Raw genomic sequence first — 113,919 nt, 5'->3', positions numbered from 1 at the left:
GGCGCACCGGTCACCGCAGCTGTCGTCGCCGCCAGGCACTGCGCCGACACCTGTCCGTGCAGGGCGGCGGACAGGCGGCGGCGTACCGTCGCGGCGTCGTCGGTGTCGCGGACCCCGGCAAGCCCGCGCAGCAGGTCCACCAGCGGAGTCAGCGGACCGTCCGGGTACGGCGGGCAGGCCGTCACGCACCAGCGCACCGCGGCACCCTTCACTGTGGAAGTGCTGCGGATCAGTTCGCGGAGCAACCGGCTGCGGCCCGCCCCGCGCGGCCCGGTCAGCAGTAGCCGCCGTGGACCGGTTCCGCGTACCGCCTCGGTCAGGCGTTCGCGGGCGACGGCCAGCTCGCGACGTCGACCGAGCAGCGGGCTGTCGGCCGGGGGCAGTTCCGGACGCAGCGTGCCGGTGGCCAGCCAGATGTCGATCGGCACGTCCTTGCCGGCCACCGTCACCGCCGGCATCGGCTGCTGGGCGATCAGGCCGGCGACGGCGCGGTGCGTGACCGCGCAGAGCGCCACCCCGCCGTGCGGCGCGTACCCCTGCAACCGGGCGGCCAGCGTGATGACCGCGCCGCTGGCCACGCCGTGCCCGCCGTCGTGCCCCATCCCGAGGTCCACCACCGCCTCGCCGGTGGCGACCCCGACCCGCACCCGCAGCCCGGGGGCCAGGGTGGGGGTACGGCGGTCGAGCGCCCGCTGGATCTCCAGGCCGGCCCGCACCGCCCGGTACGCCTGCCACCCGTCACCGGTGCGCGCGCCGAACAGAGCCATCACGGCGTCGCCGACGTACTTCTCCACCGCCCCGTCCCAGCGGCGCAGTACCCGGGCGACGGTGCCGAAGTAGACACGTTGCAGGGCCCGGACATCCTCCGGGTCGAGTCGGTCGACCAGCCGGGTCGACCCGACGATGTCGACGAAGAGCACGGTGACGGTCCGCCGCTGTTCGGTCACCGACCAGCGCAATCGGCTGGTCGGTCCGTAAGCACGGACGATGGTGGACATTGGCATCGGACGCACCCGCCTCTCCCCGCGTGGGTCGACGTTGCGGGGAGACTGTCACCGCAGGTCTGACCGGCGGATCGGCAGAACGACGTATGTCGGCCGGGCGCAACCGGTTGGTCGCAATGTCGACGCGAGGTGGGGGACAGGGGTGCGGCGGCGGTAGAACGGGAAGGGCGGCTGTGACTAGGCTGCGAGCCATGGCCAGCGACGTGGACAGCACACCGCTCGTCGGTCGGGCCGACCTGGTGGCGACGGCGCGCGCCGCGCTGCTCGACGATGTGGCGCCGGGAAGCACGGCTGCCGTCTTCCTCACCGGTGAGAGCGGGGTGGGCAAGACCCGACTGCTCCGCGAGCTCGGCCAACGGCTGGGCGACGCGGGTGCGCTGGTGCTCACCGGCTCCTGTCTGGACATCGGCGACGCCTCACCCCTGCATCCGCTGCGGCAGGCGTTGCGTCGTCTCGACGTCGACCTGCCTCCGGCCGCCGCCGCCTCGGTCCGCGCGCTGCTGGCGATGTTCGCCGAGGACGCGGCGAGCCCGGACGGCGCGGGCGCGCTGTTGGAGCGCGTCGCCCGGGGGTTGAGCGTGATCGCCGGCGGCCGGCCCGTGGTGCTGGTCCTCGACGACCTGCAATGGGTCGACCGGACGACCCGGCAGCTACTGCTGTATCTGCTGGCCGGCCTCGGCGACCTTCAGTTGTCGGTGCTCGCGGCGGTGCGTTCGGAGTCTCTGCAGGGGGCGCATCCGCTGCGCCGGGTGCTCACCGAGCTGCGTCGACTGCGCTCGGTGCAGGTGCTCGACCTCGCCCCGCTGGACCGGGCCGCCGCCGAGCAGCTCGCCGCCGCGGTGGTGGGCCGGCCGCTGCCTCCCGAGGCGGTCGAGCGGTTGTGTCAGCGCAGCGGCGGCAACCCGTTCGTCGTCGAGGAGCTCGCCCGGGATCTGCGGGACGGCCGTGACGGGCTCTCCGACACCCTGCGCGAGGTCTTCCTGGCCCGGGTGGACGCGTTGCCGCAGCCGGCGCACCGGGTCGTGCACGCGGTGGCCGCCGGGGTGGAGCCGGTCGACCACTGGCTGCTCGCCCAGGTGGTCGGACTACCCGAACAGGACCTGCTGGACGCGATCCGGGCGACCGTGGCCCACCGGCTGGTGGTCAGCTCCCACGACGGATACCGGCTGCGGCACCGACTCGTCGCCGAGGTGCTGGAGGACGAGCTGCTGCCCGCCGAGCGGGCTCTGCTGCACCGCCGTTACGCCGAGGCGTTGACCGCCGCGCCGGGGGAGTTGCACCAGGCCCGGCTGGCCCACCACTGGCGGCTGGCTGGCGAACCGCAGCGGGCGCTGCCGGCGGCGGTGGCCGCCGCGCAGGAGGCGGAGCGGCTGTACGGCTACGCGGAGGCGCACCGGCACTGGTCGGTCGCGGTGGAGCTGGCCGAAGGGCTGCCCGACGCGGAACGGGCGACGCTGCTCAGGCATGCGGCCGAGGCCGCCCACCACTGCGGCGAGTACGCCCGTGCGCTGGCCCTGCTGGAGAAGCTGGCCGCCATCGACGCCGATCAGACGGCCTGTGAGCTGCACATCCGCCGGGCCCGCTACCTGGCGGCGGCCGGCCGCTCGGCGTTGGCCGAGGCGGAGTACCAACGCGCCCTCGACGCCGCGGACTGCAGCCCTCGGCAGCGGGCCACAGCCGCCGCGCACCTGGCCGAGCTGCTGCTGCAACTGGGCCGGTACGCCGACGCCGGCCAGTGGGCCAAGGAGGCGTTGAGCCTGGCCGAACAGGCCGAGGACGCCACCACGGAGGTGGTGCTGGCCAGCATGGCATTGGGCTTCTCCGAGGCGTACCGCCAGGATCCGGACGCCGGGCTGGCCGTGCTGCGTCGCGCGCTGGCGACTGCCGAACGCGCCGGCCGGCCCGAAGACGTCGCGCTGGCCTATCTGCACCTGGCCGAGCTGCTCACCGGGCCGCTGAACCGCATGGAGGAGGGGGTGGTGGTGGCCCGCCGGGGCGCCGAGCGGGTGGCCGAGCTGGGGCTCGGTCGCAGCTACGAGACCCGGTTGCTGGCGATCGCCACGAACGGTCTGTTCCGGGTCGGGCAGTGGGCCGAGGCGGAGAAGGTGGTGGCGGCGGCGCTGCGACATCGCCCCTCCGGCACCGACGCGGTCGAGCTGCTGCTGGCCCGGTGCCGCCTCTCGGTGGGCTACGGCGACATCGAGGCGGCCGACCGGGACCTCGACGCGGTGGCCACCATGCTGGCCGGTGGTGGTGCCCGGCACGTGATTCCGCTGCTCACCCTGCGGGCCGGGCTGGCCATGTGGCAGGGCCGCCACGACGTGGCCCGGCACGCGGTGCAGCGGGGGTTGACCGAGACCCGCTCCGACGACCTGGTCATCGTCGCGGTGCTGGTCTGGCACGGTCTGCGTGCCGAGGCGGAGGCGAAGGCCAGTCGCACTCCCGTCGACGACAACGCGGTGCGCCGGTTGCGGCAGATCGTCGACCGGGTGGCCGAGAAGAGTGTGCGCGCGGCCCAGCCGGTGCGCGACGTGGTCGACGGCTATCTGGCGCTCTGCGCCGCCGAGGTGAGCCGGCTCGACGTGACCGATCCGGACCTGTGGGCGCGGGCCGCCGCGGAGTGGGACCACCGCAACCATCCGTATCCGGCGGCGTACTCGCGGCTGCGTCAGGCGGAGGCGTTGCTGGCGCGTCGGCGGCGTACCGCCACGGCGGGCAAGCTGCTGCGGCAGGCGTACCAGACGACCCAGGGGCTCGGCGCGGTGCCGTTGACCGAGGAGATCCGTACCCTCGCCGGTCGTGCCCGGGTGACGCTGGAGGACGCCGGCCCGCTGGGGGCACGCGAGCCGGACGGTGACGGTGGCGCGGAACTCGCCGCGCTGACCGCCCGCGAGCGTGAGGTCCTGGCCGCGGTGGCCGAGGGGTTGACCAACCGGGAGATCGGCCAGCGGTTGTACATCAGCGAACGGACCATCGGCGTCCACGTGTCGCACATCTTCGACAAGCTTCAGGTACGTACCCGGGTCCAGGCCAGTGCCATCTTCCTACGTAGTCAGGCGTAGGTGTCGGATAGGTAGTTCTACTGATGTCGTGCGGGGGCCCTCCTGAAAGGCTGAGCCCGGCGCCGCAAGGGCACGGCGGCGGCGACGATCAGCGTGGAGGACGACATGAGCGAGCGGGTCTGGGGGCCGATACACGGGGACATCGTCGACCTGCTCGCCGACCACCCGACGGACGTGCCGGCGGTGGTCGACCACCTGACCAAGCTGCAGGACATGCTGGTCCGGCTGCCTCCGCTGCTGGAGAGTTGCCCGCTGGCCGACTTCAACAAGCTGTACCTGACCATCACCACGAGCGTGCTGGACGGCCTGTACGCCGACCGGTTCGTCGACCCGGCCTTCCTGTCCCGACTGGATGTGGAGTTCGCCGCCCGCTACTTCGACGCGCTGCGGCTGTGGACCGACTCCAGCCCGGGCACGCCCAAGGCCTGGTCCTGTCTGTTCGAGCGGATGCGCGGCCCGGACGCCCGGCCGCTGCCCTCGGCGGCGGCCGGAGTCAACGCGCACATCAACTTCGACCTGCCGTTCGCGCTGGTCACCACCTTCGCCCACCTGGAGTCCGAGCCGGTCGACGGAAGTGACCAGCACCGCGACTACCTGGAGATCAACAAGATCTTCGCGGACAAGATCCCCGGTCTGCGCCGGGGCTACCTGGAGCGGTGGCAGCTGCTCATCGACATGCTCAACGGGGAGATCGACGACTGGTACCAGGGCGAACTGATCGGATACACGCGCGACGTCGCCTGGCGCAACGCACAGCGGGTCTGGCGGTGCCGGCACGACCCGCACCTACACGAACGCGAGCGTAAGCGGCTCGACGAAACGGCCGCGGCGCTCGGTCGGTTGCTGCTCTCGCCCCTGGGGGCGTTTCTGCAGTAGCCGGGGACGGGGGGTCCCCGCGCCCGGCCCGTGGGCGGGGCGCGGGGGCGGTCCGGCAGCCGGGGGGCATCGCCAGGATCGGACCAGGGGGGAGCAGGGGGTCGGCCGGCCCGGGGGGTGTCGGCCGGCCTCCTGCGGGTACGCCGCACCCATGACCGCTGTGTCCCGGCGCCGTCCCGCAGCACGGCCCCGACCTCGCCCCTCCGCCCCGGCACGTCCCGCCCGACCGGGAGACCGTGCCGGCCGGGGAGCCCGCGGATGAGCCGGCGACGCTTCGAGTTCCGCTTCGATCCACCGTGGCGACCCGTGCTGGCCCTGCTCGGTGTCCGGCCGTCGACGGCCTGGGTCGACGTCGACGCCGACGAGGTCACGGTGCGCTTCGGGCCCTGGCGGCTGCGGACCACCCGGGACAACGTCACCGGGGTCCAGGAGAGCGGCCCGTACCGCTGGTGGCGGGCGATCGGCCCGCACCTGTCGGCCGCCGACGTCGGTGTCACCTTCGGCAGCAGCACCGCGCGGGGACTCTGTATCCGTTTCGGGCGACCGGTGCCGGCCCTGCTGCCCGGCCGATGGCTGCGCCACCCTGCGATGACGGTGACCGTCGCTGATCCGGACGCCCTGGCCCACGCCCTCGCGGCGGCACCCGACGGCGGTGTCGGCCGGCTTTGACCGTTTCGTCGAGGTGGTGTTCGGCGACCGCCTACGGTCGGGGCAGTGAGTGGGGGGAGGGCGGGCCAGAACATGGGGGACGGGACCAGAGCGCGACGTGGCCGGGGCCGCCGGGGGAAGCTGTCCGGCACACCCGAGCCCGCGCTGCGTGCCGCCCGCGACCCGACCCGGCCGGGCGAGCGGGCCGGTCGACGGGTCGCCGTGCCCGAGCACGTGGCGGTGCGTCCGCCCGGTCCGGCGATGCCGCCGAGCCGGCTGCGTCGGTGGCTGCTCATGCACCAGGTGCAGCCGGTCGGTCCGGAGACCGCCGAGGGGCATTCCCGGTCGCATGCCTGGTGGCGGGTGATGTGTCTGACCGGCGTCGACTACTTCTCCACCCTGTCGTACCTGCCGGGCATCGCGGTGCTGGCCGCCGGGGCGCTCTCCCCGCTGGCGACCCTGCTGATCGTGGTGCTGACCCTGTTCGGCATGCTGCCGATGTACCGCCGGGTGGCCCGGGACAGCCCGCACGGCCAGGGCTCGGTGGCCATGCTGGAACGGCTGCTGCCGTTCTGGCGGGGCAAGATCTTCGTGCTGATCCTGCTCGGCTTCGTGGCCACCTCGTGGATCATCACGATCACCCTCTCCTCGGCCGACGCCACCGTGCACATGTTGCAGAACCCGTACCTGCCGGCGGCGTTCGGCGGGACCACCGTCGCGGTCGTGGTGACCGTGGTGCTGCTGCTGATCCTGGGCGGGGTGTTCCTGCTCGGGTTCCGGGAGGCGGTGGCGGTGGCCGTACCCCTGGTCGCCGTCTTCCTCGCCCTGAACGCGGTGATCGTGGTGGTCTCCCTGGTCGAGATCGCCGGTGACCCCCGGGTGCTTACCGACTGGACCACGGCGTTGACCGCCGGCGGCGGACCGGGGCAGTTGGCGTTGACCGCGGCGCTGGCGTTCCCGCTGCTGGTGCTGGGACTCTCCGGCTTCGAGACCGGGGTGAGCATGATGCCGCTGGTCGCGGGGGAGGGGCCGGACGCGCAGACCCGGTTGGCCGCCCGGATCCGCAACACCCGGCGGCTGCTCACCGCCGCCGCGTTGATCATGTCGGTGTACCTGCTGTCGACCACCTTCGTCACCACGCTGCTCATCCCGCCCGAGGCGTTCGCCCCGGGCGGGGCGGCCAACGGGCGGGCGTTGGCCTACCTCGCCCACGAGCACGTCGGTGAGGCGTTCGGCACGGTCTACGACCTCAGCAGCGTGCTGATCCTGTGGTTCGCCGGCGCCTCGGCGATGGCCGGTCTGATCAACATCGTGCCGCGCTACCTGCCGTCGTACGGCATGGCGCCGGATTGGGCGCGGGCGATCCGGCCGGTGGTCATCGTCTACACGGTGATCTGCATCGGCCTGACCGTCCTCTTCCGCGCCGACGTCGACGCGCAGGCCGGGGCGTACGCCACCGGGATCCTGGCGATGATGGTCTCCGCCGCGGTCGCGGTGGCGATCGCCGCGCTCGGCCGTCGCCAGCGCGCGACCGCCGCCGGCTTCACGGTGCTCACCCTGGTCCTGCTGTACGCGTTGGCCGAGAACGTGCTGACCAAGCCGGACGGCATCGCCATCTCGGGCCTGTTCATCCTCGGCATCATCGCCGTCTCCCTGGTGTCGCGGGTCAGCCGGACCACGGAGCTGCGGGCGGAACGGGTGGAGTTCGACGAGGCGGCGCGGCGGTTCATCGCCGACTCGGTGGCCCACGACGGTCGGCTGCACGTGATCGCGCACAAGCGGCGCAGCGGCGCGGTCAAGGAGTACACCATCAAGGAACGGGCGCAGCGGGGGCAGAACCCGGTGCCGGGCGCGACCGACGTGCTGTTCCTGGAGATCGACGTGGTCGACCCGTCCGGGTTCCGGCACGTGCTGCGGGTCCGTGGGGTCGAGGTGGGCGGCTACCGGGTGCTACGGGCCAGCAGCCCGGCCGCGCCCAACGCCATCGCCGCGGTCCTGCTGGCGCTGCGCGACGCCACCGGCGTACGTCCGCACGCGCACTTCGAGTGGTCCGAGGGCAATCCGATCGCGCATCTGCTGCGGTACCTGATCCTGGGCCGGGGTGACACGCCGCCGGTGGTCCGGGAGATCCTGCGCAAGTCCGAGCCCGATCCCTCCCGCCGTCCCGGTATCCACGTCGGCGGTTGAGCCCTGCGGTCCGGTTCGCGACCAGGACAGCAACATGAAGACGAAGGGCGTACTTATTCACTTATGCCGGATTTCGGCCCTTGTTGGTCGTACGTTGCCTCTGGTGGCTACCGCGAGGTCAGCCGCTCCGCGCCCGATTCGGCGCGGCGTCTGTTTCGCACACACGAGAGGCAGGAACCCTCATGTCCACGTACCTCGGGGGCCGACAACCGGCCCGACGCGGGCGCCGATCGCCCTGGTATCTGGCCGGCGGGCTGGCGGCCGGCAGCCTGGTGGCCGCGGTGGCGGGTCTCGGCGGCGCTGCCGCGTCGGCCATCGACCGGGACACGCCCGCGCCGGCCCAGGGCCGGCCCGCCGCGCTCTCCGCCGACAACGGACCCTGGGACGCCGAATCGGCGGACCGGGACGAGCAGGACCGGGACAAGAAGTGGCAGCGTCCCGACGACGCGCAGCGCGGCGGGCCCGGAAACGGTCGGCCCGACGAACCCGAGGGCCCGCGTAGCGGGGGCAACGGGCGTGCGCCCCAGCACAAGGCCGTACAGGTGCCCTGTGACTCCACACGGCTGATCGCCGCGCTGGTCCGGGTCAACGCCGAGGGCGGCGGCCTGCTGCGGTTGGCGGACAAGTGCACGTACACCCTGACCCACGCCTTCCAGCAGGCCGACGAGTACGACGGTGGGATCCGCGACGCCCGGGAGGCCGCCGACGCCGCCGAGAACCCGGGCGACGCCGAGGCGCCGCCGCGCAACCCGGCGCACGACACCGCCGGCCTGCCGGTGATCTACCACGCGATCACCATCGAGGGCTCCGGCGCGACCATCTCCCGTGGCGTGCACGCGCCGGACTTTCGCTTCTTCACCGTCCGCGACGGCGGCGAACTCACCCTGCGCGACGTGACCCTGCTCAACGGCCGGTCGAAGGCCGAGGGTGGCAGCATCCACATCGTGCACGGCGCGACCGCAGTGGTCGAACGGGTCACCGTCGCCAACAGCACGTCGCTGTCCGCCGACGGTGGCGGTGGCGGCATCTTCAACGACGGCAACCTGCGCATCAGCGACAGCACGCTGGTCGGCAACCGGGCCGCCGGCACCGAGGGCAAGGGCGGGGGCCTGCTCAACGGTGGTGTCATGACCATGTACCGCACCGAGTTCCGGCACAACAGCGCCGTCAGCTACGGCGGCGGGCTGGCCAACTTCCGCGCCGCCGGGGACGTCTACTCGTCCACGTTCGTCCGCAACAACGCCGCGCAGGGTGGCGGCCTGGCCAGCTTCTCGGCCCGTACCAAGGTCTTCGACAGCCTGGTCGCCGGCAACAGCGCCCAGACCGGCGGTGGCCTGGCCAACTCCGACGCGGTGCTGGTGCTCGGTCAGCTGACCGTCCGGGACAACCTCGCCACCGTCGCCGGTGGCGGCATCTCCACCGTGCAGGGCCTGCTACCGATCGACGACAGCGTGATCAGTGGCAACACCACGCGCGGCAACGGCGGTGGCGTCTACGCCGCGAAGTCCAACCTGCTCGTGCGCGGCACCGACGTGAAGGGCAACGAGGCGGTCGGCAAGAAGTCGCAGGGCGCCGGGCTCTTCGTCACCGCCGGCACCAGTTCGGTGTACCGCAGCCTGATCGTCGGCAACCGGTCCACAGTCAAGGCCGGCGGCATCCAGGCCGAGCGGGCCCAGGTCAAGATCGACGACGACAGCATCGTCGTCGACAACAGCCCTACCAACTGCCTGGGCAGCAAGGTTCCCGTCGCGCACTGCTTCCGCTGAGCGAGGAGCCACCCGACGACGCTGCGTCCGGCCTCCGGCCGCCTGGTCTCGACGACCGGGCCGTACGAGAGGCTGGACGCAGCGTCGTCGTACCGGGTCACTGCGAGGGCTCGGGCAGTTCGCAGTCGACCTTCGGGTTGGCGCCGACGTAGTTGAGCGGACCGGCGGCGATGGTCACCAGGATCGTGCCGACCTCGGCGCAGTTGGCTTCCTCGTCGCTGTAGTAACCGCGCTGACCCGCGGCGATCGCGCCGATGACGAGCCAGATCACCACGAGGACTCCGAATATCGACGTGCCACGCATGGCTTCCTCCACGGTCGGGGGTGCTAGCAGGGTGTCCCGGCCATGTACCCCGCCGCGCTCTCCGCCTAACGACACCCCCGACTTCACCGGACACCGGCGTTGCCGCCCCGCAGAGCGAGGCACCCCGATCACCCGCCGCCCGTGCAACTTCGGGGAAGGTGCTGCCATTGCCCGCACCGAGGCGACATCTTCCCCGAAGTTGCACCCACTCAGGCGGTGTCGCCGGGCTGGCGGGAAAGGATCTTTGCCTGCTGTGGCCAGGTCACCAGGCTCGCGGTGGCCCGCAGCCCGGCACCCCGGATGGTGTCCCGCAGGGTGGCCTCGTCCAACTCCGCCAGCTGTTGGTAGGTGCGGATGCCCGCGCCGTGCAGGGCGGCGGCCATCTTCGGCCCGACGCCCTGAATCCGCCGGAAGTCGTCGACGGCGTCGCTGGCGTCGAGGGCCGGGGCGTGGGCGGCCGGGGCATCGTCGGTGGTGGCCGCCGGGGTGGCCCGGGTGCGCGGGCGGGGCGTGGTCGCCTTGCGCCGCACCGGCGGGGTGGCCACGGCGGGACGAGCCGACGCGGTCTCCTCGACCGTCTGCTCCGCCGGACCGTCCGGAACGGACACCGCCGGTGCCGACTCGGGCTCGGCCGTCGTGCCGGCGGCCACCGCGGTGTCCGCTGTGGTGGCCGGCTCGGAGGCGTCAGTCGTGGTGGCCGGCTCGGGGATCTCCGTCGCGCTGTCGGGCTCCGCGACGCTCGTCGTGGCGACCGGCTCGGCAGTATCCGTCGTGGCGACGGGCTCGGGGGTGTCCGTGGTCGCCACCGACTCGGGCGTGTCCGTCGTGGCGACGGGTGCCGTCGTATCGATCGTGGCGACGGGGGTGGGCGCGTCGGTCGTGGCGACCGGCTCGGCGGACACGCTGGGTGTCGGCTCCGACGACGCGGGCTGGCCGCCCGGGCTCGACTGCTCGGTGTCGGCGGGCTGGCGGGACGCCGGCACCGGCGCCTGGCTGGTGGTGGGGTGCGTCGACGCGGGCGGTTCGCCACGGCGGCTGCGCAGCAGCACCCAGCCCCCGGCCAGGCCCACCAACAGCACGACGAGCAGTATCAGCCAATTGCCGACGGAGTCGATCACGGCAAACCTCCCTGAAGTTCATGTCCGGATCGTGGCGAGAAAAACTCGCCGAAGCTTCGCATACCAGCGACGTGGGCAACAGGCAGGTCAGGTAACAGTCCGTGTCGTCACGACGGGGGCTACCAGCGGTGCCCACGGCGGAACGGAGGGTGCCCACCCGGCGACGCCGACGATCCCGGCGCCGTCGCGGGCGCCGGGATCGTCGGTACGGGTGGAGGTCGTCTGCCGGCTCAGTCCTCCTCGCCGCGATAGGTGTAGAAATCATCGACGAACTTGCGCCGCAGTCGGGGCACCCGGCTGGTGACCCGGAAGTAGCCCCGCGCGCCGAGCAGGGCCAGCCGCCCGAACACCGGCTTGTACATCCGGTCGTCGCCGCTGGTGCCGCTGCGCGCCAACGAGTCGGCCACCCGGGCGAAGCCGTACGGCACCATCACCGCCTCGTAGTCGGCCACCGCCTGCACCAGCGACTTCTCACCGGCGGCGGCGAGGATCAGTTGACGGCGCAGCAGGTTCGCGTCCCGCAGCGCGGTGTTGGCGCCCACGCCCCGGCCCGGTGTCATGGTGTGGATCGCATCGCCGAGCAGGGTCACCGTACTGCTGTGCCAGGGCGGCACGGGCTCCGATGTGGACACCCGGATCGGCAGCGCGCTGTCCGGGTCGGCCTGCCGGAGCAGTTGGCGCAGCCGCGGGTGCCAGTTCGCGGTCAGGTCCAGCGCCACCTGGATCAACTCCGACCCCCGGCGACGCATCACGTCCTCGGGGAAACGTCGGGCGGTGCTCCAGACCACCAGGTTGATGTTGTCGCGGGTGCTGTCGTGCCGCAGCCCCGGCCAGTCCGCGAGCAGCGCCGCATCGGCGGGGTCGACGTCCGGCTTGAGTCGACCGTCGGCGTCCCACTTGAACTCCATCACGTGCAGCACGCCCATCATCCCGCCGGTCCCGAAGATCAGCGAGATGCCCCGCTGCACCGCCGGTGGCAGCAGGGCCCGGGTGTCGTCGGTCAGCGGGATCCGGGTGGCGATGTTGATGGTGCCGGCGTCCCGGATCACCGCGTGCGGCAGGTACTGCCGGCGTACCGCGGACTGCGTGCCGTCCGCCGCCACCAGCAGGTCACCGGTGGCGGTGCTGCCGTCGGCGAAGTGGGCGGTGACGGTGCCGTCGTGGTGCTGCTCGTACCGGGTGAAGGTGCGGTCGAAGTGCACCACGTCCTCCAGGCCGGTCAGCAGCACCTGGCGCAGCGTCATCCGCGCCACCGACCGCTCGGTGTCGACCGGATGGGTGTCCGGGCGCAGCGGGAACGATGCCGTGGGCCGCAGCTTCTGGTCCAGCACGTTGAAGTAGCGCGGCGATCGGGCGCAGGTGGCCAGGTAGATGTCGAACAGTTCGGGCGGCAGGCAGTCGCGCAGGGCTCGGCTGCCGGTCGGGCCGATCCCCACGCGGTAGCCGAGGAGCCCGTCCGCCCGGGTGCGATGGCGCTCGTACACCTCGACGCCGATGCCGGCTCGACGAAGCCCGTGCGCCAGGCAGAGTCCGCCCGTGCCGGCGCCGATGATCAGGACGTGCGGTGTCCGGGTGACCACTGTGCCGTCCGGTCAGCTGGCCGCACGCGGTGCCGGAACGTCCGCGCCGTCCCAGCGGTAGAAGCAGTTGGCGATGGCGTCGCGGGGCGAGCGCCAGGTCGGCAGGTAGGGCGAGGTGTGCGCGGAGAGCCGCTCGTTGACCTGGCGGTAGAGCGGGTGGTTGCGGGCCGTCGCCAAAGCGTCGGCACCGACGTCCTCGGTCTCCATCAGGTGTACGCACAGATCGTGCAGGCAGTACAGGGAGCGGTGGCGTACCCCGGTCAGGCCGGGCAGTTCGGTCGCGTCGGACTCGGCGAAGATCTGCGCCACCCGACCCTCCGCGCCCGGGATGATCCTGCTGACGATAACGAGACGGCTGCTCATCGGTCCCCTCTCACCGGTGGTCGCGCCGGCTGCCTCGCCGGACGCACCTGTCACCCTGCCTGCGGACCTGTCACCTGACCGTCAACGTCGACCGTCGATCCGGTGACGTTGTCAGCGTGCTCAACCGCCCTGCTGGGTCGACCGCAGCGCCGGGTACCGACGTGACGTCGAGGCCGCCTGGCTGGCGCGGCGGATCGGTTCCAGGGTGTCGTCGAGCAGCGCGCTCATCGCGGGGGAGGGCTCCAGTCGCAGTTCGCGCAGCAAAAGGTCGCGGTAGACGTAGAAGGCGTGCACCGCCTCGAAGGCGTTGCCCTCGGCGAGGTGGATCCGCACCACGAGCCGGTGCGGCGTCTCACGCAGTGGCTCCGCGGCCATCGCCTCCAGCGCCGCGTCGAGCGCCTCACCGTGCCGCCCGGCGACCAGGTGGTGACCGGCCACCTGTTCCAGCATGTGCAGTCTGAGTTGGCGCAACCGTTCCCGCTCGGTCAGCACCCACTCGTCGTACCAGCCGGGCAGCAGGTCGTGTCGCCCCGCGGCGAGGGCCTGCGCGGCGTCGGCCGGGGTCTGACCGTCGCGGACCCGGCCGGCGGTGTCGACCAGCTTGTCGACGTCGACCTGCACCGCCGGGTCGAGGCGGACCGTGTCGGCGTTGGTCGCCAACGGGCAGTACGGGTCCTGCCGTAGCCGCCACAGCGCGGTCCGCAACGACGACAGGGCCCGCTCCTCGGTGGTCTCCGGCCACAACAGGCCGGCCAGATGGGTGCGGGTCGTCGCGGGCCGCAGCCCGATCAGCGCGATGACTCGTTGCAGGCCACGCGGCACCACCACCGGGGTGTCGTCGTGGGTCAGCCGGAAACCGCCGAGCAGATGAAGTCGGACCTCGGCGTCCCGGAGCTTCCCGGTGGTCGGCGTGGGCGAATCGGCCACGGGCACCCCCTGCGCAAGGCGTTGTCTGCGGGCATGGCCGGGCCCCGGCGTGGCCGCCGTGACGCCACTGTCGACTGCGAACGTCGCGCAACCGTGCGCGAAGCCGGGTCGGACCGTCGTGAAGGTTATCAATCGCAGTTACTCTGGGTCAATGTGCGTGTCGGCTACGTAACTCGTACGTCATCTTTGAAAGCGCCTCTGAACTGGCCAATCGTAGTGATGTTCAGGTTCGGGGTCGTACAGCTGAGCCACAGCTTGCGTCAACGCAGCGTCACCGACACCGGTGTCGGTGGGGGGTGTTCGTGACGCTCGGGTGACGGCCCGGTCCCCATCGTGTCGAGAGTCGACCCGGACACCGGGTGGGGTCGGCAACGGCCCGTGGAGAGGAACCAACATGGACCGAACGCTGATCGTGGCGAAGGTGGTCCCGACCGCCGAGAACGCGGTCGCCGAGATCTTCGCCGAGTCCGACACGACCGAACTGCCACACCTCGTCGGCGTCGCGCACCGGTCGCTGTACCGGCTGCACGACCTGTACGTACACCTGCTGGAGACCGACACGCCCGGCGACGGCGCGGTCGAGGCGGCGCGCGACCATCCGGAGTTCCGGCGGATCAGCGCCCGGCTGCGTCCGTACATCACGCCGTACCTGCCTGACTGGCGCTCGCCTCGGGACGCGATGGCCCGCTGCTTCTACCGCTTCGACGCCGAACCGAGGAGGGAACTATGACCGTCACCGACGGCCGCTCGCTGACCGACGAGATCACCGCCATCCTGGTGACCAACTGCGGGCTCGATCCGGATGCCGCCGCCCGCGAACCGGCCGCCTCCCTGGAGGAACTGGGGATGGACTCCCTCGCGCTGCTCGAACTGACGGCCGTCGTCGCCGACCGGTGGCGGGTACGCATCCCCGAGCAGGCCGCCCGACTGAGCATCCCCGCCGTGGCCGACCTGATCTCCCGCCGCGCCGACCCACCCGGCCACACCGAGAACAGCATCGTCATCGCCGCGCCGCTGGACCTGGTCTGGTCCGTCACCAACGACGTGGCCGGCTGGCCCGACCTGTTCACCGAGTACGCTCGGGCCGAGATCCTCGACACCGACGGCGACACCGTGCGGTTCCGGCTCACCATGCATCCCGACGAGAACGGGGTGGCCTGGAGCTGGGTCAGCGAACGCACCCCCGACCGGGCCACCCGGCAGGTACGGGCCCGCCGGGTCGAGACCGGCCCGTTCGAGTACATGCGGATCCACTGGACCTACACCGAGGAACCGGACGGGGTCCGGATGACCTGGGTGCAGGACTTCGCGATGAAACCGACCGCGCCGGTGGACAACGCCGGGATGACCGAGCGGATCAACACCAACAGCCAGGTGCAGCTCGCCGTCATCAAGGAACGGATCGAACGGCTGGCCGGCGTCCAGCCCGCCGCCGTGGCCACCGGAGGCGACGATGCGTGACCTGGCCCTGGTGGCCGCGCGGGACGTGCCCGCCGACCGCCGTCGCGGTGGCGAACTGCGGGTCCTGCTCGGCCCGCGCACCGTCGGCAGCACCTCCGGATTCATGGGCGTGGCGACCATGGCGCCGGGGGAGCGGATCGCGGAGCACTACCACCCGTACAGCGAGGAGTTCCTCTACGTCGCCCGGGGTGCGATCACCGTCGACCTCGACGACGAGCCGGTCGGGTTGACCGCCGGTGAGGCGTTGTTCGTGGCCCGCAACGTCCGCCACCGGCTGCGCAACACCGGTGACGTACCCGCCGAGGTGGTCTTCCACCTCGGTCCCCTGGCCCCCCGCCCGGAACTCGGCCACGTCGACACCGAGCTGGTCGAACAGCGGGACGGGTCGTGACCGGCCGACGGACCGTGGTGACCGGCATCGGGGTGGTCGCCCCCGGTGGCGTGACCCGGGACCGGTTCTGGAAGACCATCACCGAGGGGCGCACCGCCACCCGCCGGATCAGCTTCTTCGACCCGACGCCGTTCCGCTCGCAGACCGCCGCCGAGTGCGACTTCGACCCCGACGCCGCCGGCATCCCGCTGGAGCGGCGGCGGCGCGCCGACCGGTACGTGCAGTTCGCGCTCGCCTGCGCCGCCGAGGCGATCGCCGACAGCGGCCTGGACCTGACCGACGCCGAGCGCGACGGCGCCGGCGTGGTGCTCGGCACCGCCGTCGGCGGCACCATGGCCCTGGAGCAGGAGTACGTCACGGTCAGCGACAGCGGTCGGCGTTGGCTTGTCGACGCCGGGCTCGGCGGCCCGTACCTCTACCAGGCGCTGGTGCCGAGCAGCCTGGCCGCCGACGTGGCCTGCGCACACGGCCTGCACGGCCCGGCGCAGGTGATCTCCACCGGCTGCACCTCCGGCATCGACGCGATCGGCTACGCCCACCAGCTCATCGCCGACGGCGAGGCGGACATCGTGCTCGCCGGCGCCGCCGACTCACCCATCTCCCCGGTCACCGTCGCCTCCTTCGACGCCATCGGGGCAACCAGCCCGGACAACGACGACCCGGCGCACGCGTCGCGCCCGTTCGACGCCGACCGGCACGGTTTCGTGCTGGCCGAGGGGGCGGCGGTGCTGGTGCTGGAGGAGGCCGGGCACGCCCGCCGCCGCGGCGCGCACATCTACTGCGAGGTCGCCGGCTACGCCAGCCGCAGCAACGGCTACCACATGACCGGCCTGCGCCCCGACGGCGTGGAGATGGGACTGGCCATCACCGACGCGCTGCGCCAGGCCAGACTGGCACCCCAGGACATCTCCTACATCAGCGCGCACGGCTCCGGCACCCGGCAGAACGACAGGCACGAGACCGCCGCGTTCAAACGGGCGCTCGGACCGGCCGCGTACCGGGTGCCGATCAGCTCCATCAAGTCGATGGTCGGGCACTCGCTGGGCGCCATCGGTTCCATCGAGATGGCCGCCTGCGCGCTGGCCATCGAGTACGGGGTGGTGCCGCCCACCGCCAACTGGACGACCCGGGATCCGGAGTGCGACCTGGACTACGTGCCCAACGAGGCACGCGAGGTGCCGGTGGACGTGGCCCTGTCGGTCGGCAGCGGCTTCGGCGGTTTCCAGTCGGCGATGCTGTTCCGTCGCCTGGCCCGGGAGGTGCCGGCATGAACGAGCATCGTCGGGCGGTGGTGACCGGGATCGGCGTGGTCGCGCCCAGCGGCGTCGGCGCCGAGGCGCACTGGCGTACGGTGCTCGCCGGTCAGCGGCGTACCGGCCCGATCACCCTGTTCGACGCCGCCGACTACCCGACCCGACTCGGTGGCGAGGTGCCCGACTTCGACCCGGCCCGGTACACCGACAACCGGGTCCTGGTGCAGACCGACCGCTGGACCCATCTCGGGTTCGCGGCCACCCGACTGGCCCTGCGGGACGCCGGCCTGCCCGAGCGCCCCGCCGACCCGTACGGCTGGGCGGTCACCCTGGCCAGTTCGTCCGGCGGGAACCTGTTCGGTCAGCGGGAGCTGCAGCGGCTCTGGTCGTCGCCGAGCCGCACCGTCGGGGCGTACCAGTCGATCGCCTGGTTCTACGCGGCGAGTGTCGGGCAACTGTCCATCGCGCACCAGGCGAAGGGGCCGTGCGGGGTGCTGGTGGCCGAGTCGGCCGGTGGGCTGGACAGCCTGGCCCACGCCGTACGCACCATCCGGCGGGGCGCCTCCGTGGTGCTGGCCGGGGCCACCGAATGCCCGCTGAGCCCGTACGCGCTGGCCTGCCAGCTGCGCTCCGGCCTGCTCAGCGCGGTGGACGATCCGCAGCGGGCGTACCAGCCGTTCGACGTCTCCGCCAGCGGCTATCTGCCCGCTGAGGGCGGTGCCGTCTTCGTCGTCGAGGAGTACGAGCACGCGCGGGCCAGGGGAGTGCGCGGCTACGGCGAGGTGACCGGCTGGGGTGCCACCCACGACGCGGCGCACACCACCGCCGAGAGCGCCGGTGACCCGCACCAGTACGCCCGGGCGATGCGGCTGGCCCTGGGCCGGGCCGGCGTCGAGCCGCACGAGGTGGATCTGGTGGTGCCCGACGCGCTCGGGGTGGCCCGCTACGACCGGGCCGAGGCCACTGCGCTGCGGGCGGTCTTCGCCGGTACGGCGCCGGCGGTCAGCACCCACAAGGCGCTCACCGGGCGGGCGCACCAGGGCGGTTCGGCGCTGGACGTGGCGACCCTGCTGCTCGCCTTCGCGCACGACACGCTGCCCCCCTCGGCTGGCCCGGAGCAGGTCGCCGAGGGATGCGAACTGGACTTCCTGCGTGAGCGCCGCCGCCCGCGTACCCGGGTGGGTCTGGTCTGCGCGCGCGGCTTCGACGGTTTCAACAGTGCGCTGGTGCTGCGGGGGACGGCACCGGCCGGAAAGGACAAACCATGACGCGAGGACGGGTCGTCTTCCTCGTCCGGGTGCCCACCGAACGCACCGACGACTTCCTGCGGGCGTATGAGGCCGTGCGGCACCTGGTCGCCGACGGGGTGCCGGGACACCTGGTCGACCAGGTGTGCCGCTCGGCCACCGACCCGGAGCAGTGGCTGATCACCAGCGAGTGGGCCAGCCTGGCCGACTTCGAGGCGTGGGAACGCAGCCCGGAACATCGGGATCTGGTCCGGCCGATGCGGGAGTGTTTCACCGACGCCCGGTCGCTGCGCTTCCACGTCCACGCACAGACCCCGGTCCCGGTCTGAGCAGACAAGCACGAGGCGGCCAGGAAGTGGCTGCTTGTCTGTGCCATCTTCAGTGTACGGCTCGCCATGCCCCTTCAGATCGTCCGGATTGATGATTTTTGTCCCCAGGTCGGCTCATAGGCTCACCCGGTGATCATCGTGCGGTGCGGGGGCGAGCATGGCTGACGTCAGGGGACAGGAGATCGCTGCCGAACAGGTGGTGGTGGACCGGGTCTACGAGCTGCTGGAGGGCGCGCGAGAACGGGCCGACGAACTCGCCGGCGAGGGGCATCGGCGGGCGGCCGGCGGCCCGGCCACCGGGCTGGTGGAGCGGGACGCGATGGTGCACCGGGCGGCCGTACGGCTACGGTCGCTCGACGCCGAGGCGGAGGGCATCGTCTTCGGCCGGCTCGACTTCGACGACGGCGAGACCTTCCACATCGGCCGCCTCGGCGTACGCGACGGCCACGAACCCCTGCTTGTCGACTGGCGGGCTCCGGCCGCCGCAGCGTTCTACCGGGCGACGCCGGGCGACCCGCTCGGGGTGATCCGCCGCCGGGTCATCCTCTGCCAGGGTCCGAAGGTGATCGACCTCGACGACGACGTGCTCACCCCCGAGAAGGCCGGTGAGCTGCGGGTGCTCGGCGAAGGAGCGCTGCTGGCCGCGCTGCGACGCTCGCGTGGAGCGCACATGCGCGACATCGTCAGCACCATCCAACGGGAGCAGGACGAGGCGATCCGGGCCCCGGCCCGGGGCGTCACCCTGATCACCGGCGGGCCCGGGACCGGCAAGACGCAGGTCGCGCTGCACCGGGCGGCGTACCTGCTCTACACCAACCGGGGCCGGCTCACCGACGGCCGCATCCTGGTGGTCGGCCCGTCGACCGTCTTCACCCGCTACATCAGCCGGGTCCTGCCCTCCCTCGGCGAGGAGAGCGTGCACCTGCGGGCCCTCGGCGAGCTGGTCGAGGGGGTGACCGCCACCCGCCGCGACCGCGCCGCCGTCGCCCGGATCAAGGGCGACGACCGGATGCGCGACGTGCTGGCCGAGCTGATCTGGCAGCCACCACCGACCGCGCCGCAACGGCTACGACTGGTGTACGCGGGCCAGCCGCTGACGCTCGACGCGCGGCACCTGGCGGCGGCCCGCCGTCGCATCCGCGCCCGCTGCGCGACGGACGGCACCACACCCAACGCCGCCGCACCGACCGTCACCGCCGTCCTGCTGGAGACCCTGTGGCAGGAGGTCGACGGCAAGCACCTGGACCGGGAGCTCTTCGCCGAGGAGATCCGCGACCGTGACGAGTTCCGCCGGTTCCGTCGCGCCTGGTGGCCGCCGCTGACCCCGACCGAGGTGTTGCGTTGGCTCGCCGACCCCGCCCGGGTGGTCGGTCTGGACCCCGAGGAGGCCGAGACACTGGCCGCGACGTACCGGAACCGGCCCGACTGGTCCGTCGACGACGTGCCGCTTCTGGACGAACTGGCCGAGTTGCTGGGCCGTCCGCCCGCCGCACCGCAGGCGCCCGAGCCCGAGTGGCGGCTGCGGGAGCTGACCACCGGCACCCGGACCGTGGCGACCTTCGTGCTCAGCTGCGGCCTGCGCAACGGCTGGGAGCTGTACGCCCCCCACCTGTCGACCCCCTTCGCGCTCGCCGGACCGGGCATCGACAACGACGCGATCGTCGCCGCGCAGCGCTGGGCGGAGGCGGTCATCCTGCGGGAGGGGCACCAGGTCGTCGGCTGGGCCGACGGCTTCGACCCGCACGGCGAGGAGGGTTACGTGCCGGTGCTGGCCGAACCGCTGCCGGTCGAGGAGGTCGAGGAGGACTCGGCCGACGACGAGCCGTACCTGCACGTCATCCTCGACGAGGCGCAGGACCTCTCCCCGATGGAGTGCCGCATGATCGCCCGTCGGGTCGAGTACGCCTCGATGACCGTGGTCGGCGACCTCGGGCAGGCGACCCATCCGCTGGCGGCGCAGTCGTGGCCGCAGTTGCTGGCCCGGATCGGCAAGCGGGAGGTCCGCACCCTGGAACTGCACACCGGCTACCGGGTGCCGGCGCTGATCGCGGAGTACGCGGCCCGCGCCCTCACCCCCGGGATCGCGCCGACCCGGTCGTACCGGCCCGGCGGCACCCTCGCCGTACGCCGGGTCGACGACCTGCACGCCGCGCTGCGCAGCGAACTCCAGCAGGCACCGCCCGACGCGACCGTCGCCGTCATCGCCGCCGACGACCGGACCGAGACGATCACCCCGCTCATCGACGCCCCCGGCGTCGCGGTGGTCCCGGCCAGCCTGGTCAAGGGCCTGGAGTACGACCACGTCATCGTCGTGGAGCCGGCCGAGATCGTGGCCGCCGAACCGCGCGGCATGAACCGGCTCTACGTCGTACTGACCCGAGCCGTCGCGACCCTGGTCGTCCTGCACCACGACACACTGCCTGTTGCCCTGCGCGACGATGACCCCGTTGAGCTGACGTAGCGCGTTCACCCGTTCGCAACCTGTGACGGCCCCCGTGGTCCGGTCCTGGGTGGACAGTCATAATGGATCGCATGGTTGCCTGGGAGTACGCCTTGTTGGTCCGCCGCTACCAGGGGCAGGGCCGGAACTTTCACGTCACGTTCGTCTGGTACGGCCCCGACGGGTCACGCAAGGACGTCACCGCCTACGGTGACACCGCCGTCGCGCATCTCAACCGTGTCGGCCGAGAGGGTTGGGAACTCGTCACCGCCGCCGAGGACGTGAACAACGTGCAGGGCAGCACCGAGGTCCACCGCTACCACCTCAAGCGCCCGCTGAACTGAGGCGCGCCCTGACCCGGCGGCGTCAGGGGTGAGTGGGGCGGCCCCGCCGCCGGGCAGACAGTGCATCCCGCAGCAGAACGGCAGCGCAGAAACGGCCGGCCCGACGCCGCACGGCGTCGGGCCGGCCGGAAAGCCGCGTCGGTCAGCCCAGGTCGACGCTCGGGTAGAGCGGGAAACCGGCGAGCAGTTCGCCGGCCTGGCGGCTGACCTTGTCGGCCAGGGCCGGGTCGAGCACGTACTTGGCCTTGGAGGCGGTGCCGTCCGGGTTCGCGCCGGCGGTGGTCTGGCTCAGCACGGTGTGGATCAGCTCGGCCGTGGTGTCCATCTCCGCCGAGCCCAGCCCACGGGTGGTCAGCGCGGGCGTGCCGATCCGGATGCCAGAGGTGTACCAGGCGCCGTTCACGTCCTGCGGGACGGCGTTGCGGTTGGTGACGATGCCCGACTCCAGCAGCGCCTGCTCGGCCTGCCGGCCGGTCAGCCCGTAGCCGCTGACATCGATGAGCACCAGGTGGTTGTCGGTGCCGCCGGTGACCAGCTTGGCGCCCCGGCGCAGCAGGCCCTCGGCCAGCGCCTGGGCGTTGTCGACGATGCGCTGGGCGTAGTCGGCGAAGTCGGGCCGGCGGGCCTCGGCCAGCGCGACCGCCTTGGCGGCCATCACGTGCGGCAGCGGGCCGCCGAGCACCATCGGGCAGCCCCGGTCCACCTGCTCGGCCAGCTCCGGGCCGCAGAGCACCATGCCGCCGCGCGGGCCGCGCAGCGACTTGTGGGTGGTGGTGGTGACGATGTGCGCGTGCGGCACCGGGTCGAAGTCGCCGGTGAAGACCTTGCCCGCCACCAGGCCGGCGAAGTGGGCCATGTCGACCATGAAGGTCGCCCCGACCGAGTCGGCGATCTCCCGCATGATCCGGAAGTTCACCTTCCGTGGGTACGCCGAGTAGCCGGCGACCAGCACCAGCGGCCGGAACTCGCGGGCGGCCTCGGCGACCTTGTCGTAGTCGACCAGGCCGGTCGCCGGGTCGGTGCCGTAGCTGCGCTGGTCGAACATCTTGCCCGAGATGTTCGGCCGGAAGCCGTGGGTGAGGTGTCCACCGGCGTCCAGTGACATGCCGAGCATCCGCTGGTCACCCAGCTCCCGGCGGAGCGCGAACCAGTCGGCCTCGGTCAGGTCGTTGACGTGCCGGGCCTGCGCCCGCTTGAGCGCCGGCGCCTCCACCCGGTCGGCCAGGATCGCCCAGAACGCCACCAGGTTGGCGTCGATGCCCGAGTGCGGCTGCACGTACGCGTGGGCCGCGCCGAACAGCTCCCGGGCGTGCTCGGCGGCGAGGGCCTCGACGGTGTCGACGTTCTGGCAGCCGGCGTAGAACCGGCGGCCGACGGTGCCCTCGGCGTACTTGTCGCTGAACCAGTTGCCCATCGTCAGCAGGGTGGCCGGTGAGGCGTAGTTCTCGCTGGCGATCAGTTTGAGCGATTCGCGCTGGTCGACAAGCTCCGCGCCGATCGCGTCGGCGACGCGCGGCTCGACGGAGCGGATGACCTCCAGTGCGCTGCGGAAGGCGGTGGACTCGGCGTTGGGCGACATGCGACCTCCAGTGGATGTGCGGAAGGCCCAGGCGCTCGGCGTGCGTCGTTGTGACGGGACCGCTTCCCGATGGTGCTCCATCCCCACGCGCCAGTCACGGCCCTCGCCGATCCTACCGGGTGCGACGTCGGCCGTCGGCGGGGTCCGGCGTCCCCCTCGGCCGCCGGACCGCGCCGACGATCACTTCACCGCGCGGTAGGCGTTGACGAGGCCGGCGCCGTGGAAACCGTTGCGCGTACCGCCCTGGCAGGTGGCCGTGTAGTCGGTCGCGCTCGGCAGCAGCGGAATCGGGTCGTACCCGCCGGCGGGGCAGGGCTGGGGCACGGCGGTGCGCTCCAGCAGCGCCGCCAGCTGCCCGGGGGTCATGCCCGGGCGAGCCGACAGGGCCAGCGCCGCGACGCCGGTGACGTGCGGACCGGACATCGAGGTGCCCTGCTTCCAACCCCAGCCGTCGATGCGGGTCACGGTGTTGAAGGTGGTCGACAGGATGGCGTCGGCGGTCGTCGGGGTCAGGCCCTGGGTGCGGATCCGGCTGTCGCCGCCGGGCGCGGTCACGTCGACGACCCCCTGACCGTATGACGAGTAGTAGCTCTTCTGCCCGGTCGGCCCGACCGCGGCGACGGTCACCACGCCCGGCGCCTGGGCGGGCAGCACCAGGCAGGCGCCGTTGACCTCGCGTACCTCCGGGGTGCCGTTGTTCGGGCTGCCCGAGTCGACGAACCGGTGCGCCAGGTCGTGGTTGGCGTTGCCGGCGGACGCGACGGTGAGCACACCCTTGCTCTGCGAGTAGCGGATGGCCCGCTGCACGGCCTGCCACACCGGGCGCTGGCGTGCGTCGTTGCGGCAGTTCAGCTCCCACGGGTCGAGGTAGTAGCTGTTGTTGGTCAGCTGCATCCCCTGCTCGGCCGCCCACATGAACCCGCAGACCGCGGCCTCCGGATAGATGTAGCCCTCGTTGTCGACGACCTTCACCGCGGCCACCTTGACGCCCGGTGCCACGCCGGTGACGCCGACGCCGTTGCGGGCGGCCGCGATGGTGCCGGCCACGTGGGTGCCGTGGTCGGAGGTGGTGGGGTTCCAGGCCGCTTCGGTGGTGTCCGCGACGCCACCGAGGCAGGAGGCGCTCTTGTCCCGGGCGAGCTGGCCGGCCAGGTCGGGGTGGCTGCTGGAGATGCCGCTGTCCAGCACGCCGACCACCACGTCGGCGCTGCCGGCGGTGACCGTGTGGGCCCGCGGCAGGTCGATCATCGGCATGTTCCACTGCTGGGCGAACAGCGGCTCGGTGCTCGGGTCGCCGCCGACGGCCGCCAACTCGCCCGTGGTCAGCTCGACGGTGTGACCCTCGTCGAGCACGGTGCCCAGGCCGGCGGTCGACGCCACGGACTCGACGCCCGCACCGGCGGTGTCGGCGACGAAGTCACGGTTGGCGGAGCGGACCACCAGCACGCCGATCTGCCGGTAGTCGGCGATCACCGTGCCGTCGGCGGCGGCCACCCGGGCCAGCGCCCGGTCGACCGTGGCGCCCTGCGGTGTGAGCACCAGGAAGGTGGCCTCGCCGCCATGGGCCTCGCCGCCGTCGACGGAGGCGGTGGCCGGGGCGGTGACAACGCTGGTGACGCCGGCGCCGAGTGCCACGGCGACCGCCACCGCGAGTGCCTTGCGGCCGAGCTTCTTCACACAGACTCCCCAGGGTGCGACCCCGCCGTGCGGCACCCTCGTGCGGGCGGCCCGGCGGCGGCGGACGGGTTGCCCGCCCTCACGATCAGAAGCGTCCCGTCGATATGTGGCGTTACACCCCAGGACGTGCGCAGGTGGCAGCTGTCAGAGCAAGACGTCGGCCGTGCGGGGTGTGCCGGCCACCGTCAGGGGTACGCGACCGCAGACCCACCTGCTAGCTGGAGGTGAACCATGGCCACGATGGTGCGGGAGCCGGCCAGTCCGGTGAAGGACGACCACTACGACCTGCTGCACACCCTGCAGATGTCGCTGGAGCACGTCTGGAAGATGGAGAACTACATCGCCGACGCCGAGGCGCGCGGCGACAGCGAACTCGCCACCTGGTTCCGCGAGATCCAGGACGACCACCGCAAGATGGGCGAGCAGGGCAAGAAGCTGCTGAAGGCACGCCTTCAGCAGGAGAAGGTCTGATCCGGGCGGCGATGGCCGGGTGGTGTTGCGCCCCACCCGGCCATCGCCGCGCCTATGGTGATGTCCATGGCGAGTACGGCCGAGGAGATCCAGGTGGGGCGGCGGACGGTTCGCGTCTCCAGCCCGGACAAGCCGTACTTCCCCGAGCGTGGGCTGACCAAGCTGGACGTGGTGCGCTATTTCCTCGCCGTGGGTGACGGCATCCTGCGGGCGTTGCGGGATCGACCGACCATGCTGGAACGGTGGCCACGGGGGGTGTTCGAGGGGGCGACCATCGCCACCCGGCAGGACAACCGGGGCGACGCCTTCTATCAGAAGCGGGTGCCGTCGGGCGCGCCCGGCTGGGTGGGCACCGCGCACATCACCTTTCCCAGCGGTCGTACCGCCGACGAGGTCGCGCCGGGGGAGTTGGCGGTGGTGATCTGGGCGGTCAACCTGGGTACCCTGCGCTTTCACCCCTGGCCGGTGACCCGCGCCGACGTGGAGCGGCCCGACCAGCTGCGCATCGACCTGGACCCGATGCCCGGCGTCGGGTTCGACCAGGTGGTGCCGGTGGCGCACGAGGTGCACCGCTTCCTCGACGAGTTGGGTCTGACTGGCTACCCCAAGACCACCGGCGGCCGGGGCCTGCACGTCTACGTCCCGATCGAGCCCCGGTGGAGCTTCGGTGACTGCCGGCGCGCGGTGCTGGCGTTGGGGTGCGAGCTGCAACGGCGGCGCCCGGACCTGGTCACCACCACCTGGTGGCGCGAGCAGCGGGACCGGCCGGTTTTCATCGACTACAACCAGATGGCCCGCGACCACACGATGGCGTCGGCCTACTCGATCCGCCCGACCCCGCAGGCGCTGGTCTCCGCGCCGCTGGACTGGGCCGAGCTGGACGACGTCCGGCCGGAGGACTTCGACGTGGTGAGCATGCCCGCCCGGTTCGCCGAACGCGGCGACCCGCACGCGGGACTGGACGAGGACCGGTTCTCGCTGGACCCGCTGTTGGCACTGGCCGACCGGGAGGGCCTCGCCGCGCCGCCGGAACGCTGAGCCCCGCTACGACCAGGGGCTGTTGACCCCGTCGTACTCCTCGAAGACCAGCCAGCTGCGGGTCGACAGCACCCCGGAGATGCGCTGGACCCGGTCCAACACCACGTCCCGCAGGGTGGCGTTGTCCGGGGCGCGGACCAGGGCCAGCACGTCGTGCTCGCCGCTGAGCAGCGCCACGTGCTCGACGTAGCGCACCTGCGCCAGCTCCGCCGACACCTCCCGCCAGGTGTTCTGCCGGATGGTCAACGCGATGTACGCCGAGGTGCCCAGGCCGGCCGGTTCCGGGGCGACCCGCGCGGCGAACCCGGTGATCACCCCGTCCCGGACCAGCCGCTCCACCCGGGCGTACGCGTTGGTCCGCGACACGTGCACCCGCTCGGCGAGGGTACGGATGGACATCCGGCCGTCGCGGGTCAACTCGTCGAGCAACCGCCGGTCCACCTCGTCCAGTTGTGCCGAACGTCCCGTGGCGCTCGTCACGGCCGGTCCGTTGACGGTCTCCTGGCCCATCGCAGCCTCCCCTCGGTGCCATTCATCCCGCGTTCACCAGGCATCTTGAGTCAATCATCCAACCAAAGGAGCATAGGGCCACCACACGTCCAGGAGGTTCGCCGTGACCACGACCCCCCAGGCGGCGCGCAGGGCATCCCCGCGAAAGCGCCGGCCGGCCACCCCGGCCGCACCGGACCCGTCCGCCGGCCTGATGCCGCAGGCCGAACCGGTCCGGTTGCTGAACTCCGACGGCACCCCGCTGCCGTCGCGCCCCGACTACCCCGAGCCGCCCGTCGAGGCGCTGCGCGAGATGTACCGGCGGATGGTGATCGGCCGCCGCTTCGACGCGCAGGCCACCGCGCTGACCAAGCAGGGCCGGCTGGCCGTCTACCCGTCCTCCCGGGGCCAGGAGGCCTGCCAGGTCGGCGGCGTCCTCGCGCTGCGCGACGACGACTGGGTGTTCCCCACCTACCGCGAGTCGATGGCGCTGACCGCCCGGGGCATCGACCCGGTCGAGGTGCTCACCCTGCTGCGCGGCGACTGGCACTGCGGGTACGACCCCACCGCGGTGCGCACCGCCCCGCAGTGCACCCCGCTGGCCACCCAGTGCGTGCACGCCGCCGGCCTGGCCTACGGCGAGTCGTACCAGGGTCGCGACACCGTCGCGCTCGTCTACATCGGTGACGGCGCCACCAGCGAGGGCGACTTCCACGAGGGCGTCAACTTCGCCGCCGTGTTCAAGGCGCCGGTCGTCTACTTCGTGCAGAACAACAGGTACGCGATCAGCGTTCCGCTGTCCCGGCAGACCGCCGCGCCGACGCTGGCCTACAAGGGCGTCGGTTACGGCGTACCCAGTGAGCAGGTCGACGGCAACGACCCGGTCGCGGTGCTGGCCGTGCTGAACCGGGCTGTCGCGCACGCCCGGGCCGGCAAGGGGCCGTACCTGGTGGAGGCGCACACCTACCGGATGGAGCCGCACACCAACGCCGACGACCAGACCCGCTACCGCGACGCCGAGGAGGTCGAGGCGTGGCGTGAGCGTGACCCGATCACCCGGCTGGAGAGCTACCTGCGCGCCCGCGAGGTGCTCGACGACGCCGCCGTCGCCGAGATCGCCGAGGAGGCCGAGGCGTACGCGGCGCGGCTGCGCGAGCGGATGAACGTCCAGCCCACCGTCGACCCGCTCAGCCTCTTCGAGCACGTCTACGCCGAGCCCACCCCGCAACTGGTGGAGCAGCGGGAACAGGTACGCGCCGAGCTGGCCGCGACGCAGGAGGAGGACGCCTGATGGCCACCATGACGATGGCGAAGGCCCTCAACGCCGCCCTCGCCGACGCGATGCTCGACGACGAGCGGGTCGTCGTCTTCGGCGAGGACGTCGGCCAGCTCGGTGGGGTCTTCCGGATCACCGACGGGTTGCAGGCACGCTTCGGCGACAAGCGTTGCTTTGACACCCCGCTGGCCGAGGCCGGCATCGTCGGCTTCGCCGTCGGACTGGCCATGTCCGGGCTGCGCCCGGTGGTCGAGATGCAGTTCGACGCGTTCGCGTACCCGGCGTTCGAGCAGATCGCCTCCCATGTGGCGAAGCTGCGCAACCGCACCCGTGGCGCGCTCAGCGTGCCGATGGTGATCCGAGTGCCGTACGCCGGAGGCATCGGTGGGGTGGAGCACCACTGTGACTCCTCCGAGGCGTACTACGCGCACACCCCGGGTCTGAAGGTGGTCACCCCGGCGACGGTCGCCGACGCGTACTCGCTGCTGCGGGAGGCGATCGACGACCCGGATCCGGTGGTCTTCATGGAGCCGAAGAAGCTCTACTTCGCCAGCGGCGAGGCGGACCCCTCGGCGCGTACCGAGCCGTTCGGTCGGGCGGTCGTACGCCGGCCCGGTCGCGACGCCACCCTTGTCGCGTACGGTCCGGCGGTGCCGGTCGCTCTGGAGGCCGCCGAGGCCGCCAAGGAGGAGGGCTGGGACCTGGAGGTCGTCGACGTCCGCACCATCGTGCCGTTCGACGACGCCACGATCGCCGCCTCGGTGCGGCGCACCGGCCGGTGCGTGGTGGTGCAGGAGGCGCAGGGCTTCGCCGGGGTGGGCGCGGAGATCGCCGCCCGGGTGCAGGAGCGCTGCTTCCACGCCCTGCACGCGCCGGTGCTGCGGGTGTCCGGGCTGGACATTCCGTACCCCGCGCCGATGCTGGAGCACACCCACCTGCCCTCGGTCGACCGGGTGCTCGACGCGGTGGCCCGACTGCAGTGGGACGACCAGCCGGACTCCCGGTGGCTGACCGACGGGGTGCCGGCATGAGCGAGCAGGTCTTCCTCCTACCCGACCTCGGTGAAGGGCTCGCCGAGGCGGAGATCGTGCAGTGGCGGGTCGCGGTCGGCGACGTGGTCACCGTGGACCAGACCGTGGTCGAGGTGGAGACCGCCAAGGCCGTCGTGGACGTGCCCTGCCCGTACGCCGGCCGGGTCGTGGCCCTGCACGGCGCGGAGGGTGAGGTGCGGCCGGTCGGCCAGCCGCTGATCACCGTGGTGGCGGACGGCGGGTCCGAACCGGTCGGGCACGCCGTCTACCGGGAGGAGGAGCGGGCCGGCTCCGGCAACGTCCTCATCGGGTACGGCACCGGACACGGCGGGGCACGCCGCCGTCGGCGGGCCCGCCCCGTCGCCCACGCCACCGCCTCGTCGGTCCCGGCGGCGGCTCCGGTCCCGGCGGCTGTGGCCCCAGCCCTGGCTCCGGCTCCGGTGGCGGCGCTCGCGTCGTCGCAGCCGGCCACGGCCCTGGTCATCTCGCCGATCGTGCGTCGGCTGGCCCGCGAGCGCGGGGTGGACCTGGCCACGGTACGCGGCAGCGGGCCCGGTGGGGTGATCCGGCGGGCGGACGTGGAGGCGGCGGCCGACGTCGCGATCTCGCCCGTTGCCGCTGCCTCGCCCGCCGAGCAGTCGGCGGCGCACGTCGGGCTGGCCCCGACCGGCGCGGGGGATCAGGTCATCCCGTTGACCGGCATCCGCAAGGCGATCGCCGACAAGCTCTCCCGCAGCCGCCGGGAGATCCCCGAGGTGACCATCTGGGTGGACGCCGACGCCACCGCCCTGCTGGCGACCCGGGCCGCGATCAACGCCGCGTACCCCGACCGGCCGGTGAGCATCCTGGCCCTGCTCGCCCGCATCTGCCTGTCCGGCCTGCGGCGCTACCCGCAGCTCAACGCCCGGGTCGACACCGAGGGACAACGGATCGTGCAGTCCGCCGGAGTGCATCTGGGCATCGCCGCCCAGACCGACCGAGGTCTGCTGGTTCCGGTGCTGCGTGACGCCGACCGGCTGACCACCATGGAACTGGCCGCCGAGTTGGCCGTCACCACGCAGGCCGCCCGCGCCGGCGAGCTGCCACCGGCGCGGCTGACCGGGGGCACCTTCACGCTGAACAACTACGGCGTGTTCGGTGTCGACGGCTCCACGCCGATCATCAACCACCCGGAAGCGGCGCTGCTCGGGGTGGGCCGCATCGTCGACAAGCCGTGGGTGGTCGACGGTCAGCTCGCGGTCCGCAAGGTCACCCAGCTCAGCCTCACCTTCGACCATCGGGTCTGCGACGGCGGGGTGGCCGGCGGGTTCCTGCGGCATGTCGCCGACTGTGTCGAGCGGCCGGAAGCGCTCATCGCCGCCGTCTGAGTCCGGTACCCCACCACCCGCGCCCGGTGTCCCCTATCAGGGGACGCCGGGCGCGTTCGGCGGTCCGCCGACCGGAGGGCGCCGGTCGGTACGGGCCGGGACATTCGCGGCGGCACCGCCCGTTGCTGCGCTACCGGGTATCCCCGGGGCCGAGGCGGTGCGGAATTCGCGGAAGTGTCGGGGCCACGCTTTTCTTCGCTCTTTCCGAAATTGCAAAACAGTCGGTGTCCGGCAGAGAGAATGTGGCAGAGGACGGAGATAAACGGGGGGACGATCATCATGAGGTTCAGGCGGCGACTGACGCTGTTCGCGGTGACCGTCGCGGCGGCACCGTTGGCGTTGGGGGCATGCACCAGCGACCGCAGGCCCGGCCAGCAGCACGCCGAGACGCGGGCCAAGCCGGAGGTGACCGTCACGCCGGCCGAGGGCAGCCGCGACGTGCCGATCAGCGGCGAGATCGGCACCGACGTCAAGCACGGCCGGGTGACCGCCGTCCGCATCACCGACGACAAGGGCGCCACTGTCGAGGCGGAGCCACGCGAGGACGGCACCGGATGGGTGCCGAGCAAGCCACTGGCGCCGAAGCGGACGTACACCGCGGAGGTGACCGTCACCGGTGACTCGGGGGACACGGTCACCCGTAAGACCACGTTCACCACTCAGCCGAAATCGTCGAAGCCGGCCATCAGCAGCGTGCTGTATTTCGCCGGCAATCGGACGTACGGTACCGCGATGCCGGTTACCGTCGCCTTCGACCCGCCCATTCCGAAAGAGGCGCGGGCGGATGTGCAGCGCCGATTGTTCGTGAAGACGGATCCGCCGCAGCCGGGCACCTGGTCCTGGGTGTCCGACGGCAGCCAGGTCTACTACCGGGCACCCGACTTCTGGCGACCGGGGACGACGATCAGCGTCCGGTCGGCCCTGGAGGGCCTGCCCATCGGCAAGGAACATGTCGGTGACACGGACAAGCGGGCCACCTCGAAGATCGGCCGGCAGGTCCAGTTGGAGATCGACAACGCGACCAAGCGGATGTCGGTCTTCCAGGACGGCAAGCTGCTGCGCAAGCTGCCGGTCAGTCTCGGCAAGCCGAGCACGCCGACCTCCAGCGGCAAGATGGTGATCATGGAGAAGCACGACTTCACCACCTTCGACACCCGGGGCTCGGCCGACCCGTACGTCGTCGACGTGGAGGACGCGCAACGGCTCACCTGGCGCGGTGAGTTCATCCACGGCGCTCCCTGGTCGGAGGGGGACCAGGGCTACACCAACGTGTCGCACGGGTGCACGAACCTGTCGGCGGCCAACGCCGACTGGCTGATGGGCGTCACCCAGGTCGGCGACCTGGTCACCGTCAAGGGCACCGAGGTCCCTCTCGACGAGGGCAACGGCTGGACCGCCTGGAACGTCAGCTGGGAGCAGTTCGCCAAGGGCAGCGCGTTGCCGGTGCCGGCCGGGCTGCAACCCACCCCGACCCAGGCGCCGGATCCGGGCGCGGTGGCCGGTGGCTCACCGGAGCCGGCACCGTCCGCCAGCGGCGGCTGAGGCAGCCGTACGCTCCGGGCCGGCTCGTCACGGGCCGGCCCGGACGCTGCCCGCGTCGGCGTACGGCACGGGCGCGGGGGATCCTCCCTAGGGTGGACCCGGCGGGTCTGCGGGTCATGCCCTGGATCTACCCGGAACCATCTCTGCGCAGGGTGAAAAGTGTCGGTGCCGCTGGATAGGTTCGACTCATGCGAGAGCGCGAGGAACGGTTCCACGTCGAGACCACGGTGTCGGGCGACGTGGTGTGCGTGCGCGTGGTGGGTGTGATCGACATCGCCACTGTCGGGGCGTTCCGGGCGGCGCTCTGGGCGGCACCGGCACGGTCGGAGCTGCGAGTGGATCTTTCCGAGGTCCGGCTGCTCTCCGCGGCCGGGGTGCGCGCGTTGATCGCGGCGCGGCTCTGGGTGCGCGCCCAGGGTGGCCAGTTGGTGCTGGTGGATCCGCCGCCCGTGGTCGACCGGGTGCTGCGCGCCACCGGTCTGCGCCGGGTCATCCCGATCGCCGAGGCGGCCCCTGACCGGATACTCGCCGCCGTCTGCTGACCAACAGAGCGGCGGCGTCGGACACCGGGGGGGCGTCCGACGCCGCGGGCGCTGCCCTCAGCGCACGCCGAGCAGGTCGACCACGAAGACCAGGGTCTCGTTGGGCTTGATGACACCACCGGCGCCACGGCTGCCGTAGCCCAGGTGCGGGGGAATGGTCAGCTTGCGTCGGCCGCCGACCCGCATCCCCACCACGCCCTGGTCCCAGCCGGAGATGACCCGCCCGCCGCCGAGCGGGAACTCGAACGCCTCGCCGCGGTTCCAGGACGCGTCGAACTCCGCGCCGGTGGAGTGCGCCACCCCCACGTAGTGCACCCGTGCCACCTGGCCGGCCTGGGCCTCCGGGCCGTCGCCGACGGTGATGTCCTCGATCACGAGGTCGGCCGGCGGGGCTCCCTCGATCGGACCGATCTCGGGCTTGCTCGCTGCCTGGTTCATGCGAATTCTCCTGTGACGTCGGTTTCAGTCAGCACAATCCTGCCGGATGCTACGGCAAGCGGCGGGCGTCACCTGGTGGTGACGCCCGCCGCGCGGGGGGAGTTGAGTCAGGTCAGCGGAGCCAACCGAACCGCTGGACGATCGGCAGCCGGGCCCAGTTGCGACCCAGACCCCAGGTGTCACCGGCGTTGGTCACCGCGAGCAGGGCCAGCACACCGGCGTAGATCAGGTGGTCGTCCATGAACGGGTTGTTGGCGGGCAGCAGGGCGGCGGTCCACATCAGCACCAGCAGCAGGCCACCGGCCGCGGCGGCGACGCGTACCCCGATGCCGAGCATCAGCGCCGTGCCGATGGCCGCCAGGCCGATCATGAACAGCCAGTCCGCCCAGGCGGCGCCGGCGATGCTGTTGTAGAACCCCTGGAACGGGCCGGTGGCGCCGAAGGTCAGGAAGCCCTTGGTGGGGCTGCCACCGTTGATCCAGGCGCCCTTCGCCTCGGTGGCGAATCCCAGACCGAAGAGCTTGTCCAGGAAGGCCCAGAGGAAGATCCAGCCCAGGGCCAGGCGGAGCCCGCCGAGGAGGTAGCGGGTGGCGCGCTTGCGGGTGGTGCGCTCCTGGACGGTCGGGGCCCCGGGAGTCTTGGCGGTGGCGGTGTTCCGCTCCATCATCGCGGTCATCGTGTCCACGTCCCTTCTCTGCTTCGCACCGCTGTCCCGGTGACATCTCTATTGGACGCCGGTCGGGTAGGTGGTGTGCAGGGCCGACCAGGCCATGACCGGGCGGGACCTTAGACCCGCCCCGCCGGGACCTGGTGCGGGGACGACCCACCCGGGGCAGGGGGTGGGCATGATCGCCACCCTAGACTCGGGCGGTCGGCGGCAGGATGGGGTGGATGCGACGATGACCAGTGGCGATGACTCCTCGACGGCGACGATCCCGGCCGAGGTCGCGCGTGGTGACGTGCTGGTCCGGGCCGGGCAGCGGGTGCATGCCGGTCTGCGTCTGGCCGACCTGGTCCGGCGGCGTCCGACCGGCCTGACCGCACACCAGTGGAACATCGCCGGCCGGGAACGTCTCGACCTGGTGGTGTCCGCTGTGGACGGCGAACACGTCGAGTTCGCCGTCGAGTTCAGGCCGCCGTCGTCCGACCCGGCCGCCCGCCGCGTCGAGCGGGCCATCGCCGCGGTCACCGCCGCCGTCGGGCTGCCCGTGCTGCGGATCGTCTCGACCACCCTGAACGCGGCCGAACACGGGCCGGGGATCGTCACGTACCTGCTCGACGCCCGCCGGTACGCCGAGGGCGCCGCCGGGACCGAGGTGGCCGCCGTGGGCTTCCGTGACATCGTCGGCCGGCTGCCCGACGGCCGCACCGGACCGGTGAACGACCTGGGCGCGCTCGCTCGGGCGGACGCGGTCGAGGCGTACGTGGCCCGGCGGTTGGCCGACCCGATCCTGCGGGGACTGCACGTGCGCTGGACGGCCGGCCCGGCCGAGGGCTGGGCCTGGGTCGAGGTACGCCCCGGGCAGTGCCTTGTGGAACGGGTGTCGCTGCACGCGCACGGCGTCTCCTGCGGCGTCGACCCCGCGCGACTCGCCGAGGATCTGGCCGCGCTCGCGGTCGGCGACCGGCTGCGCAAGCTGGACGCCGACATTCCGATATTGGTCGATCGTGCGGAACTGCTCGGTGACATTCGGCGACTACGGGAACGCCGTGACGAACTCGTCGACGGCTTCGCCTACGACCATCTCTGCCAGGCATGACGCCTGCCGGTCGACGCATCGACTGATCCGGCGTACCTGCGCCGAAAAAAACTCCGCCGACTTTGAACCCCCGTCGTGGCGGGTCCGTACCTCACCGGGAATGGACAGGATCTCCCCGACCCGCACCGACAGGCGCGGGAGACGGTGCGGAAAGGGCATCGTCGTTAGTCGACGTGCCATCGGCGCGTTCGGATGTCCGCCGGGCGTGCCACCACGATTCCGTTCGGTCCGTCGAGTCACGAATCAGGTACCGGATCGAGAAGGAGAGCAATTCGATGCGCAGGTCCCCCCGGTCGCGCCGACCATCCGGTAACACGCGGACGAAGCGACTGCTGGCCATCGGTGCCACGCTCGCCGTATTCGGCGGTGTGGTCGCCGTGACCCAGATCTCATCGGCCGGTGACCGACGGCCGCACAAGCAGACCCGTCCGGTGGCGGCCGAATGCGTCGCGCCGAGCCCTGGCGCCACCGCGCCGGCCGCTCGTGGTGCCACCACCACCCGCACCTTCCAGAACGGCCGTTGGGTGACCAACCACTGGGGTGACGGACAGCAGACCATCGAGGAATGCCAGGAGACCCGCAGCGGCGGTGGCGCGGCCACCGGCTCGCTCGCCGTGGCCTGCCCGGACGTGGTCAGCCGGCTGCCGCAGGTGCCGGACCGGGCGCGCGCCGAGGTGGACCGTAACCTGGCCCTGCTGCAGACCCAGATCACCGAGGCCGACCAGCGACTCGCCGCCGAGGGCAACAAGGGTCAGGGCTTCATCAACAACGCCATCCTGGGCCCGCTGGCCAGCAAGCGACGCGCCACGCTCGACCGGATCACCATCGCCATCGACCGGTTCGGCCCCCGGCCGCGCGGCCTGGCCGACCTCGCCAGGTGCCAGGCGCGGCCGGTCAACAACAACAACGGTGGCAACCCCGACAACGGCAACCCCAACAACGGCGGTGGCAACAACAACGGCGGCAACAACGGTGGGAACAACGGGGGCAACCCGAACGGCCTCGACGTGCTGGCGAACAACTGCAACAACAGCCGGTTGCAGCCGCACGACGGCTTCCAGAACGGCAACCGCTGCATCAGCACCGCCTTCGGTGAGGTCGGCGCGGCAGCCAACAACCCGTCGCTGTTGATCACCGAGTTCCCGCAGCAGATCAACCGCAACCAGGGCTTCGCCATCCGGGTGAGCACCCGCAACCTGGTCCGGGACCGCTTCCTGCCGGCCGGGCAGGGCGGCTACTACCTGGAGAGTTCGCTGCTCAACGGTGAAGGACTGACCCGTGGTCACTTCCACACCGCGTGCCGGATGTTGAACAACACCGACGAGGCGCCCGCGCCGGAACCGGTGCCTGCCTTCTTCGTCGCCACCGAGGACGGCGGCGGCGGTCGTCAGCCGGACAGCGTGGTTATCCAGATTCCGGGCCTGCCGGAGTCGGGTACCGCGCAGTGCGCGGTCTGGGCCGGTGACGGCTCGCACCGTATCCCAATGTCGGAGCGGGCGAACCAGACTCCCGCCTTCGACGCGGTACGGATTCAGGTCAACTGATTCGGTGAACTGACTCGGCAACGACCAGGGCCGCCCGGGAGGACTTCCTCCGGGCGGCCCTGGTCGTGGAAAGAGCGCACGCGGTGAGTTGCCGCGGGCGATCGCTGTTCAGCGGTTCTTGTACGCCTCGACGACCTCGACGGGGATGCGACCCCGCTCGGAAATCTTGTAACCGTTGCTGATCGCCCATTCGCGGATGGCGCGGTTCTGCTCACGGTTCATTCCCGGAGTCGCCGGGCCGGCGACGCGGCGAACGCTGCGGGTGGTGTCGGTGCCACGCCCGAGTCTGCGGCCGGCATTGATAAACGGGTCCAGCGCCTTGCGGAGGACGCCCGCGTTCTCGTCGGAGACATCGATGGTGTACGCCACGCCATCCAGGCTGAACTCGACCGTCCGGTCGGCTTTTCCGCCGTCGAGGTCGTCAGTCAGCACCGTGATTACTTTTCTCGCCATCGTTGATTACTCCCTGTGTGTGGCGGGGTGTGGTCAAAGTTTGACGTATGCCCAGCCAATTGCGCAACAAAAGCACCCCTTGTTGCGCGTCGCGTTTTGCGGTTCATCGAAATCCCGATTTGGCGACCTTGCTTCCAGTAGTGGTGTCAGCGCCCGGTGGTGGTCACATCAGCCCGCTCTAAGTGTCCTGGATCACATCATGGAACAATGAGCGTTCCTCGCGACTTGAGCCTGACACGCTCAACTCAATGGGATAGCAGGTGTTCGATGGCAACTCTTCCGGTACTTCCACTGACCGACGCCGTACTGCTGCCCGGCATGGTCATCCCGGTGACCCTCGACCCGACCACCCAGGCCGCGGTCGACGCGGCCCGTGCCACCGGCGACCACAAGCTGCTCGCCGTGCCCCGCCTGGACGGCGAGTACGGCTCCGTCGGCGCGATCGCCACCATCGAGAAGGTCGGCCGGCTGCCCAGCGGCGAACCGGCCGCCGTGATCCGCGGCATCGCCCGTGCCCGCATCGGCTCCGGGGTGCCCGGTCCCGGCGCGGCGCTCTGGGTCGAGGCGTCCGAGATCGACGAACCCGCCCCGGCCGGTAAGGCCCGGGAACTGGCCCGCGAGTACCGCGCCCTGGTCACCTCCGTGCTCCAGCAACGCGGCGCGTGGCAGGTCATCGACGCGGTGGAGCGGATGACCGACCTCGGCGAGCTGGCCGACTCGGCCGGCTACGCGCCCTGGCTCAGCCTGACGCAGAAGACCGAACTGCTCGCCGCACCGGACGTCACCACGCGGCTGGAACTGCTCGTCGGCTGGGTGAAGGAGCACCTGGCCGAGCAGGAGGTCACCGAGCAGATCAACTCCGAGGTACGCGAAGAGCTGGAGAAGACGCAGCGGGAGTTCCTGCTGCGCCAGCAGCTTGCCGCGATCCGCAAGGAACTCGGCGAGGACGCCCCGGACGGCTCGGCCGACTACCGGGCCCGCGTCGAGACCGCCGACCTGCCCGAGAAGGTACGCGAGGCGGCGCTGCGTGAGGTCGGCAAGTTGGAGCGGGCCAGCGACGCCTCCCCCGAGGCGGGCTGGATCCGTACCTGGCTCGACACGGTGCTGGAGATGCCGTGGAGCACGCGTACCGAGGACAACACCGATCTGACCGCGGCGCGGGCGGTGCTCGACGCCGACCACGCCGGTCTGTCCGATGTGAAAGATCGCATTCTGGAATATCTGGCGGTGCGCAACCGACGGGCCGAGCGTGACCTCGGCGTGATCGGCGGTCGCGGCTCCGGCGCGGTGCTGGCCCTGGCAGGTCCGCCCGGTGTCGGCAAGACCAGCCTCGGCGAATCCGTCGCCCGGGCGCTCGGCCGCCGCTTCGTCCGGGTCTCCCTCGGCGGCATCCGCGACGAGGCGGAGATCCGCGGTCACCGGCGCACCTACGTCGGCGCGCTGCCGGGCCGGATCGTCCGGGCGCTGCGCGAGGCGGGCTCGATGAACCCGGTGGTGCTGCTCGACGAGGTCGACAAGCTCTCCGCGGGGTACGCGGGCGACCCGGCCGCCGCCCTGCTGGAGGTGCTCGACCCGGCGCAGAACCACACCTTCCGGGACCACTACCTGGAGGTCGACCTCGACCTGTCCGACGTGCTGTTCCTGGCCACCGCCAACGTGGTGGAGGCGATTCCCGGCCCGCTGCTGGACCGAATGGAACTGGTCACCCTGGACGGTTACACCGAGGACGAGAAGGTGGCCATCGCCCGGGACCACCTGCTGCCCCGGCAGCGGGAGCGGGCCGGGCTGACCGCCGACGAGGTCGACGTGGACCCCTCGGCGCTGGGCCGCATCGCGGGGGAGTACACCCGGGAGGCCGGCGTACGGCAGCTGGAACGGGCGCTTGCGAAGATCATGCGCAAGGTCGCGGTGGCGCTCACCGACGATGCGGCACCGGTCCGCGTCGACGCCGAGAACCTGGTCCGCTACCTCGGCCGGCCGAAGCACACGCCGGAGTCGGCGGAGCGTACGGCGGTGCCGGGGGTGGCCACCGGCCTGGCGGTCACCGGTGCCGGGGGAGACGTGCTGTTCATCGAGGCGACCAGCATGGAGGGTGATCCCGGACTGACCCTGACCGGTCAGCTCGGTGACGTGATGAAGGAGTCGGCGCACATCGCCCTGTCCTACCTGCGGGCCAACGGTCGCCGGCTGGGCCTGGACCCCAACGCCCTGGCCGGACGGCGGATCCACCTGCACGTGCCGGCCGGCGCGGTGCCCAAGGACGGCCCCAGCGCGGGTATCACCATGGTCACCGCCCTGGCGTCGTTGGCCAGCGGACGCCCGGTACGCCCCGAGTTCGGGATGACCGGCGAGGTGACGCTCTCCGGCCGGGTGCTGCCCATCGGCGGGGTGAAGCAGAAGCTGCTCGCCGCCCACCGGGCCGGCCTGACCGAGGTGATCATCCCGGCCCGCAACGAGCCGGACCTCGACGACCTGCCCACCGAGGTCCGGGAGGCGCTGACCGTGCACACCCTGGCCGACGTCGCCGACGTCCTCGCCCTGGCCCTGCGCCCGGCCGACGCCGACACCCTCATCACCCCCAACCTCACCCCCGCCTGAGGTGTAAGGAAGGGCACCTTGTTAACGCATTCTGCATAGCAGGGTGCCCCTGTTAACAACGGGCAAGCCACGGGCACCTGTGCCGCCACGCAAGGCGGCACAGGTGCCCGTATGTCGTTGCGCGTGGGGTGAGAAGGGTTCCCTTCTATACGCGAGGCGTTAACAAGGTGCCCTTCCTTGCACGCACCCCGACTCGCCTCAGTGGCGGTCGTCGCGGTCGCGGCGGACGGTGGCCTTGCGGCCCTTGATGGTGCTGCCGCGCAACCCGGCGATCACCTCGTCGGCGACGGCGATCGGCACCTCGACCAGGGAGAACCGGTCGGCGATCTCGATCGAGCCGATGTCGCGGCCCCGGATGCCGGTCTCCCCGGTGATCGCGCCGACCAGGTCCTGCGGGCGCACCCCGGCACGGCGGCCCAGACCGATGAAGACCTGGGTGGTGCCGTTGGCGCGGGGCCGGGCCGGGCGGCGGTCGCCGCCGCGGGCGTCGGCACCGGGCCGGGTCTCCCGGGGGGCGCGGACCGCCACCTGCGGGATCTCCTCGGCGGCCTCCTCGGCGCCGGGCAGGGTCGCCTCGTGGGCCAGCTTGACCGCGGCCAGCGCCACCTCCATCAGGTCGAACTCGTCGCTGAGCGTCTCGACGATGACCCGGAACGGATCGAGGTCGTCCTCCAGCAGGCTCTCCCGCAGCGCCGCCTGGGTCAGCTCCAGCCGGCGGGTACGCAGGTCGGCCACCGTCGGGATCTTGTCGATGGTGATCCGCTGACCGGTGACCCGCTCGATGGTCTTGAGCATCCGGTGTTCGCGCGGCTCGGCGAGGGTGATCGCCACCCCTTCCCGCCCGGCCCGGCCGACCCGGCCGATGCGGTGCACGTACGACTCCGGGGCCGACGGCACGTCGTAGTTGACCACGTGGCTGAGCTGCTCGACGTCCAGCCCTCGGGCCGCCACGTCGGTGGCGACCAGCAGGTCGGCGGTGCCACCGCGCAGCCGGCCCATCACCCGGTCGCGCTGTTCCTGGCTCATCCCGCCGTGCAGCGCCTCGGCCCGGTAGCCGCGCCCGTTCATCGTCTCGGTGAGCCGGTCGACCTCTTCCCGGCTGCGGCAGAACACGATCGCCGCGGTCGGCGACTCGACGTCCAGCACCCGGCCCAGCGCCGCCGGCTTGTGCGCCCGCGCCACCAGGTACGCGCTCTGGCGTACCCGGGGGGCCTCGCCGGCGACCGGCTGCTCCCGGGCGATGAGAATGCGGACCGGGTCGGTCAGGTGGGCGCGGGCCATCCCGTCGATGCGCGACGGCATGGTCGCCGAGAACAGCACCGTCTGCCGCTGCTCGGGGGTGTGCTCCAGGATCGCCTCGATGTCCTCGGCGAAACCCATGTCGAGCATCTCGTCGGCCTCGTCCAGCACCACCGTGGCGAGGTTGCCCAGCCGCAGTGTGCCGCGGGCGATGTGGTCCAGGGCCCGGCCCGGCGTGGCGACCACCACGTCGACCCCGTTGTCCAGGGCGCGCAACTGCCGGCCGATCGGCTGTCCGCCGTAGATCGGCAGCACCCGGGCACCCAGATCCTTGCCGTAGCGGTGGAAGGCCTCGGAGACCTGTACGGCCAGCTCCCGCGTGGGCACCAGCACCAGGGCGACCGGGTCGCCGGTGGGTCGCTCGTCGGGCATGCGTTGCAGCAGCGGAAGCGCGAACGCGGCCGTCTTGCCGGTGCCCGTGGCGGCCTGCCCGAGCAGGTCCCGACCGGCCAGCAGCGGACCGATGGCCTCCCGCTGGATCGGCGTGGGCTCCTCGTAGCCGAGCGCGGAGAGCGCGGCGAGCAGTTCGGAACGCAGGCCAAGGTCCGCGAAGGCGGGCGGCTCGGTGGACGGGTCCGGCAGTACGGGCGTGGAACTCATGGGTCAAGTTTTTCATCATGCCCCCGGGCGCATTGCGGCGACCACCGCAACACCGCCAACGACCAGCGGCGATAAGACCGGTGCGAACCCCTTCGGGGAAAATGGGAGGATTGCTCGGACTCATCCCGCAACGTGTGGTTACTGTCGGCAACAGGCGAACCCACACCGGGAGAGAGGACCCGACCATGCGAGTGCCCAGTCGAAGTCCGGGACAGCGGCCTGGTCCTCCTGCCGCACCGGCCCGGCGTCGCCCGCGTGGCCCGGCACGGCCGCCGGCCGCGGTCGGTCCCGACCTGGACGCCTACCGCGACGCCGTGGCGGAACTGCTCGTCGAGGTGGGTGCGCTCGCGTCGGCCAGCAGCACCAAGGCCCGCCAGGTGCTGATCGACCAGCGGCTGCGCGAGCCGACCATCGCCGCGGTGCTCGACGCCACGCCCCAGGGACTGATCGGCGCCCGGGAGACCCTGCTGCTGGAGATGGCCCGATACCAGCCCAACGCGCGCAGCTCGGCCGCGGACCTGACCGCCCTGGTGCGGATCTACCTGCTGTCCCGCATCGACGTGATGTGGTGGCGGGACGCGGGCACCTTCCTCACCGACACCGAGGTCCACCACAGCGTCGACCTGGTCGACCTGGACTGGCTGCGGCGTCGGGACCTGCTGCGTTTCCGCTACACCGAGCAGCCCCGCAGCCTGGTGGGACGGGGCGTACGCGCACTGCGCCGCCGGGTGCTGCCCGACGCCACTCCGCGTACCGCCGGTCTGTTGTTCCGCCGGGCGCGCCGGGAGGTGGTCGCGCTGCTCAACGACATCGGTCGCGAGTTCGCCGCGGTGACCCCGGCGGGCACCCCGCCACTGTGGGTGACCAGCCTGGTGCGCAGTGCCGAGCACCAGTACCGGCTGCGCCGCCTGGGTTACGCCGCGATGGTGCCCAGCGGACACTGCCTCGGCTGGGCGGTCGACCTGGAGATGGAGTGGTTCGGCCGGTTCGGCGTCCGGGACACCCTCGCCGGGCTCCTGTTGAACCGTCAGCGCTCCGGCGAGATCAACGTGGTCGACGAGGGTCAGGCCTGGCACGTCTGTCTGGCACCGACCGCGACCGCGCGACTGCGCCGGGCGTACGAAGCCGAGATGGGGATCTGACGCGATGTGCGGGATCGTACTCAGCCTCGGCCCGGAGACCGATCCGGTGATCTTCCGCAGGATGCTCGCCGTGCTCGCCCCCCGTGGCGAGGTCACCGAGACCCGGTACGAGGCGGGCCTGCTCGCCGGCACCCGGCGGCTGCGGGTGGTGGACCGGGACCGGGCGGTGCAGCCGTGGGTCTCCGCCGACGAACGCTGGCTGCTCTGCTACAACGGCGAGGTCTTCAACCACCACCAGCTGCGCGCGCAGCTGACCGGGCTGGGCCACCGCTTCCGCAGCGCCAGCGACACCGAGGTGGTGCTCGCCGCCTTCGCGCAGTGGGGCGAGCAGATGGTCACCCGGCTGCGCGGCGAGTACGCGTTCGCCATCGTGGAGCGGGCCACCGGCCGGGCCTACCTGGTGCGGGATCCGCTCGGGGTGAAGCCGCTGTACCTGTCGCGTACGCCTGGCTGTCTGCACCTCGCCAGCGAGGTCAAGGCGCTGGTCCGGGCGGGCGCACCGGTGGTCGAGGTGCCGCCCGGCCACCACGGTTGGATCGACGCCGACCACCAGGTTCACCTGCGACCGTACGTGGACCTGCTCTCCCTCGGTGCCGATGCGCCGATGGTGACGGATCCGGACGAGGCCGCCCTGCTCGTCCGTACCACGCTCACCGACAGCATCCAGGTGCGGCTGGACACCGACCTCACGGTGGGTGTGGTGCTCTCCGGCGGGCTGGACAGCTCCCTGGTGCTGCTGCATGCCGCGCAGCGGCACCCGGACTGCGTCGCGGTCACCGTCGGCGTGCCGGACAGCCCCGACGTGGCGTACGCGCGGCGACTGGCCGGGGAACTCGGCGTCCGGCACGAGGTGGTCGAGCTGCGACCCCGAGACATCCGGCTGGCCGACGTGCGGGAGGCGATCCGGATCTCCGAGCTGACCGAGTACGGCGACATCATCAACGCGGTGGTCTCGGTGCCCATCTTCCGACGCCTGGCCGAGTTGGGCGTCAAGGTCGTGCTCACCGGCGACGGCTCGGACGAGCTGTTCGGCGGCTACCCGATGTATCACGAGGTCGGCCCCCAGGCGGCGCGGCGGCTGTTCCTGCACAAGATCCGCAACCTCTGTCGTACGGAGTTGCAGCGCGTCGACCGCACCAGCATGGGCTTCGGGGTGGAGGCCCGGGTGCCCTTCCTCGACCTGGCTCTCGTCGAGTTGGCGATGCGCCTGCCGATCGAGTTGAAGATGCGCGAGGGGCAGGAGAAGTGGATCGTCCGGCGGGCCTTCGCCGACCTGCTGCCCGACTACATCCGGCGGCGGCCGAAGAACCCGATGTCGTACTCCTCCGGATTGCACGAGCGGGCCCGGCTGTACAAGCCGCTGTTCGCTCGGCTGCACCGCACGTTCGGCTACCACCTGTTGGAGCCGGTCCGCCGCGACTTCGACAGCGTCCTGATGAGCTGCGACAACGACCTGGACGCGGCGATCGCCGCCGGCCGGGCGCGGCGGGACTACACCGTGCTGGAACACGCCCGCGACCTGGTCGGGGCGGCCCGGTGGAACGCCGCCCCGATGGTGCGTCGGCTGGTCACTCCGCGCCGCAACCGAGGCGACGGCGCCCCCCTGCCCGGCTGACGCCCCCGTCCGCGCGTCTCAACTCTCCTCGTCGGCGACGGTGGCGGTCCGGATCCGACTGACCAGTTGCTCCAGGGCGGCCACCTCGGCGCGCAGCGCGGTGCGGCCCGCCCGGGTCAGCCGCAACCAGGTGACCGGGCGGCGTCCCTCGTAGCCCTTGGTGGCCTGGAGCAGCCCGGCCTGCTCCAGGATCCGCAGGTGCCGGTTGAGGTTGCCGTCGGTGAGGCCCAGTTCGTCGCGGAGCGTGGCGAACCGGCACTCGGTCGCCTCGCTGAGCACGGTGAGGATGCCGAGGCGTACCCGCTGGTGCACCACGTCGTCGAGGGTCGTCGCCGGGTGCGGCGACGACCCGGCGTCCGGGGCGCCGGAGGATGGCTCGGTCACCTGGGGCGGCGGGCCGTCGCCAGGTTCACGGCGGCGACGACCAGCAGGGGAAGGGCCATCAGGACAAGATAGTGGGCCGGTCGCAGCGACAGTTGGCCACCGGCACCACCACCGCCGATGAGCACGCTGGCCCAGCCGGGCAGGTGCCCGAGCGGGAACGAGATGCACAGCCAGGCGGTGAGCGCGGCGATCCAGATGCCGGCGGCGACCAGGCCACGGCTGTGTTCGGCCCGGCCCAGCACGATGACGGCCGCGGCCAGGGGGAGCAGCGGGGTCAGCAGGCCGGTCCAGTACGGGCCGGAGGCGGAGACCAGGCCGTCCGGAACCGGACCGACCGGCACCGCAGCGAGCACGGCGAGCAGCACCAGGACGCCGAGCCCGGTGACAGTGGCCGACGGCCACCCGACCCGTACGCCGTGACGGCGGGCCCGCCACGCGTACCAGAGCGCGATGACGGCGAACAGCAACGGTGTGCCGAGGAACCAGAACAGGTACGACGCCACCGGGTTGACCTGCTCGTCGGGCAGTCCCGCCCAGAACGGGTGCTTCGCGTCGATCGAGTGGGGCTGGGTCAGCGGGTGGCGGTAGAGGGCGGCGCTGGCCAGCAGCAGTACGGCGCAGCCGAGGGCGGGAAGCCACGCCCCGCCATGGGCCCGCCGGTGCGCCCGCTCGCGGAGTCGACCGAGGGCGGCGAGTGTGGTGGCCGCGTCGTCGGCGTTGCCCTGAACCATGTGTCACTCCCACCTGCTGCCATGAACTTGGTTGCGGAGAGAACTTTGCAAAGCAAAGTCTATGGGTCGGTGACGTCCGGGAACAAGACCTGGGCGGGTTCAGCCGGTGAGCAGCAGGGCGCCGACCGCCGCCAGGGTGCCGAGCACCGCCAGCACGGTGCTGGTCAGCAGGAACCGCGCCAGCGGCACCCGTACCCGCGCGGCCCGGCATCGTTCCAGCCACAGCAGGGTGGCCAGGGAGGCCCAGGGCAGGGCCAGCGGGCCGACGTTGGTGCCGACCAGCAGCGCGAGCAGGCGTTGCCGGTCGCCGGTCGGCAGCACCGCCTCGCCGGCCAGGTACGCGGGCAGGTTGTTCACCAGGTTGGCCAGCAGTGCGCCGGTGCCGCCGGCACGCAGCACCCCCGAGGTGCCCCCCTCGTCACCGGCGAGCCAGGCGACCAGGTCGTTGAGCCCGTGCACGCCGATGGTCTGGATCACCAGGAACAGCCCGGTGACGAAGACCAGCAGCCGCCAGGGCAGCAGAGCCGGGCGCAACGTGCCGGGGGAGCGGATCGCGAAGCCGAGCAGCAGCAGGCCGGTGGCGACGGCCGAGGCGAGCCCGACCGGCGCCCCGAGAAGGATCGCGGCGACGAAGATCAGACAGGCGACGAGGGCCGTGCGGTACAGCACCGCGTCGGTGGGTCGGTGCGTCGGTGGTGGCGGGAACCGGCCGCCCGGCGGTTGGTCCCGCCGCCACCAGAACCACCAGAGCAGGACGGTGGTGACCGCGATCGCCGCCAGTTGGGGCAGCCACATGACGCCCAGGTACGCCAGCGGGTCGAGCCCGATCCGTTCGCTGGCCAGCAGGTTCGTCAGGTTGGACACCGGCAGCAGCAGGCTCGCCGTGTTGGCCAGCCAGACCGTGGTCACCGCCAGCGGTGCCACCGCGGTGCGCAGCGTCACCGCCAGCGCGAGCATCACCGGGGTGAGCAGCACCGCCGTGGTGTCCAGGTTGAGCACGATGGTGGTCAGCGCGGCGAAGCCGACGCAGAGCGCGAACAGCGCGGGCCAGCGCCCTCTGGCGGCGCGGGCCATCCGGGTCGCCAGCACGTCGAAGACGCCGGCGGCGGCGGTCAGTTCGGCGAGCACCACCACCGTGCCGAGGAAGATCAGCAGGGGCAGGATCCGGGCGAGGGTGGCGGCGGCGTCGGCGCGGGGCAGCAGCCCGGTCGCGACACAGGCGGCACCGGCCAGCGCCAGCCCGACGGCGATCACGTCCAGCGGGTGCGGCCGGCGGCCAGGTGGTGTCGGGGCGTCCCCGATGGCGGTCACGGCCGGCCATCCTCGCACGCCCGCGCTGCCTCGCCGGCGGCGGAGCCGGCCGAGGTGACGGCGGCGGCACCGGGGGGACGAGAACGCCGCCGCCGGCCGGCGCCACCTGCGGTCAGGCGCCGGCCGGCGGTCTGGCTGACGGTCAGCCGGCCGGTGGGTAGGGGTCGTCCTGGTAGGTGTACTCCGTCTCGATGCGGCCGTCGGCGGTGTGCACCACGAGCTGACTGGGCTCGCTGCCGTGGGCCGCCTCGCGTCCGGCCTCGACCGCGCGGTGCTTCGTGTCGTACGTGCCGACCGTGGTGCCGCCCTGCTCGACCTTCCAGCCACCACCGTCGGGCACGACGTGATACTCGGTGCGCGTCATCTCGGCATCCCTTCCTGGTACCAGAGGTGCCGACGAGGTACCCGGGACGCGAGGGACAAAACGCGACAGTGAGCCAGGGGGATGCGCCGGGGCGGACGCCGTCCGCCCCGGCGACCTCCTACCAGCTCAGATAACTGGGCTGGGTCTGGACGTTCAGCTCACGGAACTGGACCAGCTTGGCCGTCCAGGTCCGCCAGTCGTCGAGGTCCAGCACGTCCAACCCCTTCTGGATGTCGGACGAGTAGATGTGCCCGTTGTAGTAGTAGGCCGACCAGGAGCCGCCGACGACCAGCTGGCTGTCCGACAGTGGTCCCCGCTCCCAGAAGCCGATCTCGGTGGGTCGGCGGGAGTCGGTGAAGTCCCACACCGAGATGCCGCCCTGATACCACGCCTGGACCATGATGTCCTTGCCGAGCACCGGGATCAGCGAGCCGTTGTGCGCCACGCAGTTCTCGGTGTCGCCGTTGGTCCGCGGGATCTTGTAGTAGCTGCGGAACTCCAGCTTGCGCTTGTCGCCCCGGCCGGTGAGGTCGTAGATCGCGTTGGCGCCGCGCTCCGGGCCGACGGCCTCGTTGCAGGTGGCACCGCCGCCACCGCCCAGTTCGTCGGTGAAGACGACCTTGGTGCCGCGGTTGTTGAAGGTGGCCGAGTGCCAGAAGGCGAAGTTGGTGGTGTCCCGGACCCGGTGCAGCACCCGAGGGGCCTCCCGCTTGCTGATGTCCAGCAGCACCCCGTCGCCCATGCACGCGCCCGCGGCCAGGTCCTTCTGCGGGTAGGCGGTGATGTCGTGGCAGCCGGTGGTCGCCGAGGCGCCGGTACGGCCCTCGTAGCCGCCGTCGGGGAAGAGGTTCGGGGTGGCGACCACGGCGGCGTCGGTCGGCTTCTTGAGCGGCACCTTGACGATGCTGATCGAGTCGTGCGGCGGCTGGCAGTCCGGGAAGGCGTCCTGCGGGCTGTACGAGGAGACGTACAGGTAGACCGACTTGGTGTTCTTGGCCGGCACCAGGGTGTGGGTGTGCGAGCCGCAGGCGGTCTCCACCGACTTGATGTAGCGCGGCTGCTTCTTGTTCCGGACGTCGAAGATCTTGATGCCCTCCCACGACTCCTTCACCGAGGCGGGCTGGGAGACGCTGTTGCACGAGTCGTCGCTGCGGGACGAGTCGGTCGACAGGAAGAGCAGGTCACCGTAGATGGAGATGTCGTTCTGGGCACCCGGACAGAGCACCTGCGAGACGATTTTCGGCTGGCTGGGCCGGGACACGTCGTAGATGACGAAGCCGTCGTAGTTGCCGACGAAGGCGTACCTGCCCTGGAAGGCGATGTCGGTGCCGAGGGCGTTCGTGGTGTTGAACGGCGACTGCTTCGGCAGGTTGGCGATCAGCCTGAGGTTGGGGCTGTGGGCGATCTCGTCGACGCCGAGCGGCGGCGCGGCGGCCGACGTCGAGGTGGCGGCCGCCTGCGTGACCGGCTGGGCGTTGCCGGGTGCGGCGGCGGCGATGCTGGCGAGGAGCAGTCCGGTGGCGGCGGCGCTGGCGACGCGTAACCACCGCGCCCGCGCCGGAGTCGGTATGACCATCGGCGACACCCTTCGAGAAGGAAGGACCTTTCTCGTACCATACGCCCCAGTGGAGGTCATCGATGGATATGCATCACATCGATTGCGGTGGCCCGCCACCGTGGACTGGCCCGCCGGCCGGCCCGAATTCCCTGCGTACGCTAGGTGCCGATGAGAACGACGGTCTTCGGTCATCCGCTGCGCAGCGTCGCCTTCGACATGGTCGTCGCCGCGCCGGTGATGCTTGTCAGTACAGCCGGTGCCCCGGTCCAGCCCGGTGGCTGGTGGGCCGCCGCGATCGGGGCGGCGATGGGCGCCGCCCTGCTGGCGCGTCGGGCCCGACCGGTGGCGGTGACCGCCGTCGTGGCGGTGCTGGCCTTCGTCCAGGTCGCCCTGGGCTGGGCGCCGCTGCCGTACGACCTGGCGGTGCTGATCGCGCTCTACAGCGTGGTCAAGTACGCCGACCGGCTACAGGCCGGGGTGATCGCCGGACTGGTCGCCGTCGGCGGGGCGGTGTTCGCCGCGGTCCGCACCTCCACCCCGGGCATCTGGTACTTCACCGCCATCTTCTACGCCCTGGTCATCGGCGCGGTCTGGTTGTTCGCCCTGAACGTCCGTACCCGCCGGCTGTACGTGCTCAGCCTGGAGGAGCGGGCCGCGACGCTGGAACGGGAACGGGAGGCCGAGGCCCGGGCGGCGGTGGCCGAGGAGCGCACCCGCATCGCCCGGGAACTGCACGACGTGGTGGCCCACAGCATGGCCGTCATGATCGCCCAGGCGGACGGGGCCCGGTACGTGCTCGACAGCAGCCCGGAGACCGCCCGTGAGGCGGTCCGGACCGTGGCAGACACCGGCCGCCGCGCCCTGGACGACATGCGCCGCCTGGTCGGCGTACTCCGGGAGCCGCAACCGCCCGCCGAAGCCCCGCCCGCGCCTGCCGCCGAACCGGCCCACCGGCGTCCGGTCGTGGCCGAACTGCCCGCCCTGCTGCAGCGTTTCCGCGACGCCGGGCTGCGGGTGGGATACACGGTCACCGACCTGCCCAGCCCGCTGCCACCGGCCCTCGAACTGACCCTGTACCGCCTGGTGCAGGAGGCCCTCACCAACACGCTCAAGCACGCCGGGCCGGGCGCACAGGTGCAGGTCGAGCTGGCCCACGTCGGCGGCGGCGTCACGCTGCGGGTCACCGACGACGGGCAGGGCCGCACCCCGGCCGGCCCGCCGCCGTCGGGCGGTCACGGCCTCGTCGGGATGCGCGAACGCGTGTCGGTGTACGACGGCACCCTCACCGCCGGTCCGCGGCTGGCCGGGGGCTGGCAGGTGCTGGCGCGGCTGCCGCTACCGTCGTCGCCGACAGCGGAGGTGATCGCGGCATGACCGTGCGGGTGGTGATCGTGGACGACCAGGCGTTGGTCCGCGCCGGGTTCCGGATGGTGCTCGACTCCCAGCCCGACCTGGAGGTGGTGGGCGAGGCGATCGACGGCGCCGACGCGCTGCGCCTGCTCTCCCGGGTCGAGGCGGACGTGGTGGTGATGGACATCCGGATGCCCACCATGGACGGGGTGGAGGCCACCCGCCGGCTCTGCGCCGACCGTCCCGCCGGCCCACCACGGGTGCTGGTGCTGACCACCTTCGACACCGAGGCCGACGCGTTCGCCGCGCTGCGCGCCGGGGCCAGCGGCTTCCTGCTCAAGAACGTGCCCCCGGAGGAACTGCTCGCCGCGATCCGGGTCGTCGCCCAGGGTGACTCGGTGGTCGCCCCGTCGATCACCCGACGGCTGCTCGACCGGTTCGCCGGTCAACTCGGCACCACCCCCGGCGAGGACCCCCGCCTGGCCCAGCTCACCGAGCGGGAACGGGAGATCCTGCTGCTGGTGGCGCAGGGGCTGGCCAACGCCGAGATCGCCGAACGGGTGCACGTCGCCGAGGCGACGGTGAAGACCCACGTCGGGCGGATCCTGGCCAAACTCCAGCTCCGCGACCGGGTGCAGGCGGTGGTGCTGGCGTACGAGAGCGGGCTGGTCGTGCCCGGTGCGGAGTCCGGGCGTACGACCTGAGGCGTACGGGTGTCCCCGGTCCGGGGCCACCTGGGTCGTACCCGGGTCGAGCGCGCAGGTTGATCTCCACCGGTCGTGATCTCCGTAGCGTCTGAGGACGTCAGAGATCACCGCCTGCTCGGAGAATCCACGTGTCCCTCGCACCGCCCGTCCACGTCACCGCCGGCGTCGCCGTCACCGCCCACGGCCTGCGCAAGCAGTACGGCACCGGGGAGGCCGCCGTCGTCGCCCTCGACGACGTCGACGTCACCTTCGCCGCCGGCCGGTTCACCGCCATCATGGGCCCGTCCGGCTCCGGCAAGTCGACCCTGATGCACTGCCTGGCGGGCCTGGACCGGCCCACCGCCGGCACCGTACGCATCGGCGACGCGGAGTTGGGCCGCCTCGACGACCGGCGGCTGACCCTGCTGCGCCGGGACCGGGTCGGTTTCGTGTTCCAGCGCTTCAACCTGCTGCCCGCGCTCAGCACCGAGGAGAACATCCTGCTGCCGTTGGCGATCGCCGGCCGGCGACCGGAACCCGGCTGGTTCCGCCAGGTGGTCGCCGCCGTCGGGCTGGCCGACCGGCTGCGGCACCGACCGGCCGAGTTGTCCGGTGGCCAGCAGCAGCGGGTCGCGGTGGCCCGCGCGCTGGTCACCAAGCCGTGGGTGGTCTTCGCCGACGAGCCCACCGGCAACCTCGACTCCCGGGCCGGCAACGAGGTGCTGCGGCTGCTGCGCGAGGCGGTGGACACCCTGGGACAGACGGTGGTGATGGTCACCCACGATCCGACCGCCGCCGCCCACGCCGACCGGGTGGTGTTCCTCGCCGACGGCCGGCTGGTCCGCGACCTGGCCGCACCGACCGCCGAGCGGGTCCTCGACGTGCTCGCCCACCTGGATCCCGGCGCGGACCGGGCCGGTGACGCCGTTCCGTCGCACCGGGGGCGGTGACCCGATGCTGCGTCTGACCCTGCGCTCGATGCGCGCCGACCTCGCGCGCATGCTGATGTCCACACTCGCCGTCGTCCTCGGCGTGGCCTTCATCGCCGGTACGTTGATCTTCGTCGACGGCATGCGGGCCGGTGCGTACGACCGGGCGGCCACCTTCGACCGGCACACCGACGTCGGCGTGTACCCCGATCCGGACGCCGACACCGACCCGGATCTGATCGACACCGCGCTTGTCGAGAAGGTGCGCGCGGTCGAGGGCGTCCGGGCTGCGGCGGCGGAACTGGTCGGCACCGGCGGCGTGGTGGGCGCCGACGGTCGTCCGGTGCTCGGCTTCGGGGTGCTCGTCGCCGTCCCCGCCGACCCTGCCCTCCAGTCGTACGACGTGCTGGCCGGGAGGCTGCCCGAACGGGCCGGTGAGGCGGTGCTCGACGAGCGGACCGTCGCCGACGAGGGATTCGCCCTCGGCACCGAGGTCCGCGTCGGCGGCGCCGGCGGTGCGGCCAAGCCCTACACCCTGGTCGGTGTGGTCGACGTGGCCGACACCTCGCGGGACATCGGCGGGCCGTTCATCGGGCTGTTCGGGCCCGAGGCGCTCGCCGCCACCGAGCAGTCCGGTTACCACCGGATCCTCGTCGCGGCCGAGCCGGGCGTCGCCGACGAGGCGCTCGCCGCACGGATCGCCGAGGTCACCGGCGCCGGCACGACGGTGCACACCCGGGCCGAGATCCTCGACGCCGCCGTCGACGACGCGGTACGCGACGTCAACCAGTTCAACATGGTGCTGCTCGTCTTCACCGCGGTGGCGGTGCTGGTGGCGGCGTTCGTCATCGCCAACACGTTCACCATCGTGCTGGCCCAGCGCACCCGACGGACGGCCCTGCTGCGGCTGGTCGGCGCCACCCGGGGACAGGTGTTCCGGGCGACCCTGCTGGAGTCCGCGGTGCTCGGCCTGGTCGCCTCGGCGGTCGGTGTGCTGATCGGCATCGGCATGGCCGCCGCGTTGAGCGCCCTGATGAACAGCCTGGACGTCCCGCTCAACGGCGAGTTGACGGTCACCGCCACCACGGTGCTCGGCAGCCTGGTGGTCGGCACCGCGCTCACCGTCGGCGCCGCCCTCGTACCGGCCTGGCAGGGCACCCGGGTCGCCCCGGTGGCCGCGCTGACCGACGCCGCCCTCCAGGTCACCCGGACCGCCGGCCGACTGCGCCTGATCTTCGGCGGGCTGGTCCTCGCGGCCGGCGTCGCGGCCCTGGCCGCAGCGGGCGGCACCGGGCAGATCGCGCTTGTCGCCCTCGGCGGGATGCTGAGCTTCTTCGGCATCGTGCTGTTCGGTCCGGTGCTGGTGCCGGCGCTGGTCCGGATGTTCGGCGTCGCCGCCCGACGGGCCTTCGGGATCACTGCGGCACTCGCCGTGGCCAACGCGGTCCGCAACCCCCGTCGGGTCGCCGCCACCGCCACCGCCCTGGTGATCGGGATCGGTCTGGTCTCGTCCTTCGTGGTGGGGGCCCACAGCACCAAGGCCGCCATCGAACGCAGCGTGGACGCCCAGATCGGGGTGGACTTCGTGGTCACCGGCATCGGCGGGGACCTGCCCGCCGGGGTGGTCGACGCGCTGGCCGCCCGGCCCGAACTGGGCGTGGTGCACGAGCAGCGGTCCCGGATCGTCGACGAGGGCAGGATCCGCGCGGCCGACCCGGCGCTTGTCGAGCGTCAGCTGGAGAGCGTGGTGGCCGGGCAGGCCGGCAGCTTCGGAGCGGGCCGGGTGCTGGTGCACCGGGAGCTGGCCGACGAGCGTGGCTGGTCGCCCGGTGACCGGGTCGACCTGCACGGGCACTCGTTCGAGGTGGCCGCCGTGGTCGTCGGCCCGGACGTCGGCAACGGCCCGGTGTCGCCCGGTCGCGTCGTCGAGCTGGTCGCCGCCGACTTCACCCGGCTCTTCCCCGACGAGCGTGGCTACCTGGCCGAGATCGAGCCGGCCGAGGGGGTGTCGGCGGCGGCGGCCCGGGAGGCGATCGAATCGGTGCTGGCCGACTATCCGACGGTCAACCTGATGGACCAGGCGGCGTACAAGCGGATGCTCACCAGCACCGTGGACATGCTGCTCGCGTTCGTGGTGGCGTTGCTCGGCCTGGCCGTGGTGATCGCCCTGGTGGGCGTGGCGAACACGCTGAGTCTGTCGGTGCTGGAGCGGACCCGGGAGAACGCGGTCCTGCGGGCCGTCGGCCTGACCCGAGGACGGATGCGCGCGATGCTCGCCGTCGAGGCCGTCCTCACCGCGCTGGTCGGCGCGCTGCTCGGCGTCGCCCTGGGCACCGCGGTCACCGGCTCGGCGATGGCGATGCTGGCCAGCCTCAGCGGCGGCTTCATCCTGGCCGTGCCGTGGGGGCAGCTCGGCGGCATCCTCGCCGTCGCGGTGCTGGCCGCGCTGGCCGCCTCGGTGCTGCCCGCCCGCCGCGCGCTGCGTCGACCGGTGGTGGAGGCGCTCGCGGACCTGTGACGGCGTACGCAACGGCCCCCGCCGAACCCGGCGGGGACCGTTGCGTGGTTTGCCCTAGAGGCGTTCCACGTTCGGGCCGGCGCAGCGGTTGCGGGCGTCGAAGACGTACCGGGCGTGCCGCTCGACCAGGGCGTAGTCGAACACGTCGTGGTCGGTGATCACGACCACGCAGTCGGCCTCGCGGATCTCCCGCTCGCTCAGGTCCACCGTCAGCACCCCGTCGGGCAGGTGGTTCGCTGCGGCGTACGGCTCGACCGCGCGGACCTCCGCGCCGAACTCACGCAACCGCCGCGTCACGTCGACGGCCGGGGAGTCCCGCATGTCACCGGTGTTCGGCTTGTACGCCAGCCCGAGCACCAGCAGCCGGGCGCTGCTGATCGCCTTGCCGGAGCGGTTCAGCCCGGCCATCACCCGCTGCGCGACGTGCTCGGGCATCTCGTGGTTGATGTCGTTGGCCAGCTCGATGAACCGGAACTGCCGCCCGAGCCGGCGCTTGACCTGCCAGGACAGGTAGCAGGGGTCGATCGGCAGGCAGTGCCCGCCGACCCCGGGGCCCGGCTTGAACGGCATGAAACCGAACGGCTTCGTCTCCGCCGCCTCGATCGCCTGCCACACGTCGATGTCCAACTGGTGCGAGAGCATCGTCAGCTCGTTGACCAGGGCGATGTTGACCTGGCGGAAGGTGTTCTCGATCAGCTTGGTCAGCTCGGCCACCTGGGTGGAGTCCACCGGGACGGTGCGCTCCACCAGCCGCCGGTAGAAGCCGTCGACGCGGTCCAGCGCGGCCGGGTCCATCCCGGAGACCACCTTGGGGGTGTTCTCCAGCCGCCAGGTGCGGTTGCCCGGGTCGATGCGCTCCGGGCTGTAGCCGAGATGGAAGTCGCCGGGGCTGCGCAGCCCGCTGGCCGACTCCAGCAGCGGCCGGAGCAGCTCCTCGGTGGTGCCCGGGTAGGTGGTCGACTCCAGGATGACCGTGCAGCCCGGACGCAGGTACGGCGCGATCGCCGTGCCGGCTTCCTCGACGAAGCTCAGGTCGGGAGTGCCGTCGCGCAGCGGCGTGGGCACGGTGATCACGCAGAAGTCGAAGTCCTTGGCGTCGGCGTACTCGCTGCTCGGGCGGTACCGTCCGGTCGCCGTTGCCCGACCGAGCCGGTCGGCCGGGATGTCCGCCACGAACGACTCGCCCGACGCGAGCCGCTTCACCCGATCGGTGTCGACGTCGAGTCCCACGACGTCGAAGCCCGCCTCGACGGCTCGCATGGCAAGCGGTAGGCCGACGTACCCCTGGCCGACGACGACCAGCTTCTCCACACTCATCCGGGCTCCCGAACATCAGGCGGTAATTGCTGGTAGGAGCCTAAGATGAATTATGATGCCGGGTGTCCGTTTTGGGGATTCCGAGGCTGTTGGTGTGATTGAGTCGGGCTCGTGTGGGTGAGCCGTTGTGGTGCGGGTCAGCCGGCCTCGGACTCGTCGTCGGGTGGGTCACCGCCGGGCGGTGTGGTCGTCGGGGCCGGCGGCGTGGTGGGCGCGGTCGTCGGTTCCGTGGCCGGGGTGCTGGTGCCGGGACCGGGAGCGGGACTGCTGCTGCTCGGCGCCGGTTCGGGTGACTCGGGTTCGTTCGACTCGCTGGGCGCTCCGGTGCTGGGCGAGGCCGAGGGCGACGCGGTCGCCTTGCCCGTCGAGCCGGCCGGCCGGTACGGCGGCACCCGTGCCGGCCTGCTCTCCGTCTCGTCCGACGGCTCCTCGGCCTCGACGACCGAGTCGGTGGCCGGGACGCTGCTCGGCACCTGCACCGCCGGGGTGTTGGCCTGCTGGGCCGCGCTGAGCGCCGCGCCGAGCGCGACGAGACCCACCACCACCGCGGTGAGCGCGCCGACCAGCGTGCCGCGCCCGCGGCGCGAGCCGGCCGGTACGGCCTGCGCCACCGTGTTCGCCGTGCGGGTGTCCGGCCCGGGGCCGCGTACCGCCGCCGGCACCATCGCGGTGGGCAGGGAGCTGTCCGAGACCGCGCTGCGGGCCGCCTCCGCCATCGCCGCGCCGCTGCTGAAGCGGTCCGCGGGATCCTTGGCGAGGGCACGTTCGACCAGGGCCCGCACCGCCTCCGGAATGTCGTGCGGCAGCTCCGGCGGCGGGTCGTCGAGGTGCCGTACGGCGACCTGGAGCGGGTTGTCGCCGGTGAACGGCGGGCTGCCGATGAGGCAGCAGTAGGCGACCGCACCGAGCGCGTACAGGTCGGTCGCTCCGGAGACGGGTCGACCCGCGGCCTGCTCGGGGGCCATGTAGAGGGCGGTGCCCGGCACCGCGTTCGTGCTGGTGATGCTGGTCACATTGACCGATCGGGCGACGCCGAAGTCGACGAGAACGACCGTCCCGTCCTCCTGGACCAGCAGGTTGCTCGGCTTGACGTCGCGGTGCACGATGCCGCGCTGGTGTGCGGCGTGCAGTGCCTGTGCCGCCTGGGCCACCACGGACATGGTCTCGGCGACGTCCAGGCGGCCCTCGGCCTCGATCCGCTTCGACAACGGTTGGCCGGTGACGAACTCCATCACCAGGTAGTCGGCCCGCCCGCCGCTGGCCAGGTCGTCCTCGCCGCAGTCGAAGACCTGCACGATGCCGGGGTGACGCAGCGCCGCCATCATCCGGGCCTCGGCGCGGAATCGGGCGATGAAATCGGGGTCGGACACCAGCGAGGGCAGCAGCACCTTGATCGCGACCTGCCGGCCGAGGATCAGGTCGGTGCCTCGCCAGACATCGCCCATGCCGCCGGTGGCGACGCGTTCGTCCAAGCGGTATCGACCGCTGAGTACGACCTCCGAAGACAACACGGCACCACCGTACCCATGATGAGCCTGATCGGCGCGCCGGCGGTCCGGGTGCGGGAGGCCTCCCGGACGACCGCGATGAGCGTACGGCACCCGATGATGACCATCAGTGACGAGCCACTTGCACGGTGCTCTCCGGGTCGGTTCGGCTTCTCCGGCTGGTGGTTGTGGTCGGCGGTGCTGTCGGGAACAATCCGCTTCCGGGCCACAACGGCCCGGAAGCGAGCAGGTTGACGGGGGCGGGGTGCGGGGAACGGTGCCAGCCCGGACAATCGACCCGTGCCCGGTGCGCCTGTGGTTCGGGCGACCCACGGAAGGACCGGTAGAACGGAAGCGGCAAGGCCATGTCCGGTGAACTGAGTCGGGCCGTCGAGGCGGCTCAGGCCGGCGACGAGGAGGCGTTCCGTTTCCTCTACCGCAGCCTCCAGCCCGGGCTGCTGCGCTACCTGACCGCCCTGGTCGGCGCCGACGCCGCCGAGGACGTCGCCTCGGAGACCTGGTTGCAGGTGGCGCGCGACCTGCCGAACTTCAGCGGTGGGGAGTTCCGTGCCTGGGCCGTCACCATCGCCCGGAACCGGGCCATGGATCACCTGCGGCGGCAACGCCGTCGCCCCGCGTTGCCCGTGCCGGTGCAGGAACTCAGCGAGTTGGCCGGGGACGCCGACACGGCCGAACGGGCCGGGGAGAGCATCGGCACCGAAGCCGCCCTCGCGATGATCGCCAGCCTTCCGCCCCGGGAGGCCGAGGCGGTGCTGCTGCGTGCCGTCGTCGGGCTCGACGCCGAGACCGCCGGGCGGGTCCTCGGCCGGCGGGCCGGGGCGGTGCGTACCGCCGCCCACCGCGGCCTGCGTCGGCTGGCGCTGATGCTGGGTCAGCCGACGCAGGAGTGCGACGAGCCCGCCGCCACACCGGCCACGCCGCCACTGCCGCGTACCGGTTCACAGACGCCGCATGCCGAGCCGGTGGACGGCTGACGTGAGGGGACTACGGATGTACCTGCGGCGGTTGGACGGCACCGGAGTGCCGACCGACCACGACCATCTGCTCGACGCCGCGCGTGAACCACGCCCCACGGCCGCACCGTCCGGCTCGCCGGATCCCCTCGCCGGACTGCTGCGGGCCGCCGCCGCCCCGCCCCGCCCCGGGGAACTCGCCGGTGAGGAGGAGGCCCTCGCCGCCTTCCGGGCCGCCCGGCAGGCCGGCCTGACCCCTCCGGTGTCCCGCCCCACGCGGCGGCGGCGGTTCACCGCCGGCGTCGTGGTCTGGATCGCCGGGGTGGCGGCCACCGCCACCGCCGGTGCCGCCCTGGCGGCGGTACGGCTCGACTGGCCGCACGAGCGGTCGGCACCGCCGTCGACCCCGATCACCCGCCCCGTCGCGCCGTCGCCCAGCGCAGCGGGCGGGCAACCCGATCGGGGTGGCGTCACCCCGTCCCAGGACGGGCCCGGTGCCGCCCCCACCGCCACCGGTGGGGTCACCCCCGGCGTCAGCGTCGAGCCGACCGCGGGCGCGCCGGATCCGACGTCGGCGCCGCCGACATCCGAACCGCCGCAGTCGCGTGAGCCGACGGTGGAACGTACGGTGCAGGCCGGCCCGGGCAACTCCGACAACACCGCCGACCGGCCGGGGCTCTGCAAGGCCTACCTGTCGAAGTCGGAGCGCCAGCGGGAGAAGGCGCTGAGGACCCCGGCGTTCAGCGAGTTGGTGGTCGCGGCCGGCGGCGCCGACAACGTACTGGCGTACTGCCAGGCGGTGCTGGCCGAGACCGACCCGGAGTGGCTGGCCAAGCACGGCCCCGCTGCCGGCTCCGCCGCCAGGTCGATCGACCCGGCGGGCCTGTTCCCTGGCCGCTATGCGGAGGAATTCCCCTTGACGCTCGGTTGAGGCCTGCTAGACAGAAGGTGGCGGTCCACCGGTCCACCGATGTCACCGGTACGGGCTACCGTGACAGGGCTGAGCCGGCATTGCCGAAAGGAGCCGTTGCATGGTGCCGATGGGAGCCATTGCATGGTGATGTCACCGGAGCTGGACCGGGTCCGGGAGTTGCGTGACCGCGCCGCGGCCGCCCGGCACCTCGCCCGGATCTGCTTCAAGACCGGTCCACCGACCTACACCGGCGTCGAGCTCGAATGGACTGTCCACGATGCCGTCGACCCGGCCCGCCCCGTCGACGCCGAGCGGCTGCGCGCGGCGCTCGGGCCCTACAGCCCCACCACGTTAAATCCGACCAGCCCTGCGCTGCGACTGTTGCACGGCGGCGCGGTGACCGTCGAACCGGGTGGCCAGGTGGAGATCTCCACCCCACCGCGCGCCTCCCTGGCGGCCCTGATCGAGGCCACCCAGTCCGACATCGACCAGGTCGCCCGCCTGCTGGGTGCCGCCGGTCTGCGGCTGGGCCGCACCGGAATCGATCCCTACCGTCCGCCCGGAGCGCTGCTCGACACTCCTCGCTACCGCGCCATGCGTCTGGCCTTCGACAGGCGTGGCCCGGCCGGGCGGACGATGATGTACGCCACCGCGGGGCTGCAGGTCTGCCTGGACGCGGGCGAACCGGGGCAGGTGGCGGCCCGCTGGGCGGTGGTGCACATGATCGGGCCACCACTGCTGGCCGCCTTCGCCACCTCCGACAGGCACGCCGGCCGGGACACCGGATGGGCCTCGGCGCGGATGGGCGCGTGGCTGCGCATCGACCCGGCTCGCACCGCAGCGGTCTGGGATCCCGGCCGACCCGACCAGGATCCGGTCGCCGCCTGGACCGCGTACGTGCTCGCCGCGCCGTTGCTCTGCGTCCGCGATCCCGACGGCGACTGGACCGCGCCACCGGGCGTCACCTTCGCCGACTGGCTCGACGGGGCGCTGCCCCGACCACCCACCATCGACGACCTCGACTATCACGCGAGCACACTCTTTCCGCCGGTGCGCCCGCGTGGCTACCTCGAACTGCGCTACCTGGACGCCCAGCCGGGCCGGGACTGGACCCTCCCGCTCGCGGTGCTCGCCGCCCTGCTCGCCGACGCCGCGACGGTCGAGTCGGCCGTCGCGGTGGCGGCGCCGGTGGCCGACAGGTGGCAGAGCGCAGCCCGGCACGGCCTGGGCGACCCGGCCCTGGCCTCGGCCGCCGCCGCCCTGTTCGACCTGGCCCGGGCGGCACTGCCGCGGCTCGACCTGCCGGCGGAACTGCACGACGACATCGACCGAGGGCTGCGCCGACGGCGGGCCGCGGCACGAAGGAGGCAAGGGTGACCCACACCGTGACCGAAGGGGCGGACGCCGAGGCACTACGCAGCCGGATCGCCGCGGAACTGGAACGCACCCGGGCCCGGACCGCCCTGCTGACCGAGGTGGTGGACGACGCCGACCTGATGCGCCAGCACTCGCCGCTGATGTCCCCGCTGGTGTGGGACCTGGCCCACGTGGGCAACCAGGAGGAACTCTGGCTGGTGCGTGACGTCGGTGGCCGGGAGCCGGTGCGGTGCGACATCGACGACCTGTACGACGCCTTCAAGCAGCCCCGCCGGGACCGCCCTTCGCTGCCGCTGCTGCCCCCGACCGAGGCGCGGGCGTACGTGGCCACCGTCCGGGACAAGGTCTTCGACCTGCTCGACCGGGTCGCCTTCGACAGCCGTCCACTTGTCGCCGACGGCTTCGCCTTCGGCATGATCGTGCAGCACGAGCAGCAGCACGACGAGACCATGCTCGCCACCCACCAGTTGCGGTCCGGGCCGGCGGTGCTGCAGGCGCCGCCACCACCCGAGCCGACCGTACGGCCCGCCGGGGAGGTGCTGGTGCCGGCCGGACCGTTCGTCATGGGCACCGACGCCGACCCGTGGGCACTGGACAACGAGCGTCCCGCCCACCGGGTAGAGCTGCCCGCGTACCTCATCGACGCCGCGCCGGTGACCAACGGGGCGTACGCCGAATTCATCGCCGACGGCGGGTACGACGATCCACGCTGGTGGAGCGAGCAGGGCTGGCAGCACCGTCAGGAGGCCGGGCTGAGCGCGCCGCTGCACTGGCGGCGCGACGGCGACGGTTGGGCGTACCGACGTTTCGGCCGGTGGTCCCCGGTCCGCGCCGACGAGCCGGTGGTGCACGTCTGCTACCACGAGGCACAGGCGTACGCCACCTGGGCGGGCAAGCGGCTGCCCACCGAGGCGGAGTGGGAGAAGGCGGCCCGCTGGGATCCGGCCACCGGCCGCTCCCGGCGCTACCCGTGGGGCGACGACGACCCGACCTCGGCGCACGCCAACCTGGGGCAGCGGCACCTGTGGCCGGCACCCGTGGGCGCCTATCCGGCCGGCGCCTCGCCGCTGGGCGTGCACCAGCTCATCGGCGACGTGTGGGAGTGGACCTCGACCACGTTCCGGGGCTACCCGGGCTTCGTCGCCTTCCCGTACCGCGAATATTCGGAGGTCTTCTTCGGCGACGACCACCAGGTGCTGCGGGGTGGCTCCTTCGGCACGGACCGGGCGGCCTGCCGGGGCACGTTCCGCAACTGGGACTACCCCATCCGGCGGCAGATCTTCAGCGGCTTCCGCTGTGCCCGCGACGCCGACGCCGAGCAGGCCCGCCGGTGACGGTGGGCTGATGTGCCGCCACCTGGTCTACCTGGGACCACCGGTGACCCTGCGCGAGGTGCTCTTCGATCCGCCGTACTCGCTGCTGCGTCAGTCCTGGGCCCCCCGCGACATGCGCGGCGGGGGGACGATCAACGCCGACGGGTTCGGTGTCGGCTGGTATCCGGGCGACGGCCCGCCGGTGCGGTACCGGCGGGCGCAGCCGATCTGGAGCGACCCGACCATCGCCGACCTCGCGGCGGTCACCTCGACCACGGCGGTGCTGGCCGCGGTGCGTTCCGCCACGGTCGGCATGGCGGTGATCGACGGGGCCGCCGCCCCGTTCACCGAGGGCCGGTGGCTGTTCAGCCACAACGGCGTGGTGCGCGGCTGGCCGGACTCGATGGTGCCGCTCGCCGCCGAGCTACCCGTACGCGACCTGCTCACGCTCGACGCGACGACCGACTCGGCGCTGCTGTGGGCGTTGGTGCGGCACCGGCTGCGCGCGGGCGTCGCGCCGGAGCAGGCGGTCGCCGAGACGGTCACCCGGGTCGCCGCGGCCGCCCCCGGTTCCCGGCTCAACCTGCTGCTCACCGACGGGCACACGGCGGTTGCCACGACCGTCGGGCACGCGTTGTCCCTGCGGACCACACCCGCATCGGTGCTGCTCGCCTCCGAGCCGCACGACGACGAACCGGGCTGGCGAGAGGTGCCGGACGGCCAGCTCGTCCGGGCCACCGCGACCACGGTGCGCCAGCGGGCGCTCGCCGGGCCCTGCACCACCGGGACGAACCGACAAGCATCACCGAAAGGAAGCAGATGAGCGCCGAACCGTTGGAGATACACCTGGACGACCGGGACGTCGCCGACAGCCTGCGTCGGGACGTCCGTGTGGGGCTGAGCGCCGAGGCGAAGTGGCTGCCCCCGAAGTGGTTCTACGACGCTCGGGGCAGCGAGCTGTTCGACGAGATCACCCAGCTGCCGGAGTACTACCCGACCCGGACCGAGCGGGCCGTGCTGGCCGAGCACGCGGCCGAGATCGCCGAGTTGACCGGCGCGAAGACGCTTATCGAGCTCGGGTCCGGGTCGTCGGAGAAGACCCGGCTGCTCCTGGACGCCTTCACCCGTCGGGGCGGTCTGGGCACCTTCGTCCCGCTGGACGTGTCGGTCAGCGCGCTGCGCGGCTCCACCGCCGCGCTCGCGGCCGACTACGCCGGGCTGCGGGTACGCGGCATCGTCGGTGATTTCACCCGTGACCTGCATCGGCTGCCGGCCGGTGGGCGACGGCTGGTGATCTTTCTCGGTGGCACCATCGGCAACCTGTTGCCGGCCGAGCGGGCCGAGTTCCTGGCCCGGATGCGGGCCGCTCTGGAGGTGGGGGACTGGTTCCTGGTCGGCACCGACCTGGTCAAGGACCCGTCGGTGATCGTGCCCGCGTACGACGACGCGGCGGGGGTGACCGCCGAGTTCAACCGCAACGTGCTGCGGGTGCTCAACCGGGAACTCGGTGCCGACTTCGATCCGGAGGCGTTCGACCACGTCGCGCTCTGGGATCCGGAGCAGGAGTGGATCGAGATGCGACTGCGGGCGCAACGACCCATGCGGGTCCGGGTGCTGGACATGGCTGTCGATTTCGCCGCCGGTGAGCAGTTGCGGACCGAGGTGTCGGCGAAGTTCCGCCCCGAGGGGATCGCCGCCGAACTGGCCGCGGCCGGGTTGCCCGCGTACCGGTTCTGGACCGACCCGGACGGCCTGTTCGGGGTGACCCTGGCCCGTGCCGACTGACTCCGTCCGAGCCGGTGCCGCGACCCGTCCGCCCGGGCTCCCGCCGTCAGCCACCCCACCCGGTCGTCCGACCGTGGCGGGGTCGGCTAGGCTGGGCGCAGCGAAGGGGAGTAGCCCTCAACATCGTGGTCGACATACTGGTGCGTTCCGCATCCGGCCACGAGGCCTCGCGCAGCGAGGCGGGCGAGACCTTCGACCAGGCTGTACAGCCGGGTCGAGGGCATCCCCGTACCTCCTCCCGGCCTGATCCGGAAGGACGTCATGGAGGGGTTCCTCGTCGCGCTGGCCGTCAGTTTCGGCGTGATCTTCGTTGCGGAGCTGGGAGACAAGTCCCAGCTCATGGCGCTGGCTTTCGCCACCAGATATCGCACCATGCCGATTCTGATCGGCATCACCGTGGCCACCGCCGTGGTGCACCTGGCCTCGGTGGCCATCGGGTACGGCCTCGGCTCGGCGCTGCCGACCGGCTGGATCTCGCTGCTGGCGGGTGCGGCCTTCATCGGCTTCGGGTTGTGGACCCTGCGGGGTGACAGCCTCACCGAGGAGGACAAGCGCAAGGCCGCCCGGGGCGGCAAGTCGGCGGTGCTCACCGTCGGTGTCGCGTTCTTCCTCGCCGAACTCGGCGACAAGACGATGCTCGCCACGATCACCCTGGCCACCCAGTACGGCTGGTTCGGCACCTGGGTCGGTTCGACGGTCGGCATGGTGGCCGCCGACGCGCTCGCCATCATCGTCGGCCGGTTGCTCGGCCGGAAACTGCCGGAGCGGACCATCAAGTACGGCGCCGCCGCGCTGTTCGCGATCAGTGGCATCTGGTTGATCATCGACGCGCTCAGCGAACTGCTCTGAACGGCCGCCCCGGCACCGACTACCCGGGTGCCGGCCGGGTAAGGCGCCGAGGTGGACGTCGCGGGGGTGCTCGACCGCGGTCACCAGCTGGTGGTGACCGCGGTCGAGTTCGTCGGCGTGGTGGTGATCGTCGCCGGGGTGGCCTGGGCGGTGCGGCAGTTCCTGGTCGACGGGCTGCGGCACCGCGACACCGCGATGTTCACCCGGATCCGGCTGACCCTGAGCCGGTTCCTCGTGCTGGGCCTGGAGTTCCAACTGGCGGCGGACATCCTGCGGACCGCCCTGTCGCCGACGTTCGGGCAGATCGGTCAGCTCGCCGCCGTCGCGGCGATCCGTACCGGCCTGAACTACGTCCTGCGCAAGGAGATCGAGCAGGGACAACAGCAGGTCGACAGGCGCCGGGAAGCGGCCCGATGATCGGGGCGCGGGAGGCTCAGTCGCCGGGCCGCTGGTAGACGTCCGGCACGCCGTCCTGGTCGAGGTCGACCTGCTCCTTGAGGGCGATCATCCGGTAGACCCGGTTGCGGCGGACCAGGACCACGCTGGCCAGCAGCGCCGCGATCAGCGATCCAGTCAGCACCGCGGCCTTGACGTTGGCGCCCGCCTCGCTCCCGGCACCGAACGCCAGTTCGCCGATGAGCAGCGAGACGGTGAACCCGATGCCCGCCAGCAGCGACACACCGAGCAGGTCCGACCAGGTGATGTCCTCGTCGAGTCGGGCCCGGGTGAACCGGGCCAGCAGGAACGTGGAGCCGAGGATGCCGACCGTCTTGCCGACCACGAGACCGAGCACGATGCCGATCACGATCGGATCGCTGACCACCGCACCCAGGTCGGCGCCGCGCAGCGAAACCCCGGCGGCGAAGAACGCGAACACCGGTACGGCGAAGCCGGCCGAGACCGGTCGCCAGGTGTGTTCCAGGCGCTCCGCGAGGCCCGGCACGGGGCGGCCGTCGCGGCTCCTGCCGGCGAGCACCGGCACGGTGAAGCCGAGCAGTACGCCGGCCACCGTGGCGTGCACGCCGGAGGAGTGCACCAGGGTCCAGGCGATCAGCGCCAACGGGATGAGCGCCCACCACCAGGTGCGCCGCCGCTGCACGAGCAGCGCGAACAACGCGATGGGCGCGACGGCGCCGAGCAGCGGGAGCAGGTTGAAGTCGTCGGTGTAGAAGATCGCGATGATGGTGATCGCGAGCAGATCGTCGACCACGGCCAGGGTGAGCAGGAAGGCACGCAGCCCCTGCGGCAGGTACGCCCCGATAACCGCCAGTACGGCAAGCGCGAAGGCGATGTCTGTCGCGGTGGGGATCGCCCAGCCACGCAGCCCTTCGCCACCGGCGGTGAAGTTGACGGCGAGGTAGATGAGCGCGGGCAGCGCCATGCCGCCGACCGCCGCCACGACCGGCAGCGCGGCCCGGCGTGGGTCGCGTAGCTCGCCGGCGACGAACTCGCGTTTGAGTTCGAGGCCGACCACGAAGAAGAAGACCGCCAGCAGACCGTCGGCGGCCCAGGTGGCGAGGTCGAGGTCCAGGTGCAGCGTCGAGCCGCCCGGCCACGGCACCCATCGCCCCAGCTCGGTGTAGGCGTCCCCCCACGGGGAGTTCGCCCAGATCAGCGCGATCACCGCACCGACCAGCAGGAGGACGCCGCCGACGGTCTCCGTACGCAGGACGTCGGCGAGGAAGCGGGCCTCCGGCCAGGAGGTGCGGGAGAAGAGGCGGCGCACGCCGCGGTGTGGCGGGCGTGGGTTGTGGTCGGTCATGCGCGGATTCCACCTGTCGATCGGGGCGTAACGGTCTCATCGCCGACCAGACTTCCCGGCACACCGGCCACGACCTTATCCCCTGGCGACGGCGGGCGCGAGGGCGGCGAACGGGCGACACCACCCGGCAGCCGCTCGTCGATGTCTCCCTGCGGAAACCGCATCTTTTCCGGCGCGAGGGCGATTCCGACGGACGCTCGGTCCGGTTGGACAGTGGGGGAGCGGGTCACGGCCAGGAAAACGCCTAACTCCGGACACAGGCCACATAAGCCGCTTTAATGGTTTCACGAGATTCGGTCGACCTTGGGGGTTTTCGTGAAGTTCTTTGGCGTTACCGGGCCGATCCGGAGGCGTGCCTGATGGACCTGTTGCGCCAGCTGCGCCTCGTGCGGCAGCACTGGTGGATCGTCCTGGTCACCGTCATGGTGGCGCTCGGGGTGACCGCCTTGATCACGGTCCGGGCGCAGCCCCGCTACGTCGCCTCGGTCACCTTCTTCGTCACCACCCCGAGCCAGGGCGTCACCGACGCCTACCAGGGCGGCCTGTTTCTCCAGCAGCGGGTCAAGTCGTACGCCGAACTGCTGACCAGCGACCGCCTGGCGCAGAGTGCCGCCGCCGATCGGCAGGTCGGGCTGACCGCCGAGGAGATCCAGCGTCGGGTCAGCACCTCCACCGAGAACGGCACCGTGCTGCTGCGGGCCTCGGTGACCGACACCGACCAGGCGCGGGCGCTGCGGGTCACCGAGGCGCTGTCGGCGAACTTCGTGGAACTCGTCCAGAAGGTCGAGGCCAAGCCGGACGGCTCCGCCGGTCCCATCAAGATCGAGGTGGTCAGCGGACCGCGCGTCACGCCCAGCCCGGTCTCCCCGCAGCCGGTCCGTAACACCGTCATCGGGGCCCTGCTCGGCCTGCTCGCCGGTGTCGGCCTGGCGGTGCTGCGCGGGATGGCCGACGTCCGGTTGCGCGACGCCGCCGCGTTGCGGCGGGTCACCGGCAGCCCGTTGCTCGGTGAGATCCCGCTGGACGGCAGCGCCCGGGTGGCCCCGCTGATCGTCGGGGACGCCGCGACCTCGGCCCGCGCCGAGGCGGTCCGCAAGCTGCGGACCAACCTGCGCTTCGTCGACGTGCACGAACCGGCCCGGGTCATCGCCGTCACCAGCGCCCTGCAGGGGGAGGGCAAGACCACCCTGTCGTGCAACCTGGCGATCGCCCTGGCCGAGGCGGGCTGGCGGGTGCTGCTGGTCGACGCCGACCTGCGTCGGCCCAAGGTCGGCCACTATCTGGGCGTCGATTCCGGGGTCGGGCTGACCGACGTGCTGGTCGGCGACGTGCACGTCGGCGACGTGGTGCAGCGGTGGGGCGACAAGTCCCTGCTCGTACTGCCCAGCGGCTCCGCACCGCCCAACCCGAGCGAACTGCTCGGCTCCAAGGCCATGTCGGATCTGCTGCTGGCGCTGCGCGAGTCGGCCGACATCGTGATCATCGACACCGCCCCGCTGCTCGCGGTCACCGACGGTGTGGTGGTCGCCGTGCAGGCCGACGGTGCGCTGCTGGTCAGCCAGCAGGGGCGTACCTCGCGGGCGCAGGTGGCCGCCGCCGCCCGGGCCCTGCACTCGGTCTCCGTCCGGCTGCTGGGCTGCGTGCTCAACATGGCGCGAGTGCCCAAGACCGACGCCTACCAGTACGAGGCCTACCGAGTGGTGACGGACACCGCGTCGACGGCGGCAGCGCGCTCCTCGGCCGGCCGGCACGCCGAGCGTCGAGGCCCTGCCGAGCCGGTCGACCACACCCAGGAACTCACCCGGCTGTCCCGATGAGCACCGCCAGTGGTCGCAGGGACCGTTCGATCTCCTCCGCGCAGCGCCGGAACTGCTCAGGCGTGCCGGTGACGGGGTCGGGCAGGTCGTCGGCGTCGCCCGAGGCGGGTTGCAGCCGCGCCCGAGCCAGCGTGGCGGCGGTCACCGCGGCGGCCAACGGATCATCCTGCTCGGTCAGCGGCGGCTCGACGGCCGCGGCGAGGCGGCCGAACTGGCGCAGGGTGAATGTCCGATGCAGCGCGGCCGGTGCCATCGCGGTACAGACCGAACGCTGGCGCCGGGTCGCCGTCAGCACCAGGACCGCGTCGGTGAGGTGCTCCGGCGCCAGCCGTCGGGTGCGGAAGCTCTCGGGATCCGCACCGGCCTCGGCGACGACGGCCGCCGCGTACGGGTGCATGGCACGTCCCGCCACCGCGTCCGTGCCGGCGCTGGCCACGGTCACCGGCAGCCCGGCGAGCATGCGCCGCGCGGTGTACTCGGCCATCGGTGACCGGCACAGGTTGGCGTGGCAGACGAACAGAACTCCGTTGACCATCGGGAACCCTCTCGACGAGGCGGTCGCACAGGCTGGCGCCGCAACGAAGGACGGCCGCCACCGGCACCCGTCCCAGGAGGGGTTGCCGGCATCGTACGCAGCAGCGGTGCCCCTCGTCGCGGACGCCGCGCCGGATCGGGCGGGGGCGGGGGTGTCCCGGTGCGCATCGGCATCCTGAGCTACCACTTTCCGCCCGAGCCCGCGTTCATCCCGGGCAGCCTGGCCGAGGAACTGGCCGCGCGCGGCCACGAGGTGCGGGTGCTCACCGGGTTTCCGGACTATCCCGGCGGTCACGTCTACCCGGGCTGGCGGCAGCGCTGGCGGCACGAGACCCGCAGCCGCAACCTGACCGTACGCCGGGTGCCCCGCTACAGCACGGGTGACGGGGGTGTCCGACCCCGGATGGCGTCCTGGCTCTCCTTCGCCGCCAGCGCCGGGCTGGTCGGGCGACGCTACCTCGCCGACGTGGACGTCCTCTACGTCCATCAACCGCCGGCGACGGCGTTCGCCTCGGCGACGCTGCTGCGGCTGCTCGGCCGGATACCGGTCGTGCTGCACGTGCCGGACGTGTGGGCGGAGCAGGCGCCGGACGACACCGACGACGGCCGTTGGGCGGCCCGGGTACGCGCCGCCATGACCAGGACCTACCAGGCGGCCAGCGCGATCGCGGTGAGCACGCCGTCGTTGCGTGACGCGGTGGTCGCGGTCGGCGCCGATGAGGCCCGGGTCGAGGTGGTGCTCAACTGGACCGACGAGCGGATCTTCCGGCCCGCGCCGGCCGGCTCGGCCGCACGGGGACTGGTCCGCCGCGACGAGCGGTGCGTGGTGATGCACGCCGGCACCATCGGCGCGCGGCAGGGGCTGGAGACGGCGGTACGGGCGGCGGCAGCGCTGCAGAACACCATCGATCTGGTCCTGGTGGGCTCGGGTGCGCACGAGCGGCGGGTGCGGGGGCTCGCCGCCGAGCTGCGCGCCGACAACATCCGCTTCGTCGACCGGCGTTCGCCGTTGGACATGCCGGAGCTGTACGCGGCCGCCGACTATCAGCTGGTCATGCTGCGGGATCTGCCGGCGCTGCGCAGCACCGTGCCGGACAAGCTCCCGGCGGCCCTGTCCTGCGCGGCACCTGTGGTGGCCTCGGCCGGCGGCGACACCGCCACGCTCGTGGAACGAGCCCGGGCGGGACTGTCCTGCCCGCCGGAGGACTGGGCCAGCCTGGCGGACCGGTTCTGGCTCGCCGCGCAGATACCCCCGCCCGCGCGAGCTGAGATGGGCCGCCGCGGCCGGGAGGCGTATCTGCGGGAGATGTCGCTGCCCGGGGGCGTTGATCGGATCGAGCGACTCCTGCGGGAGGCCGCGGTGGGCGGTTCCCGTGGTGGAGCGGATCTGTCGAAGCCAAAGCTCATTCGGGCTGAATGAGCGATTAACGTCGCAAAACGGTCACTACCTGTTAGAACTATGGTGCCTTCTGTCCAAATCGCTGGGAGTGAGGTAAGTGTGACGGACAGTGAAAGTCCGCGTCGGCGGCGGAGTCGATCCCGCCGACGGCGGCGTGCCCGACTGCGTCGCGTCCTACTCACCTCGCTGGTGGTCACCTCGTTGGTGCTCACGCTCGGCGGTTGGGTGGGGTTCCGGGCCTGGCAGGCCCGGGCCCACCTGGTCAACGCCGCCGGCCTGGCCAGCGAGTTGAGCAGCCACCTGGTCGGCGGGGACACCGCCCGCGCGCAGCGCACGCTCGCCGCGTTGCAGGAGCAGTCGGGCGCGGCCCGCCGGGCCACCGGCGACCCCGGCTGGTGGCTGGGCCGGCAGGTGCCGTACGCCGGTGCCAACCTCTCGGCCGTACGGCAGATCTCCATCGCCATCGACGACCTGGCCCGGCAGGCCTTTCCGGCGCTGCTGGAGGTCGACCTCGGCGGCCTGGTGCCCCGCGAGGGCCGGCTGGACGTCGCCGACCTGCAGGCTGTCGCCACCCAACTGGCCGAGGTCGACGCATCGGTACGGCGCACCCGGTCGGACCTGCTCGCCATTCGCGACGATCGGCTGATCGGCCAGGTCCGCGAAGCGGTGGTCCGGCTGCGGGGCGAGATCGACCGGCTCGCCGACCTGACCTCCGCCGCGGACCGGGCCGGCCGGCTGCTGCCGCCGTTGCTCGGGGCCGACGGCCCACGCCGCTATCTGCTGGTGTCGCAGAACCTGGCCGAGTTGCGCGCGACCGGGGGCATGTTCGGTGCGTACGCCCTGATCGAGGCGAACAAGGGTCGGCTCAGGATGGGCTCTCAGGGCAGTTCGGCGGGCCTCGGGTCCTTCGCCAAACCGCTAAAGGTGCCGACCGAGGTGAGGTCCCTCTGGGGCGAACTGCCCGGCATCTATCCCGCCGACGTCAACCTGAGCCCGCACTTCCCGACCGCTGCCGCGCTGTACCGCGACATGTACCGCCGTAGCGCGCAGGACACGGTCGACGGGGTGCTCGCCGTGGATCCGGTGGCGCTGTCGTACCTGTTGCGGGTGACCGGCCCGGTCCGGGTGCCCGCCGGGGTCGAGTTGACCGCCGACAACGCGGTGAAGACGCTGCTCAGCGACACCTACCAGCGGATGGAACCGGCCGAGCAGGACGCCTTCTTCGCCGCCGCTGCCGGCTCCGTGTTCGACGCCCTGTTTGAGCGGAAGATTCCCCCGAGTGGGTTGCTATCGGCATTTGACCGTTCTGTGGCAGAACGCCGGATATTGTTCTGGAGTGCCCGTCCGGAGGAACAGCGGACGTTCGGCGACAGTCGGATGGCCGGGACGCTTCCGGAACAGGACGCGGTGCCGACGGTCGGCGTCTTCCTCAACGACGGCAGCGGCGCGAAGCTCGGCTACTACCTCCGGCAGAGCGCCGACCTGGCGGTCGGTGAATGCCAGGGCGAGGGCCGCCGCGAACTGAGCCTGCGGGTGACGATGCGCTCCACCGCACCGTCCTCCGGGCTCAGCGACTCGGTCCTCGGTCTGGCCAGATCGGGGGACCCGTACACCGTCCGCACCCTGGTCTCGGTGTACGCGCCGGCCGGCGGGGCGGTGCTCGACATCCGTCTCGACGGGGACGAGACCGTGACGGCCACCGGCACCGAACGGCGTCGGCAGGTGGCCACCGTGAACGTCGAGATCGGCCCGGGCGGGAGCAAGACCCTGGAGGTCTCCCTGCTCACCGGCAAGACGGACAGCGGAGATGCCGAGCTGTGGCTGACCCCGACGGCTACCCCATGGACCACCCAAGTTGTTACCGCACCTAGCTGTTCACAGTAGGAGGGAACGAGAAATGCGGCTATCCCGCATCATCATGGCGCTCACGGTCGGTCTGGCCGTAGTGGCCGTGCCGGCCGTGGCGGGGGCGGCGCAGCCGCAGCCGTCGCCATCGCCCACCGTCACCGATCCGCCTCAACCACCGCCGTACCCGCCGAACCTGGTGACGACGCTGACGGTGAACCGGCCGACCATCTTCCTCGGCGAGACGGTGATCCTCACCGGCCGCAACTTCGGGCCGAACGAGACGGTCGACATCGTGGTCACGGCCCAGCCGCTCGCCGCGCCCGCGGCCGGCACCGCACGTCGCAGCGACGGCAGCACGGTCGCCATGACACCGGTGGCCTTCCAGGCGGCCGCAGTCGACCGCTTCACCGCCCGGACGAACGCCGCCGGCGTCTTCACCCGGCGGTACACGCCGAGGGTGACCGGTCTGCTCACCTTCACCGCCACCGGGCGCGAGTCGGACCGCAGCGCCTCGACCGAGCTGCGGGTGCTGCACAAGAAGAAGCCGCACCTGCCGGTCACCGGCAGCAGCCTGGGCACCCCGATGAAGGTCGGCGGTGGCCTCGTCGCGGCGGGCGGTGTGATGCTGCTCGGCGCGATGCTCTGGCGGCGGCGCAACCGCTTCGGGGCGGGTGGCGCACGCTGATCCCGCACTCCGGGCAGCGCCCGGACGCGCCGTAGCCGGTGCCCGTCGGACCTCTCCGGCGGGCACCGGCCGTCGGCTGTGCGACATTCGACCTCGCCGTTGGCTGATCCGACCAGCCCTCTGCTGCGTGTCTGCTGGTAGGGGACCGTGGAAGGGGACGTGGCATGGGCGAGCAACCGCAGGGCGCGGACTGTCCGACAACCCCGCAGCCGGCGCCGGTGGCCGGACGACCGGCGGATCCGGCCGTGAGCGACGCGGAGTCCGGCGATGCCGGGCGGACCTTCTCGGCCGGGGCGCGGCTGCTGGCCGCCGCCGCGGTGCTGGTGCTGGGGCTCGGCGCGAGCGCGGTGGTGGTGATCCTGTCCGATCCACACCGGCTCGGTCGGGTGTTCACCGGCGAAGGCCCTCAGCCGCAGGTCACCGCCGAATCCTCGGGTGGGCTCGGTGGCGCGGCCCGCGCGGCGGCGCAGACCTCCGAGGAGGTTCGGACGGCGCCGCTGGCCGGCCGGGAGCGCGCCACCTTCGAGTTGGTCGACGGCGTGACCCGATTCGAGCTGCGGATGGCGGACCTGGGCCAGGAGCTGTACCGCATCACCAGCCCGGCCGAATCCGACGCGCGGCCCCGCCCGGAGTTGACCGCCGACCGGCTCCGGCTGCGGTTGCAACAGCTCGCGGACGGGCCGGGGGAGGTGAAGGTGCTGCTCAACGCCCGGGTGACCTGGCAGGTACGGATCACCGGTGGCACCACCGAACGCCGACTCGATCTGACCGGGGGTCGGCTGTCCGGTGTGGAGTTCGCCGGTGGTGCCACCCGTACCGAACTGCGGCTGCCCCGCACCCGAGGCACGGCCGTGGTGCGGGTGACCGGTGGGGTGAACGTCTTCGACGTCACGGTCGTCGGTGGCGCGCCGGTGCGGGTACGGGCCAACGCCGGGGCCGGCGACGTGCAGGTGTACGACGAGCGCCGCGACGGGGTTCCGGCGGGGACGGTGCTCGGCTCGCCGGAGTGGGATCGCTCGGTCGACCGGGTCTTCCTGGACCTGGTCGCCGGGGCACACCTGGTCACCGTGCGCCGGGGGTGACGCCGGTCGGGCCACGTCGAGGACGAGGTGGGTCGGCGTAGAGTCGGCTCGTGGAGCCTACCGAGTCGATGCCGGCGCAGACCCGACCGCCCGGGGTGGCGACCGTCGATCCCGGCAGCGTCCTGCTGCCCGGCCACGACGTACCCCTGGGCCGCTACACCACGGTCCGGCGACTGCTGCCGCAACGCACCCGGCGGATGGTGGGCGCCTGGTGTTTCGTCGACCATTTCGGCCCCGACGACGTGGCACAGCGCCCCGGCATGGAGGTGCCGCCGCACCCGCACACCGGCCTGCAGACCGTGACCTGGCTGCTCGACGGTGAGATCCTGCACCGGGACAGCCTCGGCAGCGTCCAACCGATCCGTCCGGGGCAGCTCAACGTGATGACCTCCGGCCACGGCATCGCCCACTCCGAGCGGTCGCCGGCCGACCATCCGCCGCTGATGCACGGCGTGCAGCTGTGGGTGGCGCTGCCGGACCCGGCCCGCTCCGGCCCGGCCGACTTCGCCCACCACGCGCAGCTGCCCCGCTGGCGCGACCGGGCGCTGGACGTGACGCTGCTGGTCGGGGAGTTGGAGGGTGAACGGTCACCCGCCCGGGTGCACACCCCGCTGGTCGGCGCGCAGCTGGAACTGGCCGGCACCGAGCCGGTCGGCCTGCCGTTGCGGCCCGACTTCGAGTACGCCCTGCTGGCCCTCGACGGCGCGGCGGAGGTCGACGGCGTACGGGTCGCCCCGGGGGCCCTGCTCTGGCTGGGCACGGGACGCACCGAGTTCACCCTGCGCGGCGCGGCGGGCACCCGGCTGATGCTGCTCGGCGGCACCCCCTTCGAGGAGCCGCTGGTGATGTGGTGGAACTTCGTCGGTCGCAACCACGAGGAGATCCACGCCGCCCGCGAGGACTGGATGGCCGGCCGCCGGTTCGGCACGGTCGCCGAGGACCCGGATCCCCCGCTGCCCGCGCCGGCCCTGCCGACGGTCCGCCTCAAGGCCCGGGACCGGGCCGGCGGCTGGCGGGACTGACCGGCCGCCACCGCAGGCGTGAGCGGCCCGGGCGCGGGTAGTAGCCGGCATGGCAACGGCGACGTCCACCATCGAGGACAAGAAGCGTCTGGTACGGCGGCTGGCCGGCAGCGGTCGAGGTTTCGCCGAGCAGTACGGCTTCCGGGTGACAAACAATCCGGCCAGCCTGTTCCAGCTGCTCTGCCTCGCGATCCTGCTGGCTCGCCGCGGCGACTACCGGCGGGCCCTGGACAGCGCACACGCACTGCCGGACGCCGGGTGGGACAGCGCCGCCCGGTTGGCCCGGGCACTGCACGAGGACCTGGTCCGGGTGCTGCGCGAGCGCGGTCAACGCGGTGACGTCGACGCGCTGGCCGACCTGCTGGGTGACCTGGCCCGTACCGTGGTGCAGCGGTATCGGGGCGACCTGCGGCGGCTGCGCTCCGCCGCCGGGTACGACCCGGACCGCGAGCGGGAGTTGCTCACCGCGCTTCCCGGGGTGGACGCCGCGGTCGTCGAACTCTTCCTGCGCGAGGTCCAGGCGCTGTGGGGCGAGGTGGCGCCGGTGGCCGACCGGCGGGCGTTGGCCGCGGCCCGCCGGCTCAAGCTGGGCCGGTCCGCCGAGGATCTCGCCGTGCTGGCCGGCGGTGGCGAGTCGGAACGGCTGGCCTGGCTGGTCGGGGCGTTGGCCCGGATCGACCTGGAGCGCCGGTACGCGGAGCTGCCCGCCTGAGATATTCGTTCGACGACCCCCTGCTGACCGTTCGGCTGATGCGTGTCGTATGATTCTCGCGGTAGCAGCAGTCACCCGGTTCGGGTGATCTGTGGGCCGCCTGGTGGTCCCGACCGGTTCGGACGGGACACCACCAGGGCAGGTGGCTACTCAGGGGCGCCGCCGGTCGCGGTTCGTGGCCGGGGCGCCCTCCTGACGCTCCGGCCGCCGCGCCGCCGGTTTCAGATGCTGCGCAGGTGTTGCGAGACCCGCTGATGACGCTTGTCCCGGCCGGCGGCGGCGCGCTGTGCGTCGTCCACCTCGGGAGCTGCCTCGATGCCCGCCGAGCGGGCCACCTCCGGGCCGTTGGCATAGTCCACCGGTGGCAACGCGCGCAGGGCACGCAGCACGTCCGGCGGAGCTCCCTCCCGCTCGGCCTCCCGCAGCACGTCGTCCTTGCCGGCGGGATAGTCCAAACTGGACAGGTAGTGCAGTACGTCGGCGTAACTCGCCATGGTGTCGGCTCCTCCCGGCTTCGATCCGCCACGACCGGGCGCGGTTACCCGGCCGAGCCGGTGTCACGCGCCGCAAGCGGGAAAACCGGCAGCCGTTTCCGGCGCGTCGCCGCGGGTAACCGCGCGGCGAGGGGGTACGCGATGAACTACGACACGTTCGTCGATCAGGTCGCCCAGCGCACCAGCACGTCCTCGCAGCGGGCGGTGGAGCTGATCGAGGCCACCCTGGCGACGCTCGCCGACCGGTTGACCGGTGGCGAGGTGCTGGATCTGGCCGTTCAACTGCCCGAGCCGCTGCGGCTGCCGCTGCGACCGACACCCGCCACCGAGGCGGCGGAGCGCTTCGGCGCCGGCGAGTTCGTCGCCCGGGTGGCGCTGCGCGCCCAGATCGACGAGTCGGCGGCCCGCGGCGTGATCAGCGCGGTGTTCATCACCATCCGTGAGGCGGTGACCGGCGGCGAGTTCGACGAGCTGGTCGTGCAACTGCCCCGCGACTACCGCGACATCGTCGAGCCCGCGATGGCCCCCGGCGCCACCCTGCGCCGCCGCTGACCGACGGCCGGCACGTCACGGCGGCACGATGCCGGGCAGGGCGGGCTCAGCCGACCGTGCCGGCGGCCCGCAGTTGCGCCACCCGGTCCGCCGGGTAGCCGATCTCGTCGAGCACCTCGTCGGTGTGTTCACCGGGCCACGGTGGTGGTCGACGTACCGCGGTGGGGCTGCCGGAGAACCGGGGGGCCGGTGCCGGTTGGCGTACCCCGTCGTGGACGACGAAGGTCCGCCGGGCGGCCAGCTGCGGGTGCTCCGGTGCTTCCTGCCAGTCGAGCACCGGTGCCAGGCAGGAGTCGGAGGCGGCGAGCAGGGCCGCCCACTCGTCCCGGGGCCGGGTGCGGAACAGCCGCGCCCAGGCAGCCCGCAGGGCCGGCCAGTTCGCCGGGTCGGTGCGGTCGGGCGCCTCGTCGGGCGGCAGCGGGAAACCGGTGCGACGGACCAGTTCGTCGTAGAACTTCGGCTCCAACGCGCCGACGGCGATGTACCGGCCGTCGGCGCACTCGTAGCTGTCGTAGAACGGGGCGCCGCCGTCGAGCAGGTTCACCCCCCGAGGGTCCTGCCACATGCCCAGCCGGCGCAGCGCGTGAATCTGGGTGCTGAGCACCGCGACGCCGTCCACGATCGCCGCGTCGACCACCTGACCGGCCGCGCCGCCGCGTACCGCGTACAGCGCGGCCACGACGCCCAGGGCCAGCATCATGCCGCCGCCGCCGAAGTCGCCGAGCAGGTTGAGCGGGGGCACCGGCGGCTCTGCGGCCCGGCCGATGCCGTGCAGGACGCCGGTCAGGGCCAGGTAGGTGATGTCGTGTCCGGCGTACGGCGCGTACGGGCCGTCCTGCCCCCAGCCGGTCATCCGGCCGTACACCAGTCGCGGGTTGACCGCGTGGCAGTCGGCCGGGCCGAGGCCGAGCCGTTCGGTCACGCCCGGGCGGAAACCCTCGATCAGGGCGTCGGCGTCGCCGATCAGGGCCAGCGCCACCTCCCGGCCGTCGGTCGACCGGAGGTCCACGGCGATCGAGCGACGCCCCCGGTTGAGCAGGTCCGGGTGCGGGGTGCCGAAGCCGCTCGGGTCCACGTCGCCGACCCGGTCCACCCGGATCACATCGGCGCCGAGATCGGCGAGCATCATCGCGGCGAAGGGGCCGGGTCCGATGCCGGCCAGCTCGATCACGCGTACGCCTGTCAACGGGCCGGTCGGCAGCTCAGCGGTCATCTCGGTCACGATAAGGGCTCGCTTCCGCGCCGGTGTGACGCGACCCGCCCGCCCCGCCTGGCGGGCCGGTTCGGGCTGTCCTAACCTTGTCGGGACGAGGGGAGTACTTCCCACGAACCATACCGGTCAGTACGGCGTGCCCAGGGTGCGCCTCGGGTGGTTGCCCACGATTCCGTGGGTGAAGGAGACCTCGAACATGACACGGTGTTCGAGGAGGCCCCAAATGTCCGAAATGTCGTACGTAGCTGCCGGTTTGCAGTCAATCGGCACGCCCTCGCTCTGGGCGATCACCATTGCCGGAGTCATCGCGCTGCTGGTGCTCGACTTCGTGGTGACCCGGCGCCCGCACGAGGTGTCGCTGAAGGAAGCACTCGGCTGGTCCGCCTTCTACATAGCCCTGCCGCTGGCCTTCGGCGCCTGGGTCTGGTCGCAGTACGGCAGGCGGGAGGGCATCGACTACCTCGCCGGCTACCTGGTCGAGAAGTCGCTGTCGGTCGACAACCTCTTCGTCTTCATGCTGCTGCTGGCCGCCTTCGCGGTGCCGAGCGTGCTCGCTCAGCGGGTGCTGCTGTTCGGCATCGCCGGTGCGCTGGTGCTGCGCGGCATCTTCATCGCCCTCGGCGCGGCGGCGCTGCAGACGCTCGACTTCGCCTTCCTGATTTTCGCGCTGATCCTGCTGTTCACCGCGGCCAAACTGCTCCGGGACGCCTTCACCGGCCACGAGCAGAGCGTCGACATCGCCAACATGCGCTCGGTGCGCCTGCTGCGCCGGTTCATGCCGGTGGTCAACGAGTACCACGGCACCAAGATGACCGTCCGGGTCGACGGTCGCCGGGCGTTGACTCCGCTCGCGCTGGTGGTGGTGGCGGTCCTCGCCACCGACGTGGTCTTCGCCGTCGACTCGGTGCCCGCGGTCTACGGCATCACCGAGGACCCGTACCTCGTCTTCGCCACCAACGCCTTCGCCCTGCTCGGCCTGCGGGCGCTGTACTTCGTGCTGCACGCGGCGCTGAGCCGGCTGGTGCATCTCAGCTACGGTCTGGCGATCATCCTGGCCTTCATCGGCGTCAAGCTCGGCCTGCACTGGGCGCACGGCATCTGGGAGAGCGTCCCGATCATCCCCACCGAGATATCCCTGATGGTCATCGTCGCCGTGCTGATCATCGTCACCATCACCAGCCTGCGGGCCACCCGCAACGTCGTACCCGGGTCGAAGGAGGTCGTCACCGAACGACGGTGACCGGACACGCCGGGCCGGCCTGCGAAGCAGGCCCGGCGTACTTTCGGGCGTGGTAGGACTGAGCGGTGGGAATCATCACGCCGGGCTTCTCGGGTCGGCCGCGTTCCGCTGCCCCGGATCTGCCGCCCGGGCAGTACCTGACACCGGACTTCCCCGTGCTCTCCGCCGGTCCCACGCCGAAGGTGCCGCGTGACACCTGGGAGTTCGTCATCACCACCGAGACCGGCACCGAGCACCGGTGGAGCTGGGACGAGATGATGGCGCTGCCTCAACAGACGCCGACCGTCGACATCCACTGCGTCACCCGCTGGTCGAAGCTCGGCACCAGTTGGCAGGGGGTGTCGCTGGACACCCTCTTCGAAGACGTGGACACCGCCGCCGACTACGCCCTGGCGCACTGCTACGGCGGCTACACCACCAACCTGCCGCTTGACGACCTGCTCGACGGGCAGGCCTGGCTGGTGCACACCTTCGACGGGGAGGACCTCCCCGCCGAACACGGCGGTCCGGCCCGGCTGCTGGTGCCGCACCTCTACTTCTGGAAGTCCGCCAAGTGGGTGCGCGGCATCCACCTGGGCCACGAGGACACCCCCGGGTTCTGGGAGACCGCCGGCTATCACGACTACGGTGACCCGTGGCGTGAGCAGCGGTACCAGGGCGATTGAGCGCGCGGATGCGCTGGCAGCCGGCTCGGCTGGTCAGCCGCCGGGTCGAGACGGCGACCGCGCAGACCCTGGTGCTCGAGGTGCCGGACTGGCCCGGCCACCTGCCCGGCCAACACGTCGACATCCGCCTCACCGCCCCCGACGGCTACCAGGCGGCCCGCTCGTACTCCCTGGCCGGTCCCGCCGACGGCGACCGGATCGAGGTGACCGTGCAGCGGGTGCCCGACGGCGAGGTGTCGCCGTTCCTGGTGGACGGCTATCAGGTGGGCGACCCGGTGGAGGTTCGTGGGCCGCTGGGCGGTTGGTTCATCTGGCGACCGCAGCAGACCGAACCGGTGCTGCTGGTCGCCGGCGGGTCGGGCGTGGTGCCGCTGATGGCCATGATCCGGGCCCGCCGGGCGGCGGGCAGTCGCGTCCCGTTCCGGTTGATCTATTCCGTACGCACCCCGGACGACGTGTTCTACGCCGAGGAGTTGCGGCAGCGGGTCCGTGACGATGCCGGCCTCGACGTGGCGTACGTCTACACCCGCGAGGCGCCCGAACAGTGGCCGGACCGGCCGCACCGGATCGGCCTCGCCGACGTCAACACCCACGGCTGGCCGCCGGAGCTGGAACCCCGGGTGTACGTCTGCGGCCCCACCGGGTTCGTGGAGACCGTCGCCGACCTGCTCGTCGGGTTGGGACACCCGGCCCGCCTGGTGCGGACCGAACGCTTCGGCCCGACCGGCTGAGGAAGTACCCGACCGGCTGAGTGCCGCCCGAGCGGCTGAGTGAAGGAGGCCCGGTATGACCACGCTGCCGTACGTCGACGGCAACATGCTCGACGGCCCGTTGGGGGAGGTGTTCGCGGTCGACGTGAGCACGGCCACCGGCCGATGCGCCCACTGCGGCACCACCGGCCCGGTCGCCGCCCTGCGGGTCTACTCGCACGCACCGGGGCTCGTGGTGCGCTGCCCGACCTGCGCCGAGGTGATGATGCGACTGGTCCGCGCGCCGGACCGAGCCTTCCTGGACCTGCGCGGGACCGCCCTGCTCCAGCTGCCGCTGCCGCAGGTGTCCGCCGGAGGGTGACCGGGCCGGCGTGGACGTTTGTCTCAGTCATCCACGGGAACCGGTCCGAGATGACGAAACCTCGTGTGGTGATCGTGGGAGCCGGGTTCGCCGGTTACCACGCGGCGAAGACGCTGAGCCGGCTGGCCCGCGGCCGGGCCGAGATCGTCCTGCTCAACTCGACCGACTATTTCCTGTATCTGCCTCTGCTGCCCGAGGTGGCGGCGGGTGTGGTGGAGCCCGGCCGGATCGCCGTGCCGCTGACCGGCACGCTGGGCGACGTCCGCGTGGTCATCGGCGAGGCCGATCACGTCGATCTGCAGAACCGGTGGGTCGGCTTCACCCAGCCCGAGGGGGACCGTAACCGGCTGGCGTACGACCGGCTGATCCTCTCCGTCGGCAGCGTCAACAAGCTTCTGCCGATCCCCGGGGTGACCGAGTACGCGCACGGCTTCCGTGGCCTGCCCGAGGCGCTGTACCTGCACGACCACGTGATCCGGCAGATCGAGCTGGCCGAGCAGGCGACGGACCCGGCCGAGCAGCAGGCCCGGTCGACCTTCGTCGTGGTCGGTGCCGGCTACACCGGTACGGAGGTGGCCGCGCACGGGCAGCTCTTCACCGATGAACTCGCCAGCCAGCGACCCCGGCTGAAGATCCGCCCGAAGTGGATGCTGCTGGACGTCGCGCCGCGGGTGCTGCCCGAGTTGGACCGGCGGATGTCGCGCACCGCGGACCGGGTGCTGCGCCGACGCGGTGTGGATGTCCGGATGGGCACCTCCGTCGCGGTGGCGACCGCCGACGGCGTCAAGCTCACCGACGGGGAGTACGTGCCCACCTGCTCGCTGGTCTGGTGCGTCGGGGTACGCCCCGACCCGTTCGTGGCGCAGTTGGGTCTGCGTACCGAGAAGGGGCGGTTGGTCGTCGACGAGTACCTCAACGTCCCCGGCTTCCCCGAGGTGTACGCCTGCGGTGACGCCGCCGCGGTGCCGGATCTGACCCGGCCGGGCGAGATCTGCACCATGACCGCGCAGCACGCCCAGCGCCAGGGCCGGCTCGCCGCGCACAACATCGCCGCCTCCTACGGTCAGGGCCGTCGTCGCCCGTACAAGCACCACGACCTGGGCTGGGTGGTCGATCTGGGCGGCAAGCAGGCCGCGGCCAACCCGCTCAACGTGCCGTTGTCCGGCCTGCCGGCGAAGGCGGTCACCCGCGGCTACCACCTGCTGGCCATGCCCGGCAACCGGGCCAGGGTGAGCGCCGACTGGGTGCTGGACGCGGCGCTGCCCCGCTCGGCGGCCCAACTGGGCCTCGTGCCGGCCGATGCGGTGCCGCTGGAGAGCACCTCGCCGGAGGTGCCCGCCTGGGCGCACTGAGCCGGTACGGACCGGTGCGGTGATCAGAACGGACAGGCCACGAGGCCGGTGGACGGGGTGCCCACCGGCCTCGTTCCTGCTGCCCGCCTCACCGGCCCGCTCGATCCGGCCGGACGCCGGCTCAGCCGGCGTTCAGGCCCGCGCCCGCCTCGTCGATGGCGGCGTCGATCGTGTGGGCCAGATCGACATCCAGCGCGGTCACCCCACCGGCATTACCGGTGCGGACGGTGAGCACCGCCGTGGTCGGGTCCGCCCGGCCGATACGCGGTCCCCGACCGGTCTGGACGCGGAGTTGGTCGAGCCGGTCCAGCACCCGGTCGAGATTGTCCGACGGCAGCTCAAGGGTGCGTGTCAGCACCTCGTCGTCGCCCGACCAGTACGGCAGAGCATCGAGCGCGGCGGCCAGTTCCGAGCCGGTCAGCGGCGCGGTGGCGCTACTGGCGCCGACCAGGCCACCGCCGACGGCCATCGGTTCCAGCAGTTCCCGCAACTGGTCCGGCACGTGCAGCGACTCGACCAGGTCCCCGTCGCGCTCGGCGAGCGCCGCGAGGGTGGCCTCGGCCTGGTAACGGGCCTGCTCAGGACTGCGGCCGCTGATCCGCCCCACCTCGGACAGGAAGCCGGGCAGATCCTCGCGCCGTTCGATGCCGTCGACCGGCACGACGTCGTGCAGCGACGCCGGCACCGCCGCCAGCAGACGTTGACGCTCGGCCGTGCCCAGCGCCCAGGCCAGCACGAGCACCGTCGACTCCACACCCACCTTCGCGGTGCGGAAGTCGACGCCGGCTCGCCGGCCGACGTCCGCGACGAGATCCTGGTAGCCCATGGTGGTGACGCCGGGGTTGCCCACGCCCGCCTCGGGCAGCGGTCGGCTGGTCTGCGGGACACCGGCCGACGGCGGAGCGGGACCACCTCGCGTGGTGTTCGGTTTGTGGCGCTGACCGGCCGCCGGTGGGCCGGACCGTCGGGACTGGTCGAGATGGGTGAGTTGCTTCGACGCGCTCAGGCTGGCGCCCGTGTCGGCGGCCTGCCGGCCGCGCTCACGGGCCTGCCGGGCCAGCGCCCGCCGCCGCTGGTTGTCGCCCTCCATCTGCTTGCGCATGCTGACACCTCGCTTCCGCTGGTGTGCTGCTTCGGGCTTCGTCGGTGGCCTTCCCACCGCTACCGGGAACGAAACGATCGGCCCGGATCGCAAGACGGCGCGGGCAGGCACGCTTCATCCCGGCCGGGTGAGGGCCGCTCACCCGACCGGCGTCGATGATCGCAGCGGACCGGAGATCTTCCGAGGCACGGCGGAAGGGCAGGTCATGATGAAGCGGATTGTCGAGATCGTCCCGGCTCGGCCCGGCTGGTACGCCCGCTGGCGACTGGCCCCCGAAAACACCCGCTGCTATCCGGTGAGTCTGTGGGCGCTGCTGGAAGATGCCGACGGCACCGGACGTGAGGTGATCGGCGTCGACTGCGCGGGACAGTGGCCCGGTGACGGCGGAACAGATGCGGAGTTCGTCCGCTATCTGTTCCAGACGCCGGATTCGGGCCTGCCCGACGACGCGGAGCCGATGCCCGAGGCCCGTCGTGCCGGATCGGTCGTGACGGCGCCCTGAGCCATCCTCCGGCCCCCGGCCCCTGGTCCCAGGGTCGGGGGCACCCCCGACGCCGGTGTCAGCCGGCGGCCTGCGCGTCGCCGCCGTCGGCGGGCGAGACCTGGAGCAACTCGGCCAGACCGGTGCGGTCGAGCAGTTGTCGGAGGTTGGGGTTGATGCCGACCAGCCGGATCGGGACCGGACTGCCCCGGTGGGCCACTACGAGCGCACTCAGACCCGAGGAGTCGCAGATCGCCACTCCGGCCAGGTCGATGAGGAGGTGCCGGTAGCCGTCCCGGCGTAGCTTCTCGACGGCGCTGATCAGTTCCGGAGCGCTGTCGAAGTCCAGGTCACCGGTGAGCCGCAGCTCCGCACGTCCGACATCGAACCGGCTGACCTCGATGGCCAACAGCTGGGAGGACATGCCTCCATGCTCCCAGCCCCGCCGCGGAACGCAAGTCGCGGGGGTGCGCGATTCACCGCCACGCGAACGGGCCGGCGTTCCGCCGACCACGCGGATCGTTCAGGCGGTGACCGTGGGTTGTCCGTCCGGCTCGGTGCCGAGCGGCGCGTCGCCGCTCGTCGAGCGGGCGAGCAGGTTGGTGACCCCGGTCATGTCCAAGATGGTCTCCAGGAACCGAGGCACCGCGCGCAGCCGCAGGGTCACGCCGTCGCGCAGCCCTTCACGCCAGGTGTGCACGATGATGCTGAGCCCGGTGCTGTCGATGAACTGGAGGTTGGCGAAGTCGAGCACGAGGGTGGCGGGACCGGCCTGCAGTTCCCGGTCGATCTCCGAACGCAGCGGGCTCGCGGTGGTGTAGGCGAGATCGCCGCCCACCCGAATCACCGGCATGTCGGGATCGGACCGGTCGACGATCACGCTCAGCGGCGTGGTCTCGGGTCTTCGACCGTGGGACAGCAACGATCACGCCTTCCGCGGCTGGCGGGCGGGCAGGGGCGTCCGGATCGTAACAACCTCGTCGTCGCCCTGACTGAGGGGCGGCCGGTAGCGTCGGAACGTCGCTCGACTGGCGGTGCGCCGACACCGGCGTACCCTGGTGACGGAACGCGACCAGGCACACCGCGGCGCGCGGGTGCGGCATCGAGAAGGAGTGGGGCTCACCTGGTGACTGGTGCCGACGTCAGGGACATCGACCCCGGCGACGGACGGTTCACGCCGAGTGCCCCGCAGGCCCCGGCGTGGAGTCCTGCCGCGTCCACCGCCGCCCCGCCCACCATCGATTCGTCGGAGTTCGCCGGCTGGCCGGAGATCGTCGAGCACCTCCGGGAAGGGCTGGTGCTGTGCGGCCCGGACGGCGTGGTGTGGCAGGTGAGCCCGGTCGCGCAGCGGCTGCTTCCGGAGATCGTCGTGGGTGGTTCCTGCGCCGTATTCGACGCACTGGACGGCTCGACCGCCGAGATCGTGCGCAACGGACGTCGGCTGCGGGTCCGGCGGGTGCCGCTCTCCGCCGGCCCGACCTGCTGGTACGTCGAGGACGTCAGCGAAGACAGCGGCCCGGCCGACGAGTTGGCGGCCGAACGCGCCCGCTCGGCGTTCCTGGCCGTGGTGGGGGAGAAACTCGGCAACCCGTTGCACCCCGACCGCGCCGCCGCTGCCGTGGTGCGGCTCGCCGTGCCGACGCTGGCCGAGGCGGCCGTGCTGATCCTGGCACCCCGCTCCGGGCGGGCCCGGTGGTGGCGAGCCCGCCGGGCCGAGGACGATCTGCCCACTCTGGACCGGGGTGTGCTGGCCGCGGCGGAGCTGCCCGCAGCCGTCATCGACAGCCTGCACGGTGTGCAGCCGCACACCGTCGACTGGCTCGCCGAACAGGCCGTCGAAGCGGGCTGGCTGCCCGGCATCGACGCCGCCGACGCCAGTGTCCGACTGGTGGCGTTGCCCGGTCGGGACGCGCCGGTGGGCGTGTTGCTGGTGGCCCGGCCGGCGGCCCACTGGTACACCGACGACGATCTCGACCTGCTGCGGGCCTTCGCCGACCGGGCCGGCGCGGCGTTGACCACCGCCCTGCTCTACCGCAACCAGGCCGAGGTGGCCGACACGTTGCAGGCGAGCCTGCTGCCGGTGGAGCCGGCGGAGGTGCCGGGCGTGCAGTGGGGCACGGCGTACCGGCCGGCGCAGGCCGGTCTGCGCATCGGCGGCGACTTCTACGGCTCCCACCGGTTGCCCGACGGTGGCTCGGTGTTCTTTCTCGGCGACGTCTCGGGCAAGGGGGTGGAGGCCGCCGTCTTCACCGGCCAGCTGCGCCAGTGCCTGCATGCGCTGCACCGCATCGAGGCGCAGCCGGCCCGGTTGCTGCGGCTGCTCAACGACGCGCTGCTGGAGAGCACCCTGGCGCACGGGCAGGGTCGGTTCGCCACGATGGTGCTGGGTGTGGTCCGGCCGCACCGTGACGGCGGCCTGGTGTTGACGCTGGCCGGCGGAGGCCACCTGCCTCCGCTGGTGGTGCGGTCCACCGGTGAGGTGGAACAGCTCCCGCTCAACGGGATGCTCATCGGGGTGGTCCCGGACCCACGGGTCAGCCAGGTTTCCACCCGGCTCGCCCCCGGCGAGACCTGTCTGCTCTACAGCGACGGGGTGACCGAGGCACGCGGCGGTCGCCGGGGCGCGGAGCAACTCGGCACCGAGCGCCTGATGCAGGCGTTGACCGGCTGCCAGCGGATGCCGGCGCCGGCCCTCGCCGAACGGGTCGAGCAGATCACCTGCGACTGGCTGGCCCAGCGCGACCACGACGACATCGCGGTGCTGGCGCTGCGTGCCACCGGCACCCGGCCACACCGGCACCTGCACGCGGTGCCCACTCCGACTCCGGTGGTGCGGGAAGGGGCGACGACCTCGTGACCATGGCGACGACGGGCATCTCTCCCGCAGCGCTCTACCCGCGCTATCTGCACTGCCTCGCCGAAGCCGACGAACCGGCCGCCGTCGAGGTGGCCCGGGAACTGCTCGACGCGGGCGTGCCTGCCGACCGGGTGCTGCTGGATCTGGTCGCACCGGCGCAGGCCGAGGTGGGGGAGCGGTGGGCGCGCAACGAGTGGAGTGTGGCCCAGGAACACGCGGCCACGCACGTCAGCGAGCGGGTGGTGGCGGCCATCGCCGCGTACGCCAATCCCCGAGGCGACCGCGGTCGGATCGTGGTGGCCTGTATGGACGGTGAGTGGCACGCCCTGCCGGCGCGGCTGGTCGCCGAGGTGCTGCGGCTGCGGGGCTGGCAGGTGACCTTCCTGGGGGCCAGCGTGCCTGCCGCGCATCTGGTGTCGTACCTGCACCGGCACGACGCGTACGCGGTCGCGTTGGCCTGCGCGCTGCCGATGCGCCTGCCCCAGGCCCACCGGATGATCGAGGCGTGTCAGCGTTCGGACGTGCCGGTCGTGGTCGGCGGCCGGGGTTTCGGCGCGGACGGCCGCTGGGCGCGTCGCCTCGGAGTGGCCTGGGCGCCGGACGGTCCCACCGCCGCCGACCTGCTCGGCGACGAGCGGGTGCTGCGGGCCGTGGCGCCGGCCGACCTGGCCCACCTCGCCGACGACGAGTACGCCGGCCTGGTCGGTCGACGTGGCGAACTGATCGACAGTGCGCTGGCCGACCTGGCGCAGCGGATGCCGGGCTTCGGCGACTACACCCCGGCCCAGTTCGACTCGACGGTCAGCGATCTCGGGTACATCCTGGACTTCCTCGCCGCCGCGCTCTACGTCGACGACGGCTCGTTGTTCACCGAGTTCGTCGAGTGGCTGGTGACCATTCTGGCCAGTCGAGGAGTGCCGGCCGCCGCGGTGGGTGCGACGTTGCGGCACTACGCGGGCGTGCTGCACGACTTTCCGCGCGCCGGAGCGTACCTGCGAGCCGGTGGCGCGTCGCTGCCGGCGGCAGGGCGTCGGCCCCTTCCGTCGGAGGCGTAAAATGCCGCCCGCCGTGTGGCACGCACTATACTTGCCGCACTGCAAGCATTCGTCCCGTGCGGCGAGAGGGGATTGTCGTGGCGTTCACCGTCACGTACGCCGATCGTGACGGTGGCGGACCGGCCCGCCTCCGTCTCGCCGGCGAGCTCGACATGAGCAGCGCCCCCGAGTTGAACGAGGCGATCGACCGGTTGGCCGCCGCCGGGCAGCGACGGTTGTTGATCGACCTGGCCGAGCTGACGTTCTGTGACTCGACCGGGATCGCCGTCTTCGTACGCGGCGACAACCGCGCTGCCGAGCAGGGCGGTTGGCTGCGGATCACCGGCGCGACCGGTCGGGTGGAACGGGTGCTCAAGGTGACCGGCCTGGCTGATGTGCTCGGGTACGGATCTGCCGACCCGGGACCGGACGACCGTGTCGGAATGGGCTAGATTCCCCGCCAGCATAGGATCGCAGATCCCGTCCTCGCCGACCTGAGGCAGGTAATGATGGCCGCTCGTACCCTTGACCCGGTTCGCATCCTCGTCGTGGACGACGACCCGGGTGACGTGCTCATGATCGAGGAGGCGCTCTCCGCCTCCGACGTCGACAAGGTCATCGACGTGGTCGGCGACGGTCAGGAGGCGATGGAGTTCCTGCGCCGCGAGGGCCGGCACACCGACGCGCACCGCCCGGACGTGATCCTGCTCGACCTCAACATGCCCCGGATGGACGGGCGTCAGGTGCTGGGCGAGGTGAAGGGCGACGCGGATCTGCGCACCATTCCGATCGTCGTACTGACCACGTCGAACGCGGACACGGACATCATCAGCAGCTACACCCTGCAGGCCAACGCGTACGTCACCAAGCCGATCGACCTCGACGACTTCAACGACGTGGTGCACCGCATCGACGAGTTCTTCGGCCGGGTGGTCGTGCTGCCCAAGCAGCGCCCCTGACCCGTCCTAGCTCAGGAGTGCGGCGACGATGGTGTTCGCCCGCTCCTCGTGCTGGGCGTACGCGTACGGGAAGGCGGAGATCTGCACGGCCTGCGCGGCCAGGGTCAGGCTCATCTGCTCCCAGCCGGGCACTTCCAGCAGGGCCTCGTAGAAGGCGCGGGCCGAGTACGCGGGACGCATCAGGTCGCGGACGGTGCCCCAGCCGCTGCTCGGGCGTTGCTGGAACAGCCCGACCGAGTCGTGATCCCAGCCGATGGCCTGGTGGGGGTAGTTCTGCGACTCGGGCAGCACACCGCTGGCGTAGTTGAGCAGGGTGCTCTCCTGCATCGCGGTGGCGACGGCGACGACCAGGCCCTTGCGCGGGATCTTCATGTCGACGCCGACATCCACGATCACCTTGGCGTTGTCCATCTGCGCCTGGGTCAGCCCGGCGACCGGCCTGGGGCGGGGTGGTTTCGTCGGCTTGGCCGTCGTCTTCTTCGGCTTCGGGGTGGCGGACGGCTTGGCGGTGGGAGAGGCGGACGGGCTGGGACTGCTCGACGGTGTGGGGGAGGGGCTGGTGCGTTCCAGGGATCGGGAGGCGGCACCGTCCTCGGCGGCCAGCACGCGGTCGGCCACAGCCTCGGCCACCTGAGGGCGGGGAGCTTCGTCGGTGTCGCGGGTCGACGCCACCGCCACCGCGGTCACGCCGAGGCAGCAGGCCACGCCGGTGGCCAGGGCCACCCGCAGCCCGGTGCCGCCCAGTGCGGCGGCGATGCCGCGACGGGGCGCAATCGCGGCGCGATGCCGGCCGGTCACCCTTTCGGGTGATGAACCATCGGCCGACTGGCTTGCCTGTTGCTGTGGGGGCAGCTTCTGGTCGAAGTCGTCGTCGGGGTGCATCCGCCGAGGTTAGAGAGGTCTCGGCGTCCTGCCATCCGGGTGGCTTGATGGCATGAGTCACATTTTGCGGCTAACGGCCGGGTGATTCCCCTCAGCGGCGCCGATAGCCGACGATCAGCAGCAACCTGCTATTTCCGCCATGACCGGAATGTCGTCGGAAACCGGCAGGAAAAGGTGATCTTGGTCGAGGTCTTGACCGCATTGGTCGGCATCCACCGAACGGTCGACCCCGCCATCGGCCCCCCAGGGCGGCCGCCTCGGCCGCCCTGACGATGACTGCCTAGTGTCGCCCGTTCTCGGCCGGGGTGACGGTGAGCCGGTGGCGGCCGCCGTCGTCGCGGGAGAACGGCCACAGCCGGTCGGCGTGCTCGACCAGTTCGGCGAGCTGCTCACGGCTCAGACCGACCGAGGAGATCGAGGCGTGCACATCGGCCCGGTACCGCCCGTCGTCGTCGCGACCCAGCTTGGCCTCCGCGCGTACCTGCACGGTGTGGGCCTCGTCGGTGATCCCGCCGGCCGCCTCCACCGCGGCATGGTGCAGGCAGGACGCGTACGCGGCGGCGAGCAGCTGCGAGGGGGTCAGCCCCGTGCTGTGTGGTGCCAGCGGTGAGGCGAGGGTGGTGGACAGCGCCTCGTCGTCGGTGTGAATGTGACCGCCCTCGGCGGTCGCGGCGGCAACCTCGTTCAGCCAGGAACTCGGCATCGCGTTCCTCCCGTCACTCACCGCCCGGCTACCCGACGCCGCCCCGGTGAAACCGAAGTCACCCGCCCTGCCGGCTCCACTGGGCCCCGACCACCGCCTCGGTGGCCTCGGCGGCCGCCTGCTCCGTCCACGGGCTCACCGCGCGCTGTCGCGGCAGCAGCGGCTCGTGCATCGGCACGTACACCCGGGCGTCCACCACCTCGGCCAGCAGCAGTGCCGCGACCAGGCTGCTCGGCCGCAGCAGTGGTTCCTCGGCGAGGCAGCGCCGACACATCTCGGCCACCTCGGCGGGCAGCCCGGGCACCTCGGGCAGCGGCTGCGGCGGCTGCCGCCGCTGCGGCCCGAGCAGCTGGGTGACACTGTCGGCGGTGTACGGCAGTCGCCCGGTCAGGCAGTAGTAGAGCAGTACGCCGAGGGCGTACATGTCGGCCGCCGGCGTGCTGGGCGCCCGGCGCAGCTGTTCCGGGGCCAGGTAGGCCGGCGTACCGACGACCATGCCCTCGCCGGCGGTGTCGGCGGTCCCGGCGGGCGTGGCGATGCCGAAGTCGAGCACCTTGACCCCGGTCGGCGTGAGCATGACGTTTGCCGGTTTGACGTCGCGGTGCACGATGCCGTGCCCGTGCGCGGCGGCCAGGGCGGCGCTCACCTCCGCGCACACCCGCACCGCGATGCGCCAGTCCAGCGGGCCGGCGCGCAGGTGGGCGGCGAGCGTCTCGCCCTGCACCAGCTCCATCACCAGGTAGGGCGTCTCCCGGCCGGGAATGGTGGCGCAGGTGCCGAAGTCGTGCACGCTGGCGATGTTGGGATGCGCCAACCGGGCGGCGGACCGCGCCTCGGCCCGGATCCGTTCCACCGACACCGTGCCGTCCGGCTGATCCGGGGACACCAGCTTGACCGCCACCGGCCGGTCCAGCACCGTGTCGTGGGCCCGCCAGACCTCCGACATGCCGCCGACACCGATGCGCTGTTCGAGCCGGTACCGCCCGTCCAGCGTTCTCATCGACCGCCCCTTGCCCTCGCCTCGCGCCCGCCTCACCGGCGGCTTCGGCACCCGTACCCCGCCGCCGATCAGGGCAAACCGGCCTGAGATCGCGGTCGGTGCGTTAGCGTGCGAGCCGGGAGCGCGATACCAGGGAGTCTGGAGGGATACGGGTGATGAGTGAGGTGACCGTACGTTTTGTCGGTGGCCCGGCCCACGACCTGGTTCGGGAGCTACCGGCCGGCCCCGACGGTGCTCCGCCCCGCCTGTGGGTGCTGCGGCGACCGGAGGCGGCGCCCACGCCGGCCGCCGACCACCTCTACGCCCGCCAGCGGCCCGACGGCACGGTCTGGACGATGCGCTACGTGCGCACCGACCCGGTCGGGGTGACCGAATGACCCACCGGTACGCACAGCTGGCTCACAGAGTCCGCACAAGCTGTCTCCAACGCGCCGGACCACGATGAGGTCATGATGACCGAGAGGGAGGCCGGGCCGGGACGGGTCGAGCTGCGCCGGCCCGACGGCGAAGCGGTCCGGGTGCTGGTGGTCGACGACGAGCCGACCCTGACCGACCTGCTGTCGATGGCCCTGCGCTACGAGGGCTGGCAGGTGCGGACGGCCGGTGACGGCATGGGCGCGATCCGCGCCGCCCGCCAGTTCCAGCCCGACGCCGTGGTGCTCGACGTGATGCTTCCCGACCTCGACGGCTTCGAGGTGCTGCGCAAGCTGCGCGAGGACGACGCCACGGTGCCGGTGCTCTTCCTGACCGCCCGGGACGCGGTGGAGGAGCGTGTCGCCGGGCTGACCGTGGGCGGCGACGACTACGTGACCAAGCCGTTCAGCCTGGAGGAGGTGATCGCCCGGCTGCGCGCCCTGCTGCGCCGCTCCGGCTTCGCCGTCACCGCCCGGCAGGACGCGGTGCTGACCGTCGGTGACCTCACCCTGAACGAGGAGAGCCACGAGGTACGCCGGAGCGGTCAGCTGATCACCCTGACCGCCACCGAGTTCGAGCTGCTGCGGTACCTGATGCGCAACCCCCGTCGGGTGTTGAGCAAGGCGCAGATCCTCGACCGGGTGTGGAACTACGACTTCGGTGGCCAGGCCAACGTGGTCGAGCTGTACATCTCGTACCTGCGCAAGAAGATCGACGCCGGTCGGCAGCCGATGATCCACACGCTGCGTGGCGCCGGATACCTGCTCAAACCGGCGGAGTGAGCGTGCTGCGCCGCTGGGTGGCAGGGTGGTCCCTGCGCACCCGCCTGGTGGTCACCCTGGTCGCCCTGCTGGCCGTGGTCAGCCTGGCCATCGGCGGGATCACCACGGCGGCGCTGCGGGAGTTCCTGGTCTCCCGGCTCGACGAGCAACTGCTCCCGATGGCGGGGATGCGCGCCGGGACGCCCTGGGAGCCGGGACCGGGTGCCCCGTCCTGGAACGACGTCCGGGTGCCGCGCGGCTTCCCGCCCGGCACGATCAACGCCCGCGTCGTCGACGGGCAGGTCACCGAGGCGTGGACGCTTGCCGACCGGCAGGAACGCTCGGTACCGGTCGATGAGGTCGCCGCGTTGGCCGCGGTGCCCACCGACGGCCGCGCGCACACTCGCGACCTCGGCGACCGGGGCAGTTACCGGCTCGTCGCCCGGCAGTCCACCGCCGGCGTCGTCCGGGTGCTCGGCGTGCCGCTGTCCGGGGTGCAGGAGACCGTGTGGTGGATGGTGCTGGCTCAGGCCGGGGTCACCGCCGCCGGGCTGCTCGTCGCCGGCACCGCCGCCACGGTGATCGTCCGGGCCACCCTGCGTCCGCTGCGGCGGGTCGCCGCCACCGCCGGTCGGGTCAGCGAACTGCGGCTGGACCGGGGCGAGGTGGCGCTCTCCGAACGGGTGCCGACCGCCGACACCGACCCGCGTACCGAGGTGGGGCAGGTCGGTGCCGCGCTCAACCGGCTGCTCGGGCACGTCGCCGCCGCGCTCGCCGCCCGCCAGGCCAGCGAGACCCGGGTACGCCAGTTCGTCGCCGACGCCAGCCACGAACTGCGTACGCCGTTGGCCGCGATCCGCGGCTACGCCGAGGTGGCCCGACGCGGCCACGATCAGGTACCGGCCGACGTGGCGCACGCCCTGCGCCGGGTCGAGTCGGAGAGCACCCGGATGACCAGCCTCGTCGACGACCTGCTGCTGCTGGCCCGGCTGGATTCCGGCCGCCCGCTGGCGGTCGAGTCGGTCGACCTCACCGCCCTGGTGGTGGACGCGGTCAGCGACGCGCACGTCGCCGGCCCCGACCACCGCTGGCAGCTCGACCTGCCCGACCAGGTCATCCGGGTGCCCGGCGATCCTGCCCGGCTGCACCAGGTGCTGGCGAACCTGCTGACCAACGCGCGGGTACACACCCCGCCCGGCAGCACCGTCACCACCAGCCTGCGGCTGGCCGGCGAGGTCGCCGAACTCGGCGTCACCGACGACGGCCCGGGCGTCCCCGCCGAACTACGGGCCGACGTCTTCGAACGGTTCGCCCGCGGCGACAGTTCCCGCTCCCGCGCCCACGGCAGCACCGGCCTCGGCCTGGCCATCGTCGCTGCCGTGGTGGCGGCCCACCACGGCAGCGTCACCCTCGACAGTCGGCCCGGTCGCACCGTGTTCACCGTCCGGCTGCCCGACCCCACCCTGGACGGCGGATAGCCGCCCACCCCGCCCACCATGGCGCTGCCCTGGCCGGTCACCGAGCTGCCGCTCGGGCGCGGCAGCGGGGCGGACGTCGCCGCAGCGGGGCAGACTGGCGGCGTGTATCGGGAACGTCCGGCCGGGGTCGCCGGGGCGGTGTTGTGGACCAGCAGCGCCCCGGCGCACCCGCGACCCGTCCGGGTGCTTCCCGACGGATGCCTGGATCTGCTCTGGTCCAGCCGGCTCGGGCTGCTGGTCGCCGGGCCGGACCGCACCGCGCACCTGAGTACGAGCGCGCCGGCCGAGCGCTGGGTCGGGTTGCGCCTGCCGCCCGGTGTCGGTCCGGCCGTCTTCGGAGTCCCCGCCGTTGAACTGCGCGACCAGCGGGTGCCCCTCGCCGACCTCTGGGGTGCCCGAGCGGCAGGCGTCCTGGCCGACCAGACGGCCGACGCGGCGGTGGGTCGTGGCGCTGCCGACACCGGGCTGTACGAGGTCGGCACGCTCCTGGCGGCGGTGGCGACCCGCCGACTGCGGGCGGCCGGCGGAGCTGACCCGCTGGGCCTGCGGGTGGCCGCCGCCTTGGCCACCGGCGCCACCGTGGCCGAGACCGCCGCCCGGGCCGGGCTCGACCAGCGCAGCCTGCTGCGACACAGCCGACACCTGTTCGGGTACGGCCCGAAGACCCTCGCCCGGATCCTGCGGATGCGCCGGGCGCTGGCCCTGGCCCGGGCGGGCGTGTCGCTGGCCGAGGTGGCCGCCCGGACCGGCTACGCCGACCAGGCGCACCTGACCCGCGACGTGCGCGCCCTCGCCGGTGTGCCACCCACCGCACTGCTCACCACCTGAGCCCGGCACCGGCCTGAGCCCGGCACCGGCTCACCGGTGGCGAGTTGGTCCGGCGGTGCTCACGACTCGGCAGGCGGCAGCGGGGCGAAGAGGTCAATGGCGTTGCCGTCCGGGTCGTGCACGACGGCGTAGCGCTGCCCCCATACCGCGTCCCAGGGCGGCCGATGACCATGACCACCCGCTGCGGTGAGTTCGGCGTACCACCGGTCCACCTCGGCCGGGTCGGCGCAGCGGAAGGCCAGCGCGGTGCGCGCGCCACCCACCGGTGGGGTCCAGTCCGGGTCGAAGGAACGGATCGTGGCGACGTCGTCCCAGGCCAGCCGCAGACCGTTGGGCAGCCGTACCTCCACGTGCGGTTCGCGTTCCGCGTCCGCCGGGATGTCGATGCCGAGCCGACGGTAGAAGGCGACGGTGCGGGCCAGGTCCGTGCTGACCATGCCGATGAGGTCGAGTTCTGGGGTCATGGCCGCAGGCTACGGCGATTGTCGGCCACCGTCTTGAACGAAACGGACGCCGGATGTGGGCGTTGTGCCCGACAGGACGCCGAAGATCGGCGTACGGTGGCAGAAGTCCGGCTAGATCCTAAATGTGAGCTTTATTGTGGTGAAGTCGGGGTTCGACACGGCGAGGGAAAGGAGCGGTCGGTGAACCACTTGGCCTACCTGGACGCGGGATCCGGCAGCCTGATCGTGCAGGCGGTGGTCGGCGGGGTCGCTGGCGTCGCGGTCGCAGCCAAGCTCTACTGGCGCAGACTGGTCAGCCGGTTCCGCCGCCAGCCCACCGACCAGAGCTGACCTGGCATGGCGATCCCGGACCTGCGCCACCCCGCACCGCCCGGCACCCCCTCCACCCGCCCGGAGCTGCCTGGCACCGACCTGCCCGCCGAGCCTGGGGGCGACCTGCGCGCCGAGCCGGGCTCGTTCCGCGATCCGGCCAACCGGGTCTTCCACGCCGGCCAGGACGTGCTGCGCGCGCTCGACGAGACCGCGGCGGCGCACTGGCGGGCCCTGGCCGGCAGTGACTTCTTCCCGCCGCTGATGGCCGCCGGCAAGGTCTGCGGCACCGAGGAGATGCCGGCGGCCACGGCACCCGAGCGGTGGGCGGCGGTGCTGCGGCACGATCGCATCCCGTTCGTGTCCCACCCGTACGAGTGGTCGTTCACGATGCTGCGCGACGCCGCGCTACTGCACCTGGAGATCCTCCGGGAGGCCCTGCCGGCGGGCTTCACCACCAAGGACGGGTCGGCGTACAACCTGCAGTGGCGGGGCACCGAACCGGTCTTCATCGACGTGGGATCGTTCGCCCCGCTCCGCGAGGGCGAGCCGTGGGCCGGCTACCGGCAGTTCTGCCAGACGCTGCTCTACCCGCTGCTGCTCAACGCCCATCTCGGGGTCGACTTCCGCCCGTGGCTGCGCTCGCAGGTCGACGGCATCGAACCGGACCAGATGGGCCGCCTCTTCCGGGGCGTACGCCGCCTGCTGCCGGGCGTGTTGACCCACGTCCACCTGCACGGCAGCGTGCAACGCCGCAACGCCGCCCGCACCACCACCGACGTACGCGCCCAACTGCGCGACGCCGGCTACAGCCGCGAGCTGGCGCTGGCCACCGTACGCGGGATGGAGAAGCTGGTCCGGCGCCTGGACCATCAGCCGCCGACCAGCCACTGGGTGGACTACCAGCGCACCTGCGGCTACTCCGAGGCCGACCGGTCGACCAAGGAACGCTTCGTCACCGCCGCGCTGACCAGCGCCACCCAGCGGCGACTCGTGCTCGACCTGGGCGCCAACGACGGCCGGTACGCCCGACTGGCCGCCGCGCACGCCGACTACGTCGTCGCGGTGGAACAGGATCCGGCGGTCGTGGACCGGCTCTACCGGGCCCTGCGGGGCGAGGGCGAGCGGCGGGTGCTGCCGCTGGTGATGGACCTGGCCGACCCGTCACCCGGCGGCGGTTGGCGCGGGATCGAACGGGCCTCCTTCGCCGCCCGCACGGGCGCGGACACCGTCCTGGCCCTGGCGCTGGTGCACCACCTGGCGATCGGTCGCAACGTGCCGCTGCCCGAGGTGCTGGCCTGCCTCACCGCCCTGGCCGCCCCGGGCGGCCGGCTGGTGGTGGAGTTCGTCCACCCCGAGGACCCGATGGCCCGCCGCCTGCTGGCCAACAAGCCCGACGGGCTGTTCCCGGACTACCGGCGGGACGCTTTCGAGGCGCTGCTCGCCGCGCGCGGCACCGTCGAGGACCGGCTGGAGCTGCCGTCGGGCAGCCGGACGCTGTACCGGGTGGCCCTGGGTGGCTGACCAGCCCGGCACCGGGCAGCGGACGCGTCGCTGGCGGTGGGGGTGGGGCGGCTGGCGGGCCGAGGCGGGTCGACTGCTGGAGGTCGCGGCGCTGCTCGGCCTCGTGATCACCCAGCCGCTGCTGGACGTGCTCGGGCGCAGTCCGGACTTCTTCCTGTTCCACCGCGCCGACCGCCGGGAGATCCTGCTGCTGGTGGCCCTGGTCGCGGTGCTGCCGACGGTGGCGGTCGGGTTGCTCGGGCTGGCCGGCGGGCTGCTCGGGCCGACCGTGCGGGCGGGTACGCACACCCTGCTGGTGGGTCTGCTGGTCGCCGCGCTGGCCGTGCAGGTCGGTCGGCAGCTCACGCCGCTGCGGGGCGTACCGCTGCTGCTGCTGGCGGGGGTGGCCGGCGCCGTCGGGGCGTACGCCCATCGGCGCTGGCGGGCCGCGGGCCGGGTGCTGCGGGTGGCCGGCGTCGGTCCGCTGATCTTCGTGGGGTTGTTCCTGTTCGCCTCGCCGACCGCGCCGGTGGTGCTGCCCCGCGGTGACGGCGGCGCGGCCGGCACCGCCACCGGCAACCGGCATCCGCCGGTGGTCCTGCTGGTCCTCGACGAGCTGCCGCTGGTCTCCCTGCTCGGCCCGGACGGCGGCATCGACGCACAGCGGTTCCCGCACTTCGCCGAGCTGGCTGCCGCCTCCACCTGGTACCGCAACGCGACAGGGGTGAGCGGCTGGACGCCCTACGCGCTGCCGGCCATGCTGACCGGTCGCTACCCGGCGCAGCCGTACGCCCCGCACTACTCGCACTACCCGGACAACCTGTTCACCGCCTTCGGCGGCCTGTACGACATCCGCGCCGAGGAGAGCATCACCCGGCTCTGCCCACCCAGCCGCTGCGAGCAGCCGGTCATGCCGGAGCAGGGGCTCGGCGTCCTGGTGCGCGAGACCGGCCAGTTGCTGCGCCAGGTGACGTCGCCGCAGGACAGCCGGATCGACCCGGAGAACTCCTATCGGGAACGCACCGCCGAGGAGGCGGGCATCGACGCCGCCGAGCCGGTGCCGGACGACCCGAAGTTCCGCTGGGACAGCCTGAACGTCAACCAGCCGGCCCGCTTCACCAGCTTCCTCAACGGCCTGACCCCCGCACCTCGACCGACGCTGCACTTCCTGCACCTGCTGATGCCGCACTCGCCCTGGGCGTACCTGCCCTCCGGGGCCCGCTACGAGGCGCCGGAGGAGTTCCCCAACGAGGGCGACGGCTGGGTGGACCTCGCCCGCGCCCGTCACCTGGCACAGCTCGGCTACACCGACCGGCTGATCGGCGAGACACTGCGGACGCTGCGCGAGACCGGCCTGTGGGACCAGGCGCTGGTGGTGGTCACCGCCGACCACGGGGTCAGCTTCACCAAGGGCGCGCAGGGCCGGGGGATGGACGCCATCCGGGCCGCCGCCGACGAGGTGGCCTGGGTGCCGACCTTCGTCAAGACGCCGGGACAACGCACCGGCCGGGTCGACGACCGCAACTGGGAGCACGTCGACCTGCTGCCCACCATCGCCGACGAGGCCGCCATCTCGCTGCCGTGGCGGGTCGACGGCCGCTCCGCCCGCCAAGCGCCGCGTACCGAGCCGGGCAAGGTGTTCTACGACCGGCCCGCCGAACCGACCCCGATCAGCGGCGCCGTGCCCGACCCGCTGCCACCGCCGGCCCCGCATCCGCTCGTCGGCACCGCCGTGGCGGACGCTGCGCCCGGCGGCACCGTCCGCATCGGCGGCCAGGACGGCTTCCGGGCCGTCGACCCGGACAGCGGTCAACTGCCGGCACTGATCTGGGGCACCCTGCCCGAACAGGTCCCCGACGGCACGCTGCTGGCGGTAGCCGTCAACGGCACCGTCGCCTCGGTGGTGCCGGTGGTCGCCCCCGACCCGGCAGGACGACGGTTCGCCGCCCTGCTCGCCGACGACCGCTTCTTCCGGGCTGGCGCGAACCGCCTCGACCTGTACCTGGTCGAGCCGGCCGGCGGCCTGCGTCAGCTCACCATCTCCTGAGTCGTCGCACAGTCCCGTTTCGACCGGGAACTTTCACGCTCCGTGCGCTCTACGTGCCTGTGCGTCCTGATCGTCGGGGTTTCCCCGCCGCCTGGTCGGGAATCGGGTGACGCATACCTCACCGCAGAACCACGGCGGGCGGTGTTGTCGCAACCGCAATTACGGTAGAAGCGAAGGCAATTCAACGTAGATCTGCCGGCGAAGCGAGGAAACACATGACGGAAGTCAAGCTCGATCACCCCGGCGGGCAGCTGTCGATGCCGGTACATTCCGCGGTCGAGGGCCCCGCCGGCATCGGTGTCGGCAAGCTCCTGAAGGAAACCGGACTCACGACGTACGACCCCGGTTTCGTCAACACGGCCGCCTGCTCGTCCGCGATCACCTACATCGACGGGGACGCGGGCATCCTGCGTTATCGGGGTTACCCGATCGAGCAGCTGGCCGAGAAGAGCTCCTTCCTGGAGGTCTCCTACCTGCTGATCTACGGTGAGCTGCCGACCAGCGAGCAGCTTACCGAGTTCAGTGAGCGGATCCGTCGGCACTCGCTGCTGCACGAGGAGATGCGCCGGTTCTTCGACGGCTTCCCCCGGGACGCGCACCCGATGGCGGTGCTCTCCTCGGCGGTGAGCGCCATCTCCACGTTCTACCAGGACAGCCTGGACCCGTTCGACGCCCAGCACGTGGAGATGTCCACGGTCCGGCTGATGGCGAAGGTCCCGACCATCGCCTCGTACGCCTACAAGAAGTCCATCGGTCAGCCGCTGCTGTACCCGGACAACTCGCTGGGCTACGTGGAGAACTTCCTGCGGATGACGTTCGGCGTGCCGGCGGAGCCGTACGAGGTGGACCCGGTGATGGCCCGGGTGCTGGACATGCTCTTCGTCCTGCACGCCGACCACGAGCAGAACTGCTCCACGTCGACCGTACGGCTTGTCGGTTCCAGCAACGCCAACCTGTTCGCCTCGGTCTCCGCCGGCGTGAACGCCCTGTTCGGCCCGCTGCACGGCGGCGCCAACCAGGCGGTGCTGGAGATGCTGGAGCGCATCCAGGCCAGCGGTGGCGACGTGCAGTCCTTCGTCCGCAAGGTCAAGGACAAGCAGGACGGCGTCAAGCTGATGGGCTTCGGCCACCGGGTCTACAAGAACTACGACCCGCGTGCCGCGATCGTGAAGAAGGCGGCCCAGGACGTGCTCGGCCGGATGGCCAAGCCCGACCCGCTGCTGGACATCGCCATGGAGCTGGAGGAGATCGCCCTCGCCGACGACTTCTTCGTCTCCCGGCGGCTCTACCCGAACGTGGACTTCTACACCGGCCTGATCTACAAGGCCATGGGCTTCCCGACGAAGATGTTCACCGTGCTGTTCGCCCTGGGCCGGCTGCCCGGCTGGATCGCACAGTGGCGCGAGATGATCAACGACCCGGAGACCAAGATCGGTCGGCCGCGGCAGATCTACACCGGTGCCAGCGAGCGCGACTACCTCCCGCTCGAGAAGCGCTGACCGTAAGGAAGGGCCCCTTCTTAACGCCTGGCGTAGAGGAGGGGCCCCTTCTTAACAAGCGAACAACACGGACGGCCGCCGCCCCGGATTCGGGGCCGGCGGCCGTCGTGGTCCGCGAGGAGGGGGTTGTGCCCCGCGGGCTAGTGGTACGGATGGTCGTCCTCGCCGCCGGCCGTGGTGGGCAGCGAGCCGAGGACGTGGTCGATGACGTGGATCCGGGTGTTGACCGCCCGGTAGTCGGCGCAGACCGTCTCCGCCTGGGTGCCGAACCGGGCGCCCGAGTCCTGACCGGTGATGGTGAGTTCGCCCTCGGCGAGGGTCTTCACCGTGCCGGCGGCGACCATCTCGGACACCGACATCGGCCCCGTCACCAGGTGCTCGCGCAACAGCTCACGGAGTTCGTCGGTGTCGTGCAGCAGCAGTTCGTCGAGGTTGGTCCGGGAGAACTTCTCCGCGAAGGCGTCGTCGGTGGGGGCCAACACGGTCACCCCGGTCAGCTCGCCGCCCAGGCCCGTGGCCCGGACGGCCGCCTCGAAGGTGGTGAGCACGGGAATCCACTGCAGGGCCTCGTGGGCGGGCATACCGGTGAGCGAATCCGGGTTCCCCGGCTCGGTGCCCGCCGGCAGTTCGGCGCAGAGCGGTCCGGTCACGGAGACCGCGACGGGCGTGATCCCGTTGTCGCCCCTCGCGGTCTCGCCGTCCTTTCCGCCATCCGAACACGCGGTGACCGCCAGCAGCGCGGCCAGGGCCATCCCGGCCACGGGGACTGCCTGGCGTCGGGGCCGTCGTGGTGCCGGCCGCACGGCTGCGGGGAAACGATCGGTCACGGTCTTCTCCCAGTCGGATCTAGGGGTACCGGCAGGCCGGGCGCGGATCCGGCCTGCCGGTACGTGGGGGTGAGGGTGCTAGCCGCTCACAGTCGCGAGCACTGGCTGGCCTTCGGACCGCTCACCGTGTTGGCGACCTCGAAGTTGCCCGGCGCGAGGGAGTTGCCGGTGCAGCTCAGCGGGCCGTTGACGGTGTTGCCGGCGATCAGCGGCGCCACGGCGGCGCTGTTGACCACGTTGACCGGGCCGCTCACGTCGTTGCCGACCAGCACCACCGGGCCGCGGGTGCCGGTGGCGCTCACCGGGCCGCGTACGGTGCTGTCGGTCAGCACGAAGCCGGCCGCGCCGGTGGCGCTCACCGGGCCGTTGATCGAGCTGCCGTTGACGATCAGCGTGGCACCCGCCTGGACCGTGATCGGGCCCCGGACGGTGGCGCCGGCGAGGCAGGCCACTCCGGACACCGTCAGCGGACCGTTGTGGGTACCGGTCAGGGTGGGCGCGATCCGCTCACCGGCGACCAGGCCCTCGACAGCCTGCTCGTCGAGCAGCAGCGGAATCAGACCCCGCTCGGGCTGCGACAGCGGAACGACGTAACCGTCGGCGACCTTGATCACCTTCCAGCCGTGAGCGGCGAGCCGCTGGGCCACGGTGGTCTGGCGGCCGGCGGGGCCGTCGGTGCGGGCACCGTTGTACTGCGCCTCGGTGAGCTTGTACGCGCAGGGCGCGTGCCTGAGGATGTTCTCCTCGCGCGGGGCGTCGACCGGCGGCGGAGCCTCACCCGGGTGCGGGGCGGGGTACGCCTTGATCTCCCGAGAACCCTCGAGAACGATCTGTCCGGAGTTCGCGGACTGGAGCTTGATCGCCTCGCCCCGAGCCTTGGTGATCCGGTCGAGGTTCGCCACGTGGTACGCGAGGAACTGGTTGAACGTCCACAGACCCGAGTAGGTCTTGCGCCGACGGTTGTTGGCGGTGTTGCTCTCGTTCGGCCGGGTGGGGCCACCGGAGCTACGCAGCTCCAGCAGAGAGTTGACCACGTTCTTCAGACCGAGGGTGTTCCGCAGGATGGTCTCCTGCCCCAGGCCGACGTTGGCACCGGGGGTACAGCCGTACGGGCAGGCCCACCAGCCGTCCTTGGCCCCCTGGGTGTACATGTGGCCTTCGATCATGTTCTGCGACTCGTCGAAGATGCCCTCCGCCACGTTGGCGTGCCGCGGGGACAGCATCGGCAGGTCACCGGTGTTGGTGTTGCCGTACTCGTGGCCGTCGTAGCCGGTGATGGGCCGGTAGTCACGGACCATCTCCATGAAGGCCTGGGTCTCCGGCTGACGAATCAGCGAGTAGTCCCGGTTCAGGTCCTGACCGGTGGAGTTGCCCCGGCTGTTGGCCGCCCGACCGTCACCGTTGATCGTCGGCACGATCAGCACGGTGGTCTTCGACAGCAGGTCGAGCGTGGCCGGGTCGTTGGTGAAGGCCAGCTGGCGGGCCATGATGAAGCAGGCCTCGCGGTCGCCCGGCTCGTTGCCGTGCACGTTGCAGTTGACGGCCAGCGGGTTCGTCGCGGCCACCGCGTCCGGGGTGGCCGGAGCCGTGGGGTAGCCGATGATGAACATGTTGATCGGCCGGTTGTTGATGGTGCGGCCGATCTCCGTCACGCGCACCCGGTCGCTGAGCTCGTCGATGGCAGCGGTGTACGCGTACTCGTTGACGTCGCTGGTGTACTGCGCGCCGAGGGTCTGCTCCCACTGGGTACGCAGGTTCTGGCCCGGGGTGTTCGGGTCGCCCCAGTGCGGCTTGGTGGTGCCGACGACGGCGGCCGAGTACGGCTGCGCCTCGGTGCCGAACCGCGCCCGGACCCGCCACTGGAAGCGGTCACCGGGAGCGAACCCAGCGTCGGCGAAGGTCGGCTTGTCGTTGTTGATCTGGCGGTTCGGCCGCCAGACACCGACGATCACGCCGTTGCCGGTGGCGGTGCCATCCTCCGCGACGGGCGTCCGCTCGATCTGGTAGTCGGTGGCGCCGTCGACGTGGGTCCAGGCCAGGGTCGCGTAGCCGTCACCCTGGACCACCGTCACGTTCTGAACCTGGTTCGGCTCCGCCTGCATCTGCAGCGCGGTGGCGGCCGGTTTCCCGTATGCCAGCGCCGGCAGCGCCGTCACCGCGAGGACGGCGGCAAGGAGGCTGGAGAAGACACCGGCCTTTGTCCGTCTGTATCTCAAAGGGATCTCCAAACAGGAGGTATGGCTGGGTGTCAGACAGCACACCCGCCGCGGACTGGGCGCGGGGCCGGTAGCTGGGATTCTTGAGGATCATCTGAGGTTCACCTCACATTTCGGCCTGACCGCCGACTCAGTCGACCCGCAATCGATATCCCACTCCGCGCACGGTCTCCACCAGTTGGGGGTTCTCCAACTTGCCGCGCAGCGCCGCGACGTGGACATCGAGGTTGTGCCGGGTGGCCCAGGTGGTCTGCCACACCTCCAGTTGCAAACGGTCCCGGGGCACCACCGTCCCCGCCTGGCGGGCCAACGCCACCAGCAGGTCGAACTCCTTGCGGGACAGGGCGACCTCCCGCTCGTAGATCCAGACCCGGCGGGCGTCGACGTCGATGCGCAACGGCCCGATCTGAAGGGCCGTCGTCGCCCGCACCGCACGGCCGGTCCGCCGCATCACCGCATCGATACGAGCCTGCAACTCGACCATCGAGAACGGCTTCACCACGTAGTCGTCGGCGCCGGCGCGCAACCCCGCCACCCGGTCGTGTTCCTCCGCGCGGGCGGTCACCGCGATGATGGCGACCTCCTCGTTGTGCTGGCGGATCCGCCGACACACCTCCAGACCGTCGCGGTCCGGCAGGTTCATGTCCAGCAGAATGAGGTCGACCGGCTCGGCCTCGGCCGCCTCGGCCGCCGTGAGCGCCTGCACCACCTCGTGCCCCCGTCGTCGCAGCGCCGAGGCGAGCCCCGCCGACACACGCAGATCGTCTTCCACCAGGAGCACCCGCACCTACATCCCTCCTCGACCCGCCCCCGCTGGATGTACGCGAGTCTGTCGGATGTGAACGTGCGTTGACCAGTGCGGATACAAGATCGTAACGCTAGAAACGGCTACCCGAACGGCCCTGGCGGCACCCCGATACTGCGGACGGTCATCTCATGGCTACCGTGCGCGCCTGGTGTAACGACACCTCTCGACCCGATCCACCGCCGTGCAGCCCACGGTGGTCACCCCCCGTGACAGCTCCACCGCCCGGCCGTCCGTCCACTGTCCCCTTTGCTCTGCTTCAACCCACGCAACAGTCACTCACCGTGCGGGACGCTGCGGCTGTTTCGCGCGCCCGCCGGATCCGCCCAGCTCAGGCGCTATTGCGTGGGTTGAAGCAGAGCAAAGGGGCGGCGGGGGAATAGTCGCTGATGACCGCATCGGTCACCCAACGCCACATCTCCGTCCGTGACACCACGGCCCGCGATCCCACACTCTGCGACGCCACCGCCCGACGCCACGGTCCACGCCCCACGGTCGCCGGTCGTCCTGGGTCCGCGACCCCACGGTCCGCGACGCGAGGTGTCGACAACGCGGACCGTGGGACGTTCGGCGAGGCCAGCTGCGAACAGTTGGCGGTGGTGGTCAGCGCAGGCCGGCGGCGGCGAGCAGGTTGCCCTCCGGCACGGTGAGCCGCGGCCGGCCGTGCGCCATCTGCTGGGCCGCCCGTTCGGCCGCCACGGCGGGGGCCTGGGCGATCGCCGAGGCGTACGCGGACGCGGTACGGCTGGCGATGGCCGCCCAGCCGTACTTCTCGTGCACCATCGCGCGGGCACGTCGGGCCAGTGCCCGGGCGTGCTCGGTGTCGGCGAGCAGGGTGTGCACCGCGTCGGTCAACGCCTCCGGGTCGTGTGGACGGAAGGTCACTCCGGTGACACCCGGCTCGACGATCTCGGCGAGCCCGCCGGTCTCGGCGACCGCGAGTGGCGCACCGGCGGCGGCTCCCTCCAGGGCGACCATGCCGAACGGCTCGTAGATGCTGGGCACCGCGAAGCAGTCCGAGGCGGCCATCACCGCCGGCAGGTCCGTGCCGCCGAGGAAGCCGGGCAGGCTGACCGTGTCGGCCAGACCGAGCCGGTGCACGTCGGCCTCCAGTTCGCCACGGTACGGGCCGTCACCGACGATCACCGCACGCAGACCCGGGTGCCGATCCCGCAGCCGGGGCAATCCGGCGAGCAGGTGCTGCACACCCTTCTCGTACACCAGCCGACCAGCGAAGGTGACAAGCGGACCGTCCCCGGCGAACCGGGCCCTGGCCTGCGCCACCGCGCTCGCCGGCACCCGCCAGCGGTGCGGCTCCACCCCGTTGGGCACCACGTCGACGCGACCGGCCGGCACGCCGAACAGGCCGGTCACCTCGTCGCGCATGTACCCGGAGCAGACCACCACCCGGGTCGACTCGGTGCTGATCCACTGCTCGACACCGTGGATGGTCCGGTTCATCTCCTCGGGCAACCAACCCTGGTGCCGGCCCGCCTCGGTGGCGTGGATGGTGCTGACCAGCGGCAGGTCGAGGTGCTCGCGCAGGGTCATCGCGGTGTGCGCGACCAGCCAGTCGTGGGCGTGGATGACGTCGTACCCGCCGGTGGAGACGGCGCGCAGGGCCGCACGGGTGAGCGTGTGGTTGAACGCCATCGTCCAGGCCAGCAGGCTCTCGGTGGCCAGCGGAAAGGTCACCGGGTCCTCGGCGGCGCGGACGACCCGCACCCCGTCGACGTACTCCTCCAGCGGCGCGCCCTCGGCATGACGGGTGACGACAGTGACCTCGTGGCCCGCGGCGACCAGCGCCACCGACAGGGCGTGCACGTGCCGGCCGAGGCCACCCACGAGTACCGGCGGGAACTCCCAGGACAGCATCAGGATGCGGTGGCGGCGCGGCGGGGTGGCCGGGCCGGGCTGCGCCGGAATCTGGGCTCGCGAGGTGAGGGTGGGCCGGTGGGTCCGGTCCGTGGCGGTGGCGGTACGCCCGCCGACCCGCAGGGTCGTCACATCAGTCTCCGTCCGTGCAGGAAGGAACGCGCCGGCGTCGATGACGGCGAAGGAACAAGGTTGGGTTTCGGACACGCGCGGACGCGTCCGGCGGTGCGAGGATCGAGGCATGCGCGACCAGGCGCCAGCGGATCGGGACGATCACCGGCGCATGGACGTCTGCCCGCAACAAGGAAACGTCATCCCGGCCGATTCCGCACCTTGAGGACGGTCACAGTGACTGACGGCACGTACGAATTCACTCGAGGTCAGTCGGGCGGATACCAGGCATTCATCCGATCGGATGGATTGGTGGCGGACCGTGCGGGGCATTACCGCCGCGCGCATCCGCCCGGCCCCCCGGACGGTGCGCTCATGATGCGGGCGCGCTCATGATTCTTGCCGAAGGAGCGACATGCAGGTCTGGCCGGGCGAGCGGTTCCCCCTCGGGGCGACGTACGACGGGATGGGCACCAATTTCGCGATCTTCTCCGAGGTGGCCGAGCGCATCGAGCTCTGCCTCTTCGACGAGTGGGACGTCGGCCATGAGCGCCGGGTCGAGTTGCGCGAGGTCGACGCGTACGTCTGGCACGCCTACATCCCGGGGATCGGACCGGGACAGCGGTACGGCTACCGGGTGCACGGCCCGTACGACCCGGCGAACGGGTTGCGCTGCAACCCGCACAAGCTGCTGATCGACCCGTACGCCAAGGCCATCGACTCCGAGGTGCGGTGGGATCCGGCGGTCTACGACTACACCCTCGGTGACCCGGAGCGGATGAGCGAGACCGACTCGGCGCCGTTCATGCCGAAGTCGGTGGTGGTCAACCCGTACTTCGACTGGGGCAACGACGCGCCGCCGCGCACCCCGTACCACCGCTCGGTCATCTACGAGGCACACGTACGCGGGCTGACCATGCGGCTGCCCGGCATCCCCGAGGAGCTGCGTGGCACGTACGCGGGCATCGCCTCGCCCCCGATGATCGAGCACCTGACCCGGCTCGGCGTCACCGCGATCGAGTTGATGCCGGTGCACCAGTTCGTCAACGACCACCGCCTGGCCGACCTGGGCCTGCGCAACTACTGGGGTTACAACACCATCGGCTTCTTCGCCCCGCACCACGGCTACTCCGCGCTCGGTCACCTGGGCCAGCAGGTGCAGGAGTTCCGGGGCATGGTCAAGGCGCTGCACGCGGCCGGCATCGAGGTCATCCTCGACGTGGTCTACAACCACACCGCCGAGGGCAACCACCTCGGCCCGACGCTGAGCTTCAAGGGCGTCGACAACCCCAGCTACTACCGCCTGTCGGAAGAGAACCGACAGTATTACGTCGACTACACCGGCACCGGCAACAGCCTCAACGTGCGCAACCCGCACTCGCTGCAACTGATCATGGATTCGTTGCGGTACTGGGTCACCGAGATGCACGTCGACGGGTTCCGCTTCGACCTGGCCGCCACCCTGGCCCGCGAGTTCTACGAGGTGGACCGGCTCTCCACCTTCTTCGAGGTGGTCCAGCAGGACCCGGTGGTCAGCCGGGTCAAGCTGATCGCCGAGCCGTGGGACGTCGGCCCCGGCGGCTACCAGGTGGGCAACTTCCCGCCGCAGTGGACCGAGTGGAACGGCAAGTACCGCGACACCGTCCGTGACTTCTGGCGCGGCGAACCGGCCACCCTCGCCGAGTTCGCCTCCCGCATCTGCGGCTCCGCCGACCTGTACCAGGACGACGGGCGTCGCCCCTTCCACAGCATCAACTTCGTCACCTGCCACGACGGGTTCACCCTGGCCGACCTGGTGTCGTACAACGACAAGCACAACGAGGCCAACGGCGAGGACAACCGGGACGGGGAGAGCCACAACCGGTCCTGGAACTGCGGCGTCGAGGGCGACACCGACGACCCCGGGGTGCTGGCCCTGCGCGCCAGGCAGCAGCGCAACTTCATCGCCACCCTGCTGCTCTCCCAGGGCGTACCGATGATCGGCCACGGCGACGAGCTGGGCCGCACCCAGCGCGGCAACAACAACGCCTACTGCCAGGACAGCGAACTGGCCTGGATCGACTGGGACAACGTCGACCACGACCTGCTCGACTTCACCCGCCGGCTGGTCGCCTTCCGCCGCCGACACCAGGTGTTCCAGCGCCGCCGCTTCTTCACCGGCCTGCCGGTCCGCGGCCGCGAGGTCGACGAACCCCTGCCCGACCTGGCCTGGTACACCCCCGACGGACGGGAGATGACCGGCGAGGACTGGGGCAACGACTTCGGCCGTTCGGTGGCGCTGTTCGTCAACGGCGACGGCATCCGGGAACGTGGCCAGTACGGCCAACGCCACCACGACACCTCCTTCTGGCTCTGCTTCAACGCCCACGACGCGCCACTGGACTTCACCCCACCGCCGGCCGAGTTCGGTCAGCGGTGGGAGTTGGTGATCAGCACCGCCGAACCTGACCAGGACAAGGGCACCACCGTCGAGGCCGGCGGCACGGTCTGCGTACCGGACCGGTCCCTGGTGGTGCTGGAGAGGGTCGCCTGACATGACCGACACCGCTGGACCGGTCGGCGCCACCTACCGGGTGCAGGTGCGCCCCGACTTCGACTTGGACGCCACCGCCGGGCTCGCCGGCTACCTCGCCGACCTCGGCGTCACCCATCTCTACAGCGCGCCGCTGCTGACCGCCGCACCGGGCAGCACGCACGGCTACGACGTGGTCGACCACCGTCAGGTCAACCCGGAACTCGGCGGCGAGCCCGCTCGGCAGCGGCTGCTGCGGGCGCTGCGGTCGGTCGGGCTCGGGCTGGTCGTGGACATCGTGCCCAACCACGCCGGGGTAGCCGTACCGGCCGCCAACCCGGCCTGGTGGGATGTGCTGCGCCGGGGGCGCGATTCGGCGTACGCGAACTGGTTCGACATCGACTGGGCGCGGGGCCGGCTGCTGTTGCCGGTGCTCGCCGAGAGCCCCGACGCGCTGGACGCCCTCACGATCGTCGACGGGGAACTGCGCTACCACGAGCACCGCTTCCCGATCGCCGACGGCACCGGCGACGGCAGCCCCCGCGAGGTGCACGACCGGCAGCACTACGAGTTGGTCTGCTGGCGGCGCGGCGACGCCGAGCTGACGTACCGCCGGTTCTTCGCCGTATCCAGCCTGGCCGGGCTGCGGGTGGAGGATCCGGCGGTGTTCGCCGCCACCCACGAGCTGATCCTGGCCTGGGCGGCGAACGGCGAGGTCGACGGCATCCGGGTCGACCACCCCGACGGGCTGCGCGACCCGGCCGGCTACCTGGCCCGGCTACGCGACGCCGCCCCCGACACGTGGCTGATCGTGGAAAAGATCCTGGAGTACGGCGAGGAACTGCCGGCCTGGCCGGTCGACGGCACCACCGGCTACGACGCCCTCGCGGCGGTCTGCGGACTCTTCGTCGACGGTGACGCCGAAGCCGACTTCACCGCCCTGGACACCCGGCTGACCGGCCGGGCAACCTCCTGGGCCGACCTGACCCACGACACCAAACTCGGCGCCGCCACCCGACTGCTGGCCGCCGAGCTGACCCGCCTGGCCGCCCTCGCCCCCGAGGTGGACCCCGACGCCGCCCGCGCCGCCCTGGCCGAGTTGGCCGCCGCGTTCCCGGTCTACCGCGGCTACCCGCCCGACGGGGTACGCCACCTGGCCAACGCCCGCGCCGAAGCCGGCCGCCGCCGCACCGACCTGACCGGCGCGCTGGACGCGGTCACCCGGCGGCTGCGCGACCCCGACGACGAACTGGCCCGCCGCTTCCCCCAGTTCACCGGCGCGGTGATGGCCAAGGGGGTGGAGGACACCGCCTACTACCGGTGGAGTCGGTTCGTCGCCCTCAACGAGGTCGGGGGCAGCCCCACCCACTTCGGCACCCTGCCCGGCCGGTTCCACCGCTTCGCCGTCGCCCGGCACGACCGCTGGCCGACAAGCATGACCACCCTGTCGACCCACGACACCAAACGCGGCGAGGACGTCCGGGCCCGCCTCGCCGTCCTCGCCGAACTGCCGCAACGCTGGGCGCAGCTGGTCACCGGCTGGATGGCGGCCGTGCCGCTGCCCGACGCCGCCCTGGCCCACCTGCTGTGGCAGACCGCCGTCGGCGCGTGGCCCGTCGAGCGTGAGCGTCTGCACGCGTACGCCGAGAAAGCCGCCCGGGAGGCCGCGGTCTCGACCGGTTGGACCGACCCCGACCCGGCCTTCGAGCAGGCCATGCACGCCCTCGTCGACGCCATGTACGACGACCCGGCCGTCTCGGCGGAGCTGGCCGCCTTCGCCGCCGAGATCACCCCGGCCGGCTGGTCCAACTCGCTGGGTCAGAAGCTGATCCAGCTCGCCATGCCCGGCGTACCGGACACCTACCAGGGCACCGAGCTGTGGGACAACTCCCTGGTCGACCCGGACAACCGCCGCCCGGTCGACTTCGGCGTACGCCGGGAACTGCTGGCCCGGCTCGACGCCGGCTGGCGGCCGGCGGTGGACGACACCGGCGCGGCCAAGCTGCTGGTGGTGTCGCGCACCCTGCGGGCCCGCCGGGACCGGCCGGAGCTGTTCGGCGACTACCAGCCGATGCTGGTGCACGGCCCGGCCGCCCGCCACGCCGTCGCCTTCGACCGGGGCGGAGCGGTAGCCGTGGCCACCCGGCTGCCACTGCGGCTGGCCGCCGAGGGCGGGTGGCGGGACACCACCCTGTCATTGCCCGTTAATCAGATGTCGTGCCTGTTCACCGGCCGGGTCTACCGTGATGGACGGGTCCGACTCGCGGACCTGTTGGCCACATATCCCGTCGCTCTGCTGGTGCCCACCACCTGACCCGGGAGGCTGCGTCATGTCCGAATTCACGGTCTGGGCGCCCGAGGCGAAACGGGTACGGCTGCGCCTGCCCGATGCCGACCACGAGATGAGAGCCGGCCGGGGCGGCTGGTGGCGCGTCGAGGTCCCCGACGCCGGCGCCGACTACGCCTACCTGCTGGACGACGACAACCAGGCGTTGCCCGACCCCCGTTCCCTCTGGCAGCCGTTCGGGGTGCACGGCGTCAGCCGCGCCTACGACCACTCGGCCTTCGCCTGGACCGACAGCGCCTGGACCGGCCGGCAACTGCCCGGCAGCATCCTCTACGAACTGCACGTCGGCACCTTCACCCCCGAAGGCACCTTCGACGCCGCGATCGACAAGCTCGACCACCTGGTCGACCTCGGCGTCGACATGATCGAGCTGCTGCCGGTAAACGCCTTCAACGGCGAACACAACTGGGGGTACGACGGCGTCTGCTGGTTCGCCCCGCACGAACCGTACGGCGGCCCGGACGGGCTGAAACGGCTTGTCGACGCTGCCCACGCCAAAGGTCTGGGGGTGATCCTCGACGTCGTCTACAACCATTTCGGGCCCTCCGGGGCCTACGCGCCGCGCTTCGCGCCGTACCTCAGCGACCGCACCACCCCCTGGGGGCAGGCCGTCAACCTCGACGGCCCGCACTCCGACGGCGTACGCCGCTTCATCCTCGACAGCGTGCTGATGTGGCTGCGCGACTACCACGTCGACGGCCTGCGCCTGGACGCCGTGCACGCCATGCCCGACACCCGCGCGGTGCATCTGCTGGAGGAGATCGCCGTCGAGGTCGAGAGTCTGTCGGTGCACCTGGGCCGCCCGCTGTCGCTGATCGCCGAATCCGACCTCAACGACCCCCGGCTGATCAGCCCACGCGAGGCCGGTGGCTACGGCCTGCAGGCCCAGTGGAACGACGACGCCCACCACGCCCTGCACACCCTGCTCACCGGCGAACGGCAGGGCTACTACGGCGACTTCGGCACCATGGAATGCCTCGCCGAGGTGCTGACCGGCGCGTTCTTCCACACCGGCACCTGGTCCAGCTTCCGCAACCGCCAACACGGCCGCCCGGTCGACCCGCGTACCCCCGGGCACCGCTTCGTGGCGTACCTGCAAAATCACGACCAGATCGGCAACCGTGCGGTCGGTGATCGCCTCTCGGCGTCGCTGTCGCCCGCCATGCTCCGGGTCGGCGCGGTGCTGCTGATGGCCTCGCCCTTCACCCCGATGATGTTCATGGGGGAGGAATGGGCGGCCAGCACACCCTGGCAGTACTTCACCTCGCATCCCGAACCCGAGTTGGCCACCGCCGTGGTGCTGGGCCGCCGTCAGGAGTTCGCCACCCACGGCTGGACCGCCGAGGCGGTCCCGGACCCGCAGGACCGGCAGACCTTCGTACGCTCCCGGTTGGACTGGGCTGAGCTGGACAAACCCGAACACCGGGCGATGTACGACTTCTACCGGCGGTTGATCGCGTTGCGGAAGTCGCGGCCGGAGCTGTCGGATCCACACCTCTTCGCCGTCGAGGTGCGCCACGGGGACCGGTTCCTGGTGATGCGGCGCGGTGGGTGCCTGGTGGCGGCGAACCTCGCCGACAAGCCGCAACGGGTGACCCTGCCGGGGGTGGCGCGGCGGGTCCTGCTGGCGACGGCCGAGGGAGTCACAGTGACCCGGGACCGCATCGACCTACCAGCAGAAACCGCAGCCATTGTTGAGTTGTAGCATTCGATTCCTCTGACCACCACTGAAGTCCGCCTGGCTGAGGTCTCCAGTGTGCAATGTGGACCACTGGGGCAAGGATCGATGACTTGTAGCTACCTCACCGCCCGATAAAGTGACATAATCGGAGGGTCGGCGGCTGTCATGCAACTAAAAGTAACGGTCGTTGCGGTCCATTGATGCAATTGCGGAACGGAAAACGTCGCGCCCGAGGTCCATTATTCTGTGTTCGAGTAAATCCTTTGTCGGGAAGCGTCCATCCCGCCTTAATGAGAACTCCATTTCGTTGAGCTCATCTGGATCTATAAGTGCAAAAAAGTGGCGTGCAATCCCATCATGACGCTTACACAGTTCCCCAATGGCCACTGTGTCGGAGGTTTTCGAGAGCAAGTTCGTTGTGGCATCACGAAACGCCTCCACTGCTGCCCGCATGCCCTCCATCAATAGCGTCGCCCGAAGGATTCGATCATTAACCACGTGGCCGACATGCAACTCTCGGAGGCTCGGCCATTCATCGAGTTCGCGCATAGCGTCGGTGAATATCCGATCCACTTCAGGGAACCGTGATGAAGATAAGCGACGTCCTGCTAGGGTGGCGAATACCGACGTCATTCCCCGCTCGACGGCTAGTTGTATCGATTCCTGCCCCAATAGTCGTTCAGCTAGTTCATCGAAGCTGCGGCGTAGTTGGGTGTTCTGTCGGACGCTTTGTTCCAACTTGGCTGAAAGGGTTTCCAGTGTAGCAGAACTGATATCCTTTTCTATTCGCGATATTGCGCCTTGCAGTGCGGCTTCCAGATCGTCGCTGAACGTCCGTAAGTTGTGTGTGACGATAGCATCGAACTTTTGTTCCAGGGCTGGCCTGAACTTGTCGCTGAGGTATCCGTTGATTACCAGCAAACTTTTCGTCGAGGAGGTGTTTTGCTTCTCGGTGTTCGACCTTGCGCCCATGGCGAAAAGACTGTTCGCATCGGCCTCTTGAAGGACAGATTGTGTTACGAAAATTGCGCATCCACCATCTCCTGCAGGGATCCAGTAATCGGCCTTGCTCTTGCTCCCTTCTTCGATCAGCGTCCGGCCCGTCTCGAAGCGCCATCCATTTCGATTCAGGACACGGGCAATGTCGCCTCGGAGGTCCTCTTGGCTTACTACCTCAAACTGTTCGCGGGCGGCCTCCCGAACAATTGCGCGGGTGACCGTCTTGCCTGCCGCCTCCGCGTACGCATAGAAGCAAAGCCTAACCAGTCGTCGGGCATTGCCGCCAGACAGATCCGCCAAGTAGCTGGCCACGTCAGTAGTAAATGGATGAAGCTTCCGCTCGCCCGTGCTGTGTTCATTTACATCCTTAATGTACCGTATGGCATCCTCCGCCTTTAGTCTATCTGGCTTCAGTATCAATGAGATTCGTTGACGGGAATCTTCTGGCAGGGCCTCCAAGAAATCGGGTAGCCCGCAGAGAATTAGGAGTGCTCCAGTCTTGCTGAAGATTTCCAGCATGCGCTTGAAGGCTGCGAGCACGCCTTCTGCCTCTTCGGTGGCGGAGCTGTCGCGAAGAATCTTCTCCATCTCATCGATAACAACCACGAACCGTCGCTGCTGACCACCGTATAGCAGCGCAATGACACCCATCGCCTGCAGTGCGTTAGCGTCTGTGTCAAGTGTGCTCACCACCCCGCGCTCAGTCAGGGTCGTGTCGGCGGGATTTCCGCATAGCCATTCCCAGGCCGCAGCTTCGAATTCGGGTCGGAGGAACATCGATAGCGCCACGCCGAACGACCGGTCTTCGGTAATCGTTCGAAGTCGTTCAGTAAGGAGTTCCTGGTACTTGGCCTCCATAAGCCCTACACGGCGCACCAAGGCTAGAGGTTGTACCGTACGTGCCCGCAGGTCTTGGGCCATCGGGCGTGTTAGATCGGAATCTTCTAGGTCTTCCGCTACTATATCGGCATAATAGTTTTGGACTGTCCGTCGGACTTCAGCCCGACTGAGCCGTGGGATGAATCGCTCGCGGTATAGCGCCAAGAAGCTGTCGGCGGGCGCGTCGAGATATAAGCTCTTGACTCCACCTGCAATAGCTAGGTGTCGCAGCATGGTCAAGGCGAGGTGCGTTTTGCCTGTGCCGTACTCGCCGACGATCGCGACAACACT

101 protein-coding genes, 1 pseudogene and 1 riboswitch (2 of these 103 cut by a window edge) are annotated in these 113,919 nt (G+C 71.6%); of the genes and pseudogenes, 66 read left to right on the top strand and 36 right to left on the bottom strand.

All coding sequences use genetic code 11. From position 1 onward, the window contains the following. Nucleotides 1-998 (bottom strand): annotated as a pseudogene (locus VAB18032_RS32925) (adenylate/guanylate cyclase domain-containing protein) (its annotated part extends 166 nt beyond the left edge of the window); the annotation flags it as partial. 197 nt (nt 999-1,195) lie between these two features. On the opposite strand from VAB18032_RS32925, the gene VAB18032_RS19005 reads away from it, so the two are divergent. The 5 genes from VAB18032_RS19005 (at nt 1,196) to VAB18032_RS18985 (ending at nt 9,543) form a co-directional block, all read left to right on the top strand. Then, nucleotides 1,196-4,066, top strand: a complete 2,871-nt coding sequence (locus VAB18032_RS19005; protein ID WP_013734514.1) for a helix-turn-helix transcriptional regulator — start codon at nt 1,196-1,198, stop codon at nt 4,064-4,066. Between the two features lie 105 nt (nt 4,067-4,171). Further along, complete coding sequence (locus VAB18032_RS19000) at nt 4,172-4,942, top strand: DUF5995 family protein (protein ID WP_013734513.1); 771 nt, start codon at nt 4,172-4,174, stop codon at nt 4,940-4,942. 258 nt (nt 4,943-5,200) lie between these two features. After that, the gene (locus VAB18032_RS18995; RefSeq protein ID WP_013734512.1) at nt 5,201-5,611 is read left to right on the top strand and encodes a hypothetical protein; all 411 of its coding nucleotides are present in this window, start codon (nt 5,201-5,203) and stop codon (nt 5,609-5,611) included. Nucleotides 5,612-5,683: 72 nt separating this feature from the next. After that, complete coding sequence (locus VAB18032_RS18990; protein WP_013734511.1) at nt 5,684-7,777, top strand: APC family permease; 2,094 nt, start codon at nt 5,684-5,686, stop codon at nt 7,775-7,777. A 182-nt stretch (nt 7,778-7,959) separates the two neighbouring features. Then, complete coding sequence (locus tag VAB18032_RS18985) at nt 7,960-9,543, top strand: hypothetical protein (RefSeq protein ID WP_013734510.1); 1,584 nt, start codon at nt 7,960-7,962, stop codon at nt 9,541-9,543. Nucleotides 9,544-9,640: 97 nt separating this feature from the next. Here the strand turns inward: VAB18032_RS18985 and VAB18032_RS18980 are convergent, their stop codons facing one another. The 5 genes from VAB18032_RS18980 to VAB18032_RS18960 all read right to left on the bottom strand — a co-directional run bounded on the left by VAB18032_RS18980 (nt 9,641) and on the right by VAB18032_RS18960 (nt 13,835). Beyond that, nucleotides 9,641-9,847: a hypothetical protein gene (locus tag VAB18032_RS18980; protein ID WP_013734509.1), complete on the bottom strand. Its 207-nt coding sequence runs from the start codon at nt 9,845-9,847 to the stop codon at nt 9,641-9,643. 209 nt (nt 9,848-10,056) lie between these two features. After that, nucleotides 10,057-10,965, bottom strand: coding sequence for a helix-hairpin-helix domain-containing protein (locus tag VAB18032_RS18975; protein ID WP_013734508.1), 909 nt, complete (start codon nt 10,963-10,965; stop codon nt 10,057-10,059). A gap of 230 nt (nt 10,966-11,195) precedes the next feature. Continuing rightward, nucleotides 11,196-12,545 (bottom strand): FAD-dependent oxidoreductase, encoded by a 1,350-nt coding sequence (locus VAB18032_RS18970; protein WP_013734507.1) that lies wholly within the window; start codon nt 12,543-12,545, stop codon nt 11,196-11,198. 12 nt (nt 12,546-12,557) lie between these two features. Beyond that, nucleotides 12,558-12,908 (bottom strand): TcmI family type II polyketide cyclase, encoded by a 351-nt coding sequence (locus VAB18032_RS18965; protein WP_043721276.1) that lies wholly within the window; start codon nt 12,906-12,908, stop codon nt 12,558-12,560. 120 nt (nt 12,909-13,028) lie between these two features. Beyond that, a complete protein-coding gene (locus tag VAB18032_RS18960) occupies nt 13,029-13,835 on the bottom strand; it encodes an AfsR/SARP family transcriptional regulator (RefSeq protein WP_013734505.1) in 807 nt (268 codons plus the stop codon). 394 nt (nt 13,836-14,229) lie between these two features. On the opposite strand from VAB18032_RS18960, the gene VAB18032_RS18955 reads away from it, so the two are divergent. The 8 genes from VAB18032_RS18955 to VAB18032_RS18920 all read left to right on the top strand — a co-directional run bounded on the left by VAB18032_RS18955 (nt 14,230) and on the right by VAB18032_RS18920 (nt 21,300). Continuing rightward, complete coding sequence (locus tag VAB18032_RS18955) at nt 14,230-14,565, top strand: TcmI family type II polyketide cyclase (protein WP_013734504.1); 336 nt, start codon at nt 14,230-14,232, stop codon at nt 14,563-14,565. Continuing rightward, nucleotides 14,562-15,296, top strand: coding sequence for an SRPBCC family protein (locus VAB18032_RS18950; protein ID WP_013734503.1), 735 nt, complete (start codon nt 14,562-14,564; stop codon nt 15,294-15,296). Before VAB18032_RS18955 ends, VAB18032_RS18950 begins: the two co-directional genes overlap by 4 nt. Beyond that, on the top strand, nt 15,289-15,687 hold the full coding sequence (locus tag VAB18032_RS18945) for a cupin domain-containing protein (protein ID WP_013734502.1): 399 nt from the start codon (nt 15,289-15,291) through the stop codon (nt 15,685-15,687). Before VAB18032_RS18950 ends, VAB18032_RS18945 begins: the two co-directional genes overlap by 8 nt. Beyond that, on the top strand, nt 15,684-16,958 hold the full coding sequence (locus VAB18032_RS18940) for a beta-ketoacyl-[acyl-carrier-protein] synthase family protein (RefSeq protein WP_013734501.1): 1,275 nt from the start codon (nt 15,684-15,686) through the stop codon (nt 16,956-16,958). The genes VAB18032_RS18945 and VAB18032_RS18940 overlap by 4 nt, the downstream gene beginning before the upstream one ends. Beyond that, nucleotides 16,955-18,208, top strand: coding sequence for a beta-ketoacyl synthase N-terminal-like domain-containing protein (locus VAB18032_RS18935; protein WP_013734500.1), 1,254 nt, complete (start codon nt 16,955-16,957; stop codon nt 18,206-18,208). The genes VAB18032_RS18940 and VAB18032_RS18935 overlap by 4 nt, the downstream gene beginning before the upstream one ends. Then, nucleotides 18,205-18,516 (top strand): antibiotic biosynthesis monooxygenase family protein, encoded by a 312-nt coding sequence (locus VAB18032_RS18930; protein WP_013734499.1) that lies wholly within the window; start codon nt 18,205-18,207, stop codon nt 18,514-18,516. Before VAB18032_RS18935 ends, VAB18032_RS18930 begins: the two co-directional genes overlap by 4 nt. Nucleotides 18,517-18,673: 157 nt before the next feature. Then, nucleotides 18,674-20,977 carry a HelD family protein gene (locus VAB18032_RS18925; protein WP_013734498.1) on the top strand — a complete coding sequence of 768 codons (2,304 nt, stop codon included), beginning with the start codon at nt 18,674-18,676 and terminating at the stop codon, nt 20,975-20,977. A gap of 62 nt (nt 20,978-21,039) precedes the next feature. Beyond that, complete coding sequence (locus VAB18032_RS18920; protein WP_013734497.1) at nt 21,040-21,300, top strand: hypothetical protein; 261 nt, start codon at nt 21,040-21,042, stop codon at nt 21,298-21,300. Nucleotides 21,301-21,442: 142 nt separating this feature from the next. On the opposite strand, the gene VAB18032_RS18915 is transcribed toward VAB18032_RS18920, so the two are convergent. Next, nucleotides 21,443-22,879, bottom strand: a complete 1,437-nt coding sequence (locus VAB18032_RS18915) for a glycine hydroxymethyltransferase (protein WP_013734496.1) — start codon at nt 22,877-22,879, stop codon at nt 21,443-21,445. 18 nt (nt 22,880-22,897) lie between these two features. Beyond that, nucleotides 22,898-22,987: riboswitch (ZMP/ZTP riboswitch) on the bottom strand. A 72-nt stretch (nt 22,988-23,059) separates the two neighbouring features. Then, nucleotides 23,060-24,556 (bottom strand): S8 family peptidase, encoded by a 1,497-nt coding sequence (locus tag VAB18032_RS18910; protein ID WP_013734495.1) that lies wholly within the window; start codon nt 24,554-24,556, stop codon nt 23,060-23,062. 231 nt (nt 24,557-24,787) lie between these two features. Here VAB18032_RS18910 and VAB18032_RS18905 point away from each other — a divergent pair, with 231 nt between their 5' ends. Then, nucleotides 24,788-25,027 carry a hypothetical protein gene (locus VAB18032_RS18905; RefSeq protein ID WP_013734494.1) on the top strand — a complete coding sequence of 80 codons (240 nt, stop codon included), beginning with the start codon at nt 24,788-24,790 and terminating at the stop codon, nt 25,025-25,027. A 66-nt stretch (nt 25,028-25,093) separates the two neighbouring features. After that, nucleotides 25,094-26,065, top strand: a complete 972-nt coding sequence (locus VAB18032_RS18900) for a DNA polymerase domain-containing protein (protein ID WP_013734493.1) — start codon at nt 25,094-25,096, stop codon at nt 26,063-26,065. Between the two features lie 6 nt (nt 26,066-26,071). On the opposite strand, the gene VAB18032_RS18895 is transcribed toward VAB18032_RS18900, so the two are convergent. After that, nucleotides 26,072-26,575: an Lrp/AsnC family transcriptional regulator gene (locus VAB18032_RS18895; RefSeq protein WP_013734492.1), complete on the bottom strand. Its 504-nt coding sequence runs from the start codon at nt 26,573-26,575 to the stop codon at nt 26,072-26,074. A 103-nt stretch (nt 26,576-26,678) separates the two neighbouring features. Here VAB18032_RS18895 and pdhA point away from each other — a divergent pair, with 103 nt between their 5' ends. The 5 genes from pdhA (at nt 26,679) to VAB18032_RS18870 (ending at nt 32,312) form a co-directional block, all read left to right on the top strand. After that, nucleotides 26,679-27,845 (top strand): pyruvate dehydrogenase (acetyl-transferring) E1 component subunit alpha, encoded by a 1,167-nt coding sequence (gene pdhA, locus VAB18032_RS18890; protein ID WP_013734491.1) that lies wholly within the window; start codon nt 26,679-26,681, stop codon nt 27,843-27,845. Beyond that, nucleotides 27,845-28,861 carry an alpha-ketoacid dehydrogenase subunit beta gene (locus tag VAB18032_RS18885; RefSeq protein WP_013734490.1) on the top strand — a complete coding sequence of 339 codons (1,017 nt, stop codon included), beginning with the start codon at nt 27,845-27,847 and terminating at the stop codon, nt 28,859-28,861. The genes pdhA and VAB18032_RS18885 overlap by 1 nt, the downstream gene beginning before the upstream one ends. Further along, a complete protein-coding gene (locus VAB18032_RS18880; RefSeq protein WP_043724939.1) occupies nt 28,858-30,228 on the top strand; it encodes a dihydrolipoamide acetyltransferase family protein in 1,371 nt (456 codons plus the stop codon). The genes VAB18032_RS18885 and VAB18032_RS18880 overlap by 4 nt, the downstream gene beginning before the upstream one ends. Nucleotides 30,229-30,507: 279 nt before the next feature. Continuing rightward, nucleotides 30,508-31,770, top strand: a complete 1,263-nt coding sequence (locus tag VAB18032_RS18875) for a L,D-transpeptidase (protein WP_013734488.1) — start codon at nt 30,508-30,510, stop codon at nt 31,768-31,770. Nucleotides 31,771-31,958: 188 nt separating this feature from the next. After that, the gene (locus tag VAB18032_RS18870) at nt 31,959-32,312 is read left to right on the top strand and encodes an STAS domain-containing protein (RefSeq protein ID WP_013734487.1); all 354 of its coding nucleotides are present in this window, start codon (nt 31,959-31,961) and stop codon (nt 32,310-32,312) included. 57 nt (nt 32,313-32,369) lie between these two features. Here VAB18032_RS18870 and VAB18032_RS18865 read toward each other — a convergent pair whose 3' ends face one another. Both VAB18032_RS18865 and VAB18032_RS18860 read right to left on the bottom strand, forming a co-directional pair. After that, nucleotides 32,370-32,750: an FKBP-type peptidyl-prolyl cis-trans isomerase gene (locus tag VAB18032_RS18865; RefSeq protein WP_013734486.1), complete on the bottom strand. Its 381-nt coding sequence runs from the start codon at nt 32,748-32,750 to the stop codon at nt 32,370-32,372. 112 nt (nt 32,751-32,862) lie between these two features. After that, complete coding sequence (locus tag VAB18032_RS18860; RefSeq protein ID WP_081476289.1) at nt 32,863-33,414, bottom strand: hypothetical protein; 552 nt, start codon at nt 33,412-33,414, stop codon at nt 32,863-32,865. 235 nt (nt 33,415-33,649) lie between these two features. Here VAB18032_RS18860 and VAB18032_RS18855 point away from each other — a divergent pair, with 235 nt between their 5' ends. Together VAB18032_RS18855 and VAB18032_RS18850 are read left to right on the top strand one after the other, a co-directional pair. Next, entirely contained in the window at nt 33,650-34,510 is an 861-nt protein-coding gene (locus VAB18032_RS18855; RefSeq protein ID WP_013734484.1) for a hypothetical protein, read from the top strand. A 275-nt stretch (nt 34,511-34,785) separates the two neighbouring features. Then, a complete protein-coding gene (locus VAB18032_RS18850) occupies nt 34,786-36,054 on the top strand; it encodes a hypothetical protein (RefSeq protein WP_013734483.1) in 1,269 nt (422 codons plus the stop codon). 108 nt (nt 36,055-36,162) lie between these two features. Here VAB18032_RS18850 and VAB18032_RS18845 read toward each other — a convergent pair whose 3' ends face one another. Then, the gene (locus tag VAB18032_RS18845) at nt 36,163-36,507 is read right to left on the bottom strand and encodes a histone-like nucleoid-structuring protein Lsr2 (RefSeq protein ID WP_043721267.1); all 345 of its coding nucleotides are present in this window, start codon (nt 36,505-36,507) and stop codon (nt 36,163-36,165) included. A 267-nt stretch (nt 36,508-36,774) separates the two neighbouring features. Between VAB18032_RS18845 and lon the strand changes: the two genes are divergently transcribed. Continuing rightward, nucleotides 36,775-39,105: an endopeptidase La gene (lon, locus tag VAB18032_RS18840; protein WP_013734481.1), complete on the top strand. Its 2,331-nt coding sequence runs from the start codon at nt 36,775-36,777 to the stop codon at nt 39,103-39,105. A gap of 198 nt (nt 39,106-39,303) precedes the next feature. On the opposite strand, the gene VAB18032_RS18835 is transcribed toward lon, so the two are convergent. Beyond that, nucleotides 39,304-41,004, bottom strand: a complete 1,701-nt coding sequence (locus tag VAB18032_RS18835; RefSeq protein ID WP_013734480.1) for a DEAD/DEAH box helicase — start codon at nt 41,002-41,004, stop codon at nt 39,304-39,306. Nucleotides 41,005-41,189: 185 nt separating this feature from the next. On the opposite strand from VAB18032_RS18835, the gene VAB18032_RS18830 reads away from it, so the two are divergent. Both VAB18032_RS18830 and VAB18032_RS18825 read left to right on the top strand, forming a co-directional pair. Beyond that, a complete protein-coding gene (locus VAB18032_RS18830; protein ID WP_043721264.1) occupies nt 41,190-42,146 on the top strand; it encodes a DUF5715 family protein in 957 nt (318 codons plus the stop codon). Between the two features lie 4 nt (nt 42,147-42,150). After that, on the top strand, nt 42,151-43,761 hold the full coding sequence (locus VAB18032_RS18825) for an asparagine synthetase B family protein (RefSeq protein ID WP_013734478.1): 1,611 nt from the start codon (nt 42,151-42,153) through the stop codon (nt 43,759-43,761). Nucleotides 43,762-43,779: 18 nt separating this feature from the next. Here VAB18032_RS18825 and VAB18032_RS32920 read toward each other — a convergent pair whose 3' ends face one another. From VAB18032_RS32920 to VAB18032_RS18800, 5 genes are all read right to left on the bottom strand, one after another. Further along, on the bottom strand, nt 43,780-44,145 hold the full coding sequence (locus VAB18032_RS32920; RefSeq protein WP_013734477.1) for a winged helix-turn-helix domain-containing protein: 366 nt from the start codon (nt 44,143-44,145) through the stop codon (nt 43,780-43,782). Continuing rightward, complete coding sequence (locus VAB18032_RS32915) at nt 44,142-44,876, bottom strand: hypothetical protein (protein WP_013734476.1); 735 nt, start codon at nt 44,874-44,876, stop codon at nt 44,142-44,144. Before VAB18032_RS32915 ends, VAB18032_RS32920 begins: the two co-directional genes overlap by 4 nt. A gap of 99 nt (nt 44,877-44,975) precedes the next feature. Then, complete coding sequence (locus VAB18032_RS18810) at nt 44,976-46,187, bottom strand: ArsB/NhaD family transporter (RefSeq protein WP_013734475.1); 1,212 nt, start codon at nt 46,185-46,187, stop codon at nt 44,976-44,978. Nucleotides 46,188-46,329: 142 nt separating this feature from the next. Beyond that, nucleotides 46,330-46,551 (bottom strand): DUF2188 domain-containing protein, encoded by a 222-nt coding sequence (locus VAB18032_RS18805; RefSeq protein ID WP_013734474.1) that lies wholly within the window; start codon nt 46,549-46,551, stop codon nt 46,330-46,332. A 118-nt stretch (nt 46,552-46,669) separates the two neighbouring features. Next, the gene (locus VAB18032_RS18800; protein ID WP_013734473.1) at nt 46,670-48,127 is read right to left on the bottom strand and encodes an LVIVD repeat-containing protein; all 1,458 of its coding nucleotides are present in this window, start codon (nt 48,125-48,127) and stop codon (nt 46,670-46,672) included. Nucleotides 48,128-48,277: 150 nt separating this feature from the next. Between VAB18032_RS18800 and VAB18032_RS18795 the strand changes: the two genes are divergently transcribed. The 4 genes from VAB18032_RS18795 to VAB18032_RS18780 all read left to right on the top strand — a co-directional run bounded on the left by VAB18032_RS18795 (nt 48,278) and on the right by VAB18032_RS18780 (nt 53,592). Continuing rightward, nucleotides 48,278-49,483 carry a sensor histidine kinase gene (locus tag VAB18032_RS18795; RefSeq protein WP_013734472.1) on the top strand — a complete coding sequence of 402 codons (1,206 nt, stop codon included), beginning with the start codon at nt 48,278-48,280 and terminating at the stop codon, nt 49,481-49,483. Beyond that, on the top strand, nt 49,480-50,163 hold the full coding sequence (locus VAB18032_RS18790) for a response regulator (RefSeq protein ID WP_013734471.1): 684 nt from the start codon (nt 49,480-49,482) through the stop codon (nt 50,161-50,163). Before VAB18032_RS18795 ends, VAB18032_RS18790 begins: the two co-directional genes overlap by 4 nt. A 131-nt stretch (nt 50,164-50,294) precedes the next feature. Next, a complete protein-coding gene (locus VAB18032_RS18785) occupies nt 50,295-51,095 on the top strand; it encodes an ABC transporter ATP-binding protein (RefSeq protein WP_013734470.1) in 801 nt (266 codons plus the stop codon). Between the two features lie 4 nt (nt 51,096-51,099). Next, nucleotides 51,100-53,592: an ABC transporter permease gene (locus tag VAB18032_RS18780; RefSeq protein ID WP_043724934.1), complete on the top strand. Its 2,493-nt coding sequence runs from the start codon at nt 51,100-51,102 to the stop codon at nt 53,590-53,592. Nucleotides 53,593-53,646: 54 nt separating this feature from the next. Here VAB18032_RS18780 and VAB18032_RS18775 read toward each other — a convergent pair whose 3' ends face one another. Then, nucleotides 53,647-54,909 carry a nucleotide sugar dehydrogenase gene (locus tag VAB18032_RS18775; protein ID WP_013734468.1) on the bottom strand — a complete coding sequence of 421 codons (1,263 nt, stop codon included), beginning with the start codon at nt 54,907-54,909 and terminating at the stop codon, nt 53,647-53,649. Between the two features lie 137 nt (nt 54,910-55,046). Further along, nucleotides 55,047-56,420 (bottom strand): serine/threonine-protein kinase, encoded by a 1,374-nt coding sequence (locus VAB18032_RS18770; RefSeq protein WP_013734467.1) that lies wholly within the window; start codon nt 56,418-56,420, stop codon nt 55,047-55,049. A gap of 341 nt (nt 56,421-56,761) precedes the next feature. Between VAB18032_RS18770 and VAB18032_RS18765 the strand changes: the two genes are divergently transcribed. The 8 genes from VAB18032_RS18765 to VAB18032_RS18730 all read left to right on the top strand — a co-directional run bounded on the left by VAB18032_RS18765 (nt 56,762) and on the right by VAB18032_RS18730 (nt 64,024). Continuing rightward, a complete protein-coding gene (locus VAB18032_RS18765; protein WP_013734466.1) occupies nt 56,762-57,391 on the top strand; it encodes an RNA polymerase sigma factor in 630 nt (209 codons plus the stop codon). A gap of 1 nt (nt 57,392) precedes the next feature. Continuing rightward, nucleotides 57,393-58,301, top strand: coding sequence for a hypothetical protein (locus VAB18032_RS30190; RefSeq protein ID WP_148272310.1), 909 nt, complete (start codon nt 57,393-57,395; stop codon nt 58,299-58,301). 123 nt (nt 58,302-58,424) lie between these two features. Continuing rightward, complete coding sequence (gene egtA / locus VAB18032_RS18755; protein ID WP_013734464.1) at nt 58,425-59,660, top strand: ergothioneine biosynthesis glutamate--cysteine ligase EgtA; 1,236 nt, start codon at nt 58,425-58,427, stop codon at nt 59,658-59,660. Then, nucleotides 59,657-60,994 (top strand): ergothioneine biosynthesis protein EgtB, encoded by a 1,338-nt coding sequence (egtB, locus tag VAB18032_RS18750; RefSeq protein ID WP_013734463.1) that lies wholly within the window; start codon nt 59,657-59,659, stop codon nt 60,992-60,994. The genes egtA and egtB overlap by 4 nt, the downstream gene beginning before the upstream one ends. A gap of 10 nt (nt 60,995-61,004) precedes the next feature. Beyond that, nucleotides 61,005-61,796: an ergothioneine biosynthesis protein EgtC gene (egtC, locus tag VAB18032_RS18745; protein ID WP_050814631.1), complete on the top strand. Its 792-nt coding sequence runs from the start codon at nt 61,005-61,007 to the stop codon at nt 61,794-61,796. Then, nucleotides 61,793-62,758: an L-histidine N(alpha)-methyltransferase gene (egtD, locus tag VAB18032_RS18740; protein WP_013734461.1), complete on the top strand. Its 966-nt coding sequence runs from the start codon at nt 61,793-61,795 to the stop codon at nt 62,756-62,758. Before egtC ends, egtD begins: the two co-directional genes overlap by 4 nt. Before the next feature lie 261 nt (nt 62,759-63,019). Further along, complete coding sequence (locus VAB18032_RS18735; RefSeq protein ID WP_013734460.1) at nt 63,020-63,607, top strand: TMEM165/GDT1 family protein; 588 nt, start codon at nt 63,020-63,022, stop codon at nt 63,605-63,607. Between the two features lie 51 nt (nt 63,608-63,658). Further along, the gene (locus VAB18032_RS18730) at nt 63,659-64,024 is read left to right on the top strand and encodes a DUF1622 domain-containing protein (protein WP_013734459.1); all 366 of its coding nucleotides are present in this window, start codon (nt 63,659-63,661) and stop codon (nt 64,022-64,024) included. A gap of 16 nt (nt 64,025-64,040) precedes the next feature. Here the strand turns inward: VAB18032_RS18730 and nhaA are convergent, their stop codons facing one another. Then, entirely contained in the window at nt 64,041-65,369 is a 1,329-nt protein-coding gene (gene nhaA / locus VAB18032_RS18725) for a Na+/H+ antiporter NhaA (RefSeq protein ID WP_013734458.1), read from the bottom strand. Nucleotides 65,370-65,728: 359 nt separating this feature from the next. Here nhaA and VAB18032_RS18720 point away from each other — a divergent pair, with 359 nt between their 5' ends. Next, entirely contained in the window at nt 65,729-67,186 is a 1,458-nt protein-coding gene (locus VAB18032_RS18720) for a tyrosine-protein kinase domain-containing protein (RefSeq protein ID WP_013734457.1), read from the top strand. Here the strand turns inward: VAB18032_RS18720 and VAB18032_RS18715 are convergent. Further along, complete coding sequence (locus VAB18032_RS18715; RefSeq protein WP_013734456.1) at nt 67,167-67,721, bottom strand: arsenate reductase/protein-tyrosine-phosphatase family protein; 555 nt, start codon at nt 67,719-67,721, stop codon at nt 67,167-67,169. The two genes, VAB18032_RS18720 and VAB18032_RS18715, sit on opposite strands and share 20 nt — an antisense overlap. Before the next feature lie 159 nt (nt 67,722-67,880). Here VAB18032_RS18715 and VAB18032_RS18710 point away from each other — a divergent pair, with 159 nt between their 5' ends. The 6 genes from VAB18032_RS18710 (at nt 67,881) to VAB18032_RS18685 (ending at nt 74,468) form a co-directional block, all read left to right on the top strand. Further along, nucleotides 67,881-69,140 (top strand): glycosyltransferase family 4 protein, encoded by a 1,260-nt coding sequence (locus tag VAB18032_RS18710; RefSeq protein ID WP_013734455.1) that lies wholly within the window; start codon nt 67,881-67,883, stop codon nt 69,138-69,140. Between the two features lie 168 nt (nt 69,141-69,308). Next, on the top strand, nt 69,309-71,003 hold the full coding sequence (locus VAB18032_RS18705; RefSeq protein WP_013734454.1) for a DUF4012 domain-containing protein: 1,695 nt from the start codon (nt 69,309-69,311) through the stop codon (nt 71,001-71,003). Between the two features lie 13 nt (nt 71,004-71,016). Further along, on the top strand, nt 71,017-71,652 hold the full coding sequence (locus VAB18032_RS18700; RefSeq protein ID WP_013734453.1) for a hypothetical protein: 636 nt from the start codon (nt 71,017-71,019) through the stop codon (nt 71,650-71,652). Nucleotides 71,653-71,816: 164 nt separating this feature from the next. Continuing rightward, complete coding sequence (locus VAB18032_RS18695) at nt 71,817-72,734, top strand: hypothetical protein (protein WP_013734452.1); 918 nt, start codon at nt 71,817-71,819, stop codon at nt 72,732-72,734. 50 nt (nt 72,735-72,784) lie between these two features. Beyond that, nucleotides 72,785-73,756, top strand: coding sequence for a pirin family protein (locus tag VAB18032_RS18690; protein WP_013734451.1), 972 nt, complete (start codon nt 72,785-72,787; stop codon nt 73,754-73,756). 49 nt (nt 73,757-73,805) lie between these two features. Continuing rightward, complete coding sequence (locus VAB18032_RS18685) at nt 73,806-74,468, top strand: hypothetical protein (protein WP_013734450.1); 663 nt, start codon at nt 73,806-73,808, stop codon at nt 74,466-74,468. A 221-nt stretch (nt 74,469-74,689) separates the two neighbouring features. Here VAB18032_RS18685 and VAB18032_RS18680 read toward each other — a convergent pair whose 3' ends face one another. Continuing rightward, the gene (locus VAB18032_RS18680; RefSeq protein ID WP_013734449.1) at nt 74,690-74,962 is read right to left on the bottom strand and encodes a DUF2795 domain-containing protein; all 273 of its coding nucleotides are present in this window, start codon (nt 74,960-74,962) and stop codon (nt 74,690-74,692) included. A gap of 141 nt (nt 74,963-75,103) precedes the next feature. On the opposite strand from VAB18032_RS18680, the gene VAB18032_RS18675 reads away from it, so the two are divergent. Beyond that, nucleotides 75,104-75,514, top strand: a complete 411-nt coding sequence (locus VAB18032_RS18675) for a DUF2267 domain-containing protein (RefSeq protein ID WP_013734448.1) — start codon at nt 75,104-75,106, stop codon at nt 75,512-75,514. Between the two features lie 46 nt (nt 75,515-75,560). On the opposite strand, the gene VAB18032_RS18670 is transcribed toward VAB18032_RS18675, so the two are convergent. Beyond that, complete coding sequence (locus VAB18032_RS18670; RefSeq protein ID WP_043724923.1) at nt 75,561-76,727, bottom strand: CaiB/BaiF CoA transferase family protein; 1,167 nt, start codon at nt 76,725-76,727, stop codon at nt 75,561-75,563. A 223-nt stretch (nt 76,728-76,950) separates the two neighbouring features. Between VAB18032_RS18670 and VAB18032_RS18665 the strand changes: the two genes are divergently transcribed. The 5 genes from VAB18032_RS18665 to VAB18032_RS18645 all read left to right on the top strand — a co-directional run bounded on the left by VAB18032_RS18665 (nt 76,951) and on the right by VAB18032_RS18645 (nt 81,055). Beyond that, nucleotides 76,951-77,967 carry a TerC/Alx family metal homeostasis membrane protein gene (locus VAB18032_RS18665; RefSeq protein WP_013734446.1) on the top strand — a complete coding sequence of 339 codons (1,017 nt, stop codon included), beginning with the start codon at nt 76,951-76,953 and terminating at the stop codon, nt 77,965-77,967. 74 nt (nt 77,968-78,041) lie between these two features. After that, complete coding sequence (locus VAB18032_RS18660; RefSeq protein WP_193386326.1) at nt 78,042-78,632, top strand: sulfite oxidase-like oxidoreductase; 591 nt, start codon at nt 78,042-78,044, stop codon at nt 78,630-78,632. 8 nt (nt 78,633-78,640) lie between these two features. Further along, complete coding sequence (locus tag VAB18032_RS18655) at nt 78,641-79,363, top strand: ferredoxin reductase (protein WP_013734444.1); 723 nt, start codon at nt 78,641-78,643, stop codon at nt 79,361-79,363. 55 nt (nt 79,364-79,418) lie between these two features. After that, nucleotides 79,419-79,703: a DUF6510 family protein gene (locus VAB18032_RS18650; RefSeq protein WP_013734443.1), complete on the top strand. Its 285-nt coding sequence runs from the start codon at nt 79,419-79,421 to the stop codon at nt 79,701-79,703. Between the two features lie 50 nt (nt 79,704-79,753). Beyond that, complete coding sequence (locus VAB18032_RS18645) at nt 79,754-81,055, top strand: NAD(P)/FAD-dependent oxidoreductase (protein WP_043721240.1); 1,302 nt, start codon at nt 79,754-79,756, stop codon at nt 81,053-81,055. A gap of 121 nt (nt 81,056-81,176) precedes the next feature. Here VAB18032_RS18645 and VAB18032_RS18640 read toward each other — a convergent pair whose 3' ends face one another. Further along, nucleotides 81,177-82,157, bottom strand: coding sequence for a 4a-hydroxytetrahydrobiopterin dehydratase (locus tag VAB18032_RS18640; protein WP_013734441.1), 981 nt, complete (start codon nt 82,155-82,157; stop codon nt 81,177-81,179). 208 nt (nt 82,158-82,365) lie between these two features. On the opposite strand from VAB18032_RS18640, the gene VAB18032_RS18635 reads away from it, so the two are divergent. Next, a complete protein-coding gene (locus tag VAB18032_RS18635; protein ID WP_043724920.1) occupies nt 82,366-82,659 on the top strand; it encodes a hypothetical protein in 294 nt (97 codons plus the stop codon). A 58-nt stretch (nt 82,660-82,717) separates the two neighbouring features. Here the strand turns inward: VAB18032_RS18635 and VAB18032_RS18630 are convergent, their stop codons facing one another. Together VAB18032_RS18630 and VAB18032_RS18625 are read right to left on the bottom strand one after the other, a co-directional pair. Continuing rightward, on the bottom strand, nt 82,718-83,062 hold the full coding sequence (locus tag VAB18032_RS18630; RefSeq protein WP_013734439.1) for an STAS domain-containing protein: 345 nt from the start codon (nt 83,060-83,062) through the stop codon (nt 82,718-82,720). Nucleotides 83,063-83,161: 99 nt separating this feature from the next. Further along, nucleotides 83,162-83,491, bottom strand: coding sequence for an STAS domain-containing protein (locus VAB18032_RS18625; protein WP_050814765.1), 330 nt, complete (start codon nt 83,489-83,491; stop codon nt 83,162-83,164). A gap of 273 nt (nt 83,492-83,764) precedes the next feature. Between VAB18032_RS18625 and VAB18032_RS18620 the strand changes: the two genes are divergently transcribed. The 4 genes from VAB18032_RS18620 (at nt 83,765) to VAB18032_RS18605 (ending at nt 87,488) form a co-directional block, all read left to right on the top strand. Further along, nucleotides 83,765-85,495: a PP2C family protein-serine/threonine phosphatase gene (locus VAB18032_RS18620; RefSeq protein ID WP_013734437.1), complete on the top strand. Its 1,731-nt coding sequence runs from the start codon at nt 83,765-83,767 to the stop codon at nt 85,493-85,495. Continuing rightward, the gene (locus VAB18032_RS18615) at nt 85,492-86,550 is read left to right on the top strand and encodes a cobalamin B12-binding domain-containing protein (RefSeq protein WP_013734436.1); all 1,059 of its coding nucleotides are present in this window, start codon (nt 85,492-85,494) and stop codon (nt 86,548-86,550) included. Before VAB18032_RS18620 ends, VAB18032_RS18615 begins: the two co-directional genes overlap by 4 nt. 77 nt (nt 86,551-86,627) lie before the next feature. Beyond that, nucleotides 86,628-86,981, top strand: a complete 354-nt coding sequence (locus VAB18032_RS18610; protein ID WP_013734435.1) for an STAS domain-containing protein — start codon at nt 86,628-86,630, stop codon at nt 86,979-86,981. Between the two features lie 54 nt (nt 86,982-87,035). Next, nucleotides 87,036-87,488 (top strand): response regulator, encoded by a 453-nt coding sequence (locus tag VAB18032_RS18605; protein ID WP_013734434.1) that lies wholly within the window; start codon nt 87,036-87,038, stop codon nt 87,486-87,488. Between the two features lie 6 nt (nt 87,489-87,494). On the opposite strand, the gene VAB18032_RS18600 is transcribed toward VAB18032_RS18605, so the two are convergent. The 3 genes from VAB18032_RS18600 to VAB18032_RS18590 all read right to left on the bottom strand — a co-directional run bounded on the left by VAB18032_RS18600 (nt 87,495) and on the right by VAB18032_RS18590 (nt 90,073). After that, the gene (locus VAB18032_RS18600; RefSeq protein ID WP_013734433.1) at nt 87,495-88,370 is read right to left on the bottom strand and encodes a hypothetical protein; all 876 of its coding nucleotides are present in this window, start codon (nt 88,368-88,370) and stop codon (nt 87,495-87,497) included. A gap of 280 nt (nt 88,371-88,650) precedes the next feature. Continuing rightward, nucleotides 88,651-89,073, bottom strand: a complete 423-nt coding sequence (locus tag VAB18032_RS18595) for an OsmC family protein (RefSeq protein ID WP_013734432.1) — start codon at nt 89,071-89,073, stop codon at nt 88,651-88,653. A gap of 58 nt (nt 89,074-89,131) precedes the next feature. Next, on the bottom strand, nt 89,132-90,073 hold the full coding sequence (locus VAB18032_RS18590) for a serine/threonine-protein kinase (protein ID WP_013734431.1): 942 nt from the start codon (nt 90,071-90,073) through the stop codon (nt 89,132-89,134). A gap of 155 nt (nt 90,074-90,228) precedes the next feature. Here VAB18032_RS18590 and VAB18032_RS18585 point away from each other — a divergent pair, with 155 nt between their 5' ends. The 4 genes from VAB18032_RS18585 to VAB18032_RS18570 all read left to right on the top strand — a co-directional run bounded on the left by VAB18032_RS18585 (nt 90,229) and on the right by VAB18032_RS18570 (nt 93,554). Then, nucleotides 90,229-90,450, top strand: coding sequence for a hypothetical protein (locus tag VAB18032_RS18585; protein ID WP_013734430.1), 222 nt, complete (start codon nt 90,229-90,231; stop codon nt 90,448-90,450). Nucleotides 90,451-90,525: 75 nt separating this feature from the next. Further along, entirely contained in the window at nt 90,526-91,269 is a 744-nt protein-coding gene (locus VAB18032_RS18580; protein ID WP_013734429.1) for a response regulator transcription factor, read from the top strand. 17 nt (nt 91,270-91,286) lie between these two features. Continuing rightward, nucleotides 91,287-92,726: a sensor histidine kinase gene (locus VAB18032_RS18575; protein ID WP_043724906.1), complete on the top strand. Its 1,440-nt coding sequence runs from the start codon at nt 91,287-91,289 to the stop codon at nt 92,724-92,726. Nucleotides 92,727-92,744: 18 nt separating this feature from the next. Continuing rightward, the gene (locus VAB18032_RS18570; protein WP_013734427.1) at nt 92,745-93,554 is read left to right on the top strand and encodes a helix-turn-helix domain-containing protein; all 810 of its coding nucleotides are present in this window, start codon (nt 92,745-92,747) and stop codon (nt 93,552-93,554) included. Between the two features lie 59 nt (nt 93,555-93,613). Here the strand turns inward: VAB18032_RS18570 and VAB18032_RS18565 are convergent, their stop codons facing one another. Further along, nucleotides 93,614-94,018, bottom strand: coding sequence for a VOC family protein (locus tag VAB18032_RS18565; RefSeq protein WP_013734426.1), 405 nt, complete (start codon nt 94,016-94,018; stop codon nt 93,614-93,616). A gap of 180 nt (nt 94,019-94,198) precedes the next feature. Between VAB18032_RS18565 and VAB18032_RS32360 the strand changes: the two genes are divergently transcribed. The 4 genes from VAB18032_RS32360 to VAB18032_RS18550 all read left to right on the top strand — a co-directional run bounded on the left by VAB18032_RS32360 (nt 94,199) and on the right by VAB18032_RS18550 (nt 99,376). Beyond that, nucleotides 94,199-94,348, top strand: a complete 150-nt coding sequence (locus VAB18032_RS32360; RefSeq protein WP_013734425.1) for a hypothetical protein — start codon at nt 94,199-94,201, stop codon at nt 94,346-94,348. A 6-nt stretch (nt 94,349-94,354) separates the two neighbouring features. Further along, complete coding sequence (locus tag VAB18032_RS18560) at nt 94,355-95,851, top strand: class I SAM-dependent methyltransferase (RefSeq protein WP_013734424.1); 1,497 nt, start codon at nt 94,355-94,357, stop codon at nt 95,849-95,851. Continuing rightward, a complete protein-coding gene (locus VAB18032_RS18555; protein ID WP_013734423.1) occupies nt 95,844-97,877 on the top strand; it encodes a sulfatase-like hydrolase/transferase in 2,034 nt (677 codons plus the stop codon). Before VAB18032_RS18560 ends, VAB18032_RS18555 begins: the two co-directional genes overlap by 8 nt. A 215-nt stretch (nt 97,878-98,092) precedes the next feature. Then, nucleotides 98,093-99,376, top strand: coding sequence for a citrate synthase (locus VAB18032_RS18550; RefSeq protein WP_013734422.1), 1,284 nt, complete (start codon nt 98,093-98,095; stop codon nt 99,374-99,376). A gap of 140 nt (nt 99,377-99,516) precedes the next feature. Here the strand turns inward: VAB18032_RS18550 and VAB18032_RS18545 are convergent, their stop codons facing one another. From VAB18032_RS18545 to VAB18032_RS18530, 4 genes are all read right to left on the bottom strand, one after another. Then, nucleotides 99,517-100,203, bottom strand: a complete 687-nt coding sequence (locus VAB18032_RS18545; RefSeq protein ID WP_148272309.1) for a fasciclin domain-containing protein — start codon at nt 100,201-100,203, stop codon at nt 99,517-99,519. Nucleotides 100,204-100,289: 86 nt separating this feature from the next. Then, complete coding sequence (locus VAB18032_RS18540) at nt 100,290-102,419, bottom strand: M14 family metallopeptidase (protein WP_148272308.1); 2,130 nt, start codon at nt 102,417-102,419, stop codon at nt 100,290-100,292. A gap of 130 nt (nt 102,420-102,549) precedes the next feature. Next, nucleotides 102,550-103,206: a response regulator transcription factor gene (locus VAB18032_RS18535; RefSeq protein ID WP_013734419.1), complete on the bottom strand. Its 657-nt coding sequence runs from the start codon at nt 103,204-103,206 to the stop codon at nt 102,550-102,552. A 621-nt stretch (nt 103,207-103,827) separates the two neighbouring features. Further along, nucleotides 103,828-105,231 (bottom strand): glycosyltransferase family 4 protein, encoded by a 1,404-nt coding sequence (locus VAB18032_RS18530; protein ID WP_013734418.1) that lies wholly within the window; start codon nt 105,229-105,231, stop codon nt 103,828-103,830. Between the two features lie 394 nt (nt 105,232-105,625). Between VAB18032_RS18530 and glgX the strand changes: the two genes are divergently transcribed. From glgX to treZ, 3 genes are read left to right on the top strand one after another with little or no spacing between them, the layout of a single operon-like run. After that, nucleotides 105,626-107,743: a glycogen debranching protein GlgX gene (gene glgX, locus VAB18032_RS18525; protein WP_013734417.1), complete on the top strand. Its 2,118-nt coding sequence runs from the start codon at nt 105,626-105,628 to the stop codon at nt 107,741-107,743. Between the two features lies 1 nt (nt 107,744). Next, nucleotides 107,745-110,036: a malto-oligosyltrehalose synthase gene (gene treY / locus VAB18032_RS18520; protein ID WP_013734416.1), complete on the top strand. Its 2,292-nt coding sequence runs from the start codon at nt 107,745-107,747 to the stop codon at nt 110,034-110,036. A gap of 16 nt (nt 110,037-110,052) precedes the next feature. After that, nucleotides 110,053-111,774 (top strand): malto-oligosyltrehalose trehalohydrolase, encoded by a 1,722-nt coding sequence (gene treZ / locus VAB18032_RS18515; protein ID WP_013734415.1) that lies wholly within the window; start codon nt 110,053-110,055, stop codon nt 111,772-111,774. Nucleotides 111,775-111,921: 147 nt separating this feature from the next. Here the strand turns inward: treZ and VAB18032_RS31850 are convergent, their stop codons facing one another. Next, nucleotides 111,922-113,919: the 3' portion of a hypothetical protein gene (locus VAB18032_RS31850; protein WP_013734414.1), read on the bottom strand. It continues 171 nt past the right edge of the window; only the last 1,998 of its 2,169 coding nucleotides appear in the window; its start codon lies beyond the right edge, outside the window; it ends in the stop codon at nt 111,922-111,924.

The organism is Micromonospora maris AB-18-032, from assembly GCF_000204155.1.
GTDB lineage: Bacteria > Actinomycetota > Actinomycetes > Mycobacteriales > Micromonosporaceae > Micromonospora > Micromonospora gifhornensis.
The sequence above is the reverse complement of the archived record's forward strand: the minus strand, read 5'-3'. Positions and strand labels throughout refer to the sequence as shown.

What these genes read in the sequence shown, in the direction of transcription:
- VAB18032_RS18835 (WP_013734480.1), bottom strand. Translation starts at nt 41,004, where the DNA reads ATGAGTTCCACGCCCGTACTGCCGGACCCGTCCACCGAGCCGCCCGCC.
- VAB18032_RS18720 (WP_013734457.1), top strand. Translation starts at nt 65,729, where the DNA reads ATGGACCTGTTGCGCCAGCTGCGCCTCGTGCGGCAGCACTGGTGGATC.
- VAB18032_RS18855 (WP_013734484.1), top strand. Translation starts at nt 33,650, where the DNA reads ATGACCAGTGGCGATGACTCCTCGACGGCGACGATCCCGGCCGAGGTC.
- VAB18032_RS18715 (WP_013734456.1), bottom strand. Translation starts at nt 67,721, where the DNA reads ATGGTCAACGGAGTTCTGTTCGTCTGCCACGCCAACCTGTGCCGGTCA.
- VAB18032_RS18870 (WP_013734487.1), top strand. Translation starts at nt 31,959, where the DNA reads ATGCGAGAGCGCGAGGAACGGTTCCACGTCGAGACCACGGTGTCGGGC.
- VAB18032_RS32915 (WP_013734476.1), bottom strand. Translation starts at nt 44,876, where the DNA reads ATGGTTCAGGGCAACGCCGACGACGCGGCCACCACACTCGCCGCCCTC.
- VAB18032_RS18600 (WP_013734433.1), bottom strand. Translation starts at nt 88,370, where the DNA reads ATGCACCCCGACGACGACTTCGACCAGAAGCTGCCCCCACAGCAACAG.
- VAB18032_RS18695 (WP_013734452.1), top strand. Translation starts at nt 71,817, where the DNA reads ATGGGCGAGCAACCGCAGGGCGCGGACTGTCCGACAACCCCGCAGCCG.
- VAB18032_RS19005 (WP_013734514.1), top strand. Translation starts at nt 1,196, where the DNA reads ATGGCCAGCGACGTGGACAGCACACCGCTCGTCGGTCGGGCCGACCTG.
- VAB18032_RS18880 (WP_043724939.1), top strand. Translation starts at nt 28,858, where the DNA reads ATGAGCGAGCAGGTCTTCCTCCTACCCGACCTCGGTGAAGGGCTCGCC.
- VAB18032_RS18640 (WP_013734441.1), bottom strand. Translation starts at nt 82,157, where the DNA reads ATGCGCAAGCAGATGGAGGGCGACAACCAGCGGCGGCGGGCGCTGGCC.
- VAB18032_RS18920 (WP_013734497.1), top strand. Translation starts at nt 21,040, where the DNA reads ATGGATCGCATGGTTGCCTGGGAGTACGCCTTGTTGGTCCGCCGCTAC.
- VAB18032_RS18675 (WP_013734448.1), top strand. Translation starts at nt 75,104, where the DNA reads ATGAACTACGACACGTTCGTCGATCAGGTCGCCCAGCGCACCAGCACG.
- VAB18032_RS18550 (WP_013734422.1), top strand. Translation starts at nt 98,093, where the DNA reads ATGACGGAAGTCAAGCTCGATCACCCCGGCGGGCAGCTGTCGATGCCG.
- VAB18032_RS18655 (WP_013734444.1), top strand. Translation starts at nt 78,641, where the DNA reads ATGCGCTGGCAGCCGGCTCGGCTGGTCAGCCGCCGGGTCGAGACGGCG.
- treZ (WP_013734415.1), top strand. Translation starts at nt 110,053, where the DNA reads ATGTCCGAATTCACGGTCTGGGCGCCCGAGGCGAAACGGGTACGGCTG.
- VAB18032_RS18735 (WP_013734460.1), top strand. Translation starts at nt 63,020, where the DNA reads ATGGAGGGGTTCCTCGTCGCGCTGGCCGTCAGTTTCGGCGTGATCTTC.
- VAB18032_RS18950 (WP_013734503.1), top strand. Translation starts at nt 14,562, where the DNA reads ATGACCGTCACCGACGGCCGCTCGCTGACCGACGAGATCACCGCCATC.
- VAB18032_RS18625 (WP_050814765.1), bottom strand. Translation starts at nt 83,491, where the DNA reads ATGCCGGTGATTCGGGTGGGCGGCGATCTCGCCTACACCACCGCGAGC.
- glgX (WP_013734417.1), top strand. Translation starts at nt 105,626, where the DNA reads ATGCAGGTCTGGCCGGGCGAGCGGTTCCCCCTCGGGGCGACGTACGAC.
- VAB18032_RS18885 (WP_013734490.1), top strand. Translation starts at nt 27,845, where the DNA reads ATGGCCACCATGACGATGGCGAAGGCCCTCAACGCCGCCCTCGCCGAC.
- VAB18032_RS18590 (WP_013734431.1), bottom strand. Translation starts at nt 90,073, where the DNA reads ATGAGAACGCTGGACGGGCGGTACCGGCTCGAACAGCGCATCGGTGTC.
- VAB18032_RS18805 (WP_013734474.1), bottom strand. Translation starts at nt 46,551, where the DNA reads ATGACGCGCACCGAGTATCACGTCGTGCCCGACGGTGGTGGCTGGAAG.
- VAB18032_RS18850 (WP_013734483.1), top strand. Translation starts at nt 34,786, where the DNA reads ATGCGCAGGTCCCCCCGGTCGCGCCGACCATCCGGTAACACGCGGACG.
- VAB18032_RS18935 (WP_013734500.1), top strand. Translation starts at nt 16,955, where the DNA reads ATGAACGAGCATCGTCGGGCGGTGGTGACCGGGATCGGCGTGGTCGCG.
- VAB18032_RS18965 (WP_043721276.1), bottom strand. Translation starts at nt 12,908, where the DNA reads ATGAGCAGCCGTCTCGTTATCGTCAGCAGGATCATCCCGGGCGCGGAG.
- VAB18032_RS18560 (WP_013734424.1), top strand. Translation starts at nt 94,355, where the DNA reads ATGGCGATCCCGGACCTGCGCCACCCCGCACCGCCCGGCACCCCCTCC.
- VAB18032_RS18865 (WP_013734486.1), bottom strand. Translation starts at nt 32,750, where the DNA reads ATGAACCAGGCAGCGAGCAAGCCCGAGATCGGTCCGATCGAGGGAGCC.
- VAB18032_RS18585 (WP_013734430.1), top strand. Translation starts at nt 90,229, where the DNA reads ATGAGTGAGGTGACCGTACGTTTTGTCGGTGGCCCGGCCCACGACCTG.
- VAB18032_RS18790 (WP_013734471.1), top strand. Translation starts at nt 49,480, where the DNA reads ATGACCGTGCGGGTGGTGATCGTGGACGACCAGGCGTTGGTCCGCGCC.
- VAB18032_RS18800 (WP_013734473.1), bottom strand. Translation starts at nt 48,127, where the DNA reads ATGGTCATACCGACTCCGGCGCGGGCGCGGTGGTTACGCGTCGCCAGC.
- VAB18032_RS18945 (WP_013734502.1), top strand. Translation starts at nt 15,289, where the DNA reads ATGCGTGACCTGGCCCTGGTGGCCGCGCGGGACGTGCCCGCCGACCGC.
- VAB18032_RS18905 (WP_013734494.1), top strand. Translation starts at nt 24,788, where the DNA reads ATGGCCACGATGGTGCGGGAGCCGGCCAGTCCGGTGAAGGACGACCAC.
- VAB18032_RS18780 (WP_043724934.1), top strand. Translation starts at nt 51,100, where the DNA reads ATGCTGCGTCTGACCCTGCGCTCGATGCGCGCCGACCTCGCGCGCATG.
- VAB18032_RS18995 (WP_013734512.1), top strand. Translation starts at nt 5,201, where the DNA reads ATGAGCCGGCGACGCTTCGAGTTCCGCTTCGATCCACCGTGGCGACCC.
- VAB18032_RS18860 (WP_081476289.1), bottom strand. Translation starts at nt 33,414, where the DNA reads ATGGAGCGGAACACCGCCACCGCCAAGACTCCCGGGGCCCCGACCGTC.
- VAB18032_RS18955 (WP_013734504.1), top strand. Translation starts at nt 14,230, where the DNA reads ATGGACCGAACGCTGATCGTGGCGAAGGTGGTCCCGACCGCCGAGAAC.
- VAB18032_RS18635 (WP_043724920.1), top strand. Translation starts at nt 82,366, where the DNA reads ATGAAGCGGATTGTCGAGATCGTCCCGGCTCGGCCCGGCTGGTACGCC.
- VAB18032_RS18845 (WP_043721267.1), bottom strand. Translation starts at nt 36,507, where the DNA reads ATGGCGAGAAAAGTAATCACGGTGCTGACTGACGACCTCGACGGCGGA.
- egtA (WP_013734464.1), top strand. Translation starts at nt 58,425, where the DNA reads ATGGTGATGTCACCGGAGCTGGACCGGGTCCGGGAGTTGCGTGACCGC.
- VAB18032_RS18580 (WP_013734429.1), top strand. Translation starts at nt 90,526, where the DNA reads ATGACCGAGAGGGAGGCCGGGCCGGGACGGGTCGAGCTGCGCCGGCCC.
- VAB18032_RS18665 (WP_013734446.1), top strand. Translation starts at nt 76,951, where the DNA reads ATGTCCGAAATGTCGTACGTAGCTGCCGGTTTGCAGTCAATCGGCACG.
- VAB18032_RS18990 (WP_013734511.1), top strand. Translation starts at nt 5,684, where the DNA reads ATGGGGGACGGGACCAGAGCGCGACGTGGCCGGGGCCGCCGGGGGAAG.
- VAB18032_RS18985 (WP_013734510.1), top strand. Translation starts at nt 7,960, where the DNA reads ATGTCCACGTACCTCGGGGGCCGACAACCGGCCCGACGCGGGCGCCGA.
- VAB18032_RS18825 (WP_013734478.1), top strand. Translation starts at nt 42,151, where the DNA reads ATGTGCGGGATCGTACTCAGCCTCGGCCCGGAGACCGATCCGGTGATC.
- VAB18032_RS18605 (WP_013734434.1), top strand. Translation starts at nt 87,036, where the DNA reads ATGATGGCCGCTCGTACCCTTGACCCGGTTCGCATCCTCGTCGTGGAC.
- VAB18032_RS18895 (WP_013734492.1), bottom strand. Translation starts at nt 26,575, where the DNA reads ATGGGCCAGGAGACCGTCAACGGACCGGCCGTGACGAGCGCCACGGGA.
- VAB18032_RS18795 (WP_013734472.1), top strand. Translation starts at nt 48,278, where the DNA reads ATGAGAACGACGGTCTTCGGTCATCCGCTGCGCAGCGTCGCCTTCGAC.
- VAB18032_RS18775 (WP_013734468.1), bottom strand. Translation starts at nt 54,909, where the DNA reads ATGAGTGTGGAGAAGCTGGTCGTCGTCGGCCAGGGGTACGTCGGCCTA.
- VAB18032_RS18930 (WP_013734499.1), top strand. Translation starts at nt 18,205, where the DNA reads ATGACGCGAGGACGGGTCGTCTTCCTCGTCCGGGTGCCCACCGAACGC.
- VAB18032_RS18670 (WP_043724923.1), bottom strand. Translation starts at nt 76,727, where the DNA reads ATGACCGCTGAGCTGCCGACCGGCCCGTTGACAGGCGTACGCGTGATC.
- nhaA (WP_013734458.1), bottom strand. Translation starts at nt 65,369, where the DNA reads ATGACCGACCACAACCCACGCCCGCCACACCGCGGCGTGCGCCGCCTC.
- VAB18032_RS18645 (WP_043721240.1), top strand. Translation starts at nt 79,754, where the DNA reads ATGACGAAACCTCGTGTGGTGATCGTGGGAGCCGGGTTCGCCGGTTAC.
- VAB18032_RS18680 (WP_013734449.1), bottom strand. Translation starts at nt 74,962, where the DNA reads ATGGCGAGTTACGCCGACGTACTGCACTACCTGTCCAGTTTGGACTAT.
- lon (WP_013734481.1), top strand. Translation starts at nt 36,775, where the DNA reads ATGGCAACTCTTCCGGTACTTCCACTGACCGACGCCGTACTGCTGCCC.
- VAB18032_RS18875 (WP_013734488.1), top strand. Translation starts at nt 30,508, where the DNA reads ATGAGGTTCAGGCGGCGACTGACGCTGTTCGCGGTGACCGTCGCGGCG.
- VAB18032_RS19000 (WP_013734513.1), top strand. Translation starts at nt 4,172, where the DNA reads ATGAGCGAGCGGGTCTGGGGGCCGATACACGGGGACATCGTCGACCTG.
- VAB18032_RS18595 (WP_013734432.1), bottom strand. Translation starts at nt 89,073, where the DNA reads ATGCCGAGTTCCTGGCTGAACGAGGTTGCCGCCGCGACCGCCGAGGGC.
- VAB18032_RS18980 (WP_013734509.1), bottom strand. Translation starts at nt 9,847, where the DNA reads ATGCGTGGCACGTCGATATTCGGAGTCCTCGTGGTGATCTGGCTCGTC.
- VAB18032_RS18915 (WP_013734496.1), bottom strand. Translation starts at nt 22,879, where the DNA reads ATGTCGCCCAACGCCGAGTCCACCGCCTTCCGCAGCGCACTGGAGGTC.
- VAB18032_RS18765 (WP_013734466.1), top strand. Translation starts at nt 56,762, where the DNA reads ATGTCCGGTGAACTGAGTCGGGCCGTCGAGGCGGCTCAGGCCGGCGAC.
- VAB18032_RS18900 (WP_013734493.1), top strand. Translation starts at nt 25,094, where the DNA reads ATGGCGAGTACGGCCGAGGAGATCCAGGTGGGGCGGCGGACGGTTCGC.
- egtD (WP_013734461.1), top strand. Translation starts at nt 61,793, where the DNA reads ATGAGCGCCGAACCGTTGGAGATACACCTGGACGACCGGGACGTCGCC.
- VAB18032_RS18700 (WP_013734453.1), top strand. Translation starts at nt 71,017, where the DNA reads ATGCGGCTATCCCGCATCATCATGGCGCTCACGGTCGGTCTGGCCGTA.
- VAB18032_RS18630 (WP_013734439.1), bottom strand. Translation starts at nt 83,062, where the DNA reads ATGTCCTCCCAGCTGTTGGCCATCGAGGTCAGCCGGTTCGATGTCGGA.
- VAB18032_RS18685 (WP_013734450.1), top strand. Translation starts at nt 73,806, where the DNA reads ATGGCAACGGCGACGTCCACCATCGAGGACAAGAAGCGTCTGGTACGG.
- VAB18032_RS18650 (WP_013734443.1), top strand. Translation starts at nt 79,419, where the DNA reads ATGACCACGCTGCCGTACGTCGACGGCAACATGCTCGACGGCCCGTTG.
- egtC (WP_050814631.1), top strand. Translation starts at nt 61,005, where the DNA reads ATGTGCCGCCACCTGGTCTACCTGGGACCACCGGTGACCCTGCGCGAG.
- VAB18032_RS18570 (WP_013734427.1), top strand. Translation starts at nt 92,745, where the DNA reads ATGGCGCTGCCCTGGCCGGTCACCGAGCTGCCGCTCGGGCGCGGCAGC.
- VAB18032_RS18565 (WP_013734426.1), bottom strand. Translation starts at nt 94,018, where the DNA reads ATGACCCCAGAACTCGACCTCATCGGCATGGTCAGCACGGACCTGGCC.
- VAB18032_RS18830 (WP_043721264.1), top strand. Translation starts at nt 41,190, where the DNA reads ATGCGAGTGCCCAGTCGAAGTCCGGGACAGCGGCCTGGTCCTCCTGCC.
- treY (WP_013734416.1), top strand. Translation starts at nt 107,745, where the DNA reads ATGACCGACACCGCTGGACCGGTCGGCGCCACCTACCGGGTGCAGGTG.
- VAB18032_RS18925 (WP_013734498.1), top strand. Translation starts at nt 18,674, where the DNA reads ATGGCTGACGTCAGGGGACAGGAGATCGCTGCCGAACAGGTGGTGGTG.